Source organism: Streptomyces sp. AN091965, assembly GCF_022698285.1.
GTDB lineage: Bacteria > Actinomycetota > Actinomycetes > Streptomycetales > Streptomycetaceae > Streptomyces.
This window is the reverse complement of the sequence record NZ_JALDMY010000001.1, coordinates 2,494,389-2,608,736: the sequence shown is the minus strand read 5'-3', so window position 1 is coordinate 2,608,736 and position 114,348 is coordinate 2,494,389. Positions and strand designations below refer to the sequence as shown.

Annotated in this window: 96 protein-coding genes and 3 rRNA genes (2 of these 99 running past the window's edge); 64 read left to right on the top strand and 35 right to left on the bottom strand. The window is 72.3% G+C overall.

The annotated features are described in order from the left end of the window. Window positions 1–665, bottom strand: partial view of a FadR/GntR family transcriptional regulator gene (locus tag MQV74_RS10645; protein ID WP_242716224.1) — the 5' portion only. 16 nt of this gene lie to the left of the window's left edge; the window shows 665 of its 681 coding nt (coding positions 1–665); its start codon is at window positions 663–665; the stop codon falls past the left edge of the window. Window positions 666–814: 149 nt separating this feature from the next. Here MQV74_RS10645 and MQV74_RS10640 point away from each other — a divergent pair, with 149 nt between their 5' ends. The 4 genes from MQV74_RS10640 to MQV74_RS10630 all read left to right on the top strand — a co-directional run bounded on the left by MQV74_RS10640 (window position 815) and on the right by MQV74_RS10630 (window position 3,556). Further along, window positions 815–2,212 carry a CynX/NimT family MFS transporter gene (locus tag MQV74_RS10640; protein WP_374120606.1) on the top strand — a complete coding sequence of 466 codons (1,398 nt, stop codon included), beginning with the start codon at window positions 815–817 and terminating at the stop codon, window positions 2,210–2,212. A 166-nt stretch (window positions 2,213–2,378) separates the two neighbouring features. Beyond that, window positions 2,379–2,495, top strand: coding sequence for an SGM_5486 family transporter-associated protein (locus tag MQV74_RS40745; protein WP_107065829.1), 117 nt, complete (start codon window positions 2,379–2,381; stop codon window positions 2,493–2,495). A 191-nt stretch (window positions 2,496–2,686) separates the two neighbouring features. Continuing rightward, entirely contained in the window at window positions 2,687–2,908 is a 222-nt protein-coding gene (locus MQV74_RS10635) for a hypothetical protein (protein WP_242716220.1), read from the top strand. 129 nt (window positions 2,909–3,037) lie between these two features. Then, window positions 3,038–3,556 (top strand): SixA phosphatase family protein, encoded by a 519-nt coding sequence (locus tag MQV74_RS10630; protein WP_242716218.1) that lies wholly within the window; start codon window positions 3,038–3,040, stop codon window positions 3,554–3,556. Between the two features lie 81 nt (window positions 3,557–3,637). Here the strand turns inward: MQV74_RS10630 and serB are convergent, their stop codons facing one another. Together serB and MQV74_RS10620 are read right to left on the bottom strand one after the other, a co-directional pair. Beyond that, a complete protein-coding gene (gene serB, locus MQV74_RS10625) occupies window positions 3,638–4,906 on the bottom strand; it encodes a phosphoserine phosphatase SerB (protein ID WP_242716216.1) in 1,269 nt (422 codons plus the stop codon). Window positions 4,907–5,318: 412 nt separating this feature from the next. Continuing rightward, on the bottom strand, window positions 5,319–7,061 hold the full coding sequence (locus MQV74_RS10620) for a streptophobe family protein (protein ID WP_242716214.1): 1,743 nt from the start codon (window positions 7,059–7,061) through the stop codon (window positions 5,319–5,321). A gap of 308 nt (window positions 7,062–7,369) precedes the next feature. On the opposite strand from MQV74_RS10620, the gene MQV74_RS10615 reads away from it, so the two are divergent. Further along, window positions 7,370–10,012 carry an ABC transporter ATP-binding protein/permease gene (locus MQV74_RS10615; RefSeq protein ID WP_242716212.1) on the top strand — a complete coding sequence of 881 codons (2,643 nt, stop codon included), beginning with the start codon at window positions 7,370–7,372 and terminating at the stop codon, window positions 10,010–10,012. Window positions 10,013–10,148: 136 nt separating this feature from the next. On the opposite strand, the gene MQV74_RS10610 is transcribed toward MQV74_RS10615, so the two are convergent. The 3 genes from MQV74_RS10610 to MQV74_RS10600 form a co-directional block, all read right to left on the bottom strand. After that, window positions 10,149–10,838: a transglycosylase SLT domain-containing protein gene (locus tag MQV74_RS10610; RefSeq protein WP_242716210.1), complete on the bottom strand. Its 690-nt coding sequence runs from the start codon at window positions 10,836–10,838 to the stop codon at window positions 10,149–10,151. 322 nt (window positions 10,839–11,160) lie between these two features. Next, window positions 11,161–12,216: an S-adenosylmethionine:tRNA ribosyltransferase-isomerase gene (locus tag MQV74_RS10605; RefSeq protein WP_242716201.1), complete on the bottom strand. Its 1,056-nt coding sequence runs from the start codon at window positions 12,214–12,216 to the stop codon at window positions 11,161–11,163. After that, complete coding sequence (locus MQV74_RS10600; RefSeq protein WP_242716199.1) at window positions 12,213–12,914, bottom strand: SDR family NAD(P)-dependent oxidoreductase; 702 nt, start codon at window positions 12,912–12,914, stop codon at window positions 12,213–12,215. The genes MQV74_RS10605 and MQV74_RS10600 overlap by 4 nt, the downstream gene beginning before the upstream one ends. 280 nt (window positions 12,915–13,194) lie before the next feature. Here MQV74_RS10600 and MQV74_RS10595 point away from each other — a divergent pair, with 280 nt between their 5' ends. From MQV74_RS10595 to MQV74_RS10575, 4 genes are all read left to right on the top strand, one after another. Continuing rightward, window positions 13,195–14,340 (top strand): GAF domain-containing sensor histidine kinase, encoded by a 1,146-nt coding sequence (locus MQV74_RS10595; RefSeq protein WP_242716197.1) that lies wholly within the window; start codon window positions 13,195–13,197, stop codon window positions 14,338–14,340. After that, the gene (locus tag MQV74_RS10590) at window positions 14,333–15,007 is read left to right on the top strand and encodes a response regulator (RefSeq protein ID WP_242716196.1); all 675 of its coding nucleotides are present in this window, start codon (window positions 14,333–14,335) and stop codon (window positions 15,005–15,007) included. Before MQV74_RS10595 ends, MQV74_RS10590 begins: the two co-directional genes overlap by 8 nt. Window positions 15,008–15,202: 195 nt before the next feature. Then, window positions 15,203–15,448 carry a chaplin gene (locus MQV74_RS10585; RefSeq protein WP_242716194.1) on the top strand — a complete coding sequence of 82 codons (246 nt, stop codon included), beginning with the start codon at window positions 15,203–15,205 and terminating at the stop codon, window positions 15,446–15,448. Window positions 15,449–15,558: 110 nt separating this feature from the next. Then, window positions 15,559–15,801 carry a chaplin gene (locus MQV74_RS10575; protein WP_278194122.1) on the top strand — a complete coding sequence of 81 codons (243 nt, stop codon included), beginning with the start codon at window positions 15,559–15,561 and terminating at the stop codon, window positions 15,799–15,801. 400 nt (window positions 15,802–16,201) lie between these two features. On the opposite strand, the gene MQV74_RS10570 is transcribed toward MQV74_RS10575, so the two are convergent. Then, complete coding sequence (locus MQV74_RS10570) at window positions 16,202–17,005, bottom strand: hypothetical protein (protein WP_242716192.1); 804 nt, start codon at window positions 17,003–17,005, stop codon at window positions 16,202–16,204. A gap of 132 nt (window positions 17,006–17,137) precedes the next feature. On the opposite strand from MQV74_RS10570, the gene MQV74_RS10565 reads away from it, so the two are divergent. From MQV74_RS10565 to MQV74_RS10555, 3 genes are all read left to right on the top strand, one after another. After that, entirely contained in the window at window positions 17,138–17,929 is a 792-nt protein-coding gene (locus MQV74_RS10565; protein ID WP_138958914.1) for an ABC transporter ATP-binding protein, read from the top strand. 48 nt (window positions 17,930–17,977) lie between these two features. Next, the gene (locus MQV74_RS10560; RefSeq protein WP_242716190.1) at window positions 17,978–18,406 is read left to right on the top strand and encodes an NfeD family protein; all 429 of its coding nucleotides are present in this window, start codon (window positions 17,978–17,980) and stop codon (window positions 18,404–18,406) included. Between the two features lie 147 nt (window positions 18,407–18,553). Next, the gene (locus tag MQV74_RS10555) at window positions 18,554–19,501 is read left to right on the top strand and encodes an SPFH domain-containing protein (RefSeq protein WP_242716188.1); all 948 of its coding nucleotides are present in this window, start codon (window positions 18,554–18,556) and stop codon (window positions 19,499–19,501) included. Window positions 19,502–19,567: 66 nt separating this feature from the next. On the opposite strand, the gene MQV74_RS10550 is transcribed toward MQV74_RS10555, so the two are convergent. The 3 genes from MQV74_RS10550 to MQV74_RS10540 all read right to left on the bottom strand — a co-directional run bounded on the left by MQV74_RS10550 (window position 19,568) and on the right by MQV74_RS10540 (window position 21,656). Further along, complete coding sequence (locus MQV74_RS10550; RefSeq protein ID WP_138958911.1) at window positions 19,568–20,074, bottom strand: HNH endonuclease; 507 nt, start codon at window positions 20,072–20,074, stop codon at window positions 19,568–19,570. 155 nt (window positions 20,075–20,229) lie between these two features. Beyond that, window positions 20,230–20,769, bottom strand: a complete 540-nt coding sequence (locus MQV74_RS10545) for a YbhB/YbcL family Raf kinase inhibitor-like protein (protein WP_242716185.1) — start codon at window positions 20,767–20,769, stop codon at window positions 20,230–20,232. 104 nt (window positions 20,770–20,873) lie between these two features. Further along, the gene (locus tag MQV74_RS10540) at window positions 20,874–21,656 is read right to left on the bottom strand and encodes a sporulation protein (RefSeq protein ID WP_242716183.1); all 783 of its coding nucleotides are present in this window, start codon (window positions 21,654–21,656) and stop codon (window positions 20,874–20,876) included. A 201-nt stretch (window positions 21,657–21,857) separates the two neighbouring features. Here MQV74_RS10540 and MQV74_RS10535 point away from each other — a divergent pair, with 201 nt between their 5' ends. The 4 genes from MQV74_RS10535 to rrf all read left to right on the top strand — a co-directional run bounded on the left by MQV74_RS10535 (window position 21,858) and on the right by rrf (window position 28,264). Further along, window positions 21,858–22,499: a DNA-3-methyladenine glycosylase gene (locus MQV74_RS10535; RefSeq protein WP_242716181.1), complete on the top strand. Its 642-nt coding sequence runs from the start codon at window positions 21,858–21,860 to the stop codon at window positions 22,497–22,499. A gap of 552 nt (window positions 22,500–23,051) precedes the next feature. Continuing rightward, window positions 23,052–24,576 (top strand): 16S ribosomal RNA (locus tag MQV74_RS10530). 314 nt (window positions 24,577–24,890) lie between these two features. Further along, window positions 24,891–28,014 (top strand): 23S ribosomal RNA (locus tag MQV74_RS10525). A gap of 133 nt (window positions 28,015–28,147) precedes the next feature. After that, a 5S ribosomal RNA gene (rrf, locus tag MQV74_RS10520) occupies window positions 28,148–28,264 on the top strand. Together the 16S, 23S and 5S rRNA genes form the textbook arrangement of a ribosomal RNA operon. A 119-nt stretch (window positions 28,265–28,383) precedes the next feature. Here the strand turns inward: rrf and MQV74_RS10515 are convergent. After that, window positions 28,384–29,574 carry a hypothetical protein gene (locus MQV74_RS10515; RefSeq protein WP_242716173.1) on the bottom strand — a complete coding sequence of 397 codons (1,191 nt, stop codon included), beginning with the start codon at window positions 29,572–29,574 and terminating at the stop codon, window positions 28,384–28,386. Here MQV74_RS10515 and MQV74_RS10510 point away from each other — a divergent pair. Then, window positions 29,566–30,336, top strand: a complete 771-nt coding sequence (locus tag MQV74_RS10510; protein ID WP_242716171.1) for a tetratricopeptide repeat protein — start codon at window positions 29,566–29,568, stop codon at window positions 30,334–30,336. The genes MQV74_RS10515 and MQV74_RS10510 overlap by 9 nt on opposite strands. Before the next feature lie 153 nt (window positions 30,337–30,489). On the opposite strand, the gene MQV74_RS10505 is transcribed toward MQV74_RS10510, so the two are convergent. Beyond that, on the bottom strand, window positions 30,490–31,767 hold the full coding sequence (locus MQV74_RS10505; RefSeq protein WP_242716169.1) for a DUF1015 family protein: 1,278 nt from the start codon (window positions 31,765–31,767) through the stop codon (window positions 30,490–30,492). Window positions 31,768–31,838: 71 nt separating this feature from the next. Here MQV74_RS10505 and MQV74_RS10500 point away from each other — a divergent pair, with 71 nt between their 5' ends. Further along, a complete protein-coding gene (locus MQV74_RS10500) occupies window positions 31,839–32,879 on the top strand; it encodes an HAD-IIA family hydrolase (RefSeq protein WP_242716167.1) in 1,041 nt (346 codons plus the stop codon). A gap of 24 nt (window positions 32,880–32,903) precedes the next feature. Here the strand turns inward: MQV74_RS10500 and MQV74_RS10495 are convergent, their stop codons facing one another. Beyond that, entirely contained in the window at window positions 32,904–33,935 is a 1,032-nt protein-coding gene (locus tag MQV74_RS10495) for an ABC transporter substrate-binding protein (RefSeq protein WP_242716165.1), read from the bottom strand. A gap of 78 nt (window positions 33,936–34,013) precedes the next feature. Here MQV74_RS10495 and MQV74_RS10490 point away from each other — a divergent pair, with 78 nt between their 5' ends. Genes MQV74_RS10490 through MQV74_RS10480 form a run of 3 tightly spaced genes read left to right on the top strand, consistent with a single transcriptional unit; the run spans window position 34,014 to window position 37,035 of the window. Next, the gene (locus MQV74_RS10490; protein ID WP_242716163.1) at window positions 34,014–35,057 is read left to right on the top strand and encodes a FecCD family ABC transporter permease; all 1,044 of its coding nucleotides are present in this window, start codon (window positions 34,014–34,016) and stop codon (window positions 35,055–35,057) included. After that, entirely contained in the window at window positions 35,054–36,082 is a 1,029-nt protein-coding gene (locus tag MQV74_RS10485) for a FecCD family ABC transporter permease (protein ID WP_242716155.1), read from the top strand. The genes MQV74_RS10490 and MQV74_RS10485 overlap by 4 nt, the downstream gene beginning before the upstream one ends. Further along, the gene (locus MQV74_RS10480) at window positions 36,079–37,035 is read left to right on the top strand and encodes an ABC transporter ATP-binding protein (protein WP_242716153.1); all 957 of its coding nucleotides are present in this window, start codon (window positions 36,079–36,081) and stop codon (window positions 37,033–37,035) included. The genes MQV74_RS10485 and MQV74_RS10480 overlap by 4 nt, the downstream gene beginning before the upstream one ends. On the opposite strand, the gene MQV74_RS10475 is transcribed toward MQV74_RS10480, so the two are convergent. Continuing rightward, the gene (locus tag MQV74_RS10475; protein ID WP_242716146.1) at window positions 37,019–37,366 is read right to left on the bottom strand and encodes an SCP2 sterol-binding domain-containing protein; all 348 of its coding nucleotides are present in this window, start codon (window positions 37,364–37,366) and stop codon (window positions 37,019–37,021) included. The genes MQV74_RS10480 and MQV74_RS10475 overlap by 17 nt on opposite strands. Before the next feature lie 42 nt (window positions 37,367–37,408). Here MQV74_RS10475 and MQV74_RS10470 point away from each other — a divergent pair, with 42 nt between their 5' ends. The 3 genes from MQV74_RS10470 to MQV74_RS10460 are packed head-to-tail and all read left to right on the top strand — an operon-like array spanning window position 37,409 to window position 39,469. Further along, window positions 37,409–37,744: a hypothetical protein gene (locus MQV74_RS10470; RefSeq protein WP_242716144.1), complete on the top strand. Its 336-nt coding sequence runs from the start codon at window positions 37,409–37,411 to the stop codon at window positions 37,742–37,744. Window positions 37,745–37,751: 7 nt separating this feature from the next. Next, complete coding sequence (locus MQV74_RS10465; protein WP_242716143.1) at window positions 37,752–38,567, top strand: TlyA family RNA methyltransferase; 816 nt, start codon at window positions 37,752–37,754, stop codon at window positions 38,565–38,567. Then, window positions 38,564–39,469, top strand: coding sequence for an NAD kinase (locus tag MQV74_RS10460; RefSeq protein ID WP_138958898.1), 906 nt, complete (start codon window positions 38,564–38,566; stop codon window positions 39,467–39,469). The genes MQV74_RS10465 and MQV74_RS10460 overlap by 4 nt, the downstream gene beginning before the upstream one ends. A 136-nt stretch (window positions 39,470–39,605) precedes the next feature. Here MQV74_RS10460 and MQV74_RS10455 read toward each other — a convergent pair whose 3' ends face one another. Beyond that, window positions 39,606–40,958 (bottom strand): FtsX-like permease family protein, encoded by a 1,353-nt coding sequence (locus MQV74_RS10455; protein WP_242716141.1) that lies wholly within the window; start codon window positions 40,956–40,958, stop codon window positions 39,606–39,608. Between the two features lie 193 nt (window positions 40,959–41,151). Between MQV74_RS10455 and recN the strand changes: the two genes are divergently transcribed. Together recN and MQV74_RS10445 are read left to right on the top strand one after the other, a co-directional pair. After that, complete coding sequence (recN, locus tag MQV74_RS10450) at window positions 41,152–42,894, top strand: DNA repair protein RecN (protein WP_242716139.1); 1,743 nt, start codon at window positions 41,152–41,154, stop codon at window positions 42,892–42,894. A gap of 350 nt (window positions 42,895–43,244) precedes the next feature. Continuing rightward, on the top strand, window positions 43,245–44,384 hold the full coding sequence (locus MQV74_RS10445) for a glycosyltransferase family 4 protein (RefSeq protein ID WP_242716137.1): 1,140 nt from the start codon (window positions 43,245–43,247) through the stop codon (window positions 44,382–44,384). 21 nt (window positions 44,385–44,405) lie between these two features. Here MQV74_RS10445 and MQV74_RS10440 read toward each other — a convergent pair whose 3' ends face one another. Next, complete coding sequence (locus MQV74_RS10440; RefSeq protein ID WP_242716135.1) at window positions 44,406–46,064, bottom strand: PucR family transcriptional regulator; 1,659 nt, start codon at window positions 46,062–46,064, stop codon at window positions 44,406–44,408. A 119-nt stretch (window positions 46,065–46,183) separates the two neighbouring features. Continuing rightward, complete coding sequence (locus MQV74_RS10435; protein WP_242728583.1) at window positions 46,184–47,995, bottom strand: glycoside hydrolase family 15 protein; 1,812 nt, start codon at window positions 47,993–47,995, stop codon at window positions 46,184–46,186. Between the two features lie 463 nt (window positions 47,996–48,458). Between MQV74_RS10435 and MQV74_RS10430 the strand changes: the two genes are divergently transcribed. From MQV74_RS10430 to MQV74_RS10390, 9 genes are all read left to right on the top strand, one after another. Beyond that, window positions 48,459–50,108, top strand: a complete 1,650-nt coding sequence (locus MQV74_RS10430) for a CTP synthase (protein ID WP_138958892.1) — start codon at window positions 48,459–48,461, stop codon at window positions 50,106–50,108. 85 nt (window positions 50,109–50,193) lie between these two features. Continuing rightward, the gene (locus MQV74_RS10425; protein WP_242716133.1) at window positions 50,194–50,820 is read left to right on the top strand and encodes an NUDIX domain-containing protein; all 627 of its coding nucleotides are present in this window, start codon (window positions 50,194–50,196) and stop codon (window positions 50,818–50,820) included. Between the two features lie 200 nt (window positions 50,821–51,020). Beyond that, complete coding sequence (locus MQV74_RS10420) at window positions 51,021–53,207, top strand: tetratricopeptide repeat protein (protein WP_374120605.1); 2,187 nt, start codon at window positions 51,021–51,023, stop codon at window positions 53,205–53,207. A 134-nt stretch (window positions 53,208–53,341) separates the two neighbouring features. Continuing rightward, a complete protein-coding gene (ald, locus tag MQV74_RS10415; RefSeq protein ID WP_242716131.1) occupies window positions 53,342–54,466 on the top strand; it encodes an alanine dehydrogenase in 1,125 nt (374 codons plus the stop codon). 363 nt (window positions 54,467–54,829) lie between these two features. Further along, entirely contained in the window at window positions 54,830–55,957 is a 1,128-nt protein-coding gene (locus MQV74_RS10410) for a ParA family protein (protein ID WP_242716129.1), read from the top strand. After that, a complete protein-coding gene (locus tag MQV74_RS10405; RefSeq protein WP_242716127.1) occupies window positions 55,942–56,517 on the top strand; it encodes a hypothetical protein in 576 nt (191 codons plus the stop codon). Before MQV74_RS10410 ends, MQV74_RS10405 begins: the two co-directional genes overlap by 16 nt. A 17-nt stretch (window positions 56,518–56,534) precedes the next feature. Beyond that, entirely contained in the window at window positions 56,535–57,542 is a 1,008-nt protein-coding gene (locus MQV74_RS10400) for a segregation and condensation protein A (protein ID WP_242716125.1), read from the top strand. 2 nt (window positions 57,543–57,544) lie between these two features. Further along, entirely contained in the window at window positions 57,545–58,186 is a 642-nt protein-coding gene (scpB, locus tag MQV74_RS10395; protein WP_374120774.1) for an SMC-Scp complex subunit ScpB, read from the top strand. A 12-nt stretch (window positions 58,187–58,198) separates the two neighbouring features. Further along, the gene (locus tag MQV74_RS10390; RefSeq protein WP_242716121.1) at window positions 58,199–59,407 is read left to right on the top strand and encodes a pseudouridine synthase; all 1,209 of its coding nucleotides are present in this window, start codon (window positions 58,199–58,201) and stop codon (window positions 59,405–59,407) included. A 92-nt stretch (window positions 59,408–59,499) separates the two neighbouring features. On the opposite strand, the gene MQV74_RS10385 is transcribed toward MQV74_RS10390, so the two are convergent. From MQV74_RS10385 to MQV74_RS10370, 4 genes are read right to left on the bottom strand one after another with little or no spacing between them, the layout of a single operon-like run. Continuing rightward, on the bottom strand, window positions 59,500–60,246 hold the full coding sequence (locus MQV74_RS10385; RefSeq protein ID WP_242716119.1) for a nucleotidyltransferase domain-containing protein: 747 nt from the start codon (window positions 60,244–60,246) through the stop codon (window positions 59,500–59,502). A gap of 21 nt (window positions 60,247–60,267) precedes the next feature. Further along, complete coding sequence (locus tag MQV74_RS10380) at window positions 60,268–60,723, bottom strand: Rieske (2Fe-2S) protein (protein ID WP_242716117.1); 456 nt, start codon at window positions 60,721–60,723, stop codon at window positions 60,268–60,270. Next, the gene (locus tag MQV74_RS10375) at window positions 60,720–61,301 is read right to left on the bottom strand and encodes a DUF6529 family protein (RefSeq protein WP_242716114.1); all 582 of its coding nucleotides are present in this window, start codon (window positions 61,299–61,301) and stop codon (window positions 60,720–60,722) included. The genes MQV74_RS10380 and MQV74_RS10375 overlap by 4 nt, the downstream gene beginning before the upstream one ends. A 41-nt stretch (window positions 61,302–61,342) precedes the next feature. After that, window positions 61,343–62,011, bottom strand: coding sequence for a hypothetical protein (locus MQV74_RS10370; protein ID WP_242716112.1), 669 nt, complete (start codon window positions 62,009–62,011; stop codon window positions 61,343–61,345). A gap of 212 nt (window positions 62,012–62,223) precedes the next feature. Here MQV74_RS10370 and MQV74_RS10365 point away from each other — a divergent pair, with 212 nt between their 5' ends. The 5 genes from MQV74_RS10365 to der all read left to right on the top strand — a co-directional run bounded on the left by MQV74_RS10365 (window position 62,224) and on the right by der (window position 66,931). Further along, a complete protein-coding gene (locus MQV74_RS10365; RefSeq protein ID WP_242716110.1) occupies window positions 62,224–62,646 on the top strand; it encodes a YidB family protein in 423 nt (140 codons plus the stop codon). A 163-nt stretch (window positions 62,647–62,809) separates the two neighbouring features. Next, window positions 62,810–63,895, top strand: coding sequence for a prephenate dehydrogenase (locus tag MQV74_RS10360; protein WP_242716108.1), 1,086 nt, complete (start codon window positions 62,810–62,812; stop codon window positions 63,893–63,895). Window positions 63,896–64,026: 131 nt separating this feature from the next. Continuing rightward, the gene (gene cmk, locus MQV74_RS10355; RefSeq protein WP_172386473.1) at window positions 64,027–64,716 is read left to right on the top strand and encodes a (d)CMP kinase; all 690 of its coding nucleotides are present in this window, start codon (window positions 64,027–64,029) and stop codon (window positions 64,714–64,716) included. Window positions 64,717–64,772: 56 nt separating this feature from the next. After that, window positions 64,773–65,360, top strand: coding sequence for a lysophospholipid acyltransferase family protein (locus MQV74_RS10350; RefSeq protein ID WP_242728580.1), 588 nt, complete (start codon window positions 64,773–64,775; stop codon window positions 65,358–65,360). A 74-nt stretch (window positions 65,361–65,434) separates the two neighbouring features. Continuing rightward, a complete protein-coding gene (gene der / locus MQV74_RS10345; protein ID WP_242716106.1) occupies window positions 65,435–66,931 on the top strand; it encodes a ribosome biogenesis GTPase Der in 1,497 nt (498 codons plus the stop codon). 90 nt (window positions 66,932–67,021) lie between these two features. On the opposite strand, the gene MQV74_RS10340 is transcribed toward der, so the two are convergent. After that, window positions 67,022–67,360: a hypothetical protein gene (locus MQV74_RS10340; RefSeq protein WP_242716104.1), complete on the bottom strand. Its 339-nt coding sequence runs from the start codon at window positions 67,358–67,360 to the stop codon at window positions 67,022–67,024. A 112-nt stretch (window positions 67,361–67,472) separates the two neighbouring features. After that, window positions 67,473–68,264 carry a hypothetical protein gene (locus MQV74_RS10335; protein WP_242716102.1) on the bottom strand — a complete coding sequence of 264 codons (792 nt, stop codon included), beginning with the start codon at window positions 68,262–68,264 and terminating at the stop codon, window positions 67,473–67,475. Window positions 68,265–68,801: 537 nt separating this feature from the next. Between MQV74_RS10335 and MQV74_RS10330 the strand changes: the two genes are divergently transcribed. Both MQV74_RS10330 and MQV74_RS10325 read left to right on the top strand, forming a co-directional pair. After that, window positions 68,802–69,452, top strand: a complete 651-nt coding sequence (locus MQV74_RS10330) for a LysM peptidoglycan-binding domain-containing protein (protein ID WP_242716100.1) — start codon at window positions 68,802–68,804, stop codon at window positions 69,450–69,452. 131 nt (window positions 69,453–69,583) lie between these two features. Beyond that, window positions 69,584–70,204, top strand: a complete 621-nt coding sequence (locus MQV74_RS10325; RefSeq protein WP_242716098.1) for a LysM peptidoglycan-binding domain-containing protein — start codon at window positions 69,584–69,586, stop codon at window positions 70,202–70,204. Here MQV74_RS10325 and MQV74_RS10320 read toward each other — a convergent pair. The 3 genes from MQV74_RS10320 to MQV74_RS10310 are packed head-to-tail and all read right to left on the bottom strand — an operon-like array spanning window position 70,179 to window position 74,120. Further along, window positions 70,179–70,886, bottom strand: a complete 708-nt coding sequence (locus MQV74_RS10320) for an ATP-binding cassette domain-containing protein (RefSeq protein WP_242716096.1) — start codon at window positions 70,884–70,886, stop codon at window positions 70,179–70,181. The two genes, MQV74_RS10325 and MQV74_RS10320, sit on opposite strands and share 26 nt — an antisense overlap. After that, window positions 70,883–73,567, bottom strand: coding sequence for an ABC transporter permease subunit (locus MQV74_RS10315; protein WP_242716094.1), 2,685 nt, complete (start codon window positions 73,565–73,567; stop codon window positions 70,883–70,885). Before MQV74_RS10315 ends, MQV74_RS10320 begins: the two co-directional genes overlap by 4 nt. Before the next feature lie 4 nt (window positions 73,568–73,571). Further along, window positions 73,572–74,120 (bottom strand): hypothetical protein, encoded by a 549-nt coding sequence (locus MQV74_RS10310; RefSeq protein WP_374120604.1) that lies wholly within the window; start codon window positions 74,118–74,120, stop codon window positions 73,572–73,574. Between the two features lie 125 nt (window positions 74,121–74,245). Here MQV74_RS10310 and MQV74_RS10305 point away from each other — a divergent pair, with 125 nt between their 5' ends. From MQV74_RS10305 to MQV74_RS10285, 5 genes are all read left to right on the top strand, one after another. After that, window positions 74,246–74,806: a hypothetical protein gene (locus MQV74_RS10305; RefSeq protein WP_278194119.1), complete on the top strand. Its 561-nt coding sequence runs from the start codon at window positions 74,246–74,248 to the stop codon at window positions 74,804–74,806. A 3-nt stretch (window positions 74,807–74,809) separates the two neighbouring features. Next, the gene (locus MQV74_RS10300; RefSeq protein WP_242716090.1) at window positions 74,810–76,114 is read left to right on the top strand and encodes an ABC transporter substrate-binding protein; all 1,305 of its coding nucleotides are present in this window, start codon (window positions 74,810–74,812) and stop codon (window positions 76,112–76,114) included. A 163-nt stretch (window positions 76,115–76,277) separates the two neighbouring features. Continuing rightward, on the top strand, window positions 76,278–77,543 hold the full coding sequence (locus MQV74_RS10295) for a glycosyltransferase family 4 protein (RefSeq protein WP_242716089.1): 1,266 nt from the start codon (window positions 76,278–76,280) through the stop codon (window positions 77,541–77,543). Further along, entirely contained in the window at window positions 77,540–78,403 is an 864-nt protein-coding gene (locus tag MQV74_RS10290) for a hypothetical protein (RefSeq protein WP_242716087.1), read from the top strand. The genes MQV74_RS10295 and MQV74_RS10290 overlap by 4 nt, the downstream gene beginning before the upstream one ends. A 69-nt stretch (window positions 78,404–78,472) precedes the next feature. Further along, entirely contained in the window at window positions 78,473–79,528 is a 1,056-nt protein-coding gene (locus tag MQV74_RS10285; protein ID WP_242716084.1) for a helix-turn-helix transcriptional regulator, read from the top strand. Here MQV74_RS10285 and ctaD read toward each other — a convergent pair. Continuing rightward, complete coding sequence (gene ctaD / locus MQV74_RS10280; protein ID WP_242716082.1) at window positions 79,413–81,104, bottom strand: aa3-type cytochrome oxidase subunit I; 1,692 nt, start codon at window positions 81,102–81,104, stop codon at window positions 79,413–79,415. The genes MQV74_RS10285 and ctaD overlap by 116 nt on opposite strands. A gap of 535 nt (window positions 81,105–81,639) precedes the next feature. On the opposite strand from ctaD, the gene MQV74_RS10275 reads away from it, so the two are divergent. Then, entirely contained in the window at window positions 81,640–81,855 is a 216-nt protein-coding gene (locus tag MQV74_RS10275; RefSeq protein ID WP_138958862.1) for an I78 family peptidase inhibitor, read from the top strand. A gap of 119 nt (window positions 81,856–81,974) precedes the next feature. Here MQV74_RS10275 and MQV74_RS10270 read toward each other — a convergent pair whose 3' ends face one another. Then, complete coding sequence (locus tag MQV74_RS10270; protein WP_242716080.1) at window positions 81,975–83,003, bottom strand: phosphatase PAP2 family protein; 1,029 nt, start codon at window positions 83,001–83,003, stop codon at window positions 81,975–81,977. A gap of 264 nt (window positions 83,004–83,267) precedes the next feature. Then, window positions 83,268–84,413 (bottom strand): glycosyltransferase family 39 protein, encoded by a 1,146-nt coding sequence (locus MQV74_RS10265; RefSeq protein ID WP_242716078.1) that lies wholly within the window; start codon window positions 84,411–84,413, stop codon window positions 83,268–83,270. Between the two features lie 319 nt (window positions 84,414–84,732). On the opposite strand from MQV74_RS10265, the gene MQV74_RS10260 reads away from it, so the two are divergent. Together MQV74_RS10260 and MQV74_RS10255 are read left to right on the top strand one after the other, a co-directional pair. Then, window positions 84,733–86,352, top strand: coding sequence for an MFS transporter (locus MQV74_RS10260; protein WP_242716076.1), 1,620 nt, complete (start codon window positions 84,733–84,735; stop codon window positions 86,350–86,352). 174 nt (window positions 86,353–86,526) lie between these two features. Next, window positions 86,527–87,723 carry an acyl-CoA dehydrogenase family protein gene (locus MQV74_RS10255; protein ID WP_242716074.1) on the top strand — a complete coding sequence of 399 codons (1,197 nt, stop codon included), beginning with the start codon at window positions 86,527–86,529 and terminating at the stop codon, window positions 87,721–87,723. Window positions 87,724–87,732: 9 nt separating this feature from the next. Here the strand turns inward: MQV74_RS10255 and MQV74_RS10250 are convergent, their stop codons facing one another. Next, entirely contained in the window at window positions 87,733–88,176 is a 444-nt protein-coding gene (locus tag MQV74_RS10250; protein WP_242716072.1) for a cell division protein SepF, read from the bottom strand. Between the two features lie 387 nt (window positions 88,177–88,563). Between MQV74_RS10250 and MQV74_RS10245 the strand changes: the two genes are divergently transcribed. After that, entirely contained in the window at window positions 88,564–89,805 is a 1,242-nt protein-coding gene (locus MQV74_RS10245; RefSeq protein ID WP_242716070.1) for a DUF5685 family protein, read from the top strand. Between the two features lie 183 nt (window positions 89,806–89,988). On the opposite strand, the gene MQV74_RS10240 is transcribed toward MQV74_RS10245, so the two are convergent. Continuing rightward, the gene (locus tag MQV74_RS10240; protein WP_242716068.1) at window positions 89,989–90,939 is read right to left on the bottom strand and encodes an ABC transporter substrate-binding protein; all 951 of its coding nucleotides are present in this window, start codon (window positions 90,937–90,939) and stop codon (window positions 89,989–89,991) included. A 626-nt stretch (window positions 90,940–91,565) separates the two neighbouring features. On the opposite strand from MQV74_RS10240, the gene MQV74_RS10235 reads away from it, so the two are divergent. From MQV74_RS10235 to MQV74_RS10180, 12 genes are all read left to right on the top strand, one after another. Then, complete coding sequence (locus MQV74_RS10235) at window positions 91,566–92,429, top strand: amino acid ABC transporter permease (RefSeq protein WP_242716066.1); 864 nt, start codon at window positions 91,566–91,568, stop codon at window positions 92,427–92,429. After that, on the top strand, window positions 92,426–94,225 hold the full coding sequence (locus MQV74_RS10230; protein WP_242716064.1) for an FAD/NAD(P)-binding protein: 1,800 nt from the start codon (window positions 92,426–92,428) through the stop codon (window positions 94,223–94,225). Before MQV74_RS10235 ends, MQV74_RS10230 begins: the two co-directional genes overlap by 4 nt. A 26-nt stretch (window positions 94,226–94,251) precedes the next feature. Then, window positions 94,252–95,337, top strand: a complete 1,086-nt coding sequence (locus MQV74_RS10225) for an LLM class flavin-dependent oxidoreductase (RefSeq protein ID WP_242716062.1) — start codon at window positions 94,252–94,254, stop codon at window positions 95,335–95,337. Then, window positions 95,334–96,728, top strand: a complete 1,395-nt coding sequence (locus tag MQV74_RS10220; RefSeq protein WP_242716059.1) for an NtaA/DmoA family FMN-dependent monooxygenase — start codon at window positions 95,334–95,336, stop codon at window positions 96,726–96,728. Before MQV74_RS10225 ends, MQV74_RS10220 begins: the two co-directional genes overlap by 4 nt. Window positions 96,729–96,734: 6 nt before the next feature. Continuing rightward, window positions 96,735–97,538, top strand: a complete 804-nt coding sequence (locus MQV74_RS10215) for a DUF1684 domain-containing protein (RefSeq protein WP_242716057.1) — start codon at window positions 96,735–96,737, stop codon at window positions 97,536–97,538. Between the two features lie 369 nt (window positions 97,539–97,907). Beyond that, on the top strand, window positions 97,908–98,807 hold the full coding sequence (locus MQV74_RS10210; protein ID WP_242716055.1) for a S1 family peptidase: 900 nt from the start codon (window positions 97,908–97,910) through the stop codon (window positions 98,805–98,807). A 130-nt stretch (window positions 98,808–98,937) separates the two neighbouring features. Next, the gene (locus MQV74_RS10205; protein WP_278194116.1) at window positions 98,938–99,867 is read left to right on the top strand and encodes a slipin family protein; all 930 of its coding nucleotides are present in this window, start codon (window positions 98,938–98,940) and stop codon (window positions 99,865–99,867) included. Window positions 99,868–100,155: 288 nt separating this feature from the next. Beyond that, window positions 100,156–101,241 carry a S1 family peptidase gene (locus MQV74_RS10200; protein WP_242716053.1) on the top strand — a complete coding sequence of 362 codons (1,086 nt, stop codon included), beginning with the start codon at window positions 100,156–100,158 and terminating at the stop codon, window positions 101,239–101,241. Between the two features lie 428 nt (window positions 101,242–101,669). Then, complete coding sequence (locus tag MQV74_RS10195; protein WP_242716051.1) at window positions 101,670–102,626, top strand: ABC transporter permease; 957 nt, start codon at window positions 101,670–101,672, stop codon at window positions 102,624–102,626. 56 nt (window positions 102,627–102,682) lie between these two features. Further along, window positions 102,683–104,458 (top strand): ABC transporter substrate-binding protein, encoded by a 1,776-nt coding sequence (locus tag MQV74_RS10190; protein ID WP_242716049.1) that lies wholly within the window; start codon window positions 102,683–102,685, stop codon window positions 104,456–104,458. 3 nt (window positions 104,459–104,461) lie between these two features. Next, complete coding sequence (locus MQV74_RS10185; protein WP_242716047.1) at window positions 104,462–105,454, top strand: ABC transporter permease; 993 nt, start codon at window positions 104,462–104,464, stop codon at window positions 105,452–105,454. Continuing rightward, the gene (locus MQV74_RS10180; RefSeq protein ID WP_242716045.1) at window positions 105,451–107,124 is read left to right on the top strand and encodes a dipeptide ABC transporter ATP-binding protein; all 1,674 of its coding nucleotides are present in this window, start codon (window positions 105,451–105,453) and stop codon (window positions 107,122–107,124) included. The genes MQV74_RS10185 and MQV74_RS10180 overlap by 4 nt, the downstream gene beginning before the upstream one ends. A 72-nt stretch (window positions 107,125–107,196) precedes the next feature. Here MQV74_RS10180 and MQV74_RS10175 read toward each other — a convergent pair whose 3' ends face one another. After that, complete coding sequence (locus MQV74_RS10175) at window positions 107,197–110,004, bottom strand: M4 family metallopeptidase (RefSeq protein ID WP_242716043.1); 2,808 nt, start codon at window positions 110,002–110,004, stop codon at window positions 107,197–107,199. 162 nt (window positions 110,005–110,166) lie between these two features. On the opposite strand from MQV74_RS10175, the gene MQV74_RS10170 reads away from it, so the two are divergent. Continuing rightward, window positions 110,167–111,270 carry a hypothetical protein gene (locus tag MQV74_RS10170; RefSeq protein ID WP_242716041.1) on the top strand — a complete coding sequence of 368 codons (1,104 nt, stop codon included), beginning with the start codon at window positions 110,167–110,169 and terminating at the stop codon, window positions 111,268–111,270. A gap of 114 nt (window positions 111,271–111,384) precedes the next feature. Here MQV74_RS10170 and MQV74_RS10165 read toward each other — a convergent pair whose 3' ends face one another. The 3 genes from MQV74_RS10165 to MQV74_RS10155 form a co-directional block, all read right to left on the bottom strand. Further along, window positions 111,385–111,819 (bottom strand): subtilase-type protease inhibitor, encoded by a 435-nt coding sequence (locus MQV74_RS10165; protein WP_242716039.1) that lies wholly within the window; start codon window positions 111,817–111,819, stop codon window positions 111,385–111,387. A gap of 337 nt (window positions 111,820–112,156) precedes the next feature. Next, window positions 112,157–113,305, bottom strand: coding sequence for an AAA family ATPase (locus tag MQV74_RS10160; RefSeq protein ID WP_242716037.1), 1,149 nt, complete (start codon window positions 113,303–113,305; stop codon window positions 112,157–112,159). A 75-nt stretch (window positions 113,306–113,380) separates the two neighbouring features. Continuing rightward, a protein-coding gene (locus MQV74_RS10155) for a DUF3533 domain-containing protein (RefSeq protein ID WP_242716035.1) crosses the window boundary here: on the bottom strand, window positions 113,381–114,348 show its 3' portion. It continues 46 nt past the right edge of the window; only the last 968 of its 1,014 coding nucleotides appear in the window; the start codon falls outside the window, past its right edge — the gene reads right to left on this strand; the stop codon is at window positions 113,381–113,383.

Genomic DNA, 114,348 nt, shown 5'->3' with positions numbered 1-114,348 from the left:
TCCGGGTGGCACAGGTAGGGGTAGCTCGCCGCCTCGGCGGCCGCCGCGTCCGCGTCCCGCGCGCGGATCGCCTCGACGAGACGGCCGTGGTCCATGTACGCCGCCGGCGTCAGCTCCTTGCCGATGTCCTCGCGCAGCCAGTCCCGCAGCACCTCGCCCAGGTCCGCGTAGAGCGCGATCAGGACGTCGTTGTGGGACGCGGCCACCACCGCCATGTGCAGGGTCGCGTCGGCCGCCACGAACGCCTCGGCGTCGCCCGACGCCCACGCCTCCTCGCGGCGCGCGAGCAGCGTGTCCAGCTGCTTCAGGTCCCGCTCCGTGCGCCGCTCGGCGGCGAGCTTCGCGGCGCTCGACTCCAGCGTGGCGCGCAGCTCCGCGATGTGCCGCGGATCGGCGTCGGCGAACCTGCGCTGCATCACGCCCGCCAGCTCGCTGGTCGCGACCACGTACGTGCCCGAGCCCTGCCGGATGTCGAGCAGGCCGTTGTGGGCGAGGGCGCGCACGGCCTCACGGACCGTGTTCCTGGCCACGCCCAGCTGCTCGACCAGCTCGGGCTCGGTGGGGATGCGGGAGCCGACCGGCCACTCGCCCGACGAGATCTGATTGCGCAGGGCGGCGATGACCTGCTCGGACAGCGCGGAGCGGCGCGGGGTGGTCAGCGGCATGTGCATCCTTCGGCGAGGTCGGCGGCGATGTCGTCGGGCACGGCGGGCTCAGTGCGCTGGGCGGGACCTGGTGGACCCGATCAGCCCGTCGGCCCCGTTGAGCCCGCTGAGCCCATTCAGGATTGGACAGGCAATCATCCCATGATTCTATGATGGCTCTCATGGTCAGTGAGGAAGCGGATACGACACGCGGGACGATGACACCACCGGGCCCGGCCGGAGCGGCCGTTCGGCAGGCTGCCGCCGCGGCGGACCCGGCGGGTGCGAACGGCGGCGGACCGGCGCGCGGTGCCGCGGACGCGCCGGTCGAGCCGGGTGGAACGACCGCCCCGCGCGCGTGGGCGACGCGACTGATCGTCGTCGGCATCGTCCTCGCCGCCCTCAACCTCCGGCCCGCCATCACCAGCCTCGGCGCGCTCCTCGAAGAGGTGCGGGACGGCCTCGGCATGAGCGGCACCCTCGCGGGACTGCTCACCTCCGTGCCGCCGCTCTGCTTCGCCCTCTTCGGCAGCCAGGCCCCGCGCCTGGCCCGGCGCTTCGGCTCCGGTGCCGTGGTGTGCGCGGGCATGGCCGCGATAGCCACCGGCCTGCTGGTCCGCCCCTTCATCGGCGGCACCGCGGGCTTCCTGGCGGCCACCGCGTTCGCCCTCATGGGCATCGCCGTGAGCAACGTCCTGATGCCGGTCATCGTCAAGCGCTGGTTCCCCGACCGCGTCGGCTCGATGACCGGCCTGTACTCGATGGCCCTCGCCCTCGGCACCTCCCTGGCCGCCGCCGTCACCGTGCCCCTGACCGACGCGCTCGGCGGCAGCTGGCGCACCGGGCTCGGCGTCTGGGCGGTGCTCGCCGTCGTCGCCGTCGTGCCGTGGCTGCCGCTGGTGCGCGAGCGCGGCACCGGGGCGGCCCCCGCCGAGCGGGTCCCGGCCGCCGTCCGGCGCGAGGACGACGCGCTGCGCATCACCCACAGCCGCACGGCCTGGGCCCTCGCCTGCTTCTTCGGGCTCCAGGCCACCGCCGCCTACATCACCATGGGCTGGCTGCCGCAGATCTTCCGGGACGCCGGCGTGCCCGCGAGCGAGGCAGGGGTGCTGCTCGCCGTCACGATGGCCATGGGCGTACCCCTCGCCTTCGTGATCCCGCGCGTGGCGACCCGGCTGCCCCACCAGGGCCCCGTCGTGGTCGTCCTCGGCGCCTGCGGCCTCGCCGGATACGCGGGCCTGTACCTCGCCCCGGCGGGCGGCGCCTGGGCGTGGGCGCTGTTGTGCGGCATCTCCAACTGCGCCTTCCCGCTCGCGCTCACCATGGTGGGCATGCGCGCCAGGAGCAGCGCGGGCGTGGCCAAGCTCTCCGCCTTCGCGCAGAGCACCGGCTATCTGATCTCGATTCCGGGACCGCTCCTGGTGGGCGTGCTCTACCAGCACAGCGGGGGCTGGGGTCTGCCGCTCGCGCTCATGGCGGGCCTGATGGTGCCGCAGATCGCGGTCGGCTTCCTGGCGGGCCGCGACCGCACGATCGAGGACGAGGTGGCGGCGAAGGCCGCGGCCTGACCCGGCGGCCCGCCCGCCACCGGGGGCGGGCCGCCGCGGGCCGAGGACGGGTCTCCGCGGGCCGGGGCGGGTCCCCGCGGGCCGAGGGCGGGCGTCGGCGACCCCGGCCGGGGTCCGCGCGCACCCCGACGGCGGGTCCACGGGCCCGGGATGGGAGACTTGCGGCATGCCAGTGCTCGACCCGAACCCCCAGAACGGCCAGAAGAAGCTCCTCATCGTGCTCGGCGCGATGCTGGCCATCACCGTGATCATCGGGATCATCGCGTCCGTCGCCTCGCCCTGAGGCCCCGCCGGATCACCGGCGAACCAGCCCTCCACCGCGGGATGGTGGTGCTAGCCCCACCATCCCCTAGGGGGCCAGTGTCAGGGTTATCTGGGTGGATCACCGGATGGGCCGAGGGGCCGGGACTCCGTACCTTCGAGATGTGGCCGCGACAACGCGGCACGGAGCACTCGAAGGTTCTTGGAGGCGGCATGTCGGCCCGTGCGCACACCCGACGCGACCCGGCAGAGCGGGCGGAGCCGGCCGCGGTCGAGATCCAGCTCCCGTGGTGGGCCATCGCCCTGCCCGCGATCGCCTTCGCCGCCCTGCTCCTGCTGATACTGAACCCGGTGGACGCCCACGCGGCCAGCGGCGAGCCCGTGGTCACCCACCTCTTCGAGCGCGTCAGGGTACTCCTCGCCTCCCTCCAGTGACACGTCCGTGCCTGGTCGCGGGCGGGCCCACCACCTCAGGAGACACCTGGTGAACGCCCCGTCACCCCTGGCGGGGGAGCCCGCCAACTCCCTGCGCCCGTTGGCGTGTTTCATGCGAAGCTGGGACGCATGAGCGTCGCAGAACCCCGCAGGATTGTCCTTTTCCGGCATGCGAAGGCCGACTGGCCCCAGGTGTCCGACCACGAGCGTCCGCTCGCCGAGCGCGGCCGCAAGGACGCCCCCGTGGCCGGCCGCAAACTCGCCGACACCGGAATCGTCTTCGACCTGGCCCTGTGCTCGACCGCCGCCAGGACCCGCGAGACCTGGAAGCTCGCCGTCCAGGAGTTCCCGCAGCGTCCCCGGACGGTGTACGAGGACCGGGTCTATGAAGCCTCCCCGGGCGAGCTGATCGCCGTGCTCAACGAGACCCCGGACGACGTGCGCGACCTGATCCTCATCGGCCACAACCCCGGCGTCCACGGCCTCGCCGACGTCCTGGCCGGAGAGGCCGAGGGCGACGCCCAGGTGCGGATGAACCGCCGGGGCTTCCCCACCTCGGCGTTCGCCGTCCTCACGTACACCGGCTCGTGGAAGGGCCTGGAGCCCGGCACGGCGACGCTGGTGGACTACTGGGCGCCGTCCGCCTAGCGGCACGCAGGAACCGCCGACCCGTGCGAAGGGCCCGGCACCCCTGGGGTGCCGGGCCCGACCCGTACGCGGAGCGGCGGTCTACTCGTGGTCCAGGTGCATGTCCGCGGCCTCGACCTCTTCGCGGGTGACGCCGAGCAGATACAGGACGGTGTCGAGGAACGGCACGTTGACGGCCGTGTGGGCGGCCTCGCGGACCATCGGCTTGGCGTTGAACGCGACGCCGAGACCGGCGGCGTTCAGCATGTCGAGGTCGTTCGCGCCGTCGCCGATCGCGACGGTCTGCTCCAGCGGGACGCCCGCCTCGTCGGCGAAGCGGCGCAGCAGCCGGGCCTTGCCCGCGCGGTCCACGACCTCGCCCGTCACCTTGCCGGTGAGCCTGCCGTCGACGATCTCCAGGGTGTTGGCGTGGGCGAAGTCCAGGCCGAGACGTTCCTTCAGATCATCCGTGACCTGGGTGAAGCCGCCGGAGACCACGCCGACCTGGTAGCCCAGGCGCTTGAGGGTGCGGATGAGCGTCCGCGCACCCGGGGTGAGCCGCACTTCCGAGCGGACCTTGTCCACCACCGAGGCGTCGAGCCCTTCGAGGAGGGCGACGCGCGCGTGCAGCGACTGCTCGAAGTCCAGCTCGCCGCGCATCGCGGCCGCCGTCACCTCCGCGACCTCCGGCTCGCAGCCCGCGTGCGCGGCGAAGAGCTCGATCACCTCGTCCTGGATCAGCGTCGAGTCGACGTCCATCACGACCAGGCGCTGCGCGCGGCGGTGCAGCCCCGCGGCGACGACCGCGACGTCGACGCCGAGCGCCGCGGCCTCCAGCGCGAGCGCCGTGCGCAGGGGCTCGGTCTCCGTGCCGGACACCGCGAACTCCACCGCCGTGACCGGGTACTTGGCGAGCCGGAAGATGCGGTCGATGTTCCCGCCGGTCCCCGTGATGCTCGCCGCGATCGCGGCGGTCGACTCCGCGGTGAGCGGGTGGCCGAGCACGGTCACGTGCGAGCGGCCCAGGCCGCGCGGGCGGTTGTCGCCCCGGCCCGAGATGATCTCGGCCTGCAGGCTCACGGAGTCCGCCCAGGAGTGGACGGTGGCCCGCAGATCCCCTTCGAGGCCGTGCGGCGGCGCGGTGACCAGCGCGCACAGCACTATCCGGCCCCGGGTGACGACCTGCTCGATGTCCACGACGTCCACGGAGTACGCCGCGAGCGTGTCGAAGAGGCCGGCGGTGATGCCGGGGCGGTCCTTGCCGAAGATCTTGACGAGCAGCGTGGGGAGATCAGCGTTGGCGCCCACCGGCGAGGGGGTGCCGGGCGGCGCGGTGGCGCCGGAGGGCGCGGGGGGCGTGGAGGCACTCATGGTGATCCCCACGGTAGCTGGCGGCGCGGGCCGGGTGACGGGGGTGTCCGGCTGCCGGACACCCCCTCGCCCCCTTGTTCATCCCCCGGCCCCGCCGTGCTCGCCCGGTGCCCGTCTTGCTGTCACTCCTCGGCTCGGCGGGGGTGCCGTCGCTGCCGCGCGGGCTGCTCGGCTCCCCCTCCCGGGTGCTGTGGCTCGGTGGGTGCCGCCGTTGGTGCGGCGGGTGCTTCCCGCCCACCCGCATCGCTACGGCCGTGCGAGGTCCGGCCCCGACGTGGAGCGCTGTGGCTCGGTGGGTGGCGCCGTCGTTGGTGCGGCGGGTGCTTCCCGCCCACCCGGATCCGCGCGGGCGTCCTGCTGAAGTTTTGCGGGTGGGTGGGACCGCCCCGGACGCGCGGAGCGCGGCGTGGGGTCAGGGCCTCCGCTTCGGTGGCGGCGGTGGCGGCGGTGGGGGAGGCGGCGGCACAGGCCACTCCCGCGCCCCCCGCCGCCCCCGCTTCGCCTCGTCCGGCGGCGGCGGTGGTACAGGGCTCGCGACGGTCGGCGCCCCGCTGCCGGGCGGCGACCCACCCGCCCCAGGGACAGGCCCCCCGTCCGGCACCCGCAAGTACGGGTTCGTCTCGGCCCGCGGCGGCCGGTAGGGCGTGCTCTGCCGGTAGGGCCCCACGTCGTCCGGGGCCGACGGGGCCTGCGAGCCCGAGGCCAGCGGCGCCACCCGGCCCCCCGCCGCCCCGGTGGCCCGCGCGAGCAGCGCCCCGGCGGCCCCGGCCCCCGCGCCCCACGCCGCGCCGAGGAGCGCGGCGAGCGTCAGGTTCCCGTGCAGTTCGAGCCCGGCCCCGAACGCGTCGAAGCCGAGGACGGAGAGGGAGGCGTCCGCGGACACCCCGGTCAGCCAAGCCATCAGCGGCAGGGCCACCGCCGTGACCGCCCCGAGCGTCAGCGCGCAGCGCGCGACGAACCCGGCGGTACCCCGAGAAGAGGCCCCGGCCGAAGCCCCTGAGGCCCCCGAGGCCTCCCGCACCAGCGGACTGCGTACCGCCGTGAGCACCCCCGCGAACAGCATCATCACCGCGGTCGCGACCCCGAGCAGCCACACCCGGCCGTCGAGTTCGGCGAGCCGCCCCAGCGTCAGGGGCTTGTCGGAGCCGCTCAGCAGATCGTCCACCGGGTCCGGCAGGAACCGCGTCAGGGCGCCCGAGGCCTCGCCGTCGTAGGGGACGAAGAGACCGACGGGCAGGCCGAGGAAGACGCCGTTGGGGGTGCCGAGGAGCGCGCCGCCCATGACTCGCTTGGGGTGGTCGTCGCCGATCGCCGCGTACGCGGCCGCGGCGAGCCCCGCGACGACGGCCATCAGGACGACCGCGACGAGGGCGGACGCCGCGGGCCGCAGCAGCCGGTGGACGACGTCGAGGCCGGGCGGCAGCGGCGTCCGGCGGGACGCGAGCAGCGCGATGAGCAGCACCACGACCGACCAGATCGCGCCACCGAGCAGGGTGGCTCCGGTGTCGACGGTGAAGCCGACCGCGGCCTTCGCCTCGACGAGGTCGCGGAGCCGGTCGGGCAGGAGCCCGCCGATGTCACCGATGCCGCCGATGTCCTTGAGGCCGTCGGGAATCCGGTCGCCGATGCCGCCGGGAAGGTCACCGAGGCCTTTGTCGATTCCCTTGTCAATTCCTTTGTCGATGCCCAGCTGTTCGCCGTTGATCGTGATGATGTCGTGACCGGCCCAGGCGAGTCCGCCGAGCATCCCGACGAAGAGGGCGATCACCGCACCGGCGCGCGCCGCGAGTTCGGCGGGCGAGATCACAACTCCCGCGCCGCGCAGGGAACGTAAAAAGAAGTAGGAGAGGAGGACCGCCCCGGCGAGACCCACGCCCAAGGGCGCGACGTCAATGGCCGTGGTCGCCTCGGCACCCTTGAGGCCGAAGGCCGACACATCACCGGATGGGGTGATGGAGCCGCCGACGCCCAGGGCGATCGCCGCCGCCGTCATCGGCCCGAGCGACGCCGCCGCGTCCGCGCCGAGCAGGTGCAGACCAAGGGCCGCCGTCCCCGCCATGCCGATCAACGCCCAGCTGACCGCCGCGATCGCGGAGAGCAGCACGTCCCCCCAGGGCACGCTCCGCCGCCCGCCCTCGTACCCGCCGCTCACCATCAGACCCCCCGAGCTCGCCGCGCGTCGCCCTCGGCCCGCGGACGCACGGCAGGGGCGACATCGACGACATGGGTGACATGGTCGATATGTGCGGCATGCTCGTGATCCGTACTCGCTGAGAGCCCTTACCACTTTCCGAGGCGATATCTGCCCCGTCAACGGGGCAGTCATAGTGGCCCGTACGCAGTCTTCACAAGGCCCGACTTTCGGTCAGAGGCCTCCGCCTGAAATAGTTCCTCCCGATGTTCGACATCCCTAGACTCCCCATAGATGGGGGCAACTCGGGGGACAACTCAGTGGGGCATGGAGTGCCGGAACTCGTACTGGAATTGAATGGCAGGTCCTGGACGCTCGACGCGTCCCGGACCTACACCCTCGGACGCGATCCGCAGGGTGACATCGCGCTCGACGACGCCAGGGTCTCCTGGCGGCACGCGACGATCAGCTGGAGCGGCCGGAGCTGGGTCATCGAGGACCACGGCTCCACCAACGGCACCTTCGTGCAGGGGCAGCGGATCCACCAGATGGAAATCGGCCCCGGGTCGGCCGTCCATCTGGGCAACGCGACGGACGGGCCGCAGCTCGTCCTCTCCGGCGGCGCGCCCGGCGCCGCCGCCGCTGCCATGTCCGCGCCGGGCGCGCAGCAGCAGACGCAGCACGCCCCGCCGCAGGCCGCGCACGCGCCGCCGCAGCAGGCCCCTGGCCAGGCAGGACCCGGCCATCAGGAGGCTCCGGGCTGGGCGGCACAGCCGCAGCACCAGGCGCCGCAGTATCAGCAGCACCAGCAGCAGATGCCGCAGCAGCAGGCCTGGCAGCAGGCGCCGCAGCACCACGCGCCGCAGCCGCAGCACGCGCAGGTGCCACCGCAGCAGGGCCCGGGCGCGGGCGTGGGACCCGGTGGCGCGGCGGGGGCCCCGCCGGTCTACGGCGACCGCAGCCCGACCACGTACCACCAGTTCGCGCTTGGCCGAAAGATGCGCATCGGCCGCGCCCTGGAGAACGAGCTGGTGGTCTCCGACCTCCAGGTCTCACGACACCACGCCGAGTTCACCTCGACGCCCGACGGCCGCTTCGAACTGCGCGACCTCGGCTCGCACAACGGCACGTACGTCAACGGCATGCCGATCGCCAAGGCGTCGACGGTCCTGATCGGCCCGAACGACATCGTCGGCGTCGGTCACTCCACGTTCCGCCTGGTCGGGGACCGTCTTGAGGAGTTCGTCGACACCGGTGACGTCTCCTTCTCCGCACGCCATCTGACCGTCACGGTCGACGGCGGCAAGCAGATCCTCAAGGACGTCTCCTTCGGCGTCCCGGAGAAGTCCCTGATCGCGGTCATCGGCCCGTCGGGTTCCGGCAAGTCCACCCTGCTCAAGGCGCTGACCGGCTACCGGCCCGCCAACCAGGGCGACGTCCTCTACGACAACCGGAACCTGTACAAGCAGTTCGCCGAGCTGCGGCAGCGCATCGGTCTGGTCCCGCAGGACGACATCCTGCACAAGGAGCTGACCGTCAACAAGGCGCTCAAGTACGCGGCCAAGCTCCGCTTCCCCGCCGACACCAGCGACCAGGAGCGCCAGCAGCGCATAGGCGAGGTCCTGCGCGAGCTGAAGCTCGACATCCACAAGGACAAGAAGGTCACCTCCCTCTCCGGCGGCCAGCGCAAGCGCGTCTCGGTCGCCCTGGAGCTGCTCACCAAGCCGTCGCTGATCTTCCTGGACGAGCCCACGTCGGGCCTCGACCCGGGCATGGACCGCGACGTCATGCAGCTCCTGCGCGGGCTCGCCGACGACGGCCGCACGGTCCTCGTCGTCACGCACTCCGTGGCCGAGCTGGCCCTGTGCGACAAGCTCCTGGTGATGGCGCCGGGCGGCTCGGTGGCGTACTTCGGTCCGCCCGAGGAGGCCCTGAACTTCTTCGGCTACGACACCTGGGCCGACGTCTTCTCCGCCTTCGAGAACTACCGCGACTACGACTGGGCGGGCCGCTGGAAGGGCTCGCAGCACTACCAGATGTACGCCGCGGACATCGACGCCGTCGCCGCGCAGTCCGTACACATGCCGCCGCCGCAGGCGATCAAGCCGCCCAAGCCGCAGGGCTGGGGCTCACAGCTGATCACCCTGATCCGCCGCTATGTGTCGGTCATCGCGTCCGACAAGGGCTTCATGGCGCTGATGCTGATCCTGCCCGCGGTGCTCGGCGCGGTCAGCCTGCTCATCGACCCGGACAAGGGCCTGCTGCCGGTCGTGAACCCGAAGACCGGCAAGATCATCCCGAACGGCACGGCCACGACGGTGCTCCTGATCCTCGCGGTCGGCGCCTGTTTCGCGGGCGCCGCGAACTCCGTGCGTGAGCTGATCAAGGAGCGGGTGATCTACGAACGCGAGCGCGCGACCGGCCTGTCGCGCTCCGCGTACCTGATGTCCAAGGTCATCGTCCTCGGCATGATCACGGTGCTCCAGGGCGCCCTGGTCGGCGCCATCGGCTTCTCCACCCGGGAGATCCCGGAGAAGGGCCTGGTCCTCGGCAGCCAGGTGCTGCTCGAACTCTCCCTGCCGATCATGGGTCTCGGCTTCACCTCGATGATGTTCGGCCTGATCATCTCGGCCCTGGTGAAGACCGCCGAGAAGACCATGCCGCTGCTGGTCATGTTCGCGATCATCCAGGTCGTGTTCACCGGCTGTCTGTTCATCCTGCACGGCACGGTCGGCGTCAACGAGTTCTCGTATCTGATGCCCTCGCGCTGGGCGGTGGCCGCCGCCGGCAGCACGCTGGACTTCAACAGGATCAGCCCCAACCCGGACGACCCGGGCAGCACCGACCCGCTGTGGGACCACGAGGGCGGTGCCTACGTCATGGACATGGCCGCGCTGCTCGCCCTCGGCGCGTTCTGCGGCTTCCTCGTGGCCCGGTTCCTGCGCCGCCACGAGCCGGAGGTCATGCGCAAGTAGCACCGCTCGCGCGGACGCGCCTCGCGCGCAGCCGCGCGGAGCGGACACACGAAGAAGGGCGGCACCCCGCACGGGGTGCCGCCCTTCGGCGTCTGTGAGCTCGGCCTCGGGGGAGGTCCGGTCCTGGAGGTGCGGCTCAGTAGGCGCCGTTGACGTTGTCGATCGAGCCGTACCGGTGGGCCGCGTAGTTGGCGGCGGCGGTGATGTTGGCGACCGGGTCGTAGATGTTCGTCGAGGTGCCCTCGACGTGGTACGCGCTGAACGTCGGCTGGATGACCTGGAGCAGGCCGATCGACGGGGTGCCCTTCTGGGCGTTGATGTCCCAGCCGTTGATGGCGTTCGGGTTGCCCGTGGACTCGCGCATGATGTTGCGGTGCAGGCCCTCGTACGAGCCGGGGATGCCCCTGCTCTTCATGATGTCGAGGGACTGGCGGATCCAGCCGTCGAGGTTGTTGGCGTAGACCGGCTTGCGCGCGGCCGCGCGGCTCGCGGCCTCCTTCGCCTTGCGGTCCTCCTCGACCTTCTTCTTCGCCGCGGCCTCGTCCTCGGCCTTCTTCTTCGCGGCGGCGTCCTTGGCCTGCTTGTCGGCGTTGGCCTGCTGCTTGCTGACGTTCTCGTGCACGGCCTGCTGCGTCTTGGCGGGCACGGACCAGGCGGCGGCGTGGGCGCCGAGGGCCTCGGTCCGCGTGGCCTCGGCCTGGGAGCTGCCCGGCGCGATGGAGAAGGCGAGGGCGGCGGCGCCGAGCGTGGCGACACCGGCGATCGAGAACTTCTGGGCCTTGGTCAGGGTCGAGCGACTATGACCAGAGGGGGTGCGCTTGGACATGCGGAGTGGACCTCTTCGTATCGGGAGGCCGCTCTGGCACCGGCGGGGGACGTGTTGCTACCGGCAAAACGCCGCGGTGCGAGGACCGCGGCGCCGAGCGACGGGAGCAATTCTTAGCGGGCGCAAAATTCGGTGGCAAAGCTGCGACGTACGATCCGCGATAGTGGACCGGGGGGTCGGCGGCCCGCGCCGAGACCCGCGCTTAGCCTTCCTTTACTGCGTCCTGTCCTCCACTAAGGTGCTTCGTACGTGATGTGCGTCCTATGCGCGGGCTCACATCGGACGCGTAACAGTTTCACCATCAGTTGCTGAAGCAATGCTCTCAGTGAGCAAACTCCTCCCGGAGGAGGAGGTGGACGTCGCCGAACTCGTGCCACAGGTAGAGACGGCGTACCGCCTCGGCATAACCCCGCTCCACGGCGGCCCGGCCCGCCACCGCCTCCAGCATCAGCAGATGCGAGGCCTCCGGCTCGTGCAGGCCGGTGAGGAGCCCGTCCACCACCCGCACGCCCCGCTCCGGCGTCACCACCAGGCCGGTGCGCCCCGCCGCCGCCCGCACCGCCCCGTCGGAACCGGCCGCCGACTCCACGGCCCGCACGGCCGTCGTACCGACCGCGATCACCCGGCCCCCGCCCGCCCGCGCCGCGTTGATCAGCCGCGCCGACGACTCCGGAACCTCGTACCGCTCCGGGTACGGCGGCTCGTGCGCCTCCGGTGACGCCACCCCCGTATGCAGCCGGACCGGCGCGAACTGCACGCCCCGGCTCACGAGCCGCGTCACCAGGCGCGCGGTGAACGGCCGCGCCGCACTCGGCATCTCCGCGCTCCCCGTGCCGTCGGCGGACGGCACGGCGAACACCGTCTGGTACGCGGACAGCGGCTGGTCCCGCTCCGTATAGGAGTAACGAATGGGCCGCCCGTGGCGGCGCAGCAGCCGCGGCACGTCCACGGCCGCCCGCGTCCACCACAGCCGCCCGCTGTCCGCGCTCAGCGGCTCCTCACAGACCAGGCCCACCTTCCCGGGGAGCTCGACCACCGCTCCCCGGGGCCCGCCCGCCCGCGCGCGGGTGGTGCCCCTCCCATCGGGCTCCCGCAGCTCCACGGCCCACCGCCCGTCCGGCCCGAGCGTCGAGAAGTGCACCACTACGCGCGCGTGGCCCATCCGTCCGTCGACCGCCGCGGGCAGCGTCGGCGAGGTGTTCACGACCAGCACGTCACCGGCCCGCAGCAGCTCCGGAAGCTCCGTGAACGCGTGGTGCGACACCGCGCTGCCCCGCGACACCAGCAGCCGTACGGAATCCCGGCGCAGACCGCGGCCCCGCCGCTCCACCGGCAGCGCCGCGTGCAGGCCCTCGGGCACCCGCACCGAGACCGTCATGACACCGACAGGAGCGCCGGGGCCGCGTACCGCCCGCTCGCCGGACGCTCGTCCAGCAGCCGAAGGAACGCGGGCACGACCGTCTCCGGCAGCGGCCGCCCCGAGGCGTCGTCGACCGGCACCGCCGCCTGATAGAGGTCCGTACGCATGTCGCCCGGATCGACGGCCCACACCCGAAGCCCCGGCTCCTCCGCCGCGAGCACCGCCGTCAGCTGGTCGAGGGCCGCCTTGGACGCCCCGTACCCGCCCCACGTCTCGTACGCCTCCGCCGCCGCGTCGGAGCTGACGTCGACCACCGCCCCGCCCGCGCGCGAGGCACGCAACAGCGGCAGCGCCTCCTGGACGAGGCCCAGCGCGGCCACCACGTTCGTCTCCAGGGCCCGCCGCAGGCCGTCGAGGGAATGCGCCTCCAGGCGGACCAGCGGTTCGGCGCCGAGCGCGCTCGCGTTGTTCACCAGCAGGTCGAGCCCGCCGAACGCGCGGGCCGCCGCCACCAGGGCGGTGCGGTGCCCGGCGTCCGTGACGTCCCCCGCGACGGCGCGCACGCGCCCGCCACGGCCGCCGAGCTCCCGCGCGGCCTCCTGGAGCACCGCGTCCGTCCGCGCGTCCAGGACCAGGTCCCAGCCGCGCCCCGCGAGCGCCGCCGCCAGCGCCCGCCCCAGTCCCTTCGAAGCCCCCGTGATGATCGCCACCGGCATGGCCTGCCCCCTTCGTCCCGTTGGTCTGTCCCGCTGCTGCGTCCGTCGGTGCGCACGGCCCGTCCGGCACCCGTGCCGCGGCCGGTGGCCTCACCGTAGGAACGGACCCCGCCCCGGCGCCTCGTACGCCAGGAGGGACGTTCCGGGGCCCTTCGGCCTAAGGCGCCGGGCCCGTCCTACGACGGGGGATCGAGGGCCCCACGACCTAGTCCCAGCGCCCTACCCCCCTGCCGCCACAGGTCGGATACGGCCTGTCACACCCCGCCGGTACGGTGGGCGCATGAGTCAAGGTCCCCGGTCCGGGCTGTACGCGGTCAGCTCGGCCCTGCTCGCCATGAGCAGCCAGCTGGAGGTGCGCGACGTCCTCAAGACGATCGTCGTCTCGGCCCGCGAGCTGCTCTCCGCGGAGTACGCGGCACTCGGCGTCCCCGACGACCACGGCGGCTTCGCCCAGTTCGTGGTCGACGGCGTCACCGAAGAGCAGTGGAAGGCCATCGGCCCGCTCCCGCGCCAGCACGGCATCCTCGCCGCGATGCTCCAGAAGGCCGAGCCGGAGCGGCTCGCCGACGTCCGCGAGGACCCCCGCTTCGAGGGCTGGCCGTCCGCCCACCCGGACATGTCCGACTTCCTCGGCCTGCCCATCCGGCACGGCGACGAGACGCTCGGCGCCCTCTTCCTCGCCAACAAGAACTGCTCGAAGCCCACCGGCGGCTGCGGCTTCGACGAGGGCGACGAGGAACTGCTCTCGATCCTCGCCCAGCACGCGGCGATCGCCCTCACCAACGCCCGGCTGTACGAGCGCAGCCGCGAGCTGACCATCGCCGAGGAGCGCTCCCGGCTCGCCCACGAGCTGCACGACGCCGTCAGCCAGAAGCTGTTCTCGCTGCGCCTGACGGCCCAGGCGGCCACCGCCCTGGTCGACCGGGACCCGGCCCGCGCCAAGGGCGAGCTCCAGCAGGTGGCCGCGCTCGCGGCCGAGGCGGCCGACGAGCTGCGCGCGGCCGTGGTGGAGCTGCGCCCCGCCGCCCTCGACGAGGACGGCCTCGTCGCCACGCTGCGCACCCACGTCCAGGTCCTGGACCGCGCCCACTCGGCCACGGTCACCTTCGCCAGCACCGGCGTGCGCGCCCTGCCCGCGGCCCAGGAGGAAGCCATGCTGCGCGTCGCCCAGGAGGCCCTGCACAACGCGCTGCGGCACGCCGAGGCCGAGTGCGTGGGCGTCGCCCTGGAGCGGCACGGCACGGGCGCGGTGCTGCGCGTCACGGACGACGGCAAGGGATTCGACCCGCGCGCGACGCGCCGCGCCGGGCGGCACTTGGGCCTGGTCTCCATGCGGGACCGGGCCGGCGGGGTCGGCGGACGGCTGACCGTGGCATCGGAGCCCGGCAAGGGCACCACGATCGAGATGGAGGTTCCCGGTGGCTGAGAACGAAGGGGCGGTGCCCGCCCCGGTCACACGGCGGATCCGGGTGCTCCTGGTCGACGACCACCAGGTGGTGCGCCGCGGCCTGCGCACGTTCCTGGAGATCCAGGACGACATCGAGGTCGTCGGCGAGGCCTCGGACGGCGCCGAAGGCGTCGCGCACGCCGAGGAGCTGAAGCCGGACGTCGTCCTGATGGACGTCAAGATGCCCGGCATGGACGGCGTGGAAGCCCTGCGCAAGCTGCGCGAGCTGGCCAACCCCGCGCGCGTGCTCATCGTCACCAGCTTCACCGAGCAGCGCACGGTCGTGCCCGCCCTGCGCGCGGGCGCCGCCGGCTATGTGTACAAGGACGTGGACCCCGACGCCCTCGCCGGAGCCATCCGCTCCGTGCACGCCGGACACGTCCTGCTCCAGCCCGAGGTGGCGGGCGCCCTGCTGTCCCAGGAAGAGGCCAACAACTCGCAGGGCAGGGGCGGCTCCCTGACCGAGCGGGAGCGCGAGGTGCTCGGCCTGATCGCGGACGGCCGTTCGAACCGCGAGATCGCCCGCGCCCTGGTCCTCTCCGAGAAGACCGTCAAGACGCACGTGTCGAACATCCTCATGAAGCTCGACCTCGCCGACCGCACCCAGGCCGCCCTCTGGGCCGTGCGCCACGGCGTGGCGGGCTGAATTCCCTGGTGCGCCGGGGCGGCGAGCGCCCCGGGCGCACACCGGGCGCGGTCAGTACGGACCGTCGCGTTCCGGGCTGAGATTCATACCGTCGTGTGGATGTCCCCCGGATGGCGCATCCCCCGGGGTGCGCGGCCGTTCTCCAGTGCGTGCTGCGGCGCCTCAGCCGCAGCTTCCGCTAGGAGGGTCTCAGCAGTGAAGAACGTGAAGAAGGCCGCGGCCATCACGATGATGGCGGGTGGCCTGCTGGTCGCCGGTGCCGGTATGGCTTCCGCCCACGGTGGCGCCGACGCCAACGGCCAGGCCAAGAACTCCCCGGGTGTCGTCTCCGGCAACCTGATCCAGGCCCCGGTGCACATCCCGGTGAACGCCTGTGGCAACAGCGTCAGCGTCGTCGGCATCCTGAACCCCACCTTCGGGAACGTCTGCGAGAACGTCTGACCCGCTCGCGCGCGGCCTCCCCCCGGCCGCGCGCGTCGGTGTCACCCCGCACAGCCCCCGGCCGCACGGCCGGGGCCCCCGCCACCAGCGCCACCAGAAGGAACACACCCATGAGCATCGCCAAGAAGGCCGCCCTGGCCGTAGCCGTCGCCGGCATCGCTGCGGGCGCCTCCGCCGGAGCCGCCTCCGCCACCGACGCCCTCGCCGACGGCAACGCCAAGAACTCCCCGGGCGTCGGCTCCGGCAACCTCGTGCAGGCCCCGATCCACATCCCGGTGAACGCCACCGGCAACAGCGCGAACGTGGTCGGCATCCTGAACCCCGCGTTCGGCAACCAGTCGGCGAACCACTGACGCGCGACACCCACGGGCCCAGGACCCCGCGGACCCCGGTCCGCGGGGTCCCGCACGTCCACCCCGCATCCGCCGCCGAGCGTCCGCCCGCGCTGGTTCTTCGGCACGCGCCCCGCGTAGGCGCCCTGCGCATCCGCCCCCGCGCTGACGCTCCGCACGATCGCCGCCACGTGTCCGCCCGCGCGCATCTGCTCGTGTTGCTTCCCCCGGCGTCCGCCCCCGCGCGTCCGCCCCCGCGCGTCTGCCCGCGCTAGATCCCCCCCCGCATCCGCACCCACGGCGACGCCCCGCGTTGCTTCCGCCGGGCATCCGCCCCGCAGATCCGCCCCCTGGGGCATCCGCCCCGCGCGTACGCCCCCCACGTGCGCCCCGCGCCAACGCTCCGGCAGCAAAGGCTCCCCTACCCCCGCCCGCCCTCCAACACCTCGACGTACGCGTTGTACGCGGCGACCTGGGCCCGTCGAGCCGTCCGTTCCACGGGCTGTAGGGCACCCGCTCGTGCCGCCATCTCCGAGGCGCTCACGGCCCCGCCGTGCCCGTGGTCGTAAGCCATCGACACCAGCAGGCCCACGCGCTGCGCCAGCTCCAACACCCGTACCGCGCGCGGCGGATACCCCGGTGCGAGGAGCTCGCGGCCCCGCTCCGCCCGCGCCCGGTAGGCGTCGAGCGCCGCCTCGGCGAGCGGCCCCGAAGCCGCCACGTCGAGCCGCGAGAGCACCCGCGTGGCCTCCCGCATCGCCTCCGCGAGCTCCCGCTCCGCCTCACCGAGCGACGGCACGTCGGCGGGCGGCGCCTCCCGCACCGGCAGGCAGTGCCACACGACCTCCACGTGGACGTCCTCGGCGTCCGCGGCCTCCTCGGGCCCGGCCTCGTACACCTCGGGCACGAGACCGAACGCCGCGCCGGACGCGACGACGGCCTCCTCGGCCTCCAGCGCCCGCGCGTTGAAGTCGGGCGGCCCGCTCAGCCCCAGCGGATGGCCCGGTACGGGCAGCGCCACCCGGAACCCGGTCACGCCGAGCCCCCGCAGCCGCCCGAGCGCGAGCGTCAGACCGACGGGCGCCGCCTCCCCGGGCAGCCCCTCGACGCGGTGCACCGCGTCGTCACCCACGATCGCGTGCACCGCGTCGTCCGGTGAAACAAGTCCGGCCAAAAGGGCGTTTCCCCATGCGGCCAAGCGTCCTGAGCGTGGTTCCGAGAGCATGCACACAGCCTAAGGACCGGCCTCAGCACGGGAACGGTCGGCCAGTGGCGTAGGTTTTATCCGGGGGCTGCGTCCACAGCGAAATCCACGGACGCCGCGACAGCCGAGACTGCAATGGGAGAGACCGCGCTCATGAGCGAAGTACTGGAGCTTAAGGACGTATCCGTGGTCCGCGAGGGCCGGGCTCTGGTGGACCAGGTCTCCTGGTCGGTCAAGGAGGGGGAGCGCTGGGTCATCCTCGGCCCGAACGGGGCGGGCAAGACCACCCTCCTCAACGTCGCGTCCAGCTACCTCTTCCCGAGCAAGGGCACCGCCACCGTCCTCGGCGAACAGCTCGGCAAGGTCGACGTGTTCGAGCTGCGCCCGCGCATCGGCGTGGCCGGCATGGCCATGGCCGACAAGCTGCCGAAGCGCCAGACCGTCCTGCAGACCGTCCTCACCGCCGCGTACGGCATGACCGCGGGCTGGCGCGAGGACTACGAGGACGTCGACGAGCAGCGCGCCCGCGCCTTCCTCGACCGCCTCGGCATGAGCGACTACCTGGACCGGCGGTTCGGCACCCTCTCCGAGGGCGAGCGCAAGCGCACCCTGATCGCCCGCGCCCTGATGACCGACCCCGAGCTGCTGCTCCTCGACGAGCCCGCCGCGGGCCTCGACCTCGGCGGCCGCGAAGACCTCGTGCGCCGCCTCGGCCGCCTCGCCCGCGACCCCATCGCCCCCTCGATGATCATGGTCACGCACCACGTCGAGGAGATCGCCCCGGGCTTCACGCACGTCCTGATGATCCGCCAGGGCGAGGTCCTCGCCGCGGGCCCCCTGGAGCTCGAACTGACCTCGCGCAACCTCTCGCTCTGCTTCGGCCTGCCGCTGGTCGTCGAGCAGCGGGGCGACCGCTGGAGCGCGCAGGGCCTGCCGCTCGGCTGACCCGGTACGCCCTGTCCGTAACGGGAGCCGCGGCCCTACCATGATTATGTGGACATCGACGCATGGGTGTGGTGGCTGATCGGCGCGGTCGGTCTGGGAATCCCGCTGGTAATGACCGCGATGCCGGAGTTCGGCATGCTGGCCGTCGGCGCCGTGGCGGCCGCGGCGACCGCGGCCGTCGGCGGCGGAGTCGCGGCGCAGACGATCGTCTTCGCCGCCGTCTCCGTCGCCCTGATCGCCGTCGTACGGCCCATCGCCAACCGGCACCGCTCCCAACGGCCCGAACTGGCCAGCGGAATCGACGCCTTGAGAGGCAGGTCCGCAGTCGTCCTGGAGCGGGTCGACGGCTCCGGGGGCCGCATCAAGCTCGCCGGTGACGTGTGGTCGGCCCGCGCGCTCGACACCGAGCAGACCTTCGAGGTCGGCCAGCAGGTGGACGTCGTCGAGATCGACGGAGCGACCGCCGTCGTCATGTGACGGCGCGAAGCCGTCCGCCGGGCCGCCGCACGACGCCGCCGGGTGATCGGAACCCCTCACGGGGCAGGCGGCGTTCTGACAGACTCGCAGCGAGATCGCCAAGATCCTCCGGAAAAGCCGAAGCACGAAGGGTAGTGGGGAACCACGATGGAACCAATCATCATCGTCCTGATCATTCTGGTGGTGCTGGTCTTCATCGCCCTGATCAAGACGATCCAGGTCATCCCGCAGGCCAGCGCCGCCATCGTGGAGCGCTTCGGCCGCTACACCCGCACCCTGAACGCGGGCCTGAACATCGTCGTCCCCTTCATCGACTCCATCCGCAACCGCATCGACCTGCGCGAGCAGGTCGTGCCCTTCCCGCCGCAGCCGGTGATCACCCAGGACAACCTGGTCGTGAACATCGACACGGTCATCTACTACCAGGTCACCGACGCCCGCGCCGCGACGTACGAGGTCGCCAGCTACATCCAGGCGATCGAGCAGCTCACCGTCACCACCCTGCGCAACATCATCGGTGGCATGGACCTGGAGCGGACCCTGACCTCCCGCGAGGAGATCAACGCGGCCCTGCGCGGCGTCCTCGACGAGGCCACCGGCAAGTGGGGCATCCGCGTCAACCGCGTCGAGCTCAAGGCCATCGAGCCGCCCACCTCCATCCAGGACTCGATGGAGAAGCAGATGCGCGCCGACCGTGACAAGCGCGCCGCGATCCTCCAGGCCGAGGGTGTCCGGCAGTCGGAGATCCTGCGCGCCGAGGGTGAGAAGCAGTCCGCGATCCTGCGCGCCGAAGGCGAGGCCAGGGCCGCGGCACTGCGCGCCGAGGGCGAGGCCCAGGCCATCCGCACGGTCTTCGAGTCCATCCACGCGGGCGACCCCGACCAGAAGCTGCTGTCCTACCAGTACCTCCAGATGCTCCCGAAGATCGCCGAGGGCGACGCCAACAAGCTCTGGATCGTGCCCAGCGAGATCGGCGACGCCCTCAAGGGCCTCGGCGGCGCGCTCGGCAACTTCGGCCCCATCGGTGGCGGCGGCCCCGCCGCCCCCAAGACCCCGAGCAGCGTGGAGCGCCGCGAACAGCCGCCCATCGACTGACGCGCGTACGGTACGGGGCTGGGGCCGCACTCTTCGAAGAGTGCGGCCCCAGCCCCGTACCGGCACTCAGGCGGCCGGTTGTCCCAGCCAGTCGGGCAGGGCCTCCAGGTCCTCGCGCCCGAGCGCGAGCAGCATCGCGTCGGCGGGCGTCGGCTCGAACGGCTGCCGGAGGAGGGGCATCCCCGCCTGCTCCGGCGTCCGGTCCGCCTTGCGGTGGTTGTCGAGCGCGCACGACGCCACCGTGTTCAGCCAGCTGTCCGCGCCACCCCGGGACCGCGGCACCACGTGGTCCACGGTCGTCGCGCGCCTGCCGCAGTACGCGCAGCGGTGCCGGTCGCGCACCAGCACACCGCGCCGTGACCACGGAGCGCGTCTTCGGAACGGCACGCGTACGTACCGGCAGAGCCTGATCACCCGGGGCACCGGAAGATCCAGGTCGGCGGCGCGCATCCGCAGCCCGGGGTGGGCGTGCTCCACGACGGCCTTGTCCTGGAGGACCAGCACGACGGCGCGGTTCAGCGTCACCGTCGACAGCGGCTCGAAGCTTGCGTTCAGGACCAGCGTGTCTCGCATCTCGCCCACCTCCCGTGTGCACCGGCCCACCCCCTGGCGGGCTTGGATCAACTCTGGCCGGGCGCGCCGGGATGGACAACGCAATAAAAGATGCCCGCCCCTGATCACTTCCAAGACCAGGGGCGGGCAAACGTTCCATGAACGGTCGGCGGGTGCTAGTCCTCCGCGAGCGCCGCGTACTCGGCGACCACGTGCGCCCGCGCGAGCGTGTGGAACCGCAGGTTGAAGCCGACCACGGCGGGCGTGGCGTCCGCGTCAGGGCCCAGCTCCTCCTGGTCGACCGCGTACACGGTGAACACATAGCGGTGCGCCGGGTCACCGGGCGGCGGGGCGGCGCCCCCGAAGTCCTTCGTCCCGTAGTCGTTGCGCACCTGGACCGCGCCCTCGGGCAGGCCGTCGAACTTGCCGGTGCCCGCGCCGGTCGGCAGCTCGGTCACCGAGGCCGGGATGTCGAACACGACCCAGTGCCAGAATCCGCTCCCCGTGGGGGCGTCCGGGTCGAAGCATGTCACGGCGAAGCTCTTCGTCTCCGCCGGGAACCCCTCCCACCGCAGCTGCGGCGATGTGTTCCCGGCCGCGTACACCTGAGCGTCCGGCAGCGTCGCGCCCGCCACGAAGTCCGTGCTCGCGACCGTGAACGACGGCACGGGCGGGTGGAAGTCGTGCGGCAGCGGCGGCCTGTTGACCTCGGCCACGTAGGCACCTCCTGATCGGTAGGGACTGATCGGTACAGACAACGGTTCTGCACCGCGGCGACCGTCCGCGATGACGACGGTCGCCGCGCTGCCGAGCCTAGGCCTCAGAACCAGTTGCGCCGGCTGCCGACCTCGGACAGCCACGTGTTCAGATACGCGGCCCAGTCCGTGCCCTGGAAGTCGTGGAGACCGACCGTGAACGACTTGTAGGAGTCGCTGCCCTCGCTGAACAGGCCGGGCTTCTTGTCCATCTCCAGGACGACGTCCATCTCGCGGTCGTCGGCGACGAAGCTCAGCTCGACCTGGTTCAGACCGCGGTACTGCTCCGGCGGGAAGAACTCGATCTCCTGGTAGAAGGGCAGCTTCTGGCGCGTGCCGCGGATGTGCCCCTTCTCCATGTCGGCGCTCTTGAAGCGGAAGCCCAGCTGCCCGAAGGCGTCGAGGACGGCCTGCTGCGCGGGCAGCGGGTGGACGTGGATCGGGTCCAGGTCACCGGAGTCCACGGCACGGGCGATCGCCAGCTCCGTCGTCACGCCGATGTTCATGCCGTGCAGCTCGCGCCCGGCGAAGTGGGTGATCGGCGTCTCCCAGGGGATGTCGAGCCCGAACGGCACCGCGTGCACCGCGTTCGCCTTCAACTCGAAGGCCCCGCCGAGGCGCTGCTTGGTGAACTCGATGTCCTGCTTGAACTCCTGGTCGTTGCCCTCGACCTCGACCCGGGCCTGCAGACCCACGGAGAGTCCCTCGATCCGCTGGTCGACGGAGCCGCCCTGGATGCGCACCTCGCCCTGGACCACACCACCCGGCACGACGTTGGCCTCGGTCAGCACCGTCTCGACGGACGCGCCGCCGGCACCCAGACTCGCAAGGAGCTTCTTGAACCCCATGACTCTCCTCCCCAGGACCCTGCCTGTGGCTTGATTCGATCGGATCGTCGACTTCGATCCGTACAAACGCGACCAGCGCGCGTGTGGTTCCGCGCTCTCACCCTCGCGTCCCCACCCTCGCGGCGAGAAGACCCTCGGGCCAGGCTCCGCCCGCCCTGCGCGCCGAACCCGCACACATCCGGTGCACTACGCTCGTTCGGCATGATCGCGGGACCTGACCGTACGCCCCTGCCCCGAGAGTTCTTCGACCGGCCCGTCCTGGAGGTGGCGCCCGACCTGCTCGGCCGCATCCTCGTGCGCGCCTCCCCGGACGGCCCGATCGAGCTGCGCCTGACGGAGGTCGAGGCGTACGCGGGGGAGGTGGACCCCGGCTCGCACGCCTATCGGGGCCGTACCGCTCGCAACGACGTGATGTTCGGCCCGCCCGGACACGCGTACGTGTACTTCACCTACGGCATGTGGCACTGCCTCAACGTCGTGTGCGGCCCGGAGGGCACCGCGAGCGGGGTGCTGCTGCGCGCGGGCGAGGTGGTCGAAGGCGCCGAGCTGGCCCGCAAACGTCGACTCTCGGCCCGGAACGACAAGGAACTGGCCAAAGGGCCCGCACGCCTGGCCACGGCCCTCGACGTGGACCGCGCTCTCAACGGTGCCGACTTCTGCGCGGGCCCCGAGGCGCCGCTCAGTCTCCTCACCGGGACGCCCACCCACCCCGACCAGGTCAAGAACGGACCCCGAACCGGAGTCGGCGGTGAGGGCGGCGTCCACCCCTGGCGCTTCTGGGCGGCCAACGACCCCACGGTCAGCCCTTATCGGGCCCATACGCCCCGGCGCCGACGAACTTGACGTGGCGTTGGCAGGTCCGTAATGTGGCCCGAGCCGCTTGACCCGGGTACGGCATTCAGCCTGCAGCCGGAAGCGGCCAACCACTACCTACGACTTCCCCTTCGCGGGGTCTTATTTCGCATGTCCGCATGCCGAAATTCGAATCCGCAGACTCGATTATGAGTCGCCGGGAGAATCCGCTAAAGTAGTGACCACGCCGAAAGGCAAAGGCCCTCCAACGGCCACCGGAAATGAAATCCGAACCGGGAACGGAACGGAAAACGGATCTGGTAGGGTTGGAAACACGAAATACCGAAGGGAAGCGCCCGGAGGAAAGCCCGAGAGGGTGAGTACAAAGGAAGCGTCCGTTCCTTGAGAACTCAACAGCGTGCCAAAAGTCAACGCCAGATATGTTGATACCCCGTCTACTGGACATCATGTCTAGTGGCGAGGTTCCTTTGAAAAAGTCCTCCCACGTTGTGGGAGGCGCACAGCGAGGACGCTGTGAACGACCGGGATTATTCCTCCTGGTTGTTCCGCTCTCGTGGTGTTGCACCCGATTACGGGTACACATTCACGGAGAGTTTGATCCTGGCTCAGGACGAACGCTGGCGGCGTGCTTAACACATGCAAGTCGAACGATGAAGCCCTTCGGGGTGGATTAGTGGCGAACGGGTGAGTAACACGTGGGCAATCTGCCCTGCACTCTGGGACAAGCCCTGGAAACGGGGTCTAATACCGGATACGACACGGGATCGCATGATCCTGTGTGGAAAGCTCCGGCGGTGCAGGATGAGCCCGCGGCCTATCAGCTAGTTGGTGAGGTAATGGCTCACCAAGGCGACGACGGGTAGCCGGCCTGAGAGGGCGACCGGCCACACTGGGACTGAGACACGGCCCAGACTCCTACGGGAGGCAGCAGTGGGGAATATTGCACAATGGGCGAAAGCCTGATGCAGCGACGCCGCGTGAGGGATGACGGCCTTCGGGTTGTAAACCTCTTTCAGCAGGGAAGAAGCGAAAGTGACGGTACCTGCAGAAGAAGCGCCGGCTAACTACGTGCCAGCAGCCGCGGTAATACGTAGGGCGCGAGCGTTGTCCGGAATTATTGGGCGTAAAGAGCTCGTAGGCGGCTTGTCACGTCGGTTGTGAAAGCCCGGGGCTTAACCCCGGGTCTGCAGTCGATACGGGCAGGCTAGAGTTCGGTAGGGGAGATCGGAATTCCTGGTGTAGCGGTGAAATGCGCAGATATCAGGAGGAACACCGGTGGCGAAGGCGGATCTCTGGGCCGATACTGACGCTGAGGAGCGAAAGCGTGGGGAGCGAACAGGATTAGATACCCTGGTAGTCCACGCCGTAAACGGTGGGCACTAGGTGTGGGCGACATTCCACGTCGTCCGTGCCGCAGCTAACGCATTAAGTGCCCCGCCTGGGGAGTACGGCCGCAAGGCTAAAACTCAAAGGAATTGACGGGGGCCCGCACAAGCGGCGGAGCATGTGGCTTAATTCGACGCAACGCGAAGAACCTTACCAAGGCTTGACATACACCGGAAACGGCCAGAGATGGTCGCCCCCTTGTGGTCGGTGTACAGGTGGTGCATGGCTGTCGTCAGCTCGTGTCGTGAGATGTTGGGTTAAGTCCCGCAACGAGCGCAACCCTTGTCCCGTGTTGCCAGCAGGCCCTTGTGGTGCTGGGGACTCACGGGAGACCGCCGGGGTCAACTCGGAGGAAGGTGGGGACGACGTCAAGTCATCATGCCCCTTATGTCTTGGGCTGCACACGTGCTACAATGGCCGGTACAATGAGCTGCGATACCGCGAGGTGGAGCGAATCTCAAAAAGCCGGTCTCAGTTCGGATTGGGGTCTGCAACTCGACCCCATGAAGTCGGAGTCGCTAGTAATCGCAGATCAGCATTGCTGCGGTGAATACGTTCCCGGGCCTTGTACACACCGCCCGTCACGTCACGAAAGTCGGTAACACCCGAAGCCGGTGGCCCAACCCCTTGTGGGAGGGAGCTGTCGAAGGTGGGACTGGCGATTGGGACGAAGTCGTAACAAGGTAGCCGTACCGGAAGGTGCGGCTGGATCACCTCCTTTCTAAGGAGCACTTCTAAGCCGGGCTTGCCCGGTTCAGAGGCCAGTACATCAGCGAATGTCTGATGCTGGTTGCTCATGGGTGGAACGTTGACTACTCGGCCTGGTTCACGGGTCGGAGGCTGCTAGTACTGTCCGTAAGGGCGTGGAACGCATGATCTCCGGGCGGGACCGGGTCGGGCACGCTGTTGGGTGTCTGAGGGTATGGCCGTATGGCTGCCTTCAGTGCCGACCCCAGTGCACTCACTGGTTTTACCGGTGGGGTGATGGGTGGTTGGTCGTTGTTTGAGAACTGCACAGTGAACGCGAGCATCTGTGGCCAAGTTTTTAAGGGCGCACGGTGGATGCCTTGGCACCAGGAACCGATGAAGGACGTGGGAGGCCACGATAGTCCCCGGGGAGTCGTCAACCAGGCTTTGATCCGGGGGTTTCCGAATGGGGAAACCCGGCAGTCGTCATGGGCTGTCACCCACCGCTGAATATATAGGCGGTGTGGAGGGAACGCGGGGAAGTGAAACATCTCAGTACCCGCAGGAAGAGAAAACAACCGTGATTCCGGGAGTAGTGGCGAGCGAAACTGGATGAGGCCAAACCTCAAGCGTGTGAGACCCGGCAGGGGTTGCGCTTGGGGGGTTGTGGGATCTCTCTTTTACAGTCTGCCGGCTGTGAGACGAGTCAGAAACCGTTGATGTAGGCGAAGGACATGCGAAAGGTCCGGCGTAGAGGGTAAGACCCCCGTAGTCGAAACGTCAGCGGCTCGTTTGAGAGACACCCAAGTAGCACGGGGCCCGAGAAATCCCGTGTGAATCTGGCGGGACCACCCGTTAAGCCTAAATATTCCCTGGTGACCGATAGCGGATAGTACCGTGAGGGAATGGTGAAAAGTACCGCGGGAGCGGAGTGAAATAGTACCTGAAACCGTGTGCCTACAAGCCGTGGGAGCGTCGGACATCAAGCTTGCTTGGTGTCTCGTGACTGCGTGCCTTTTGAAGAATGAGCCTGCGAGTTTGCGGTGTGTTGCGAGGTTAACCCGTGTGGGGAAGCCGTAGCGAAAGCGAGTCCGAATAGGGCGATTGAGTAGCGCGCCCAAGACCCGAAGCGGAGTGATCTAGCCATGGGCAGGCTGAAGCGGAGGTAAGACTTCGTGGAGGGCCGAACCCACCAGGGTTGAAAACCTGGGGGATGACCTGTGGTTAGGGGTGAAAGGCCAATCAAACTCCGTGATAGCTGGTTCTCCCCGAAATGCATTTAGGTGCAGCGTCGTGTGTTTCTTGCCGGAGGTAGAGCACTGGATAGGCGATGGGCCCTACCGGGTTACTGACCTTAGCCAAACTCCGAATGCCGGTAAGTGAGAGCGCGGCAGTGAGACTGTGGGGGATAAGCTCCATGGTCGAGAGGGAAACAGCCCAGAGCATCGACTAAGGCCCCTAAGCGTACGCTAAGTGGGAAAGGATGTGGAGTCGCAGAGACAACCAGGAGGTTGGCTTAGAAGCAGCCACCCTTGAAAGAGTGCGTAATAGCTCACTGGTCTAGTGATTCCGCGCCGACAATGTAGCGGGGCTCAAGCGTACCGCCGAAGTCGTGTCATTGCAGTACATACCCCCAACGGGGACTGTGATGGGTAGGGGAGCGTCGTGTGCCGGGTGAAGCTGCGCCGGAAGGCAGTGGTGGACGGTTCACGAGTGAGAATGCAGGCATGAGTAGCGATACATACGTGAGAAACGTGTGCGCCGATTGACTAAGGGTTCCTGGGTCAAGCTGATCTGCCCAGGGTAAGTCGGGACCTAAGGCGAGGCCGACAGGCGTAGTCGATGGATAACCGGTTGATATTCCGGTACCCGCTTTGAAACGCCCAATATCGAGCCCATTAATGCTAAGGCCGTGAAGCCGCCCTGGAGCCTTCGGGCAAAGGGGAGTGGTGGAGCCGCTGACCCAAGGTGGTAGTAGGTAAGCGATGGGGTGACGCAGGAAGGTAGTCCAGCCCGGGCGGTGGTTGTCCCGGGGTAAGGGTGTAGGACGTCAGGTAGGCAAATCCGCCTGGCACATAGTCTGAGACCTGATGCCGAGCCGATTGTGGTGAAGTGGATGATCCTATGCTGTCGAGAAAAGCCTCTAGCGAGTTTCATGGCGGCCCGTACCCTAAACCGACTCAGGTGGTCAGGTAGAGAATACCGAGGCGTTCGGGTGAACTATGGTTAAGGAACTCGGCAAAATGCCCCCGTAACTTCGGGAGAAGGGGGGCCACACCTGGTGACGGATTTTACATCCTGAGCTGGGGGTGGCCGCAGAGACCAGCGAGAAGCGACTGTTTACTAAAAACACAGGTCCGTGCGAAGCCGTAAGGCGATGTATACGGACTGACGCCTGCCCGGTGCTGGAACGTTAAGGGGACCGGTTAGTCACTCTTCGGGGTGGCGAAGCTGAGAACTTAAGCGCCAGTAAACGGCGGTGGTAACTATAACCATCCTAAGGTAGCGAAATTCCTTGTCGGGTAAGTTCCGACCTGCACGAATGGCGTAACGACTTCTCGACTGTCTCAACCATAGGCCCGGTGAAATTGCACTACGAGTAAAGATGCTCGTTTCGCGCAGCAGGACGGAAAGACCCCGGGACCTTTACTACAGTTTGATATTGGTGTTCGGTTCGGCTTGTGTAGGATAGGTGGGAGACTGTGAACCCGGTACGCCAGTATCGGGGGAGTCGCCGTTGAAATACCACTCTGGTCGTGCTGGATGTCTAACCTGGGTCCGTGATCCGGATCAGGGACAGTGTCTGATGGGTAGTTTAACTGGGGCGGTTGCCTCCCAAAGGGTAACGGAGGCGCCCAAAGGTTCCCTCAGCCTGGTTGGTAATCAGGTGTTGAGTGTAAGTGCACAAGGGAGCTTGACTGTGAGACTGACGGGTCGAGCAGGGACGAAAGTCGGGACTAGTGATCCGGCGGTGGCTTGTGGAAGCGCCGTCGCTCAACGGATAAAAGGTACCCCGGGGATAACAGGCTGATCTTCCCCAAGAGTCCATATCGACGGGATGGTTTGGCACCTCGATGTCGGCTCGTCGCATCCTGGGGCTGGAGTCGGTCCCAAGGGTTGGGCTGTTCGCCCATTAAAGCGGTACGCGAGCTGGGTTTAGAACGTCGTGAGACAGTTCGGTCCCTATCCGCTGTGCGCGTAGGAATATTGAGAAGGGCTGTCCCTAGTACGAGAGGACCGGGACGGACGAACCTCTGGTGTGCCAGTTGTTCTGCCAAGGGCATGGCTGGTTGGCTACGTTCGGGAGGGATAACCGCTGAAAGCATCTAAGCGGGAAGCCTGCTTCGAGATGAGTATTCCCACCCACTTGATGGGGTAAGGCTCCCAGTAGACGACTGGGTTGATAGGCCAGATATGGAAGCCTGGTAACGGGTGGAGTTGACTGGTACTAATAGGCCGAGGGCTTGTCCTCAGTTGCTCGCGTTCACTGTGTTGGTTCTGAAACCACGAACAGCCGTGTCGGCTGAACAACATCACTTAATTGAAGAGTGTGCTTGTTCGCTGCCCTGTTTGAGGTCCCGCTCCGCGGCGGGAATTCATAGGGTTTCGGTGGTCATAGCGTGAGGGAAACGCCCGGTTACATTCCGAACCCGGAAGCTAAGCCTTACAGCGCCGATGGTACTGCAGGGGGGACCCTGTGGGAGAGTAGGACGCCGCCGAACAATTTTTGGAGGACCCTTGGTCCCAGCGTTCACGCTGGGACCAAGGGTCCTTTTTGTTTTGCCGAAGGGCGCAGACTACGCGGCTGCGTCAGAATGACTGCGGTACCGAAGACTAGGAGTCACCGATGTCCACCAACTCTCCCGACGAGCGACCGGAGCGCGAGCAGCGCCGCCGGGACGGTGGCGACCGGGGCGGCTACCGAAGCGGACCGCGTCGCGACAACGACCGTGGCGGCTTCCGCCGCGATGACCGTGACCGTGGCGACCGTGGTGGCTTCCGTCGCGACGGAGACCGCCCGGCCTTCCGCCGTGATGACCGGCGTGACGATCGTCGTGATGACCGGCGTGACGACCGTGACCGTGGTGACCGTGGTGGTTTCCGTCGTGACGACAGCCGTGGTGGCGACCGTGACCGTGGGTTCCGTCGTGACGGGGACCGTCCGGCCTTCCGCCGTGACGAGCGCCGCGATGACCGTGGCGACCGTGGTGGTTTCCGTCGCGACGACAACCGTGGCGGCTTCCGCCGCGATGACCGTGACCGTGGCGACCGTGGTGGCTTCCGTCGCGACGGAGACCGCCCGGCCTTCCGCCGAGATGACCGGCGTGACGATCGTCGTGACGACCGTGACCGTGGTGATCGCGGTGGTTTCCGTCGTGACGACAGCCGTGGTGGCGACCGTGACCGTGGGTTCCGTCGTGACGGGGACCGTCCGGCCTTCCGCCGTGACGAGCGCCGCGATGACCGTGGCGACCGTGGCGGGTTCCGCCGCGACGACAACCGTGGCGGCTTCCGCGGCCGCGACGACCGGCGCGACGATCGCCGTGATGACCGTCGTGACGACCGCGACCGCGGTGACCGTGGCGGCTTCCGCCGCGACGACCGCCGGGACGACCGCGACCGCGGTGAGCGCGGAGGCTTCCGGCGCGACGACGACCGCGGTGGCTTCCGGCGCGACGACCGTGACCGTGGCGACCGTGGCGGCTTCCGTCGCGACGACCGGCGTGACGACCGCCGGGACGATCGTCGCGATGACCGTCGTGACGACCGTGACCGTGGTGACCGTGGTGGTTTCCGTCGCGACGACAACCGTGGCGGCTTCCGCGGGAACGGGCCCCGGCGTGACGACGGCCGGGGACGTCCGGGCGGCGGCGGTTTCCGCGGCCGCGACGACCGGGGCGACCGCGGCGGCTTCCGCCGTGACGACCGGCGCGATGACCGCCGTGACGACCGCGGCGACCGCGAGCCGGTCAAGCGGCTGCCGATCCCCGAGGACGTCACCGGCGAGGAGATCGACAAGGACGTGCGCCAAGAGCTCCAGAGCATGCCGAAGGGGCTCGCCGACGACGTCGCCAAGAACCTGGTGATGGTCGCCAGGCTCATCGACGAGGACCCCGAGCAGGCCTACGGCTACGCGAAGGTCGCCCTGCGGCTCGCCTCGCGCGTCGCGGCCGTACGCGAGGCCGCGGGCTTCGCCGCGTACGCGAACCAGAAGTTCAGCGAGGCGCTGGCGGAGTTCCGCACCGCCCGGCGGATGACCGGCAACGTGGAGCTGTGGCCGGTCATGGCCGACTGCGAGCGCGGGCTCGGTCGGCCGGAGAAGGCCCTGGAGATGGCCGGTGCGCCCGAGGTGCACAAGCTGGACAAGGCCGGGCAGGTCGAGATGCGCCTCGTGGCCGCCGGAGCCCGGCGTGACATGGGACAGCTCGACGCGGCGATCGTGACGCTGCAGAGCCCCGAGCTGGCCTCCAACTCGGTGCAGCCCTGGACCGCGCGGCTGCGGTACGCGTATGCCGACGCGCTGCTGGCCGCCGGGCGCGAGGACGAGGCGCGCGAATGGTTCGCGAAGGCCGTCGAGTCCGACAAGGACGGCAGCACCGACGCCTCCGACCGGCTCGCCGAGCTGGACGGCGTCGAGTTCGTCGACGCCCTCGTGACGGACGGCGAAGCCCCCGAGCAGTCGGCGGACGGCGACGAGGCGCAGGCCCCCGTCGAGGCCGACGCCGAGCCCGAGGTCGACACCAAGACCGACACCAAGACCGACGTCGAGAACCCGGAGCGGGACGAGGACTGACGTCCAAAGGCGGCAAGAGCGGCAAGAGCAGCAAGAGCAGTGAGCAACAGGGGCGGCCCTCCACACGGAGAGCCGCCCCTGCGGCGTAACGGGCCACGACGTACAGGCGTACAGACGCGTCGGCGGACGGTCGCGGCGCCCGCCGACGCCGGGCTAGAACGCCAGGTCGCGCAGGACCACGCCCGTCGCGGGCTTCGGGCCGAACGACGTCGACTTGCGGGGCATCGTGACGCCCTGCCGGGCCAGGTCGCGGACGACCTCCTCACGCACCGGGTGCATGAGGACGGCCGTGCCGCCCTCGCGCTCGGCCTTCTCGACCGTGGCCTCCGTGTGGTGGATGTACGCGATGTGCTCCGGCGCGTCGGGGATGCGCCAGATGTGGTCCAGGAGCGTGGCGTGCAGGACCGTCGCGTCGAGGGTGCGCCACGCCTCAGGACGGCCGAGGGGGACCGTACGGGCGATCAGGTCCGGGGACGGGCGGTCGACCAGGTGGTACGAGCCGTCGCCTGCCAGGAGGAAGGCGTTGCCCTCCGAGGCGGCGTCCGCGAGAGCGTCCAGGGCCTGGCCGAGCGGGCACTCCAGGGCGCGTACCCGGAAGGAGCCGTCCAGGGCCGCCAGGGCGTCGGCGACCGGGAGGCGGTGGAGGTAGCGGTGGATGGCGCGGACCCGCAGCGGATAGCGGACGGTGTCCACGAGCAGGACCAGGCCGAAGTCCCACGGGCTCGGCGAGCCGTGCTCGCCGCGCAGCCGCAGATAGGTGGCCCAGCGGTGGTGGCCGTCGGCGATCAGGGCCTGGTGACGGGCCAGATCTGACTGGATTCCGGCGACCTCGGCCGGGTCGGTCACCGCCCACAGACGGTGGCTGAAACCGTCCTCCGTGGTCGTCGAGAGCAACGGCTTGTGGAGTATGGCGCGGTCTATGGCGGTGGCGGCGCCGTCCGGGGTGGCGCCGCCGCGGTAGGTCAGGAGCAGCGGTTCGAGGTTCGCCGCCGTCGCGCGCATCAGGGCGGCGCGGTCGTCGATCACGTGCGGCATGACGTCCTCGTGCGGCAGGACGACACCTTGCGACGGCTCGGACAGGCGCAGGGCGCCGATGATGCCGCGCTGCAGGATGTCGCCGTCGTGCTGCTCGTACACGTACAGACTGGGCAGCGCGTCCGGGGCGAGGACGCCCTCGCTCAGCCAGTCGTGCAGGGTGTCCGCGGCCTGCTGGTCGCGTGCGGCCTGGGTGGTGGCCTGCGGCAGGATGAGGCGGACGATGTTGTGCGGGTCGGAGGACTCCAACTCCAGGAGCCCGTCGGGCCGTACCACCACGTCGTACGGAGGTGAGGTCACGGCGGCGAGACTGCCGACCTGCTGCGGGTCGTAGCGCACGCCCCGGAACGGGATCAGGTCGAGGCCTTGGACGTCCGTGTGACCCACTGTGTTCATTAGTGCATCGTAAGTGTGTCAGTGGCATGCGCGATGATCGGTGTAGTGGATCTCACGAGGAGCGATACGTAATGAGCCAGACCGGCGGTCAGAGCGTCCGGACCCGGCCCGCGGGCAGCGCGCGTGCCCTGAGCGAGGCGTACGACACGGCACTGCTCGACCTGGACGGGGTGGTGTACGCGGGCGGGCACGCGATCGCGCACGCCGTGGAGTCGCTCGAAACGGCCCGCTCAGGCGGCATGCATCTCGCGTACGTGACGAACAACGCGCTGCGTACCCCGCAAGCGGTGGCGGAGCACCTGACCGAGCTCGGTGTGCCCGCCGAGCCGTCGGACGTGATCACCTCGGCGCAGGCCGTGGCGCGGCTGATGAGCGACCAACTGCCCGCAGGGGCAAGGGTGTTGGTAGTCGGCGGGGAGGGCCTGAGGGTCGCTCTGCGTGAGCGCGGCCTGGAGCCCGTGGAGTCGGCGGACGACTCGCCGGTGGCGGTGGTGCAGGGGTTCGGCGGGCCCGAGCTGCCGTGGGGGCGGTTCGCGGAGGCCTGCTACGCGATCGCGCGCGGGGTGCCGTGGTTCGCCTCCAACACGGACCTGACGATCCCCGGCGCCCGGGGCATCGCGCCGGGGAACGGCGCGGCCGTGGAGGTCGTCCGCATCGCCACGGGAGCGGAGCCGCAGGTGGCGGGGAAGCCGCTGCCTCCCATGCACCGGGAGACGATCCTGCGGACCGGGGCGGAGCGGCCGCTGGTGGTGGGCGACCGGCTCGACACGGACATCGAGGGCGCGTTCAACGGCGGTGTGGACTCGCTGCTCGTCCTCACGGGCGTGACGGACGGGGCGGCGCTGCTTGCCGCGCGGCCCGAGCACCGGCCCACGTATGTGGACGCCGATCTGCGGGGGCTGCTGGGCGGGCAACCCGAAGTGGAGCCCGTCGAGGGCGGGTTCGCGTGCGGGGGCTGGAGCGCTTCCGTGCGGGGCGGCGCGCTGGCGGTGGAGGGCGAGGGGGCGGCGCTCGACGGGCTGCGGGCGCTGTGCGCGGTGGCCTGGAGCGAGGCGGGGGAGGGGGCCTGCGGGCTCGACGGCGAGAAGGCGCTGGCCCGGCTGGGGTGGTGACGGGCCGCTCGCACGCCCCCGGTGTCAGCGCTTGAGCTTCTCGGACTTGGTGACGGCCTCGGCCAGGCGTTCCAGGACCGGGGCGTAGCCCGCGTAGCTGTAGCGCTCCTCCATGGACCAGGGGACGGTCTGGCCGGCCTGCACCGCGGGGAGCTTCGTCCAGGTGGGCTTCTTGGCGAGTTCCCCGGGTGACAGGGCGGTGGAGCGGTTGTCGACCATGATGAGGTCGGCGTGGTGCTTGTTCGCGTTCTCCCAGCTGAGGAACTCCCAGAAGCCCCACTCGTCGCTCTTCTTGCCCTCGACGAACTCCACGCCGAGGTCCTTGAAGTAGTTCAGGTCGCAGTAGGAGTCGGGGACGGCGACGTACATCTGGTCGGCGTCCCCGGTCATGGCGAGGACCTTCAGGCCGCGGTTGGCCTCCGCGGCCCTGCGCAGGGTCCGTTCGGCCTTCTGGAAGCGGGACTTGGCGGCGCGCGCCTTCGCCGACTCCAGGTCGCCGCCGAGTGCCGTGGCCAGCTCGGCGTAGCGCCCGAGCGGTTCGAGCAGGGAGGCGCGGGCGCCGTTGATGCCGATGGTGGGCGCGAGGGAGGCGATCTTCCTGCTGCTCTCCTGGGGGACGAACCACAAGGCGGGCGGCGGGAACATGTTGCTGATCAGCACGTCCGGCCGCAGGGCCGCGTACTTCTCCACGTTGAACTGGCCCCAGGACTCGCCGAGGCTGGTCAGCTTGCTGACGTCGAGGTCGCCCGCCTGCGGGTTGGGCTTGCCGTCGACGGGCCCGGACGGGCCGAAGACGCCGGTGCACTCGACGCCGTAGTCGTGCAGGGCGGCGGCGGTGCTGACGAACGCCACGATGTTCTCGGGTACGGCGTCGGTCTTGGCGACCTTGCCGCGGTCGTCCTTGAAGCTCCAGCCTTCGCCGGTGCTCTTCGACGGCTCGCCGTCGTCGCTGCCGCAGGCGGTGAGCAGGCCGCCGAGGCCGAGGGCGGCGCCCGCGGACAGCAGTGCGCGCCGGGAGGGGGCGGCGGGCCGGAGGGCGTGAGGGGACCGGGGCATGCGTGGTTCTTCTCTCATCGAGCCAGCAGGAGGCCGGGGCCAGAAGGGGCTAATGGGAGGGTAGGCTAACCTAACCTCGTGTTGGTCGACAGTCCCCCTGAACCCCGCGCGGAATCCCCGGCCGCGCCGCCCAACCGCCGCGCGCTACGCGGCATCGGGCTGCTCCTCTCCGCCGCCCTGCTGCTGGCCGTCGTGTTCGCCAGCATCGCCGTCGGCGCCAAACCGCTGTCCATGGACCAGGTCTGGCACGGCCTCTTCCAGGACTCGGGGACGTACGCCGACGTGGTCGTCGGCGAGCGGGTCTCGCGGACGCTGCTCGGAGTGCTCGCAGGGCTCGCGCTCGGCCTCTCCGGGGCCGTCCTGCAGGCCCTCACCCGCAATCCGCTGGCCGACCCGGGACTGCTCGGCATCAACATGGGTGCCTCGGCCGCCGTGGTCACCGCCATCAGCTTCTTCGGCGTCACCTCGCTGAGCGGCTATGTGTGGTTCGCCTTCGCGGGGGCCGCGATCGTCGGTGTACTCGTGTACGTGCTCGGCGGCACCCGCAACGCCACGCCCGTGCGGCTCGCGCTCGCCGGCACCGCCCTGACCGCGGCGCTCACCGGCTATCTGCAGGCCGTGATGATCACCGACAACGCCGCGCTCGACAAGATGCGCTTCTGGACCGTGGGCTCGCTGGCCTCGGCCAAGACGGAGACCATCCAGCAGGTCCTGCCGTTCCTCGTCATCGGCACCCTCATCGCGCTGGGCCTCGCCCGGCCGCTGAACGCGCTCGGCATGGGCGACGACACCGCCCGTGCCCTCGGCGCCCGGCTGAACCGGACCCGCGCGCTCTCCATGGCCGCCGCGACGCTGCTGTGCGGGGCCGCCACCGCCGTCTGCGGGCCCATCATGTTCGTCGGTCTGATGGTGCCGCACGTCGTGCGCTCCTTCACCGGGCCCGACATGCGCTGGATCATGCCGTACGCGGCGCTCCTCTCGCCGGTGCTGCTGCTCGGCGCGGACGTGCTCGGCCGCGTGGTGTCGCGCCCCGCGGAGCTCCAGGTCGGCATCGTCACCGCGGCCATCGGCGCCCCGGTCTTCATCTTCCTGGTACGACGGCAGAGGATGGCCCAGCTGTGAAGGCGATACGCACCAAGGGCGGGCTCTCCGTCCGCCTCGACGTCCGCACGGCCGCGGTCGTGGCGGCGCTCGTGGTCGCCGGGCTCGCCGCGAGCGTCGTGCTGATCGGCACCGGCGACTTCCCCATCCCCGCCGCCGACGTCGTCCGCACGCTGCTCGGCAACGGCGACGCCGGGCAGGAGTTCATCATCAACGACCTGCGGCTGCCGCGGGTCCTCGTCGGCCTGCTCGTGGGCGCGTCCCTCGGGCTCGGCGGCGCCCTGTTCCAGTCCATCTCCCGCAACCCGCTGGGCAGCCCGGACGTGCTCGGCCTCGGGCAGGGCGCGACCGCGGGCGCGCTCCTGATGATCGTCGTCTTCTCCGGCGGCGCGGCCCAGGTCGCGGCCGGAGCGCTCGTCGGCGGCATCGTCACCGGCGCCGCGATGTACCTCCTCGCCTGGAAGCGGGGCGTGCACGGCTACCGGTTCGTCCTCGTGGGCATCGGCATGAACGCCCTCGCCGTCGCCGTGAACGGCTATCTGCTCACCAAGGCCGACTTCGTCGACGCCGCGCGCGCCGTCGTGTGGATGACCGGCTCGCTCAACGGCCGCGACTGGGAGCAGGTGTGGCCCCTGTTCTGGCTGTGCGTCGTGCTGCTGCCGATCGTCGTCGCGCACGCACGCCCGCTGCGGATGCTGGAGATGGGCGACGACGTCGCGTACGCGCTCGGCGTGCCCGTCGAGCGCACCCGCATCGCCCTGATGGGCTCCGCCGTGCTGCTCACCGCCGCCGCGACCGCCGCCGCCGGGCCCGTCAGCTTCGTCGCCCTGACCGCGCCGCAGCTCGCCCGCCGCCTCACCCGCTCGCCGGGGCCGAACCTGCTGCCGTCGATGTGCATGGGCGCCACCCTGCTGATCGTCGCCGACTGGGCCTCGCAGCGGGCGTTCGGCGCCGACCAGCTGCCCGTCGGCGTCGTCACGGGCGTCCTCGGCGGCGTCTATCTGCTGTGGCTCCTCGCCACCGAGCGCAAGGCGGGGCGCATATGAGCCGCACGGCGCGCGGCGGGGCCGCGCAGAGCCGTTCCGCGCGCGGCGGAACCGGGAAGAGCGGCACCGCGCGGACCGGCCCGCGCACCACCCCCTCGTACTCGTACGAAGAAGCACACGACCAGGAGCGTGCCCCTGTGAACCGGCTCATCGCCGACGACGTGACCCTCGGCTACGACCAGCGCGTCATCGCGGAGGGGCTCTCCGTCGAGATCCCCGACAACTCCTTCACGGTCATCGTCGGCCCGAACGCCTGCGGCAAGTCCACGCTCCTGCGCGCCCTGTCCCGGATGCTGAAGCCGTCGGCCGGGCGGGTGCTCCTGGACGGCGACGTCATCCACTCGATGCCCGCCAAGAAGGTCGCGCGCACCCTGGGGCTGCTCCCGCAGTCCTCGATCGCGCCCGACGGGATCACCGTGGGCGACCTGGTGGCACGCGGCCGCTACCCGCACCAGGGGCTGCTGCGCCAGTGGTCGGCCGACGACGAGCGGATCGTGCGCGAGTCGATGGAGTCCACCGGCGTCGCCGAACTCGCCGAGCGGTACGTCGACGAGCTCTCCGGCGGCCAGCGCCAGCGCGTGTGGATCGCGATGGCGCTCGCCCAGCAGACACCGCTCCTGCTGCTCGACGAGCCGACCACCTTCCTCGACATCCAGCACCAGATCGACGTACTCGACCTGTGCGCCGAGCTCCACGAGGAGCAGGGCCGCACGCTCGTGGCCGTGCTGCACGACCTCAACCACGCCGCCCGGTACGCCACGCACCTCATCGCGCTGCGCGACGGCAAGGTCATCGCGCAGGGCGCGCCCCGCGACATCGTCACGGCGGATCTCGTGGAGGCGGCCTTCGGTCTGTCCTGCCAGGTCATCGACGACCCCGAGACCGGGACGCCGCTCGTGGTGCCCGCGGCCCGGCGGGCGCGCAGGACCGCGGTGGCTACAGCAGCTTCCTGAGGCGCAGCAGATCGCGGAAGCCCGCCTCGACGCGGACGCGGCCCGCGGCCCAGGCCTTGGCGAAGTCCAGGCGACCGGACACCAGGGCCACCAGGTCGTCGCCCGTCAGGGCGAGCCGGACCTGGGCCCGCTCGCGCGGCGGGCCCGGGTGGTGGTCCGACACCTCGATCCGGCCGTTCTCGAGGCGGCCGGTGAAGGTGACGTCCAGATCCTTGATGTGGCAGCTCAGCGAGCGGTCGAGCGCCGCCGCACCGCGAACGTCGCCGTCGGCGGACGCCAGGCTCGCCGACAGCTCGTCCAGTGCGCTGCGGCACTCCGCCATGGTCGCCATCGTGATCGACAGTACCGCAGGGCTTCGATGTAGCGTCGGGGCATGAGCGACTCGACGCCGGGCCCCGAGCCCGAGGTCACAGAGGCGGACGTGCCCGTTCCGCAGCTGTCGGACGCGGTGGGGGAGGCCCTCGCCGAGCCCGTCGACCCGGCCGCGCCCGCCCCCCTCGGCGTGCCCCGCACCCCCACCGGCAACGCCGACGTGGACGCCGGACTCGACCGGCTCGGCGACGCCGACCACCTCGCCACGGACGGCCACATCGAGGTGTACGAGGATGTGCACAGGGGCCTGCGTGACGCGCTGACCGCGCTGGACGCACGCCCCGGGCCCCCGGCCCCCTCGGGGGCACCGACACCCGCGTACGACAACAGGAGCTGAACCGAACGTGGCAGGAGTGGCACGCCGCCGCCTCGACGCCGAGCTGGTGCGCCGGAAGCTCGCGCGCTCGCGCGAGCACGCGAGCCAGCTGATCGCCGCCGGTCGCGTGACCGTCGGCAAGACCCTCGCGACCAAGCCCGCGACCCAGGTGGAGACGGCCGCCGCGATCGTCGTCGCCCAGGACGACGGCGACCCCGACTACGTCTCGCGCGGCGGCCACAAGCTCGCCGGCGCCCTGACGGCCTTCGTCCCCGAGGGCCTCGTGGTGGAGGGCCGGCGCGCCCTCGACGCGGGCGCCTCCACCGGCGGCTTCACCGACGTGCTGCTGCGCTCCGGCGCCGGGCACGTCGTCGCCGTCGACGTCGGCTACGGCCAGCTCGCCTGGTCCCTGCAGAGTGACGACCGGGTCACCGTCAAGGACCGTACGAACGTACGCGAGTTGACGCTCGACCTCATCGACGGCGTCCCCGCCGACCTGGTGGTCGGCGATCTCTCCTTCATTCCGCTGGGGCTCGTGCTGCCCGCCCTGGTGCGCTGCGCGGCCCCGGACGCGGACCTCGTCCTGATGGTCAAGCCGCAGTTCGAGGTCGGCAAGGAGCGGCTGGGGACCGGCGGCGTGGTCCGCTCGCCCGAGCTGCGGGCCGAGGCCGTGCGCACCGTGGCGCGGCAGGCCCACGAGCTCGGCCTCGGGGTGCGGGGCGTCACCGCGAGCCCGCTGCCCGGACCGTCCGGGAACGTCGAGTACTTTCTGTGGCTGCGCGCCGGGGCGCCGGAACTCGACCCGGCGGACGTCGACCGTGCCGTGGCGGAGGGGCCCCGTTGAGTCAGAGCCGAGCTCGTACTGTTTTTCTCCTTGCACACACCGGCCGTCCCGCGGCCATCCGCAGCGCCGAACTCGTCGTGCAGGGGCTGCTGCGCAGCGGCCTCGGCGTACGGGTCCTGGAGGCGGAGGCCGCCGACCTGCCGCTGCCCGACTCGGTGCAGACCGTCAAGGAGGCGACACCCGCCTGCCTCGACGGGTGCGAGCTGCTCATCGTCCTCGGCGGTGACGGGACGCTGCTGCGGGGCGCGGAGTTCGCCCGCGCCTCCGGCGTGCCGATGCTCGGGGTGAACCTCGGCCGTGTCGGCTTCCTCGCCGAGGCCGAGCGGGACGACCTGGACAAGGTCGTCGACCGCGTCGTCACCAAGGCGTACGAGGTCGAGGAGCGCATGACCGTCGACGTCGTCGTGCACAGCAACGGCGATGTCGTCCACCGCGACTGGGCCCTCAACGAAGCCGCCGTGCAGAAGATGTCGGCCGAGCGGATGCTTGAGGTCGTCCTGGAGATCGACGGCCGCCCCGTCACCGGCTTCGGCTGCGACGGCATCGTGTGCGCGACCCCGACCGGCTCGACGGCCTACGCCTTCTCGGCGGGCGGGCCCGTGGTGTGGCCCGAGGTGGAGGCGCTGCTCATGGTGCCGATCAGCGCCCACGCCCTGTTCGCCAAGCCGCTGGTGACCTCGCCGGACTCGGTCCTCGCGGTCGAGGTGCAGCCGCACACGCCGCACGGGGTGCTGTGGTGCGACGGGCGCCGGACCGTCGAACTGCCTGCCGGGGCGCGGGTGGAGGTGCGCCGGGGCGCGGTGCCCGTACGGCTTGCGCGGCTGCACCACGCCTCGTTCACGGACAGGCTCGTGGCCAAATTCGCCCTGCCCGTGTCCGGGTGGCGGGGGGCGCCGCACTGACGCTGCCGCTGGAGTCGCGGGGGCGGCGCGGCGGTCGCCTGTCGGATCGCTGTGGCTGGTCGCGCCCGCGCGGCGGAGCCGCATCTCGGCACGGCCCCGCCTCCCTGAAGGGGCGCTCCGCCGGTGCGTCCGCGGGTCAGGTGCCGCTCACCACCGCTATCGCGCGGCGACGCAGCACCGACGCGACCGGCAGGCCCGTGGCGGCCAGCGTCAGCAGGAGCGTGCCCGCCGCGATGCCCGCCACGACCGCGCCCGGCAGATAGGGCACCGCCGAGCCGAACGCCGTACTCAGGATCGGCGCGAGCGTCGCGAAGGCTATCGCGCCGCCGACGAGCAGGGCCGTCCCGGCCACGACCACGGCCTCCCACGCCGCCATGGCCCGCACCTGGCGGCGCTGGGAGCCGACCACGCGCAGCAGCGCCAGGTCGCGGTGGCGCTCGAAGGAGATCATGGCCAGCGTGTTCGCCGAGGCTATGGCGGCGAAGCCCGCGTACAGCCCCGTGCCCATGTAGTCCAGCCAGACTTCGCCGGTGGTGCCCGCGGAGCCCGTGTGGTGCTCGGCGGTCGTATGCATCGCGATCTTGGTGACGCCGAAGCCGACGACGAGCAGCAGGGGCACCACCGCGGCCGAGAAGCGCCGGGGCTGGGAACGGACGTTGACCATCGCGAGCCGGGCCGAAGCGCCGCCGAGGCGGCCGACCGCCGCCGACACCAGCCAGGCCGCGGGCCCGATGAGCCGCGGGCCGAGCAGCCCCGCGCCCACGCAGAACAGGATCAGGACCAGGAAGGCGCCCTCGCTCGCCTCGGCCGCGTCCTGCCGGGAGAGCAGCACCGACAGGGCCACGGCGCCGGCCACCGCGAGCAGCCCGAGCGGGGCCCGCAGCCAGCCGAGGCCGCGTCTCCCGGCCGTCGCCTCGGCCAGCGCGCGAGCGGGGCGCAGCAGCGAGAACCGCAGCGCCGACAGCACGGCGGCGAGCGCGGAGGTGACCACCGCGACGCCCACGCACACCGGCAGCGCCAGCCAGCTGAACCGGAAGGGCACCTCGGCCGGGACCAGGCCGTGCTCCAGCATCCCCGTGAACCACACACGGGCCAGCACACCGCCGAGGGCGAAGCCGGCCAGGGCCGCCGGTATCGAGGCCGCCAGGGCCTGTCCGGCCACCGCACGGCGGACCTGCCGGGGCCTGGCGCCGATGGAGCGCACCAGGGCCAGCTCGCGGTGCTGCTGGACCACGGCCGTGCCCATGGTCGAGGCCACCACGAAAATCGACATATAGATGGAGCCGATCAGGAGCACCGTGGCGATCTCGCCCACGCCGCTCTCCGTGAGGCGGTGGCGGGTCGCGGCCGGGAGCCCGCTCGTGCTCGTGCTGCGCAGCACCATCGTCGAAGCGCTCACCACCGTCGCGGCGAACAGCGCCGCCACGGCCGTGCCGATGAACGCGGGGCGGTGCGCCCGCAGCGCCGCCCGTGCCAGTCCCGTACTCATACGGACCATCGTCGGGTGCCGGGGCCACCGGCCGCCATGAAGATCGCCCCAGGATTTCCTGGGGGATAACCCCACTCCCGTGGGTGACAGACGGTTCTGGGACGGCGCGCCTTGCCCGCGTCTTACCTGCGCCTTCACAGAACGGCTACGCGATGACACCAGGGCACGTCGCACACCGCCGCCCCGACCTCGTATGGTCTTGTTCGTGTTGGAGGAGATGCGCATACGGTCGCTCGGAGTCATCGACGACGCCGTGGTCGAGCTGTCGCCCGGCTTCACCGCCGTGACCGGCGAGACCGGAGCGGGCAAGACGATGGTCGTCACGAGCCTCGGGCTGCTGCTCGGCGGGCGCGCCGACCCCGCGCTGGTGCGGATCGGCGCCAAGTCGGCGGTGGTGGAGGGGCGCCTCACCGTGCCCGCGGGCGCCGCCGCGGCCCTGCGCGCCGAGGAGGCCGGGGCCGAACTGGACGACGGCGCCCTCCTGGTCAGCCGCACCGTCTCCGCCGAGGGCCGCTCGCGGGCCCACCTCGGCGGCCGGTCCGTGCCCGTCGGGCTGCTGGCCGAGCTCGCCGACGACCTCGTCGCCGTCCACGGCCAGAGCGACCAGCAGGGCCTGCTCAAGCCCGCCCGGCAGCGCGGCGCGCTCGACCGGTACGCGGGGGACGCCGTCTCCGGACCGCTGGACAAGTACACGGCGGCGTACCGGCGGCTGCGGGCCGTCAGCGCGGAGCTGGACGAGATCACCACGCGCGCGCGGGAGCGCGCCCAGGAAGCCGACATGCTCCGCTTCGGCCTCGACGAGATCGCCGCCGTGGAGCCGCGCACCGGCGAGGACGTCGAACTCGCCGCCGAGGCCGAGCGGCTGGGTCACGCCGAGGCGCTCGCCTCCGCCGCCACCGCCGCGCACGCGGCGCTCGCGGGCAACCCCGAGGACCCGGAGGGCGTCGACGCCTCCACGCTCGTCGCGGGCGCGCACCGGGTCCTGGAGACCGTGCGGTCCCACGACTCCGCCCTCGCCTCCCTCGCCGAGCGCATCGGCGAGGTCGGCATCCTGCTCGCCGACGTGGCGGGCGAGCTCGCCGGGTACGCCGACGACCTGGACGCCGATCCGCTGCGGCTCGCCGCCGTCGAGGAGCGGCGGGCGGCGCTCACGCAGCTGACGCGCAAGTACGGCGAGGACGTCGGCGCCGTGCTCGCCTGGGCCGAGGCCGGGGCGGCGCGGCTCGCGGAGCTGGAGGGCGACGACGACCGGCTCGGCGACCTCACCGCCGAGCGGGACGCGCTGCGCACCGAACTCGCCGGGCTCGCGCGGGAGCTGACCGAGGCACGCGCCGAGACCGCCGCGCGGTTCGCGGCCGCCGTCACCGAGGAGCTGGCCTCGCTGGCGATGCCGCACGCACGCGTGACGATCGACGTACGGCAGACCGACGACCCCGACGGCGTGGAGATCGACGGGCGGACCGTCGCCTACGGCCCCTCCGGCGTCGACGAGGTCGAGCTGCTGCTCGCGCCCCACCCCGGGGCGCCGCCCCGGCCCATCGCCAAGGGCGCGTCCGGCGGTGAGCTCTCGCGCGTCATGCTCGCCGTGGAGGTCGTCTTCGCCGGGACGGACCCCGTGCCGACGTACCTCTTCGACGAGGTCGACGCGGGCGTCGGCGGCAAGGCGGCCGTCGAGATCGGCCGGCGGCTCGCGAAGCTCGCGAAGTCCGCGCAGGTGGTGGTGGTCACCCACCTCCCGCAGGTGGCGGCGTTCGCGGACCGGCAGCTGCTGGTGGAGAAGACGCACGACGGGTCCGTGACGCGGTCCGGCGTACAGGTCCTGGAGGGCGAGGACCGGGTGCGCGAGCTGTCGCGGATGCTGGCGGGCCAGGAGGACTCCGAGACGGCGCGGGCCCACGCGGAGGAGCTCCTCGCGGCGGCCCGCACGGACGGCTAGCCCCCGCGCGCCCCGGAGCCGCCCTCCAACACGCCCGGTGAGCACGTCGGATTCGTCAGAGGCTTCCTGTCGAGGGGGCGGTCTTGCGAAGATGCGGGGGCCGACGGGGGAGGGGGCGTGTGGTGGGTGGACGCCGGGGCCGGGGCGAGCGCGTGCTCATCCGTGAGAGTGATCCCTTACGCGGAGTTGTCCGGCCCGATCCGGAAGGGGGCCTTTCGGCTGTGCCGGAACGTCCGTACGGACTGGCATCCTTGGCGCGGTGACGGGCGGGGACCGACCGCCCGGACCGCCGACGCCCACCCGTTCCGTCGGCGCGCCGCCCGCCGACCCGACCCAGGAGTCCCGGCCACGTGAGCCACGTGAGCACCCCTGTACCGCAGGGCCAGACGCCGCTGCACACCGTGCAAGTCCTGGGCGGCGGCAGCGCGGGAAGTAGCGCGCACGTCCGGTCGCTCGCCACCGGCCTCGCCGCGCGGGGCGTGCGCGTCACGGTGTGCGCCCCCGCCGAGGCCGACGAGGTCTACGACTTCGCGGGCACCGGCGCCCAGCACCTGGCGGTGCCGCGCCGCAGCGACCCAGCGTCCGTGGCCGCGCTCAGGGCGGCCTGCGCGGACGCCGACCTCGTGCACGCGCACGGGCTGCACGCCGGGCTGCGCGCCGCCATCGCCCTGACGGGGCGCCGGGTGCCGCTCGTGGTCACCTGGCACACCCGCGCCCACGCGTCCGGTCCCCGTGCCCAGGTCCTGCGCCTGCTCGAGCGGCGCGTCGCCCGGGCCGCGGCCGTGGTCCTCGGCACCTCGTCCGACCTGGTCGACCGCGCCCGCAGCAGGGGCGCGCGCGATGCCAGGCTCGCGCCGGTCGCGCTTCCCGCGCCCCGTGGCGCACGGGACCCGGAACACGAGCCCGAGCTGCCCCGGCACAAGGTCCGCGCCGAACTGGGTGCCGTGGACCGGCCGTTGCTGCTCGCCGTCGGGGCCCTCGAAGCGCACCGCGGCCACGACGTGCTCCTGGACGCCGCGCGGACCTGGAACGGGCTCGACCCGGTGCCGCTGCTCGTGGTCGCGGGAGAGGGCGCGCGGCGGTCCGCGCTCCAGGCCCGCATCGACGCCGAGGAGCTGCCCGCGCGCCTGCTCGGGCGGCGAGACGACGTACCCGAACTGCTCGCGGCGGCCGACCTCGCGCTGCTGCCCAGCAGCTGGGAGTCGCGCTCGCTGCTCGCCCAGGAGGCCCTCCACGCGCGCGTGCCGCTCGTGGCGACCGCGGTGGGCGGCATCCCCGAGCTCGTGGGCGACGCCGCCGAGCTCGTCCCCTACGGCGACGCCCAGGCCCTCGCCGACGCCGTCGTACGGCTGCTCACCGACGACGCGCGCCGCCGGGAGCTGAGGGACCTGGGCGCGGCCCAGGCGGCCTCCTGGCCCACCGAGGACGAGACGGTCACCCAGGTCCTCAGCGTCTACGACGAGCTGACGCAGCCCCTCACGTCGTACTGAGCGGCGAAGCCCTGGACCTGGTCAGGCCGTGCCGGCCGGCGTCCCCGGTACGTGTCTGCGGGCCCGCAGGGCCAGGCTCAGGGCCAGGACCGTCTGCGGGTCGTCGAGGTCGGTGCCCAGGAGCTCGCTGATGCGGGCGAGGCGGTTGTAGAGGGTCTGGCGGTTCAGATGGAGTTCGCGGGCGGTCTCCGCCTTGCGGCCCGCGTGGGCCAGGTACGTCTCGAGGGTGGGCAGCAGCGGCGGCTTGGAGCGCTGGTCGTGGGCGCGCAGCGGCCCGATCGCGCGGTCGACGAACGCCGCCAGGTCGGGGTGGGCCCGCAGCCGCCACAGGAGCAGGTCGATGTCCAGGCGCCGCGCGTCGTACCAGGGGCGTTCCGGCAGGCCCTGGGCCGCCGTCGCGGTCTCGGCCGCGTGCCGCAGCCCCGCCGAAGCCGCGGCCCAGCCGCCCGCGACGCCCACCACCACGACCGGAGGCGGCGCGTCCGCTCGCTGCATGCCCGCCCGCTCCACCCCGGCCCGCAGGGCGGCGGCGACCCGGTCCGCGACCGTGGCGCGCTCCGCCTCGGACCGCAGCCCGAGCAGGAGCGGAACCCTGCCCTCTACGGGGCGCACGCCGAGCAGCACCGGCACGCCGACGGCCGTCAGCTCCTCCGCGACCGCGCGCGCGAGCACCGCCCAGCCGCTGCCGGACGGCGCCCCGGCGGCTGCTCCTGCCAGGCGCATCACGACCGGCAGGAGCGGGCTGCGGCCCGGTTTGAAGCCGAGCACGCGGGCCTGCGCGGGCGCGTCGTCGGCGGTGATGCGGCCCTCGGCGAGGTCGGTGAGGAAGTCGCCTCGGCCGCGCGCGGCGAGCTCCTCGTCCTGGCGCGCCTGCATCAGGACCACCGCGAGGCTGCCCGCGGCGCGCTCGGCCGCGATCCGGTGCACGGGAAGCAGCGCGGACTCGACGGCGAGCAGCACGAGCCGGGCGCGCACCGAGCCCGCCCCGGGGCCGCCGCCCGGCACGTCGACGAGCACGGCGCCCGCGGGCGGCTCGCCCCGGTCGGCCTGCCGCCCGCGCAGGCCCTCCCACACCTGGAGCGGGTCCGCGCACGCGCCGCCCGCCCCGGCGGCGTACAGGAGTTGTCCCTCGGCCGTCTCCAGGAAGACCGGGTTGCCGCTGAACTCCGCGAGGACGGACAGGACCTGGGGCACGCCACCGCCGCCGAGGAGCGCGTCGGTGCAGCGCCGGTGCACCTCCTCGGCGCGGCGCAGGAGCGCGTAGTGGCCGTTGACGATCTCCGTGTGCACCTCTTCGGTGACCGTCACGAACGGCACCTCGCGGTGCAGCTGCACGAGGGGCAGCCCGGCCGCGCGCGCCGTGTCCACGAGCGCGGCGGGCAGCCGGGAGAAGCGCGGCCCGAGCTCGACGACCAGGGCGGCGATGCCGCGCTCGGCCAGGTCGCGGACGAAGGCGCGCTGGTCGGCGGGGCGGGTGCCGAGGCCGAGGCCCGTGGTCAGGAGCAGCTCGCCGCCCTTGAGGAGCGAGGCGATGTTCGGCACCTCGCCCGCGTGCACCCAGCGCACCGTGCGGTGCAGCCGGTCGGCGCCCGCGAGGACCTCCGGAAGGCCGCCGCGCAGGCCCGGAAGCTCCAGTGCCCGCTGTACGGTGATGCCGCCCTGAGTGTCCTGGCTTTCCATGGGGCGGACGCTACCTGACCTGGGCCGGGGCATCGGCCGCCGTCCGGGGCCGCGCGGGCGCCGCCCCGCCCTGTCCTGGCGGCCAGGACTTCACCCGGCCGCCGTCCGCGCGTGCGGTCTCAGCCGCCGTACGCGCCCGACGCCGTGAGCCGCAGGGCCGTGTCGATGAGCGGCACGTGACTGAAGGCCTGCGGGAAGTTGCCCACTTGGCGCTTCAGGCGCGGGTCCCACTCCTCGGCGAGCAGCCCCAGGTCGTTGCGCAGGGCGAGCAGGCGCTCGAAGAGCTTGCGGGCCTCGTCCACGCGGCCGATCATCGCCAGGTCGTCGGCCATCCAGAACGAGCAGGCGAGGAACGCGCCCTCGTCGCCCTCCAGGCCGTCCACGCCCGCGTCGTCACCGGACGTCGGGTAGCGCAGGATGAACCCGTCCGGCGTGGACAGCTCGCGCTGGATGGCCTCGATGGTGCCGATGACGCGCTTGTCGTCCGGCGGCAGGAAGCCGACCTGGGGGATGAGCAGCAGGGACGCGTCCAGCTCCTTGGAGCCGTACGACTGCGTGAAGGTGTTGCGCTCCTTGTCGTAGCCCTTGTCGCAGACGTCCCTGTGGATGTCGTCGCGCAGCTCGCGCCAGCGCTCCAGGGGGCCGTCGGCGTCGCCGGACTCGATGAGCTTGATGGTGCGGTCGACGGCGACCCAGGCCATCACCTTGGAGTGCACGAAGTGGCGGCGGGGGCCGCGGACCTCCCAGATGCCCTCGTCCGGCTCGTTCCAGTGCGTCTCCAGGTAGCGGATCAGCTTGAGCTGGAGCAGCGAGGCGTAGTCGTTGCGGGCGAGGCCGGTCATGTGGGCCAGGTGCAGGGCCTCGGTGACCTCGCCGTAGACGTCGAGCTGGAGCTGGTGCGCCGCGCCGTTGCCCACGCGGACCGGGCCGGAGTTCTCGTAGCCCGGGAGCCAGTCGAGCTCGGCCTCGCCCAGCTCGCGCTCGCCCGCGATGCCGTACATGATCTGGAGGTTCTCCGGGTCGCCCGCGACGGCGCGCAGGAGCCACTCGCGCCAGGCACGGGCCTCCTCGCGGTAGCCGGTGCGCAGGAGCGAGGAGAGGGTGATGGCCGCGTCGCGCAGCCAGGTGAAGCGGTAGTCCCAGTTGCGGGAGCCGCCGATGTCCTCCGGCAGGGAGGTGGTGGGGGCGGCGACGATGCCGCCGGTGGGCGCGTACGTCAGGGCCTTGAGCGTGATCAGGGAGCGCACCACCGCCTCGCGGTAGGGCCCGTGGTACGTGCAGTGCTCGACCCATTCGCGCCAGAAGTCCTCGGTCGCCGTGAGGGCGGCCTCCGGCTCGGGGTGGGCGGGCGGCTGCTTGTGGGAGGGCTGCCAGGAGAGGGTGAAGGCGATGCGGTCGCCGGGCCCGACGGTGAAGTCCGAGTACGTCGTCAGGTCCTTGCCGAAGGTCTCGGCGGAGGTGTCGAGCCACACCGAGTCCGGCCCGGCCACGGCGACCGTGCGGCCGTCGACCTTGTGCACCCAGGGCACGACGCGGCCGTAGCTGAAACGCATCCGCAGGGCCGAGCGCATCGGCACGCGGCCGCTGACGCCCTCCACGATCCGCACCAGCTGGGGGGCGTCGCTGTCACGCGGAGGCATGAAGTCGATCACCCGGACCGTGCCGCGCGGGGTGTCCCACTCGGACTCCAGGACCAGTGAGTCCCCGCGGTACGTCCGTCGGCTCGCGGCGTCGGGCCGCGCGCCCGGACCGTGCGCGGGGCCGAGGCGCCAGAAGCCGTGTTCCTCCGTGCCGAGGAGGCCCGCGAAGACGGCGTGGGAGTCGAAGCGGGGCAGACACAGCCAGTCGACCGTGCCGTCCCGGCAGACCAGCGCCGCGGTCTGCATGTCTCCGATCAGTGCGTAATCCTCGATGCGCCCGGCCACGTGCATCCCCATTCAAACGGCCACGTTCGCCCGCTCTCGGGGCGCTCGTTCTACGGTCAAGGGTTCGCTGCAAAGAACGAACTGCCGGGCCCGAGTGTTTCCGGTGGTCTCCAGAAATGGCGACGGGGGATGGTTCCGCCCGCGCGCGTGGGTCGGCAGCAAGTGTCCGAGCAACATACATCGGCGCCGCCGCAATCTGCCCCCTCGTCCAGCCAACGTGGCTAGGCCGAACGAGTTGCGGCACGCACATGTGTGCGCGGTGAAGATCGTGTACGTGAGGTGAATGCGCGTGTCAAGGGGTGGCCGGAAGCAGGCCCCTCTTGACGCTGATACCCTGGTAGCCCGTGAGCCGGTGGTCATCGAACCCCCGAACCGCAGCGACGGCGCCTCCCTCCGAGCGGAGAAGCAAGCACGGAGCGGACGCCGGTACGCACCCCAGACCGCGACGCACGGGAGCCCCCTCTTGGCCATGCCACCCACATCCACGACGACCAAGCACATCTTCGTCACCGGGGGCGTCGCCTCCTCGCTCGGCAAGGGCCTGACGGCCTCGAGCCTGGGTGCGCTCCTCAAGGCCCGGGGCCTTCGGGTCACGATGCAGAAGCTCGACCCGTATCTGAACGTCGATCCGGGCACGATGAACCCCTTCCAGCACGGTGAGGTGTTCGTCACCAACGACGGCGCCGAGACCGACCTGGACATCGGGCACTACGAGCGCTTCCTGGACGTCGACCTCGACGGCTCGGCCAACGTGACCACCGGCCAGGTCTACTCGCAGGTCATCGCCAAGGAGCGGCGCGGCGAGTACCTCGGTGACACCGTGCAGGTCATCCCGCACATCACCAACGAGATCAAGCACCGCATCCGCCGCATGGCCACCGACGACGTCGACGTCGTCATCACGGAGGTCGGCGGCACGGTCGGCGACATCGAGTCGCTGCCCTTCCTGGAGACCGTGCGCCAGGTCCGCCACGAGGTCGGCCGCGACAACGTCTTCGTCGTGCACATCTCGCTGCTGCCCTACATCGGCCCCTCCGGCGAGCTGAAGACCAAGCCGACCCAGCACTCGGTCGCCGCCCTGCGCAACATCGGCATCCAGCCGGACGCCATCGTGCTGCGCGCCGACCGCGACGTGCCGACCGCCATCAAGCGCAAGATCTCGCTGATGTGCGACGTCGACGAGGCCGCCGTCGTGGCCGCGATCGACGCCAAGTCGATCTACGACATCCCGAAGGTCCTGCACACCGAGGGCCTGGACGCCTACGTCGTGCGCAAGCTCGACCTGCCGTTCCGCGACGTGGACTGGTCGACCTGGGACGACCTGCTCGACCGCGTCCACAACCCCGACCACGAGGTCACGGTCGCGCTCGTCGGCAAGTACATCGACCTGCCCGACGCCTACCTCTCCATCACCGAGGCGATGCGCGCCGGCGGCTTCGCCAACCGGGCGCGCGTCAAGGTCAAGTGGGTCACCTCGGACGACTGCAAGACCCCGGCGGGCGCCAAGAAGCAGCTCGGCGACGTCGACGCGGTCCTGATCCCCGGCGGCTTCGGCGACCGCGGCGTCTCCGGCAAGGTCGGCGCGATCCAGTACGCCCGCGAGAACAAGATCCCGCTGCTCGGCATCTGCCTGGGCCTGCAGTGCATCGTGATCGAGGCCGCCCGCAACCTCGCGGACATCCCGGACGCCAACTCCACCGAGTTCGACGCCGCCACCGCTCACCCGGTCATCTCCACGATGGCCGAGCAGCTCGACATCGTCGCCGGTGAGGGCGACATGGGCGGCACGATGCGCCTGGGCATGTACCCGGCCAAGCTCGCCGAGGGCTCCATCGTGCGCGAGGTGTACGACGGCAAGGAGTACGTCGAGGAGCGCCACCGCCACCGCTACGAGGTGAACAACGCCTACCGCGCGGACCTGGAGAAGAACGCGGGCATCCAGTTCTCCGGCACCTCGCCGGACGGCAAGCTCGTCGAGTACGTCGAGTACCCGCGCGAGGTCCACCCGTACCTGGTCGCCACGCAGGCGCACCCGGAGCTGCGCTCGCGCCCGACGCGTCCGCACCCGCTCTTCGCTGGCCTGGTCAAGGCCGCGGTGGAGCGCAAGACGGGCAAGTAACACAAGAGCGATACGGTTGCCGGGGTACGGCCCTTCGGGGCGCGTGCCCCGGCTTTCGTATGGACGTGTGGAAGGGCAGGACGACATGACGATCAAGGACACCGCGGAGGAGTGGCGGATCACGGCGACGGCCACGCCGTTCGTCGGGAACAAGACCTCCGTGCGCACCGACGACGTCGTCATGCCCGACGGATCGGTCTCCCGCCGCGACTACCAGGTCCACCCCGGCTCCGTCGCCGTCCTGGCCCTCGACGAGTCCGGCCGCGTCGTCCTGGTGCGCCAGTACCGCCACCCGGTGCGCCACAAGCTCTGGGAGATCCCCGCGGGCCTCCTCGACGTGCCCGGCGAGAACCCGCTGCACGCCGCCCAGCGCGAGCTCTACGAGGAAGCGCACATCAAGGCCGAGGACTGGCGGGTCCTCACCGACGTCTACACCACGCCCGGCGGCTGCGACGAGGCCGTGCGCGTCTTCCTCGCCCGTGATCTGTCCGAGGCCGAGGGCGAGCGCTTCGAGGTCGAGGAGGAGGAGGCCGACATGGAGATCGCGCGTGTCCCCCTCGACGACCTCGTCCGCGGCGTCCTGGCCGGTGAGCTGCACAACAACTGCCTGGTCGTGGGCGTCATGTCGCTCACGGCCGTGCTGCGCGGCGAGGGCCTGGACGCGCTGCGCCCGGCCGACGCGCCCTGGCCCGCGCGGCCCTTCGAGGTGTGACGGCCGCACCGCCCGGCTCCGGCGGCGCGCCCCCCCCGGCGCCCGCGGGACACCCCGTGCGGTGTGACCATCCCCTGATCCGATCGGGCGACTTCCGCGCGCCGTGGCACCGGGGTGGCACCAGGGCCTGAACTAGGCTCTGCAAGCGTCCCGCCCGGAGTTCCGGCGGGCTCGTGCGCAGGCGGACGGGAGCGTTACCCGTGACGGATCAGGCGGTCGACACGGACGGTGCGGCGCGGGGTGCCGTGCCGCCGCCCACGAGCGCGGCGGCCGGTGCCGACGGGGCCCGGTTCGTGGGCCGCCACCGGGAGTTGAAGGAACTCCGCGCCGACATCGACCGCGCCGGGCTCGACACCCTCTCGGGCCGCAAGGCCCCCCGCGCCCGCGTCCTGCTCATCGCGGGCCGCCCCGGCTCGGGCCGCACCGCCCTCGCCGAGGAACTGGCCCGCCAGCTCGCCGACGCCTACCCCGACGGCATCCTGCGCGCCCGCCTCTGCGACCCCGACGGCACCCCCGTACCCACCGAGCGCACCGCCCGCGAACTCCTCGACGCGCTCGCCGTGCCCGCCCCCGCCGGCGCGGGCGAGGACGACCTGACCGCGACGCTGCGCGCGGCCCTCGCCGACCGCCGGGCGCTGCTGCTCCTGGACGACGTCGCGGAGACCGCCGCCCCGCCCCCCGCCAAGGGCGCCGACGGGAGCGGCGCCGACGACGCCGAGGCCGTGGACGCCGGCGGAGCCGCACAGGTCGACCCGCTGCTCCCGGACACCCCCGACTGCCTGGTCGTCGCCGTGTCCGGCGGCCCCCTGACCGGCATCCCCGACGTGCGGCCCTGCACCCTCGGCGGCCTGGACACCAAGGCCGCGCTCGACCTGCTCACCCGCAGCGCGGGCTCGGTGCGCATCACCGTCGACCCGCGCTCCGCCGAGAGCCTCGTCGAGGCCTGCGGCGGCCACCCGGCGGCCCTCGTGATCGCCGGGGGCTGGCTCGCCGCCCGGCCCAAGGCGGCCGTCGCCGACCTCGCCAAGCAGCTGCGCGAGCTCCCCGAGGACGGCACGGCCGACTCCGGCCTCGCCCGCGTCTTCCGGCAGGCCTACGCCGGACTCCCCGGCCCCGCCGCGCGGATACTGCGCCTGCTGTGCCTCGCCCCCGCCGGGTACGTCGACCCGCACACCGCGTCCGCGCTCGCGGGCTGTTCGGTGAACGCGGCGCGTGCGACGCTCGACGACTTCGTCGCACTCGGCCTGCTGCGCACCGTGGACTCGCCCCTGCCGCAGTACGACGTGCCGGGCTGTCTGGTGCCGCTGCTCCGGGAACTGATGGAGGCGCAGGACCGGCCCGGGGAGGTGCAGTTGGCGCGCGCCCGGATGCTGGAGCGGACCGTGCGGCTGCTCCAGTCCTGCCGTGCGATCACCGAGCCCGGCGACTCGGCCGCGCGCAAGAAGCTCGCCGGACTGCCCCGCGCCCTGCGCTTCCCGAACCCGCGCGCGGCCGCCGACTGGCTGCGCATCCGCAGGCCCGCGCTGCTCGCCGCGGCCCGGCTCGCGGTCGCGGACGGCGAGCTCGACACGCTCGCGCGGCGGCTGATGTCGGCCCTGACCCGGGCGCTCGCCGCGCACTGGGGCACCGAGGCCGCGGCCGCCGACCTGTACGGCATCCACCAGCTCGTCCTCGACGTGGCCGAGCGCCGCGACCTGCCGCGCGAGCAGGCGGCCGCGCTGCTCAACCTCGCGGACCTGGACGCGCACACCGGCCGTACGCACGAGGCCCTGGCCCGCTACCGCGCCGCCCTCGACTGCGCCCGGGCGGCGGGCGACCCGTACGCGACCGGGCGCGCGATGGAATCCGTGGGCGGCGCCTACCAGGAGCTGGGGGACTACCCCCGGGCCGCCGACTGGTACGGCAGGGCCCTCGCCGAGCGCCAGGCCCGGGACGAGCGGGCCGACGCCGCCCGGCTGCACGGCCGCATCGCCACCGCCCACACCTACGCGGGCCGCTACGGCGAGGCCCTGCGCAACTGGCGCTCGGCCGTCGCGGGCCACCGCAGGACCGGGGACCTCCCGGCCCGGGCGCGGGCCCTCGGCGAGCTGGCGCGGGTCCAGGAGTACGCGGGGCGGCCCGAGGACTGCCTGCGCACCTGCCAGGAGGCGATCGACCTGGCCCGGCAGGCGGAGGACACCCGGCTGCTCGCGGCGCTGCAGCTGCGGCTCGCGGACACCCTGGACCGGCTCGGCGACCCGGCCGCGGCCCGGCTGCACCGCGCGGCCGCCGAGCGCATGCTGGGAAGTGAGCTGCGCGGTGAGTCCGCCGAGGTCGGGAGCCCTGCCCCGGTGGATGGAGCCCCGGCCTCCGCCTACGAAATCCGTAGTGCATCCGGTCGAGATTGATGCTTTGAAAGGCTAGACAGCGAGAACTCCTTCATTAGAATGGCTCCGCCGCGTGTCTACGTGGTGTCTTCCGATGCGCTCATGTGCGTACCGGTATGTAACGCTTTGCCCTGAATCCCCCTGAGCCAAGGACCGTGATCGACGTGAAGGTCGGCATCCCCCGCGAGGTCAAGAACAACGAGTTCCGGGTGGCCATCACCCCCGCCGGCGTGCACGAGCTGGTGCGCCATGGCCACCAGGTCGTCATCGAGCGCAACGCCGGTGTCGGCTCGTCGATCACGGACGACGAGTACGTCTCCGCGGGCGCCGAGATCCTCGAGACCGCCGACGAGGTCTGGGCCTCGGCCGACCTGCTCCTGAAGGTCAAGGAGCCGATCGCGGAGGAGTACCACCGCCTCCGCAAGGACCAGACGCTCTTCACCTACCTGCACCTGGCCGCCTCCAAGGAGTGCACGGACGCGCTCCTGGAGTCGGGCACCACGGCCATCGCGTACGAGACGGTGGAGCTGCCCAGCCGCGCCCTGCCGCTGCTCGCCCCGATGTCCGAGGTGGCGGGCCGGCTCGCCCCGCAGGTCGGCGCCTACCACCTGATGCGCGCGGTCGGCGGCCGTGGCGTGCTGCCCGGCGGCGTCCCGGGCGTGGCGGCGGGCAAGGCCGTCGTCATCGGCGGTGGCGTCTCCGGCTGGAACGCCGCGCAGATCGCCATCGGCATGGGCTTCCACGTCACCCTGCTCGACCGTGACATCAACAAGCTCAAGGAAGCCGACAAGGTCTTCGGCACGAAGATCCAGACCGTCGTCTCCAACGCCTTCGAGCTGGAGAAGGCCTGCCTGGAGGCCGACCTCGTCATCGGCGCCGTCCTCATCCCGGGCGCCAAGGCCCCCAAGCTCGTCACCAACGAGCTGGTCTCGCGCATGAAGCCCGGAAGTGTTCTTGTCGACATCGCGATCGACCAGGGCGGCTGCTTCGAGGACTCGCGCCCGACCACGCACGCCGAGCCGACCTTCCCGGTGCACAACTCGGTCTTCTACTGCGTGGCCAACATGCCCGGCGCGGTGCCCAACACCTCCACGTACGCGCTGACCAACGCGACGATGCCGTACATCGTCTCGCTGGCCAACAACGGCTGGGTCGAGGCCCTGCGCCGCGACCCGGCGCTGGCCCTCGGTCTCAACACGCATGACGGCAAGGTCGTTTACAAGGAGGTCGCCGAGGCCCACGGCTACGAGCACCTGGAGCTCGCCTCCCTGCTCGGCTGATCTCGGCGAACGTCAACAAAAGTCGTCAATCTCACGCCAGCGGCCGGACCTTGTGAGGGGTCCGGCCGCCGCCGGTTCGGCGCGAACACGGTCAACTCGCCGTGAAACTTACCCTTTAACCGTTTCGCGCACCCCGGAATCGTGCCGACGAAGCGGCATACGCCCTTGACACCGGGGTGTTCCGTTGCCGACACATCGGGCCGGGTCCGGCGGATTGTGTTGCTGCGGAGCGGTGACACGCCATAGAGTCGCCAACCGTCGGCATGGTGCCACGCTGACCTATCTAGAAATTTCCTGGTCACCAAGGAGGTAAGACGACTTGTGAATGAGTCGACATTTGCTCCCGGGGGTGGTCAACCAGGAATGGCTGGACGGGGCCAGGGTCCCGTCGGGCTCGAGGCTGTCGGCTCCGTCGCTGTCCACACCTTCGAAGCCCGCCAGAGTCCGACACCGTCAGCACCCCAGAGCATGGATGGCCAACACGTGAACGCCATGGCCGGCGACCGGAGTGGCGACAACACCACCCCTACCCCCCTCGCCGACTACGAGGAACTGCCCCAGGGTCATTTCTACGACCCCGACGCGGAGTACGAGCCCGACCCCGAGTACGCGGCCACGCTCGCCCCCGACGCCGCGCGTCAGCGCCGCGAGCGCATCGGCCCGACCGGGCGTCCGCTGCCGTACTTCCCGATCCCGGGACCCCTGACCGACCACGGCCCCGCGAAGATCATCGCGATGTGCAACCAGAAGGGCGGCGTCGGCAAGACCACGTCGACCATCAACCTGGGTGCCGCGCTCGCGGAGTACGGACGCCGGGTCCTGCTCGTCGACTTCGACCCGCAGGGCGCGCTCTCGGTCGGCCTCGGCGTGAACCCGATGGAGCTCGACCTCACGGTCTACAACCTGCTCATGGAGCGGGGCATGTCCGCCGACGAGGTGCTCCTGAAGACCGCGGTCCCCAACATGGACCTGCTGCCGAGCAACATCGACCTGTCCGCCGCCGAGGTGCAGCTCGTCAGCGAGGTCGCGCGCGAGTCCACGCTGCAGCGCGCCCTGAAGCCGCTCATGGCCGACTACGACTACATCGTGATCGACTGTCAGCCCTCGCTCGGTCTGCTCACGGTCAACGCGCTGACCGCGGCGCACAAGGTCATCGTCCCGCTGGAGTGCGAGTTCTTCGCGCTGCGCGGTGTGGCGCTGCTCACCGAGACCATCGAGAAGGTCCAGGAGCGGCTCAACCCCGACCTGGAGCTCGACGGCATCCTCGCGACGATGTACGACTCGCGCACGGTGCACAGCCGCGAGGTCCTCGCGCGCGTGGTCGAGGCGTTCGACGACCACGTCTACCACACGGTGATCGGCCGGACGGTGCGCTTCCCGGAGACCACGGTCGCCGGTGAGCCGATCACGACGTACGCCTCGAACTCGGTCGGTGCGGCCGCCTACCGCCAGCTCGCCAGGGAGGTGCTCGCCCGGTGTCACGCCGAGTGAGTCTGCCCGGGGCCGACGAACTGTTCCGTACGACCGGGGGCATGGCGCTGCAGGCCTCGACGCCGCGGCGGCAGACGAATGGCGAGGCGAGGGTGCCCGCGCCCGCGGGCGAGAGCGACGAGGCCGCCGCGGAGGAGTCGCACGCCTCCGCCGCCGCCCAGGGTGACGGCGAGTCCGCCGAGCACCCCGCGGGCGAGGCGGAGCCGGGCAGCGGCGCACGCGGCGACGACGCCGCGCAGGGGCGCCACCCGGCGCAGGAAGGTTCTGGCAGCTCCGGCACGGGCAAGAACGCGGCCTCCACGGCCACCCAGACGCGCAAGCGCGGCCGGGCCGCCAACCGGCGCCCCAGCGGGCGCGAGCGGCACGACGAGAAGATCACCGTGTACGTCTCCGCCGAGGAACTGATGGACCTGGAGCACGCGCGGCTCGTCCTGCGCGGGGAGCACGGGCTCGCGGTGGACCGCGGGCGCATCGTGCGCGAGGCCGTCGCCGTCGTCCTCGCCGACCTGGAATCGCGGGGGGACGCGAGCATCCTCGTACGACGGCTGCGCGGGCGGTAGCGGTACCTTTCCGCGTAATGTCCACCACCTCGACGAGCAGCACGTCCGCACCGCCGCCCGCCCGCCGACGCGCCCTGGGCCGAGGGCCGGGGACGGAGGCCGTCCCGAGCCCGCCCCCTGCCGAGACCGGGAGCGAGCCCCCGCGCCCGCAGGACGGGCCCGCCGAGGCCCCGCAGGTCGGGCCCGCCGAGGTCCCGGCGGACCCCGCGCCCGACGACGGGCGGTTCACGGTCCGGCTCGCCAACTTCGAGGGCCCCTTCGACCTGCTGCTCCAGCTCATCGCCAAGCACAAGCTGGACGTCACCGAGGTCGCGCTCTCCAAGGTGACCGACGAGTTCATGGCGCACATCCGGGCCATGGGGCCGGACTGGGACCTGGACCAGACGACCGAGTTCCTGGTGGTCGCCGCCACCCTGCTCGATCTGAAGGCCGCGCGGCTGCTGCCCGCCGCCGAGGTCGAGGACGAGGCCGACCTGGCCCTGCTCGAAGCGCGCGACCTGCTGTTCGCGCGGCTGCTCCAGTACCGCGCGTACAAGCAGATCGCCGACATCTTCAGCGGCCGCCTCGACGACGAGGCGCGCCGCTACCCGCGGACCGTCGGGCTCGAACCGCACCACGCCGAGCTGCTGCCCGACGTCGTCATCAGCATCGGCGCCGAGGGGTTCGCCAAGCTCGCCGTCAAGGCGATGCAGCCCAGGGCCGAGCCGCAGGTGTACGTCGACCACATCCACGCGCCGCTGGTCTCCGTGCGGGAACAGGCCGCCGTGGTCGTGGCCCGGCTGCGGGAGCGCGGCGAGGCCAGCTTCCGGGGCCTGATCGAGGAGCTGGGGCCCGACGACACCCTGACCGTCGTCGCGCGCTTCCTGGCGCTCCTGGAGCTGTACCGGGAGAAGGCCGTCGCCCTGGAGCAGGAGGACGCCCTCGGCGAGCTGGTGGTGCGCTGGACGGGCGGGGACGGCGACGGCGAGCCGACCGTGACCGATGAGTTCGACCGGGCCCCCGAGCCGGATCAGGAGAAGCCGTGAGCATCGAGAGCCCCGCGGGGGAGCTGCGGGCCGAGGTCGTGGACCTGGAGCTGAGGCCCGCCCTGGAGGCCGTCCTCATGGTCGTCGACGAGCCCGCCACCGAGGAGCACCTGGCGAAGGTCCTCCAGCGGCCCCGGCGGGCCGTCGCGGACGCGCTGCGCGAGCTCGCCGACGAGTACACCGCCCAGGGCCGAGGGTTCGAGCTGCGCCTGGTGGCGGGGGGCTGGCGGTACTACACGCGCCCCGCGTACGCGCCCGCGGTCGAGGGCTTCGTCCTGGACGGGCAGCACGCCCGGCTCACCCAGGCGGCCCTGGAGACGCTCGCCGTGGTCGCCTACCGCCAGCCGGTCAGCCGCTCCCGGGTCTCCGCGGTGCGCGGAGTGAACTGCGACGGGGTCATGCGCACCCTGCTCCAGCGGGGTCTGGTGGCGGAGGCGGGCGCGGAACCCGAAACAGGTGCGATCCTGTACAGGACGACGAACTACTTCCTGGAGCGGATGGGCCTGCGCGGCCTGGACGAGCTCCCGGAGCTCGCGCCCTTCCTCCCGGAGGCGGAGGCGATCGAGGCCGAGACGCAGGAGGGACTTCCGTCGTTCGATCCGGACGCGCCCGACGCCCCGGACGAGAAGACGCAGACGACCTAAGACGGAACTTTGATGCGAAGCAGCAGCGGCAGGAACAGCAGCGGAAACAACGGCGGGAGCCGTGGTGGCAACAGCGGCGGCCGCGGCAACAGTGGCGGCCGCCCCGGCGGTGGCGGCCGGGGCAACAGCGGCGGTCGCCCCACCGGCGGCGGCCGCGGCAGCAGCGGTGGCGGTGGCCGCGGCGACCACCGGGGTGCCGGTGGCGGTCGCGACGACCGGCAGGGCAGCGGCCGCCCCAGCAAGCCCCGCCCCGAGGAGCGCCGCTACGACGTGGGCCCGGGCGCCTCGCAGGACGGCCCGAAGTCGGGCCGCGGCGCCTCGGCGCGCGGCGGCGCCAAGGGCGGCCCCAAGCGCGGCCAGGACCAGCGCGGCGGCGGCCGCGGCCGCCCGGCCCCCGCGTACTCGCGCGAGTACGAGACGCGCGCCGAGGAGCGCAACCGCGAGCGGTACGCGGGCAAGAAGGACGTGAAGCTCCCCAAGACCTTCCCGGGCGCCGAGCAGGAGGGCGAGCGCCTGCAGAAGATCCTGGCCCGCGCGGGCTACGGCTCCCGGCGCGCCTGCGAGGAGCTGATCGAGCAGGCCCGGGTCGAGGTCAACGGCGAGATCGTCCTGGAGCAGGGCCTCCGGGTCGAGCCGGACAAGGACGAGATCAAGGTCGACGGCCTGACCGTGGCCACGCAGTCGTACCAGTTCTTCGCGCTGAACAAGCCCGCCGGTGTCGTCTCCACCATGGAGGACAACGAGGGGCGCCAGTGCCTGGGCGACTACACGAACAACCGCGAGACGCGGCTGTTCCACGTGGGGCGGCTCGACACCGAGACCGAGGGCGTCATCCTGCTCACCAACCACGGTGAGCTGGCCCACCGCCTGACCCACCCCAAGTACGGCGTGAAGAAGGTCTACCTCGCGCACATCGTCGGCCCGATCCCGCGCGACCTGGGCAAGCAGCTCAAGGACGGCATCCAGCTGGAGGACGGGTACGCGCGCGCGGACCACTTCCGCGTCGTCGAGCAGACCGGCAAGAACTACCTGGTCGAGGTCACCCTGCACGAGGGCCGCAAGCACATCGTGCGCCGCATGCTCGCCGAGGCCGGGTTCCCCGTCGACAAGCTGGTGCGGGTCGCCTTCGGCCCGATCACGCTCGGCGACCAGAAGTCGGGCTGGCTGCGCCGCCTGTCCAACACCGAGGTCGGCATGCTGATGAAGGAAGTCGACCTCTAGACCGCCCACCGGACGCCACGACGGCCGCCCACGCCTCCCCGCGCGGGCGGCCGTCGCCGTATGCCGCCGTCGCGGGGGAGGCGCGGGCGGAGTCAGCCCTGCCGGGTGCGCACACCGCGTACGACGCCCTGCACGACCTGGTCGTCCGCGTACGCCTGGAGGGCTGACGCCCGGCGGGCGCGGTACAGGAAGTCCTCGACGCGGCGGTGGTCCGGCTCCGGGGGAAGCGGGGTGCGGGCCGTCGCCGCGTCGCACTCCGCCGCGAGGCGGGCCATCCGGGACTCCACCTCGGGCCAGGACACTTCGCCGCGCTTGACCGCGAGCAGGGGCTCGCGCAGGTCGCCCACGTCGACCGTCAGCTCGCCGGTGCGCAGCAGGTCGCGGCAGCTCGCCAGGAGCCGCAGCAGATGCATGGCGTGCTTCCAGCGCGGGGCACCGCTGGTGCGGACGTCCGCGTCGAGCTTCTTGCGCTGGCTGAGGGCGTAGGCGGCGAAGGTCTCGTGCGCCCGGTGCGACAGGAACGCCCCGCGCAGCGCCAGCAGCTCGCGGCCGGTGTCCGTGACGTGCTCGACGAGGGGGGAGTGCAGGCACTCCAGGATGTTCGGGTTGGCGCGCAGCGCGAGGGCGCAGAAGCGTTCGAGCTCCCAGCTGAACTGCTCGTCCGCCGGTCCTTCCACGTGCGTGGGCGGCTTCTCGAAGCGCCAGTACAGCGGGGTCGGCGCGAGGAACACGCCCCTGCGGTCGGTGTCGCTGTCGTCCGTGGCCAGGCCGAAGGCGCGCGACCCCATGACGCAGGCGTAGACGGTGTGGTCGCGGACCAGGTCCTGGGGGTTGTCCATCTCCGGAGCGTACGCGGTTGGTCAGGTGAGCCTGATCGCGTTTCCCGTGACGTCGATGGAGCGTGGGGCCAGTGGGCGCGGGGCCGGGCCGTCCGCCACCGAGGCGTCCGCCACCCGGTACTTGCTGCCGTGGCACGGGCAGTTGATCGTGCCGCCGGACACGTCGCGGACCGTGCAGCCCTGGTGCGTGCAGACCGCGGAGAAGGCCTTGAAGTCCCCCTCCTCGGGCTGGGTGACCACCACCTTCTCCTTCTCGAAGACCTTGCCGCCGCCGACCGGGATCTCCGACTTCTCGGCCAGGGGCGGCGCCTTGGACGGCCGCGCGCCGGAGGTCCCGGAGGACGGGGGCGTGGACTCCGGGGGGTCCGGCTCCGCGCCCTCGTCGCCGTACTTGTCGCACGCGGTCAGGGCCGCGGCCGCGCCCGCCAGCAGGGCCGTGCGCCGCGTGGTGCCCGGCGCGGGCCCGCCGCCGCTCACGTCGTCACCCCGACCGTACGGAAGAACCACAGCGCCGACGTCACCCACACCAGGGTGAGCACCGCGAAGACCAGGCCGCCCACCAGCGGCAGGAGCCAGCCGGGCAGCCGGGCCGAGCGGAGCAGCAGCATCTTGGCGCTGAACGCGCCGAAGAAGAAGCAGCCGAGGAAGGAGTGCCACAGCACGCGCGTGGAGTACGTCTGGTAGCCGAGCGCGTAGAGGCAGTGCACCGCGACGGGCACGGCCACCAGGAACGCGATCCGGCCCGACCAGCGGTGCAGCGCCGCCGACCAGGAGGGCCCGGGCAGCTTCCCGTAGACCATGAGGGCCGAGCCGACCTGGACCAGCGCGAAGCCGAACGCGGTGGTGGCGAGCCAGGACTTCACGGCGCTGGTGGAGCTGAAGCCCGCGAGGTTGAACGCGGTGCCCTCGGGGTCGTGGGCCTTGCCGTACGCCCCCAGGCCCACGGCGACGGCCGCCGCGACCACGGCGGGCACCAGATAGCGGGCGGGATGCTCACGGCGCGGGCCCGCGGGGAACCCGGCTCCTTGGGTGGGGGCGTTGGGGTCGACGCTCACGGAACCTCCCGGGGCGGGCGCGGATGGGTGCGGCGGGGTGCTCAGGGCACGACGGGCCGGGCGGTGAGGCGGCCGCCGCCGGGCAGCCGGACGGCACCGGTGGCGGGGTCGAGGCGGGGGGCCTCGGCGGGCTTCCCGTCGCGGCTGAGGATGCCGACCTGGCTGCCGTCGGGCTGCACGATCCAGCCGCCGTCCAGGCGCTCGCCGCGCACCTCGGCCCGCGCGCGGTACAGCCCCGCGGGCTGCTTCTCGGCCCGGGGGGCAGTGAAGGGCCGGGGCCCGCCGCGGACGTCGGCCGTGCCGCGGACCGTGTCGCCCTTGACGCGGCCTTCGAGCTTCGCGCCGCCCTTGCCGGTCAGGCGCAGCGAGCCGTCGTCCTCGACGTCGCCCTTCAGCCAGGACTCCGTGGTCCTGCCGTCGCAGAAGTACGCCGTGGCCCTGCCGTCGCGCAGGGTGATCGCCACGGAGGCGGTGTCGTCGTCCGTGCGGCCCGTGTACTTGCCGTCGGCCGGCGGCCGCGGCTTCTTCGAGGGGGACGGCTTCGCCGAAGGGCTCGCGCTCGCGGTGGGCGGCGGCGCGGGTTTCGCCGCGCCGGACGAGGAGTCGCCGTACGACGAACTTCCCGACCCCGTGGTCGCGTTGAGCGTCAGCATGAACAGGGCGAGCAGCAGCCCCCCGAGCAGCGTGAACAAAGGTCCTGAGCGCTTCATGCGTCCCCCCGAGGCGCGCGGCCTGCCCTTCCATGCAAGCCGACCCGCGCCCCGGCGTCCAGGGGCGCACGGAGGCTGTGCGCCCGTGCTGCGGAGGGGTTCCGCGCCGGTCGCTCCGAGTGGCGGGGCGCGGCGGTCCGGGTGACATTGGCAGGGTCCGGGGCCCCTGGCCCGCGGGGCGGGGCCCGGCCATCGAAGCGAAAGGCACGACCATGGCGGGTAACGATCTGGGCGGCCTCCTGGGCGGTCTCCTCGGAGGCGGCCAGCAGGGCACAGGCCAGTCCGGCGGCGGCGCCAACGTCCTCGGCGCCCTGCTCGGCGCGCTGATGAGCAAGGGCGGCGGCGGGAACAACCCGCTGGGCGGCCTCCTCGACGGGCTGACCAAGGCCGGGCTCGCCGACCAGGCGCAGTCGTGGGTCGGCTCCGGCGAGAACCAGCCGGTGTCCGGCGCGCAGGTCAAGGAGGCCCTGCCCGACGACACGCTCCAGCAGGTGGCCCAGGACGCCGGGGTCTCGCCCGAGCAGGCCGCCGACGAGATCGCGCAGCAGCTGCCGCAGGTCGTCGACAAGCTGACCCCGAGCGGACAGGTGCCGAGCGGCTCCCTGGAGGACATCATCAGGCAGCAGCAGCTCTGAGGCCCCCGCGGCCGGTGTGCGGCGTCCGTCTCGGCAGCCGGGCGCCGCACACCCGTGTCACGGGCGGTGACTAGGCTGTACGTGCATCACGACCCGATCGGCCCGGCCCGGTCACCCATGACCCGATGTACAGCAGCACGGAAAACTACGGGGACATCGCCCAGTGAGAACAGCCCTCGTCATCGGCACCGGCCTGATCGGCACCTCCGCCGCCCTGGCCCTGGCCCGCCGCGGCGTCGCCGTCCACCTCGCCGACCACGACACCGAGCAGGCCCGTACGGCCGCCGCGCTCGGCGCCGGGACCGCGGCGGAGCCCGAGGGCCCCGTCGACCTGTGCGTGGTCGCGGTGCCGCCCGCGCACGTCGCCGCCACCCTCGCCGACGCCATGCGCCGGGGCCGCGCCCGCGGCTATCTGGACGTGGCGAGCGTCAAGGGCGGCCCGCGCCGCGAGCTGGAGTCGCTCGGCCTCGACCTGACGCCGTACATCGGCACGCACCCCATGTCGGGGCGCGAGCGCAGCGGCCCCCTGGCCGCGTCCGCCGACCTCTTCGAGGGCCGCCCCTGGGTGCTCACGCCCACCCGGGACACCGACACCGAGGTGCTGAACCTCGCCCTGGAGCTGGTCGCCCAGTGCCGGGCCGTGCCCGTCGTCATGGACGCCGACGCCCACGACCGGGCCGTCGCCCTCGTCTCGCACATGCCGCACCTGGTCTCCAGCATGGTCGCGGCCCGCCTGGAGAACGCCGAGGAGTCGGCGGTCCGGCTGTGCGGCCAGGGCATCCGCGACGTCACGCGCATCGCCGCGTCCGACCCGCGGATGTGGATCGACATCCTCTCCGCCAATCCGGGCCCGGTCGCCGACCTGCTCGCGGACGTCGCCGCCGACCTCCAGGAGACCGTCGCCGCGCTGCGGGGCCTGGCCTCGGCCGACGAGGACAAGCGGCACGAAGGCGCCGCGGGCGTCGCGGGCGTGCTGCGGCGCGGCAACGCGGGCCAGGCCCGGGTGCCCGGCAAGCACGGCTCCGCCCCGTCCGCGTACGAGGTCGTGGCGGTGCTCATCAACGACCAGCCCGGACAGCTGGCCCGCATCTTCGCCGACGCCGAGCGCGCCGGGGTCAACGTCGAGGACGTCCGCATCGAGCACGCCACCGGCCAGCAGGCCGGTCTGGTCCAGCTCATGGTGGAGCCCGCGGCGGCGGCCCCGCTGGCCGCGGCGCTGCGGGAGCGCGGCTGGTCGCTGCGGCCGTAGCGCACGGGAGCGGCGGCGGGCGGGTGGCCAGGCGAGGGCCGGGGCGGGAGCCAGTAACCTTGTGCGGGGCGTCGTAGGCGTCCCCCACCCGACCCGCGCCCCGAGAAAGGCACCCGCAGCCCGTGGAAACCCTGGAAAACAGCGCTGCCGCAGGCACCGTGATCGTCGCCATCGACGGGCCGTCCGGCACGGGCAAGTCCAGCACGTCCAAGGCCGTCGCCGCGCAGCTCGGCCTGAGCTACCTGGACACCGGCGCCCAGTACCGGGCGATCACGTGGTGGATGGTCAGCAACGGCATCGACCTCACCGACCCCGGCGCGATCGCCGCCGCGGCCGGCAAGCCCGAGATCGTCTCCGGCACGGACCCGGCCGCCCCGACGATCACGGTCGACGGCACGGACGTGGCGGGCCCGATCCGCACGCAGGAGGTCACCTCCAAGGTCAGCGCCGTCAGCGCCGTCCCCGACGTGCGCACCCGGATCACCGAGCTGCAGCGCTCCATCGCCCTCGGCGCGGAGAAGGGCATCGTCGTCGAGGGCCGGGACATCGGCACCACCGTCCTTCCCGACGCCGACCTGAAGATCTTCCTCACGGCGTCCCCGGAGGCCCGTGCCGCCCGCCGCTCCGGCGAGCTCAAGGGCGCCGACGTGAACGCCACGCGCGAGGCGCTGATCAAGCGCGACGCCGCCGACTCCAGCCGCAAGACGTCGCCGCTCGCCAAGGCCGACGACGCCGTCGAGGTCGACACCACCGAGCTCTCGCTCCAGCAGGTCATCGAGTGCGTCGTCACCCTCGTTGAGGAGAAGCGGGCCGGGAAGTGACCTCCGGGGCATCCGAGCGCGGGGCCGAGGTCGGGCGGCGCATCGGCGTCGGTCTGATGTACGGCCTGTGGAAGCCCCGCGTGCTCGGCGCCTGGCGGGTGCCGGCGAGCGGCCCGGTCATCCTGGCCGTCAACCACTCGCACAACGTCGACGGCCCGATGGTCATGGGCGTGGCGCCCCGGCCGACGCACTTCCTGATCAAGAAGGAGGCGTTCATCGGCCCGCTCGGCACGTTCCTGGGCGCCATCGGCCAGGTCAAGGTCGACCGCTCGACGGCCGACCGCACGGCGATCACCGACGCGCTCGGCGTCCTGGCGCAGGGCGGCGTCCTCGGGATCTTCCCGGAGGGCACCCGGGGCGACGGCGACTTCGCCTCGCTGCGCGCGGGCCTCGCGTACTTCGCCGTGCGCTCCGGGGCGCCGATCGTCCCGGTCGCCGTCCTGGGCAGCACGGAGCGGCGCGGCCGTCTGATACGGCAGCTGCCGCCGCTGCGCAGCCGCGTCGACGTGGTCTTCGGAGACCCCTTCGAGGCGGGCGACGGCAGTGGGCGGCGCACGCGCAAGGCGCTGGACGAGGCGACCGTGCGCATCCAGGGGAAGCTGACCGACCACCTGGAAAACGCCAGGCGCTTGACCGGGCGCTGAGTAAGACTTTCAGTAGTGACCCGCCGTACGGAGGGGTCACCGATCACCACGATGAACGACGAGGTACGGACTTCATGAACGACCAGATCCAGCCCGAGGGCGAGCCGACGGAGCACGTCGAGCACGACCATGGGGCACTTGGCGACGCCGAGTACGCGGAGTTCATGGAGCTCGCCGCCGTAGAGGGCTTCGACGTCGAGGACGTCGAGGGCGCCATCGAGGCGGCCGGGCACGGCCCGCTCCCGGTCCTCGCCGTCGTCGGCCGTCCGAACGTCGGCAAGTCGACGCTCGTGAACCGCATCATCGGCCGCCGCGAGGCCGTCGTCGAGGACAAGCCGGGCGTGACCCGCGACCGCGTCACCTACGAGGCCGAGTGGGCGGGCCGCCGCTTCAAGGTCGTCGACACCGGCGGCTGGGAGCAGGACGTCCTCGGCATCGACGCGTCGGTGGCCGCGCAGGCCGAGTACGCGATCGAGACCGCCGACGCCGTCGTGTTCGTCGTCGACTCCACCGTCGGCGTCACCGACACCGACGAGGCCGTCGTCCGGCTCCTTCGCAAGGCCAACAAGCCCGTGGTGCTCTGCGCCAACAAGGTCGACGGCCAGAGCGGCGAGGCCGACGCCACCGCCCTGTGGTCCCTCGGCATCGGCGAGCCGCACCCGGTCTCCTCGCTGCACGGCCGCGGCACCGGCGACATGCTCGACGCGGTCCTGGACGTCCTGCCGGAGGCGCCCGCGCAGACCTTCGGCACGGCCGTCGGCGGCCCGCGCCGCATCGCGCTCATCGGCCGTCCGAACGTGGGCAAGTCCTCCCTCCTGAACAAGGTGGCCAACGAGGAGCGCGTCGTCGTCAACGAGCTCGCGGGCACCACCCGCGACCCGGTCGACGAGCTCATCGAACTGGGCGGCGTCACCTGGAAGTTCGTCGACACGGCGGGCATCCGCAAGCGCGTCCACCTCCAGCAGGGCGCCGACTACTACGCCTCGCTGCGCACGGCGGCCGCCGTGGAGAAGGCGGAGGTCGCGGTCATCCTGATCGACGCCAGCGAGTCGATCAGCATCCAGGACCAGCGCATCGTCACGATGGCGGTGGAGGCGGGCCGCGCCGTCGTCCTCGCGTACAACAAGTGGGACACCCTCGACGAGGAGCGCCGCTACTACCTGGAGCGGGAGATCGAGACGGAGCTCGCGCAGGTCGCGTGGGCGCCGCGGGTGAACGTGTCGGCGCGCACGGGGCGGCACATGGAGAAGCTCGTCCCCGCGATCGAGACGGCCATCGCGGGCTGGGAGACGCGCGTGCCGACGGGTCGGCTGAACGCGTTCCTCGGTGAGCTGGTCGCCGCCCACCCGCACCCGGTCCGGGGCGGCAAGCAGCCGCGCATCCTCTTCGGCACCCAGGCGGGCACCAAGCCGCCGCGGTTCGTCCTGTTCGCCTCGGGCTTCATCGAGCACGGCTACCGCCGCTTCGTGGAGCGCAGGCTGCGCGAGGAGTTCGGCTTCGAGGGCACGCCGATCCACATCTCGGTGCGGGTGCGCGAGAAGCGCGGGCAGAAGGCCCAGAAGAAGAAGTAGCCGCGGCGTTCGCGGTCCGTACGTGCCGATGCCCGGCCCTCCACGCGGAGGGCCGGGCATCGGCATATCGGCATGAGGAGGGGCGGGTGGTCAGCCCCGGCGCGGGCCCGGGGGGAGGGCGGCCGGGAAGAGGTGGCCGTAGCTGTGGTGGTCGACCTGGGTGGGCTGGCCGTAGCGGGCGACGTTGAAGGCGTTGTGCCGGGGGTCGTGGCGCGGGTCGTGCCGGGGGGTGTGGCGCGGGTCGTGCCGCATGGCGCCGTGCTGTCCGGCGTTGCCGTACGGCCCGGGGCCGAAGCCGGTGAACCTCAGCTCCTCCTCGCCGGTCCGGTCGCCGGGCAGGGCCCGGAACGCCCTGAGGTACTCGGAGTACAGGGCGTCGTAGATCGGCGTGGCCGAGAAGGCGGCCGCGGTGTCCTGCGCGCCGCGCATGGACGGGATCGGCCCGGCGTACGGCCGGTGGTGTGTGGCGTCGTATACGTGCACGTCTGGGCCAACGACCTGGGGGGTTCCCGGGATGCGGGGCCCGGGCCCCCAATGTGGCTCAGGTGCCCGCGAGCGGCATCGCGCACGCGACCAGCTGCCCCCGGGAGGCCGCGCGGTCGAGCGCGCCGCGCAGCAGGTCCTCGCGGGGCTGGCGGCCGACGGTGCCCGAGGGGGTCGCGTACAGCAGGACGGACTGGAGCTTGTTGGCCGCCGCGCGCCAGCCGTCGGTGACCTGGAGCGGCTGGTGGGCCTGCCACCAGGCGACGGGGGAACTGCCGCCGGTGCCGGGCTGGAGGATGGCGTGCAGCTGGCCCACGGCGAGCAGCACCGACCAGCCGTGCAGCGTCGGGGGCACGCCCGCCAGCGAGGTCACGGGCATGAAGCCGTGCTCGATCAGGAGCGGCAGGAAGTCGTCGCCGCCGCCGGGCGCCGCGCCGGGGCGGGCGATGGGGCCGGTCGGTTCGACGACGAGGGCGGGGTGCAGCTCGCCATCGATGAGGACGAGGCCGCTGGTCACGCCCAGTACGGCCTGTTCGGGGGCGCCGTCCGCGGGGCGCTGGGACGGCACGGTGTCCTCGCCGGTGATGGACCGTACGGCGCCCTGGAGCTGCTCCTCGGAGACCTCGACGATCTGGGACGGCAGGCAGGAGGCGTGGGCGAAGGCGAGCACGGCGGTTTCGTCGCCGACGAACAGGACCGTGCTGGTGCGCTCGCGCTCGGAGTCGCCCGGGGTGCGGCAGGACGTGCAGTCGTAGGCGCCCGGGGCGTTCTCCCCGGCGAGCAGGCGGTCGGCTTCTTCGTCGCCGATCTCGGCGCGTACCTCGTCGCTGAGGTCGAGCATGCGCGGCACGGTGACTCCTCGGAATCGATGCGTGGGGTGTCCGGGTGGTGCCCGGCTCATGAAGGAGACAACGGGCGATCAGTGGCCCAAGTCACGCACGGGAGGCGCGGAATTGAACTAACCGGAGCAGAGGGTGAGTTGACGGTCGGAATTTGTCACTCCGCGCCAACACCTGGTGCGTACACGGAAGTTGCCCCGGTGAGGTGAGTCACAGATCGCCGAGAGGGGAGGGTGATAAGTGATGGCATCAAGGGATAAAAGGGGTGTCCGAAAGTCGACGATACTCCAGGTAACCGGCAACTGGCCTGGAATGACGAGGAGTCGGTTGATAGCGGAGCGAGGGGGCTTCTAGATTCCACCGCCGTGTGCAGCGAGCACCGCTCGGGCAAGTCCGCCGGCCGCGCCGGCCCGTTCGATCAGCAAGGCGCGGCGGAGCACCGCAGAACAGCACCACCCCGGCGGACGGGGCTCGGCGGGACCCCGGCGCCGGACGCGTACGGGGCCCGCGGAGCCTGGGGAAGCCCGGGTCCTCCGAGAGGGAAATCCATGTCCGAACGTCCCAGGAACATTCGCAAGACGGCAGTGATCGGCGGAGCCGCGCTCCTCGCGCCGCTGGCACTGCTCGCCGCGACCGGGCAGGCCGCGGCGGACGGCGGAGTGTGGGACCGGATCGCCCGCTGCGAGAGCGGCGGCAACTGGCAGATCAACACCGGCAACGGCTACTACGGCGGACTCCAGTTCTCCGCCGGGACCTGGCGGGCCTACGGCGGCACGGCCTACGCGCCGACCGCCGACAGGGCCTCCCGGGCCCAGCAGATCGCCGTCGCGGCGAAGGTCCAGCGCGCTCAGGGGTGGGGCGCCTGGCCGTCGTGCTCGGCACGGGCGGGTGCCTCCGGGCCCGCTCCCGGAGCGGCCGCGCCACAGGCCGCGCCCAGGTCCGCTCCCAAAGCGGCGCCACAGGCCGCACCGCAGGCCGCGCCGAAGGCCGTCAAGCAGCGGCCCGCGTACCGCGCGCCCGGTCACGCCGACCGGGGCACCACGCGCGGCTCCGGCGGCTACGTCGTCCGCCAGGGCGACACGCTCAGCCGCATCGCCGCCGCGCACGGCGTCGGCTGGCAGCGGCTCTACGCCGTCAACCAGGGCGTCATCGGCGGTGATCCGAACCTGATCGTGCCCGGGCAGCGCCTGGCGATCTGACGGTCCCGGCCGTCCCCTCCGGCGAGCCGGAACCCACGAGCGGCCCCGCCCTGTCCGCTGACAGGGTGGGGCCGCGCACGCGGCGGCGCGGCACGGCGGGCCCCCGGGCGGGGCCTGCGTAACGTGGCCCGATGCACTCGACGCACCCGATGTCGAACAGACGTCCAAGGTTCGTGACGTCGCTCGCCGCCGCGGCCCTGGCGCTCGCGGCACCCCTGGCCGCCGGAGCCGCCGCGGTGGCCGCGCCCCCGCCGCCGCGGCCGGGCCCGGCCGTCACCACGTACCTCTACGACTGCTCCCGCACCGAAGGGCCGTGGAACTGTCTCGCCGAGTGCGAGAGCAGCGGCCGGTGGCACATCAACACCGGCAACAACTACTACGGAGGCCTGCAGTTCAAGCAGTCCACCTGGGAGGAGCACGGCGGGCTCGCCCACGCCCCGCGCGCGGACCTCGCCACCCGGGAGGAGCAGATCGAGGTCGCCCGCAAGGTGCTCCTCAACCAGGGCTGGCAGGCCTGGCCCGTCTGCTCGAAGAAGGTCAAGGAGGCCAACCTCGACCACCTCGCGCTGCTGCCCGGCGACCGCACGCACGTCGTGAAGCGCGGCGAGACCCTCAGCTCCCTGGCCCGGCGGTACCAGGTCAAGGGCGGCTGGAAGGCCCTCTACCAGGCCAACCGGCACATCGTGGGGCCGCGCCCCGACCGCCTCGCGATCGGCACGGTCCTCCTCATCCCGGAGCGGGCGAAGGCCTGACACCGCCGTCCGACAGCCGCCCGAGCTCCGTGAGCTCGCCGCTGAACACCACCTCGCCGCGGCGCAGCTCGTACGCCACCGCCGCCCGGCCCGCGCGCCCGCGCAGACCGGGCGGCGGCCGCTGCTCGGCGAGGACCACGCACGCCTCCAGGTCCCCGAGCAGTGCGTACGTACGGGACGCGACGGCCGGGGACATGCCCTGGGTCGGCTCGTCGGCGAGGACCACGCGTGCCCGCGCGAGGAGGGCCCGTGACAGCGCGAGCATGCGCTGCTCGCCACCGGACAGCAGGCCCGCGCGGCGGGCCAGGAGCGGGCGCAGCTCCGGGTAGGCCGTCAGGGCGGGCGTCACGTCGCCCCCGGCGAGGTCCAGGTTCTCGCGGACGGTGAGGCCGCCGAAGACGGCCTGCCGGTCCGGTACGAAGCACAGGCCCCGGCGGGCGCGTTCGTGCGCCGTGAGCCGGGTGACGTCCGCGCCGTCCCAGACGACGGCGCCCCCGGACAGCGGAACGGCCCCGGCGAGCGCCCGCAGCGCGGTGGTGCGGCCCGAGCCGTTGCGGCCGAGCAGGACGGTCAGGCCGGGGGCGGGGGCGGCGAGGCTCACGCCGTGCAGGGCTTCCAGGGGGCCGTAGCGCACGCGGGCGCCCCGCAGTTCGAGGGTGCCGGGGCGCGCGGCCGGGCTCACGGGGCCCCGCCGGCGAGCACCTCGTCCGCCGGGCCCGACGCGACGATCCGGCCCGCCGTCATCACGTGCACCGTGTCGGCCAGGCCCGCGACCAGGTCCAGGTCGTGCTCGACCACGAGGAGCGCGGTGCCGTCGGCCGCGAGGGCGCGCAGGACCCGGGCGAGCGCGGCCACCTCGCCGGTGTCCAGGCCCGCGGCGGGCTCGTCCAGGAGCAGCACGTACGGGTCGCCCGCGAGCGCGCGGGCCAGCTCGACGCGGCGCAGCGTGCCCGTCGGCAGGCCCGCGGCCGGGCGGTCGCGCACGGACGTGAGGTCGAACAGGCGCAGCGCCCGGTCGAGCGCCGCCGGGTTCCGGACCCGGCCCTGTTCGGCGCCTACGCGCACGTTCTCGGCGACGGTCAGCGTCGGGAAGACCGCCAGCTGCTGGAACGTACGCGCCACGCCCGTGCGGGTGCGGGCGTGCGCGGGCAGCCGGGTCAGGTCCCGCCCCCCGAAGGCCACCCGCCCCCGATCGGGCCGCACCGTCCCGGCCAGACAGTGGAACAGACTGCTCTTGCCCGCGCCGTTGGGCCCCACGACAGCGGTCACCTGGCCGGGGACGACGCTGAGGGACACTCCACGCAACACGGCGAAGCCACCGTAGGAGAGGAACAGCCCGTCGGCGACAAGGACAGGGGATGTGTTCCCACTGTGGGCAATCGTCTCGCAGGGCGAGTGGGGTCTCCCCTGCTCGAGCGAAGCCGAGAGCTTGGGGAGGGGTGGGCACAGCGCCCGGTGCCCAGCACTGCTTACGGGGGCCGGGGCCGGGGCCGGGGCAGGGGCAGGGCCCGTGGCGGCCGGGACGAGGGCGCCCCGCACCCGGGCTCCGAGGGGCGTGAGCCGAGGCCGCCGCCGAAGCCGCCGCGTAGCCGCACGCAGTGCCTCGTACGGCCCCCCGGGAAAGCGGCCGATCAGTATCGCCAGCACCCCGATCACCGCCGCGGCCACCCCGCCCCGGGCCCCCGCGTCGAGCCCCACCAGCAGCGCCGCCGCCACGAGCGCGCCCAGCAGACTGTCCGCGCCGAGCACGACCACCGCCGCGAACCACAGCAGCCCCCGCACCGGGTCGTACGCCCCGGGGTCGAACGCCCGCAGCCCCATTCCGAGCATCCCGCCCCCCAGGGCGGCGAGCGCCGCGCCGGTCACGAACGCCGCGAGCTTCAGGCTGCGCACGGGGACCCCGGCCGCCGCCGCTCCCGCCTCGTGGTCGCGCATCGCCGCTAGCGCCCGCCCCGCGCGGCCCCGGCGCAGCGCCGCGACGCACCCGAGCGCGCCGCCGAGCAGGGCCAGTTCGAACAGGTAGTACGCGCGGTCGCCGGTGAGGCCCGCGGGCCGCTCCAGGGTGAGGCCCGAGGTCGCGTACGGCTGCGCGAACACGAAGCGGCTGACGCCGACGCCGACCGCGAGGGTCGCAAGCGCGAGGGCCAGGCCGTGCCGGCTGATGGCGGGCCAGCCCGTGAGCAGGCCGAGCGGCGCGACGAGCAGCACGGCGACCGCGAGGGCGGGCAGCGCCGGCAGCTCGGGCAGGCCGGGGAAGCGGCCGCCGGTGAGCAGCGCGGTGAACAGCGCGCCCAGGCCCGCGTACGCCGCCTGGCCCAAGGAGATCTGGCCGCCCCTGCCGGTGACGACGACGAGGGAGAGCAGGATGACGCCGAGGGCGGGGACCTGCACGGACGTGGTGAGGTCCGAGCCCGCGAAGCCGAGCGGGAGCAGGAAGAGGACCACGGCCACTATCCAGGCGCCGGGCGGGGTGGGGACGCGGGCGGTGGCCGTGCGGGGCAGCGCGTCGCCGGTGCCCACCCCCGGCAGGACGAGCGCGGCGATCAGCAGGGCCACGACGAAGAGGTTCGCGCCGACCGCCTGGAGCAGGGGCTCGCCCCACCCGGAGGGGTGCAGACGCGTGAGCTGGCTCTGCGCGACGCCGATGCCGAGCGCCACCACGACCGCCACCGGCAGGTTCCGCATCCGGGCCGCCACGGCGACGGCCATCACCTCCATGACGAGCAGGGGCAGGCCGTACGGGTCGAGACGGACGTAGGGGGCGAGGAGCACGCCGGTCAGACCCGCCGTGAAGGAGCCGAAGGCCCAGCCCGCCGCGGCCACCCGGTCCGCGTCGATCCCGGCGAGCACCGCGAGGCGGCGGTCGTCGACCACCGCGCGCAGCTCCCCGCCGAAGCGGGTGAAGCGGGTGAGGGCCCACACGGCGAGCGCCAGTGCCACGGCGACCGCGAGCTGGCCCCAGGGGTCGGCCGAGACGAGCGTGGGGGCGTCCGCCCGCGCGCCCTGCCCCCAGATCAGCGCCGCCGCGCCGACGAGCAGGACGAAGACGCCGATCGAGGCCACCAGGGTCTGCGCCGGGTCGCCGCCCTGGACGGCGAGCGGGCGGAAGACGGCGCGTTCGAGGACCAGGCCGATGGCGGGGGCCACCACGAGGAGCGTCACTGCCGCGGCGAGCGGCAGCGGCCAGCCCCAGTCGACGGTGAGCTGGCGCAGTAGATAGGCGCAGACCATCGCGATCGCGCCGTGCGCGAAGTTGAGCACGCCGGTCGCGCGGTGGGTGACGACGAGGCCGATGCCGGTGAGGGCCGCCGCGCTGCCGACGGAGAGCCCGGCCAGGGTCAGGTCGTAGCTCAGCGAGGCCACCGGGTCAGTCCTCCGGGGACTCTTGCGGCCGGGGCCCTGGCGGTGCGCAGATCGGGCACGGGGTCAGGCCGCCCGTCGCCGGGGCCGCGGCGTCGACGGCGACGGCCTCGGGCCTGCCCGCGACCAGGGGGCAGTCCGCGCGGTGCCACAGCGTGCCGTCGGGCACGGCGCGCAGGGCGTCGCTCGTCGCCACCGGGGCCTTCGCCCGTTCGGCCCCCGCGGCCGCCGGGTCCCGGTCCTCGACGGCCACGAGCAGGCCGTACAGCTCCTCGACGCGCGCCGCGGCGAGCGCGCCCCGGCCGTGCGCGAGGAGCACCGCGCCCGCGACGATCAGGGCGGCGCCCGGCACCGTGCAGGACGCGAGGTAGGGCAACTGCCGCTCGGCGAACCGCTCTCCGGAGATCCCGTACCAGCCGATCACGCACAGGACCGCGCCGGTCGCGAGCGCGGCGAAGGCCGCCCACAGCATCGGGTGGACCGCCCGCAGCCGGGCCGCGCGCGAGGCGGCCCGCGCCGCCGCGGGAGTGCTCCCGTCCGTTCTTGCCGCCCGCATCGAGGCCCCCCGGGTGCCTGGTGGGTCTGTTCATGGAAGCCAATGGATTGCACTATGCCTTCTGGAAGCCGACCCTGAAAGCACCGGGCGCTCTTCGTCCGGTCCGATACCCGGTGGTGAGCCAGATGGTGCTCTGGACAGGACCCAGGCGGGGGAGCGAGCTACGACGGGGGCGGGTGCGGAGCTCGGCCCTCGCGGCCGCCGCCGTCCTGCTGTTCGTCCCGGCCGTCGCGGCCTGCGGCGACGACAGCGGTGACGAGGGCGGGAGCCCGCCGCCGCAGCCGTCCGTGGAGGCGACCAGCAAGGCCGGTGACGCCGCCGAGCCCGCGGACCGGGAGGCCGCCGAGAAGGAGGTCCGGGCGAACTGGCAGAAGTTCTTCGACCCGGCGGTGTCCCTGAAGGACAAGGAGGCCGTCCTGGAGAACGGCGCCGAGATGCGCCAGGTCCTGCAGGGCTTCAGCGGGGACGAGCGCGGCAAGCAGGTCCGGGCCCGGGTCGCGAAGGTCGAGTTCACGTCGGCGAAGGACGCGGACGTGACGTACGCGCTGACCCTGAAGGGCGCGACCGCGCTGCCGAGCGCGAGCGGCACCGCCGTCGACCAGGACGGCACCTGGAAGGTGTCCGTCAAGACGCTGTGCGCGCTGGTGCAGCTGAGCGGCAACAAGTCGCCCGGTCCGGGCTGCTGAGACTTGGGCCGCCGACGGGCCCTCGTGGCCGCGCTCGCCGTGGCGGCGCTCCTGGGGAGCGCGGCCTGCGGCAGCCGGCTGCCGGAGAGCGACTTCGAACGGCGCGCGCCGTCGGGAGGGGTGCCGCCGTCCGGCGGCCCGCCCGTGCGGGTCGGTGTCATCACCAGCGCCACCAGCCCCGTCGGCGGCTCCGCCTTCACCGGGCCGCGCGACGGCGCCAAGGCCTACTTCGAGCGGCTCAACGACCGCGGCGGGATCGCCGGACGCGAGGTCGAGGTGCGCACCTGCGACGACGGCGGCAGCGGGGTCGGCAACAACGAGTGCGTGCACAAGCTGCTCGACGAGCAGAAGGTCGTCGCCCTGGTGGCCACCACCGTCCTGGACTACGCGGGCGCGCCCCGGGTCTCCGAGGCGGGCGTGCCCGACATCGGCGGGCAGCCGATCGGCTCCGCGTACGACACCTATCCGCACCTGTACGGGATCTACGGCAGCCTCGCGCCGCGCGCGGGCAAGCCGGGCTGGGGCGGCGAGCTGTACGGCGGCACCGAGGTCTACCGCTACTTCAAGCGCGAGCAGGGTGCCCGCACGGCCGCGGTGGTCTCCTACAACCAGGCCGCGTCGGCGGCGTACGCGCGCCTGGTGAAGCGCGGTCTGGAGGCCGAGGGCTACAAGGTCGTCACCGAGCAGGTCGACTTCGCGCTGCCGAACTTCCGTGCCGCCGCGGCCGACCTCAAGGACCAGGGCGCCGATCTGGTCTTCGACGCGATGGACACGCACGGCAACGCACGCCTGTGCGAGGCCATGGACGACGTGGGCGCGAAGGTCACCGCGAAGGTCACGAACGTACAGAACTGGTCAGCCACCGTCGCCGACGACTACAAGGACGCGCCGCGCTGCCGCAACGCCCTGTGGGCGACCGGTTCCAGCCGCAACTACGAGGACACCGGCCACCCGGCCGTGCGGGAGTTCCGCGACGGCATGAAGGAGGCGGGCAAAGGGGCGGACTCGCTCTCGCAGTGGCAGCTGGAGGGCTGGGCCGCCGCCCTGTGGTTCACGGCCGCCGCCCGCTCCTGCGCGGCCTTCGGGGACGTCACCCGCGCCTGCGTGGACCGCTTCATGAGCCGGGGCAAGCCCTACGACGCCGACGGCCTGCTGCTGCCGGTGACGTACGAGCGGCGGGCCGAGCCGCCGAGGACGCGCCGGACGTGTGTATCCGTGGCCCGCTGGAAGGACGATGAGGGCTGGGTCACACAAGGGGACATGAACGCCACCTGCTTCGAGGTACCGCAGCTCTCCTACCAGCCATGACCGGTGTACCACTCATGGAGTTCCCTGTTCCGCATTGCGATCGCGCATCCGTTGAAGAACAAGGCGGGATCTCGACCCAACCCTTGGCCTGAGATTCCCGTCTAACCCCTCGGTAGGCGGACGAGACGGACTGTCCACGGGTAAACGCGGAATACGGGTACGTATGCATATCTCTTTCCTGATTCACAACGCGTACGGGATCGGAGGGACGATCCGGACCACGTACAACCTGGCGAACACCCTCGCCGAGCAGCACGACGTGGAGATCGTCTCGGTGCTGCGCCACCGCGACGAGCCGGTCTTCGCGCCGGACCCGCGGATCCGGCTCAGCCACCTCGTGGACATCAGGAAGGACAGCCCCGGATACGAGGGCGACAGCGCGGCCCACACCACCCCGGCCCGCGTCTTCCCCAGCGCCGAGGGCCGCTACGCGCAGTACAGCGCCCTCACCGACCAGCGCATCGAGGCCCACCTCAGGTCCCTGCGGTCCGACGTCGTCATCGGCACCAGGCCCGGCCTGAACGTGCACGTCGCCCGGCAGACCCGGCGCGGCGTGCTGCGCGTCGGCCAGGAGCACCTCACGCTCGACAGCCACTCCGACGAACTGCGCCTCCAGCTGCGCAGCGTCTACCCCCGCCTCGACGTCCTCACCACCACCACCGAGGCCGACGCGCGGGACTACCGCAGGCGGATGCGGCTGCCCGGCGTGCACGTCCAGGCCGTGCCGAACCCGGTGCCCGCGCCCGGCATCGAGCCCGCCGACGGCTCCCACAAGTGGGTCGTCGCCGCCGGGCGGCTCGCCCCCGTCAAGCGGTACGACCTGCTGATCCGCGCCTTCGACAAGGTGCGCAGGGAGCGCCCCGACTGGCGCCTGCGGATCTACGGCGGCGGCCGCCAGAAGGAGAAGCTGCGCCGTCTGATCGACGACCTCGGCCTGTACAACCACGTCTTCCTCATGGGCCCCGCCCACCCCATCGAGCCCGAGTGGGCCAAGGGCTCCATCGCGGCCGTCAGCTCCAGCCTGGAGTCCTTCGGCATGACCATCGTCGAGGCCATGCGCTGCGGCCTCCCGGTCGTCTCCACCGACTGCCCGCACGGCCCCGGCGAGATCATCGAGAACGGCGTCGACGGCCGTCTCGTCGAGGTCGGCAACGCCGACGCCATGGCCGGCGGCCTGCTCGAACTCATCAACGACGACGCGCTGCGGCACCGGATGGCGGACGCCGCGCTCGAGGACTCCGAACGCTTCGACCCGGCCCGCATCGCCGAGCGCTACGAGGTGATGTTCCACGGCATGCTCCAGCGCGGCGGCTCGCTGGGCGGCCGGATGCGCGGCACGATGCACCGCGCCAGGGGAGCGCTGCTCGGCGGCGCGTACGCCGTTCGGGACGCCGGAAGAACCGCACCGACGAAGGGGCGCTTGGCATGACGGCCGTGTCCACCCAGGACACCATCGGATCCCGTGACGACGCGAGAGGGCCCGGGCAGGCGCCCCCGCCCCGGGCGGACTGCATCGCCGACTCCGCGGGCGGTCTGACCTTCGACGTCACCGACCCCGGCGAGGCGGGCACCGCGCATCTGCTGCTGCGCCGCAGGGACTCCGACCCCGTCGCCGAGGTGCGGCTGCCCCTGACTCCCGCGGGCGACGGGCGGCTGCGCGCCGCGCTGCCCAGCAGCGTCGAGCTCGCCGAGGGCCGCTGGAACGCGTACGCCCTCGTGGACGGCGGGGAGCCGCGCCGGCTCATGCCCGGCGTCAACGACCTGCGCTCGCTCGTCGACCGCGCGCCCAGCGGCAGCCGCGGCCACGTCTCCGTGCGCATCCCGTACGCCACCAAGCAGGGCAACCTCTCGGTGCGCGCCTGGGTCCGGGCGCCGCACGCGGAGGCCGGTGAGCTGCGCATCACCGACACCGGGCTCACGGCGCGCGGCCGCGTGTACGGCACGGAGCTCGCCGCGCGGGCGCGGGTCGAGGCCGTGTTCCGCAAGGAGCCCGAGCGGGTCGTGCGCGCCGGTGTCACGGCGGACGGGCCGGAGTTCGACGTCACGCTGCGGTACGAGGACCTCGCCGCCGGGCACGGACCCTGGGACCTGTGGCTGCTGCCCGGGGGTGACGAGGGGCCGCGGGTGCGCCTGGCCCGGCTGCTCGACGACGTGGCGGACAAGAAGCCGATCTTCACCTATCCCGTGACGGCCCTCGAAGGCCCGGACGGACCGGTCGAGGCCGGCCCGTACTACACCAACGACAACGACCTGGCGGTGCGCGTAAGGGCGATGGCCGTCGGCGACTGAGGGCACGCGCCGGGAGGAGGCCTCCATCGCGGACCGTAGCTGTCCGCGAGAGGCGGCAGAATCGGCCGCATGTTGGAGACCTCCGCACGACTGCTCCGCCTGCTCTCGCTGTTGCAGGCCCACCGGGAATGGTCGGGCGCTGACCTCGCCGAGCGCCTCGGCGTGACCGCGCGCACCATCCGCAGGGACGTGGACCGGCTGCGCGAGCTCGGCTACCCCGTCAACGCGAGCCCCGGCACCGGCGGCGGCTACCAGCTGGGCGCGGGCGCCCAGCTGCCCCCGCTGCTGCTCGACGACGACGAGGCGGTCGCCGTCGCGGTGGGCCTGCGCACCGCCGCGGGACAGGGCATCGAGGGCATCGGCGAGAGCTCGGTACGGGCCCTCGGCAAGCTCGAACAGGTCCTGCCCAGCAGGCTGCGGCGGCGGGTCGGCGCCCTGAACGCCTTCACGGTGCCGATGCTGCACGCGCCCCGGCAGCAGGCCGTCGACGCCTCCGTCCTCACCGACCTGGCCGCCGTCTGCCGGGACTCCGAACGCCTGCGCTTCGACTACCTGGACCACGGCGGCGGTTCGAGCCGCCGCACCGTCGAGCCGCACCGCCTGGTGTGCACCGAGCGCCGCTGGTACCTCGTCGCCTGGGACCTGGACCGGCAGGACTGGCGCACGTTCCGCGCGGACCGGATCACGCCCCGGCCGCCGCACGGCCCGCGCTGCGCGCCCCGCACCCCGCCCGCCGACGACCTCGCCGCCTACGTCTCCCGGGGCGTGTCCACCCGCGCCTACGCCGAGCAGTCCACGGTCCGCCTCTTCGTGTCCCTGGAGGAGGCCACGCAGCGGGTGAAGCCGCTGGACGGCACTCTGGAGGCGGAGACAGAGCACACCTGTCTGCTGCGCACGGGGGCGGCCAGCCTGGAGTTCCTGGTCTTCCACGTGATGTTCCTGGGCTTCGAGTTCGAGGTGGTCGAGCCCGTGGAGGTGCTCGACCGGATCCGCTCCCTCAGGGACGTGCTCAGCCGGGCCCTGGACCGGGGTGCCGCACCTGGTCGTCCGGCGCCCGGAACGCCGCGTACTCCGGATGGTGCAGATCGAACGCGGGGGACTCGGAGCGGATCCGGGGGAGCGTGACGAAGTTGTGCCGGGGCGGCGGACAGGACGTCGCCCACTCCAGGGAGCGGCCGAAGCCCCAGGGGTCGTCGACGTCCACCTTCTCGCCGTACTTGGCCGTCTTCCAGAGGTTGTAGAGGAACGGCAGCGTGGAGATGCCGAGCAGGAAGGCGCCGATGCTGGAGAGGGTGTTGAGCACCGTGAAGCCGTCCGCGTCCAGGTAGTCGGCGTACCGCCGGGGCATGCCCTCCGCGCCCAGCCAGTGCTGGACCAGGAACGTGGTGTGGAAGCCCACGAACAGCGTCCAGAAGTGGATCTTGCCGAGCCGCTCGTCGAGCATCTTGCCGGTGAACTTCGGCCACCAGAAGTAGAAGCCGCCGAAGGTCGCGAAGACGACCGTGCCGAACACCACGTAGTGGAAGTGCGCCACGACGAAGTACGAGTCGGTGACGTGGAAGTCGATCGGCGGGGAGGCGAGCAGGACGCCCGTGAGCCCGCCGAACAGGAACGACACCAGGAAGCCGACCGCCCACAGCATCGGCGTCTCGAAGGACAGCGAGCCCTTGAGCATCGTGCCGGTCCAGTTGAAGAACTTCACCCCGGTGGGCACCGCGATCAGGAACGACACGAACGAGAAGAACGGCAGCAGCACCGCGCCCGTCGCGAACATGTGGTGCGCCCACACGACCACCGACAGACCGGTGATCGCCATCGTCGCGCCGACCAGCGGCAGATAGCCGAAGATCGGCTTCCGGCTGAACACCGGGATGATCTCGGTGATGATGCCGAAGAACGGCAGCGCGATGATGTAGACCTCCGGATGCCCGAAGAACCAGAAGAGGTGCTGCCACAGCAGCGCACCGCCGAACTGGGCGTCGAAGACCACGGAGTGGAAGCGCCGGTCCGCCTCCAGGACGAGCAGGGCGGCCGCGAGCACCGGGAACGCGATCAGCACCAGGACCGAGGTGAAGAGGACGTTCCAGGTGAAGACGGGCAGCCGGAACATCGTCATGCCCGGCGCGCGCATCCCGATGATGGTGGTCAGGAAGTTCACCGAGCCGAGGATCGTGCCGAACCCGGAGAGCGCGAGCCCCATGATCCACAGGTCGGCCCCGATGCCGGGAGAGCGCTCCAAGCTGTTGAGCGGCGCGTACGCGAACCAGCCGAAGGCCGCCGGACCGCTCGGCACGAGCAGCGAGCCGAGCACCATCAGACCGCCGAAGAGGAACAGCCAGTACGAGAGCATGTTGAGCCGCGGGAACGCCACGTCGGGCGAGCCGATCTGGAGCGGCATGATCTCGTTGGCGAAGCCCGCGAACGTCGGCGTCGCGAACAGCAGCAGCATGATCGTGCCGTGCATCGTGAAGAGCTGGTTGAACTCCTCGTTGGTCAGCATCTGGAGCCCGGGGCGGGCGAGCTCGGCGCGCATCAGGAGCGCCATCACCCCGGCGATCAGGAAGAAGACGAACGACGTGATCAGATAGAGGTGGCCGATCTTCTTGTGGTCGGTGGTGGTCAGCCAGTCGACGAGGATCGCGCCCCGCGTCCGCCGCCGCGCCGGGCGCTCCGCCGCCGCCCCCACCGTCTGCGTCCCCATGCTTGCCCCTTCGCTGTCGCGTCCTGGGCTGCCCGAAGCACAGGCCATGATGCTCGTGTGCCCCCGACTCCGACAGAGGGCGTACGGCACTCCGGCGCCGGGGCGCGCTCCGGCTCGCGGGAGCGCGGGGGCGGGAAGTGTGCGGGGAAGGGGCGGTGAGCGGGCGCGGGACGCGCGGCGAGCGGGAGAGGAATCATGAATTCCCCGTACTCCGCCGGCTTCCGCGCGGCGCCCGGGAATCCGGAATGCGGAGGATCGGCAGAAGGTTTCGGAAAGTATTCGCGCGAGGTTTCATACGCTCCTCGGACGGGGCCGGGCGGGATTTTCCGACGGTGCCTCAAGAGGGGCGCAAGAGCTTCGGAGTTCGGCCGGAATTCCGCCGTAGCGAGGGCGGAACCGCTCGTACGTGTGACGGAGTTAGGGCGAAACGCGCGTCGTGATCCTGTGACAAAAGCGTGACCGGAGGGGGATCCGTGACGCATGGTGCCGCGCTCCGGCCTTCCCCCGCGGGAATCGGCCGCCTAACGTGGCCGGTATGGCACCCATCCCGACCCCGCCCGCCGAGCCCCAGGACACCCCGGACTCCTATGTCGGCCTCGACGCCGCCGAAGCGGAGAGCAGGGCGCGCGCCCGCGGGTGGTCCACCGTCAGGTCCCTGCCGCCGGGCACGTTCATCACCATGGAGTACCTCGCGGGGCGGCTGAACTTCGAGGTCGAGGGCGGCCGGGTGAAGCGCTGCTGGAAGGGCTGAGCCCGGCGTCCCGTACGCGGGCCGTCCCGTACGAAGGCCCCGGCTCCGTGGCGGAGCCGGGGCCTTCGCGGTGCGGGAGTCAGCTGTGCGTACCGGTCCCGCGGTCCTTGGGGGGTGGGTCAGGCGCCGGTGACGGGCCGGGCCGAGGCGCCGCGCACCCGGTCCGCGTGCGGCGGGCGGCGGGGGCCCGCAGGGGTCACCGGGGTGCGCTCGTGGCGGGCCGTGTGCGGGCCGGGGGCGAGATAGGCCGGGGTGCGGGTCCGGCCCGCGGCGACGGGCTCGCGCACCGGCGGCTGCTCGCCGGAGCCCTTGTCGGCGGCCGGGGCCGCGCCCGCGCCCGTCGCCGACCGCTGCGGCACGAGCGCCGGGGCGGGGCCGACGGTGACCGGGGGCCGGGCCCGGAGGCGGTGCCAGAGGCCGAGCGCGAACGGCTCGACCCGGGCGACGAGCGGCTCGAACCAGGGCAGCGCGAGCAGGATGAGCAGGCCCGCGGCCCAGCCGAGGAAGACGTCGCTCAGCCAGTGCGTACCCAGGTAGACGGTGGTGAGGCCGACGCTCAGGGAGACCACGGCGGACAGTGCCGAAAGATAGCGGCGGGTCACCGGAGTCGAGGCCAGATAGGCGAGGATTCCCCAGGTCACGACGGCGTTGGCGGTGTGGCCCGAAGGGAATATATCGCCGCCCTGCCCCATCTCGTTCGAGCCGATCACGGTGGCGTAGTGCGGGCCGAGGCGGCCCATGCCGATCTTGGCGGCGCCCACCGTGGCGTTGAGGAGCAGCAGGGCCGTGCCGAACATCAGGAGCGGGCGGAGCGTGTGCTGCCGCCAGGAGCGCCAGCCCAGCCAGGCCGCGACCATCACGGCGGTGGGGCCGCGCTGGCCGAGCACGACCCAGTAGTCGAGGAAGCCGTGGATCTCGGGCCACTGCTGGTAGGGCCGGAAGAACATGACCTGCCAGTCGAACCGCACGAGCCAGGACGTGGCCAGGACGGCGACCACGATGGCGAGGTAGAACGCCAGGGTCGCGCTGAAGAGCACGACTCTGTGCCGGCTCATCCTCGGCACATCGAGGTGAACCGGCCGTTCCGGCTCACGGTCAAGACGGGCGAAGAGCCGGTCCAGACGGGTCAGGTTTCGTTCGGTACGCACCCAATCGACGTTACAGCGAGTGAGCGCCGTTCCCGGTCGAATCGGTGGGGTTGTGATGACGATGTGATGTGGCATTGCTCTCAGGTCCCGGCGTATTCCCGCCGGAATGCCTTTTCAATCAGGGCCGTTATACCCAATTCGTTGATCGTCGCCCCCCGGGTTTTAGGGCGCTTATGAATTCGTTCACCGGGATCTGGTGCGGAATTCTCCGGGTGCTCACCGGGCGGCCCGGAGGGTGCGCCCGGATAAATGATCTTGGCGTGATCAGGGTGGCCCCGAGCCGTTCAGCCAGAACGCCCCGTACACCGCGCCGGCCACGGCCACCCCACTGATGACCAGCACCGATCGCGAAGTCCGCAGCCGTGCGAGCGCCACCGCGAGGGGCAGCAGCAGGGGGAAGGCGGGCATCAGCAGGCGTGGTTTGGAGCCGAAGTAGCCCGCGGCGCACAGGGCGAGCACCAGGACGACCCCGGTGTAGACGAGCAGCGGCAGCGGCTGGCGCTGCCGCACCCCGGCGACGTACAGCCGGATCAGCAGCGCGACGCCGACGATCAGGCCGAGCCCGGCGAGCGCGCCCGGCACGGAGGTGAACTTGTCGCCGATGAACCGCGCGAAGGCGTAGCCGCCGTCGAAGCCGTTGCCCCAGCCCTCCTGTACGTCGAGGTAGCCGAGGAGGCCGCCGCCCGTGCGGTGCCCGACCCACAGGACGTAGGCGGCCGCCCCGAGCGGGGCGAGCAGCGCGCCGAGCGCGACGCGCAGGTCGATCCGTCCCCGGCGGCGCACTTCGAGGACCGCCGCCGCCCACAGCGCCAGGACCACGGCCCCGCCCACCGGCCGGGTCAGGCCCGCGAGGGAGGCGAGGAGTCCCGCCGTCACCCAGCGTCCCGTGAGCACCGCGTACAGCGACCAGGCGGCGAGCGCCGTGAACAGCGACTCGCTGTACGCCATCGACTGCACGATGCCGACGGGCAGCACCGCCCACAGCGCCACGGCGCACACGCCCGCCCGGCGTCCGTACACATGGTCCGCGACGGCGAAGATGCCGCCCGCCGCGCACAGCGAGGCGACCGCGCTCACCAGCAGGCCCGCGTCCGCGTGACCCAGCGGACCGACCGCCGCCACCAGCCGCTCCAGCCAGGGGAGCAGCGGGAAGAACGCGAGGTTGGAGTGCACGCTGCCGTCCGGCAGGGTCACCTCCCAGCCGTAGCCGTGCTCGGCCACGCGCACGTACCAGAGGGAGTCCCAGCGGGCGGAGAGCAGCGTGTGCGGGCTCTTGCCGGTCCCCGCGGACCACCCGGCCAGGACCGCGAGTCCCAGGGCGCGCACCCCCGCGTACACGAGCAGCGCGGTCGCTGCCGCGTGGCGCCTTTCGGTGGCCTTCCCCGCGGGGGGCTTTTCAAGATCGGTCACCCGGGCGATTATCCCCGTCCCCCTCATGCCCTTCCCCGTCGCCTCCCGGGTGTCCCGTGCGCATGGGGCTGCGCCCCTTTCCCCCCGTGTTGGCGCTTCGCGCCTCGTCCTCAAGCGCCGGACAGGCTTTTCGCTGTGGCGTATGCCACAGGCTCTCGGGGCAACCGTGAGAGGTCCGCCACGCGCGGCGCGCGTGGACTCGCGTACGCTGACGGCCACTCGCTGTTCACAGCCGCCACAGCCGGACGACCTGATCCCGTTGGGTCCCACGGGATCCCGCTGGGCCGCATTTCGCGAGGTATCACTGGGAGGTACGCACATGTCCGGGACGACCACGGCCGCCGCTCCATCCGGCCGTCGGCCCCCCGGCGCGGGCGCCAACCGCTGGGTCGTGCTCGTCGTCCTCTGCGTCAGCCTGCTGCTCGTCGCCGTCGACGCCACCGTCCTGCACGTCGCCGTGCCCGCCGTCACCGAGGACCTCAAGCCCGGCGCGATCGAGCTGCTGTGGATCGTGGACATCTATCCGCTGGTCTGCGCCTCGCTGCTCATCCTGTTCGGCACGCTCGGCGACCGCGTCGGGCGCAGACGGGTGCTGCTGCTCGGCTACGGCCTGTTCGGCGTGGCCTCGGCGGTCGCGGCGCTCGCGGACACCCCGCAGGTGCTCATCGCCGCCCGCGCGCTGCTCGGCGTCGGCGGCGCCATGATCATGCCCGCGACCCTCTCGATCCTGCGCCAGGTCTTCCCCGACCGGCGCGAGCGGGCGCTGGCCATCGGCATCTGGAGCGCGGTGGCCGCCGTGGGCGCGGCCGTCGGGCCCCTGCTCGGCGGCTTCCTGCTCGAACACTTCTGGTGGGGCTCGGTCTTCCTCATCAACATCCCGCTGATGCTCATCAGCCTGCCCGTCGGCCGCTGGCTGCTGCCCGAGTCCACCGGCGAGCGCAACGGACCGTGGGACGTCGTCGGCGCCCTGATGGCGGCGGGCGGGCTCTTCTGCCTCGTCCTCGGCGTCAAGCGGCTCGGCGGCGGCGAGTCGCCGCTCGGCTCGACGACGCTGCTTGCCCTCGCCGTCGGCGGCGGGCTGCTCGTCGCCTTCGTCCGCAGACAGCGGCGGCGCACGCATCCGCTCGTCGACCTGGCGATGTTCACGCGGCCCGCGTTCAGCACGTCCGTCGGGTGCATCGTGCTCGCGATGCTCGCCCTCGTCGGCCTGGAGCTGATCGCCGCCCAGTACCTGCAACTGGTGCTCGGCCTGTCCCCGCTGGAGACCGGCCTCCGACTCCTTCCGCTCACCATCGCCGCCATGGCCGCGGGCCTCGCGGGCTCCCGGCTGCTCCAGCGCTTCGGACCGCGCCGCATGGTCGCCTGCGGCTTCGGCCTCACCGCGCTCGCCGTGGTCGCGCTGACCGGCATGGGCGGCGACGACAACGCCCCGCTGCTGCTCACCGGCTTCGTGCTGCTCGGCTTCGGCCTGGAGACCACTCTCTTCGGGGCGTACGAGTCCATGCTCAGCGAGGCCCCGCAGACCCAGGCCGGCGGCGCCGCGGCCATCGGTGAGACCTCCTACCAGCTGGGCGCGGGCATCGGCATCGCCCTGCTCGGCAGCGTCATGAACGCGGCGTACGCGCCCGGGCTCTCCTCCGTGCGGGGCGTCCCCGCGGCCGACAGCGCGGCGGCCGGGCACTCCCTCGGCGAGGCCTACGAGGTCGCCGACCGGCTCGGCGGGGGACAGGGCGAGGCCCTGCGGTCCGCCGCGCGGGACTCCTTCGTCCACGGCCTGCACGTGACCCTCCTGGTCAGTGCGGGACTGCTGCTGCTCGGCGCGCTCGCGGCCCTGCGGCTGCCGCGCCGCATGGACTGCGGCGGCCCGGCCGGGCAGGGCGAACCGGGGATACCCGTGCCCCGGGACGGCGCGGGCCTTCCCGCGAAGTCCCTCCGCTGAGGCGCACCCCGGCGGGGCCCTGATCGGCCTTCGGCCTCGTCCCCGGACGCCGGACGGGCTGAAAGATCCAGCGTGGCCGGTCGCTCTGGACGCGGGGGACCGCGCGTCGTAGCGTCAGGCCGAGCCGTGACTGACTACCAGTGCTAGTTAAGAACGCCCCGCCGGAGGCCCCGCATGTCGTCCGCAAGCAGCCGCACCCGCCCGCCCTTCGACCCCGCCGACCCGCTCGGCGTCGACGACCTCCTCGCCCCTGAGGACCTCGCCGTCCGCGACACCGTCCGGTCCTGGGCGGCCGACCGCGTGCTCCCGCACATCGCCGAGTGGTACGAGACCGGCGAGCTGCCCCAGGTGCGGGAGCTCGCCCGCGAGCTCGGCTCGATCGGGGCGCTCGGCATGTCGCTCACCGGCTACGGCTGCGCGGGCGCCAGCGCCGTGCAGTACGGGCTCGCCTGCCTGGAGCTGGAGGCGGCCGACTCCGGCATCCGCTCGCTCGTCTCGGTCCAGGGCTCGCTCGCCATGTACGCGATCTGGAGGTTCGGCTCCGAGGAGCAGAAGCAGCGGTGGCTGCCGGGGATGGCCGCGGGCGAGACCATCGGCTGCTTCGGCCTCACCGAGCCCGACCACGGCTCCGACCCGGGCTCCATGCGCACGTACGCGAAGAAGGACGGCACCGACTGGGTCCTCACCGGCCGCAAGATGTGGATCACCAACGGCTCGGTCGCGGGCGTGGCCGTGGTGTGGGCGCAGACGGACGACGGGATCCGCGGCTTCGCGGTGCCCACCGACGCCCCGGGCTTCTCCGCCCCCGAGATCAAGCACAAGTGGTCGCTGCGCGCCAGCGTCACCAGTGAGCTGGTCCTGGAAGAGGTGCGGCTGCCCGCCGACGCGGTGCTGCCCGGCGCCAGTGGGCTCAAGGGCCCGCTGAGCTGTCTCACGCACGCGCGCTACGGCATCACCTGGGGCGCGATGGGCGCGGCCCGCGCCAGCTTCGAGGCCGCCGTGGAGTACGCCAGGACCCGGGAGCAGTTCGGCAGGCCCATCGGCGGCTTCCAGCTCACCCAGGCCAAGCTCGCCGACATGGCGGTCGAACTGCACAAGGGGATCCTGCTCGCGCACCACCTCGGGCGGCGCATGGACGCCGGGACCCTGCGGCCCGAGCAGGTCAGCTTCGGCAAGCTCAACAACGTACGGGAGGCGATCGAGATCTGCCGCACCGCGCGCACGATCCTCGGTGCCAACGGGATCTCCCTCGAATACCCCGTGATGCGGCACGCGACGAACCTCGAATCGGTGCTCACCTACGAGGGCACCGTCGAGATGCACCAGCTGGTGCTCGGCAAGGCGCTCACCGGAATCGACGCCTTCCGGTGAGGCCCCGCCTCAGCTCTGGTTGAAGAAGCCGTCGGCGCGGCGGCCGGGGCCCTCGCCGTTGACGATCTCCGTGTGGGCCGGGGTCAGCAGGAAGACGCGGTGCGCCACCCGGTCGATGGACCCGCGCAGACCGAAGATGAGCCCGGCCGCGAAGTCCACCACGCGCTTGGCGTCGGCGGGCTCCATCGCCGTGAGGTTCACGATGACCGGAACCCCGTCACGGAAGAGTTCGCCGATGCCCCGGGCGTCGCGGAAGCTGTCCGGCGTGACGGTGCCGATCCTGGCGCCCTTCTCCTCGGCCGCGTCCGACGCCACCTTCACGCGCGGGTCCGTGACCCAGGCGTCGGACTCGGGGCCCTCGGCCCCGTCGTCTTCGTAGCCGTCGTAGTAACGCTCGTCGTTGTTGTCGTCGACGAGGCCAAGCCAGGCACTCGCCTTGCGCACCGATCCCATGGACGCCTCCTCTCGCTGCGGTCTGCTCGTGTTCCGCACCCCTATCGTCGTCCATGATGCGGATGGTGCGCCAAGGGGATAGACGCCGGGCAGGGGTTTCGTGACGGTACTGGTGCACAGTCAACGGGCCGACACGCGTGGTTCTTCAAGGGGATTGCCGTGCCGGGCTGCTGACTGTGAGTGAAATATGATTTCTCTCGGCGTCCGGGTGACGAGCGGTGCGTACGGGTGAACGGGCCGCTCGCTACGATGCCCGCGGGGGGTCCGTGGCGCGGTGCCGAGCTGCCGTTGACGGACCGTCAGTAGTCGTTCGACCACGCACGGGACCGCCGCTGGGCCACGCATGTGACGCGTCGGTGCACGGGGGAGCACACGGGGGTAATCGTCTTGTTCGGAATAGTCAGGCCCTGTGCCCATCGCCTCGGTGAGGGGCTCAAGGACCAGTGGATGGCGCATCTGTGCGGGCTCTGCCTCGCGCTGCGCGGTGACCACGGACAGTTCGCACGCGTCGTGACCAACTACGACGGGCTCATCATCTCGGTCCTGACGGAGGCTCAGGTCGAGCGCACCACCGGCCGGCGGCGCACGGCGGGCCCCTGTCCGCTGCGCGGCATGCGCACCGCGTCGGTCGCCCGCGGCGAGGGCGCCCGGCTCGCCGCCGCCGTGTCGCTGGTGCTCGCCTCGGCGAAGGTGCGCGACCACGTCGTCGACGGCGACGGCCTGTTGGCCCGCAGGCCGGTGGCCGCCGCGGCCCGCCGGGTCGCCGGGCGCTGGGACCGGGCGGGCGCGCGCACCGGCGCCGACGTGGGCTTCGACACGGCCGTCCTCGTCGACGCCGTGGAGCGGCAGGAGGGCATCGAGGCCCTGGCGGGCCCCGGCACGTCCCTGCTCACCGTCACCGAGCCCACCGAGACGGCCACCGCGGCCGCCTTCGCGCACACCGCCGTCCTCGGGGGCCGCCCCGGCAACGCGGAGCCCCTCGCCGAGGCGGGGCGGCTCTTCGGCAGGATCGCGCATCTGCTCGACGCCGTGGAGGACCGGCAGGCCGACGCCGCCGCGGGCGCCTGGAACCCGATCACGGCCACCGGCGCCACCGCCGCCGAGGCGCGCCGCCTCGCCGACGACGCGCTGCACGGCATCCGGCTCGCCCTCGCCGAGGTGGAGTTCACCGACGCCAAGCTCGCGCACTTCCTGCTCGTGCACGAGCTGGGCCGGTCGGTGGACCGGGCGTTCGGGACGGCGTCCTGCGGGCACGCCGTGACGGCGTACGACGGTTCCGGTTCCGGCCCGTACGGCGGTGGCGGCGGTCAGGGGCCCTACGGCGGCTCCGGCGCGTACGGCGGCGGGTCGCCGTACGGGGACGGCGGGGCCCACTACGGCGGCGCGGCCGGGGGCGGACAGGGCGGCGACGGCTTGGGCGGCGGGGGCTTCGGCCCCTGGTCGGGGGAGCCGAAGAAGCCGCGCGGGTTCTGGGCGGGCTGCCTCGTCGCGATCGGCCTGTGCTGCACGTGCCGGCTGTGCTGCGCCCGCGAGTACGAGGGGCCGTGGTCCCGCAAGAAGCGCAAGGGCGCCTGCCGGGACTGCGACTGCCCGTGCGAGTGCTGCGAGTGCTGCGCGTGCGACTGCTGAGCGGTCTTGTGGAAGTGTGGTGCGGTTCGGCAGCGCCCCGCAGGGGCGCGGGGCTGTGCCGATATGCGGCTCCGCCGCGCGGGCGCGACCGGCCACGACGGTCCCGCAGGCGATCGACGGCCCGTCGCGGGAATTCCAGCGAAGCGCTCAGCCGCGGCCCCGCCCGGCCGGGGTGACGCCGGGTCAGTCCTTGATCTCCCGCGGTGAGATCCGGGACGCGTCGATCGCCGACGCCCGCGTGCCCCACTTCTTCAGGATGCGGTCGTACGTCCCGTCCTCGATGAGCTGATTGACCGCCGCCTGGAACGCGGGCGCCAGCTTCGTGCCCTTCTTGAACGCGAAGCCCACGTCCAGGCGGTGGAACTCGCCGAGGAACTTCAGGCCGGGCTGCTGCTTCACCGCGTACCGCAGGCCGTTGATGGTCGACATCACCACGTCGCTGCGGCCCTGTTGCAGGGAGCCCCAGATCGCGCCCTGCTCGGTGTACGTCTTGACGCTGTACGGCTTCTCGCCCGCGTCGGCGCACACGTGCTTGTTGTCCTCCAGGGTCACCTCGAACGTGGTGCCCGCGCCGGTGGCCACGTTCAGACCGCACAGCTGACGGAAGTCCGTGACCTTCTTGAGCTTGCTGTCGTCGCGGACGGCGAAGCCCTGGCCGTCGTTGATGTAGGTGACGAAGTCGATCGTCCTGCGCCGCTCCTCCGTCACGCCGAAGTTGCCGGTGCCCAGGTCGTACTTGCCGCTGCCGAGCGCGGGCAGGATCGCCTCGAAGCTCGCGGTCTCCCGCTTCAGGCGCAGACCGAGGGCCTTGGCGACGGCGTCGGCGAAGTCGATGTCCTGGCCGACGACGGTCTTGCCGTCCTCCAGATAGGCGGAGCCCGGTGGGGTGCCGCCGACGCTGCTGCCGATTCTCAGGGTGCCGCGTTCGCGCACGTCGGCGGGCAGGAGCGCCGCCGCCTTCGCGTTCTTCCGCACCGCCGACACGACGTCCGTCGTCGGGAGCTTGCCGCTCCCGCCCCCGGGCGCCGCGCCCGCCGAGGCGTCGGAGGAGCCGCCGGAGCCGCACGCGGTCAGCGCGAGCGTGGCGGTCGTGATCAGGGCGAAGGCGGACAGGGACGTGCGGGACGTGCGCATGGCGTGACGTTCTCCGGTGTCGGGGCGCGAAGGCGGGCGGAAAGGGGGCGAGCGAGGGGAGGGGGTGTGGCCGCGTCCACGGACGCGTGTGAAGACGGGGCAACCGCGCGCGGACGCACGGGTGTTACGGCAGGGCGGACGTACGGGACGGCGTCCGTACGGGGGTACGGGCGCGCCGCGTACGGAGGTGCGGGAACGCGGGAACGCGACGTGCGGGAGTACCGGAGAAGGGTGAGACGACCGGTCCGAAGAGTGGGACGCGGTGGGCGAAGGGCCCGGAGGCGCGGCGGGGCGGTCGGCTCAGAAGAGCATCAACAAGACGCCGACCACACGCGACCGAAGTCGATGTGGGAGCGCGTGACCAGCCACTGCTGCGGATGCATGAGCACAAGTGGAACAGGCATCCGGAAAGGCGTCAACTGCGTTGAGACGTACGGCTCATATTCTGGACAGACGTGTGAGACGGCGCGGCGGTCGGCCTTGACAGCGGGCGCGACGTGCCACGTAGTCTCGGGAGGCGGACGCGTGCTGAGGGGCTCGCTCCGTGCGGGCCGGTCGGCCCGGCGTGGCCCGCGTGTCGCACGCGGCGCAGGTGAAGGCACCACTCGCACCATCGGAGCCTTTGCATGTCATCCGACGCCCTCACCAAGGTGGCCGTCCACCGGCCCGACCCTGCCGGACAGCATCCGGCCGAACCCCGCATCGTGCCCCGGCGCCACCTCGGCCAGTGGGCGGCCGCGGCCGTCGTCGTCGCGGCGCTCGTCCTCGCCCTGAACTCCGTCGTGCGCAACGACGCCTTCCAGTGGGGGGTCGTCGGCGACTACTTCACCACTGCGGCCGTGCTGCGCGGACTGTGGCTCACGCTGTGGCTGACCGCCGCCGTGATGGTCCTCGGCTTCGCGCTCGGCACCCTGCTCGCCCTCGGCCGGCTTTCGAGCAACCCCGTTCTGCGGGCGGTCAGCTGGGGCTACGTCTGGTTCTTCCGGTCGATGCCGATCCTGGTGCAGCTCCTCTTCTGGTTCAACATCGGCGCGCTGTACCCGACGCTGCTCGGCATCAAGACCGTCGACCTGCTCGGGCCCGTCACCATCGCCGTCATCGGGCTCACCCTGCACGAGGCCGCGTACGCCGCCGAGGTCGTGCGCGGCGGCATCCTCTCCGTCGACCGGGGGCAGACCGAGGCCGCGCAGTCGCTCGGGCTCGGCCGCGCCCGCCGCTTCCGGAGAATCGTTCTTCCGCAGGCCATGCGCTCCATCGTGCCCCCGGCGGGCAACATGCTGATCGGCACGCTCAAGGGCACCTCGATCGTCAGCGTCATCGCCGTACAGGACCTGCTGTACTCCGTGCAGCTCGTGTACCACCGCACCTACCAGGTCATCCCGCTCCTGCTCGTCGCCACGCTCTGGTACGTCGTCGTCACCTCCGTGCTCAGCGTCGGGCAGTACTACGTGGAGCGGCACTACGCGCGCGGCTCGGAGCTCGCCCGATGAGCACCGCGACGGCCTCGTCGACGGTGGCGGGGACGCCCACGCTCGTGATCGTCGGCGCGGGCCCGCGCGCCACCGGCCTCATCGAGCGCATTGCCGCGAACGCGCCGTCCCTGTACGCCGGGGCGCGCCTGGACATCCACCTCGTCGACCCCTATCCGCCGGGGCCGGGGCGCATCTGGAGGGAGCGGCAGTCGCCGCTCCTGTGGATGAACTCGCACGCACAGGACGTCACCCTCTTCACCGACGACACCGTGGACCTCGCGGGACCCGTCCGGCCGGGCCCCGCGCTGCACGAGTGGGCGGGCGTCGACGGGCAGACCTTCGCCGGGCGCCGCACCCAGGGCGCCTATCTGCGCTGGGTGTACGAGACGTCCGTGGCCGCGCTGCCGCCGGGCATCACCGTGCACCACCACGCCCGGCGCGCCCTGCGTCTGACCGGGCCCCGCGCGGGCCGCCAGCGGGTGTGGCTCGAAGGCCGCCCGCGCCCCCTGCTCGGCGACCTCGTGATCCTCGCCCAGGGCCACCTCGACGCCGACCCCGACGCCGAGCAGCTCCACCTGGCGCGGCACGCCCGCGAGCACGGACTCGTGCACCTGCCGCCCGACTTCACCGCCGACAGCGACCTCGACGCCCTCGAAGCGGGCCAGAACGTGCTGGTCCGCGGCTTCGGCCTGGCCTTCGTCGACCTCATGGTGCTCCTCACCGAGGGTCGCGGCGGACGCTACGACGGCGACACCTACGTGCCCTCGGGCCGCGAGCCGGTCCTGTACGTCGGCTCGCGGCGCGGCGTGCCGTACCACTCCAAGCTCGGCTACGGCTGGGACGACGGCGAACGCCCGCCGCTGCCGCGCTACCTGGGGCCCGCGCAGATCGACGAGCTGCTCGCCAGGCCCGGCGGCTTCGACTTCGTGCGCGACGTGTGGCCGCTGATCGAGAAGGAGCTGGGCTTCGCCCACTACCACCGCCTGTTCGGCGCGCACCCCGAGCGCACGGCCGTCGCCTGGCACGACTTCGACGAGAAGTACGCCGCCTGCCCGCCCGGCAGCCCCGAGCTGCACGCCCTGGTCTCCGCCGCCGTGCCCGACCCCGCCGACCGGCTCGACCTCACCGCCCTCGACCACCCGCTGGACGGCGTCCGCCACTCCTCGTACGCGGGGCTCCAAGAGGGCCTGCGCGCCTACATCACCGCCGACCTGACCCGGCGCCACGACCCCGCGCACAGCCCCGACCTGGCCGTCTTCCTCGGCCTGCTCTCCGTCTACGGGCAGCTCACCCGGCTCGGCGACATCGGCCCCTGGTGGCACGGCTACTTCAGCTACCTCGCGTCGGGGCCGCCCGGGCCGCGGCTGCGCCAGCTGCTCGCCCTGTCCCGCGCGGGGATCGTGCGGTTCCTCGGTGCGGACCTGCGCATCGAGGCGCGCGACGGGGTGTTCCGGGCGACGAGCGCCACCGTGCCCGGGCAGCACGTGGAGGCCCGCGCCCTGGTCGAGGCGCGCCTTCCGCAGCCCACGCTCGCCCGCACCCGCGACCCGCTGCTGCGCGCCCTGCACGCCGAGGGGGTGGCCGAGACGCCCGACGGGCTCCTCGCCGTCGACCCCGCCGACGGCCGTGTCCGGGACCGCGCGGGCAGCCCGCACCCGCGCCGCTTCGCCCTCGGCCCGCACACCGACGCGCGCGGCGCGGGCGCCTTCACGCGGCCGCGCACCAACAGCCCTTCCTTCCGGCAGAACGACGCCACCGCGCGCGCCGTCCTCACCTTCCTGCACGAGACCTTCCCTCACGAGGCCGGGCGGTGACCGCCGCCCGAGAGAGGTGTACTCCGATGTCCGCAAGCCCACCCCCCTGCCGAGGCCCGCTGCATCTCGCCGCCGCCGTCGACCTGCCCGGCGTCCACGACGCCGCGCCCTTCGTCGACCTCGCCCGGCTCGCCGAGCACGGCGCCCTCGACTTCGTGACCCTCGGCGACGGCTTCGCCCGCCGCGGGCTCGACGCGCTCGCCGTGCTCTCCCGCGTCGCGCCCGCCACCGGACGCGTCGGCCTGGTGCCCACCGTGACCATCACGCACACCGAGCCCTTCCACGTGCAGGCGGCCGTGGCCACGCTCGACTGGGTCAGCCACGGCCGGGCCGGGTGGACCGTCGAGGTGTCCGCGACCGAGGCCGAGGCCAGGCTGTTCGGGCGGCGCCGGACGGCCCCGCGCGACGCGCTGTGGCGCGAGGCGGGCGAGGTCGCCGACGCCGCCCGGCGGCTGTGGGACAGCTGGGAGGACGACGCCGAGATCCGGGACGTGGCCACCGGCCGTTTCATCGACCGGGACAAGCTGCACTACGTCGACTTCGAGGGCGCCACCTTCTCCGTGCGCGGGCCCTCCATCGTGCCCCGGCCGCCGCAGGGCCACCCCGTGGTCGTCGTCGACGCCACCGCCGAGCACACCCGCGACGTGGCCGTCCGGCACGCGGACGTCGCCCTGGTCCGGGCCGCGAGCCCGGCCCAGGCCGGGGCCGCCCGCGCCGATCTGCGCGGTCGCGCGGCCGCGCTCGGCCGGGACCCGGAGGAGCTGCGGGTGCTCGCCGCGCTCGTCGTGGACCTCGGTGGCGGGGAGCACGCCGCGCAGCCGGGGCACGGCGGCGGCCCGCACCCCACCGCCGACGGACCGCTCTACCGGGGCGGGCCCGTCGACCTGGCCGACCTCATCGCCGCCTGGCACGCGGCGGGCGCCGCCGACGGCTTCCACCTCACGCCCGTGGAGCCGCGGCGCGACCTGGAGCGCCTGGTCAACGGCACGGTCTCGCTGCTCCAGCACCGCGGTCTGTTCCGCACCTTCTACCCGGGCGCCACGCTCCGGGACCACCTGGGCCTCGCCCGGCCCGCCAACCGCTACGCGGCGCACGCGAGGGAGGCGTCATGACGACCGGCACCCAGGGGCCGGGTCCGCGGGGGCCCCGTACACAGGGGTCCCGTACACAGGGGTCCCGTACGGCCGGGTCCTCCGCGCGCAAGCAGATCCACCTCGCCGCCCACTTCCCCGGCGTGAACAACACCACGGTGTGGGCCGACCCCCGGTCGCGCTCGCAGATCGAGTTCTCGTCGTTCGAGCACCTGGCCCGGACCGCCGAGCGCGGGCTCTTCGACTTCTTCTTCCTCGCCGAGGGCCTGCGGCTGCGCGAGCACAAGGGCCGCATCCACGACCTGGACGTCGTCGGCAGGCCGGAGTCCCTCACCGTCCTCAGTGCCCTCGCCGCCGTCACCGACCGCCTGGGCCTGGCCGCCACCGTCAACGCGACCTTCAACGAGCCCTATGAACTGGCCCGCAGGCTCGCCTCGCTCGACCACCTCAGCGGCGGCCGCGCCGCCTGGAACGTCGTCACCTCCTCCGACGCCTTCACCGGCGAGAACTTCCGGCGCGGCGGCTTCCTCGACCGCGCCGACCGGTACACCCGTGCCGCCGAGTTCGTCGCCACGGCCCGGGAGCTGTGGGACTCCTGGACGCCCGGGGCGGACGGCGCCCCGGGCGGGCCGCGCCCCTTCGCGCACAGCGGGCGGCACTTCGCCCTCTCCGGGGAGTTCGGCGTGGACCGGCCGCCGCAGGGACACCCCGTCGTGATCCAGGCCGGGGACTCGCCCGAGGGCCGGGAGTTCGCCGCGTCGGCCGCCGACGTGGTCTTCACCCGGCACGGCACCCTGGAGGCGGGCCGCGCGTTCTCCGCGGACGTCAAGGGCCGCCTCGCCCGGTACGGCCGCACGCCCGAGGACCTCAAGATCATGCCCGGCGTCACCTTCGTCCTCGGCGACACCGCGGCCGAGGCGCAGGAGCGGGCCACCGAGATCCGCCGTCTGCAGGTCTCGCCGCAGAACGCCCTCCTGGCCGTGGAGCAGGTGTGGGGCGTCGACCTGTCGGCGTACGACCCGGACGGGCCGCTGCCCGACATCGACCCGGACCCGGACCCGACGCTCGTCCAGGGCCGGGTGCCGATCGGTGACCGGTTCGCGGTCGCCGAGAAGTGGCGCGCGCTGTCCCGGGCCAAGGGCCTCTCCCTCCACCAGACGGTGATCGAGACGACCGGGCGGCAGTCCTTCATCGGCACCCCCGCCGCCGTCGCCGAACAGCTCGACGAGTTCGTACGGACCGACGCCGCCGACGGCTTCATCCTCGTCCCGCACCTGACGCCGGGCGGGCTCGACGAGTTCGTCGAACGGGTGGTGCCGCTGTTGCAGGAGCGCGGCGCGTTCCGCACGGAATACGAGGGCGCGACGCTGCGCTCACACCTCGGGCTGTCCGAGCCCGCACGGAAGGGTTGATTCACCATGAGTACGACACGCTCCACCGAGGACGCGCTCCGCGACTGGAAGCAGTGGCACGCCCAGCGCGTCGAGACGGTGTCCGCGCCCTACGGCCCGCTGTCCCTCACCGGTACCCACTGGCTCGCCGACCACCCGGACGGCGCCCTGCCCGGCCTCCCGGGCCGCTGGGCCGAGGACGGCGACGAGGTCGTCCTGACCGCGGGCCCCGAGGACGGCCTCACCCTCGACGGGAAGCCCTTCCCCGGCACCGCCCGGCTCACCGCGGACCCCGGCCCGGTCACGGCCGCGCGCCTCGGGCTCGGTGAGCGGCGCCTCGTCGTGCTGCGCCGCGAAGGCCTGTGGGCGGTGCGCGACTTCGACCCCGGCGCCCCGGCGCGGCGCGCCTTCACCGGCATCGAGGCCACCGCCCACGACCCCCGGTTCGCGGTGGCGGGCCGCTTCACCCCGTACGGCGAGGACCGCACCGTGCGGGTGTCCAACGCGGACGGCGTGGAGCGCGGGCTCGGGCTCGGCGGCGAACTCGCCTTCTGCCTCGCCGGGCAGGACCACACGCTCCAGGTGAGCGTCGAGGCCGACGGCTCGCTGTGGGCCGTCTTCGCGGACGCCACCAGCGGCGGCTCCAGCTACCGCTTCCGCTTCCTGCGGCCGGCCGCGCCCGGCGCCGACGGCCGCGTCACGGTCGACTTCAACCGCGCGCTGCTGCCGCCGTGCGCGTTCGCCGACCACTTCATCTGCCCGTTCCCGCCGCCCGGCAACACCCTGCCCGCCGAGATCGCCGCGGGGGAGCGGAACGTGTCCCTTCGCTGACCTGCGGCCCCGGTGACGTATGCCGGTGGCGCGTCACCGGGGCCGTTGGAAGCCTCGCTGGTTCTGCCGCTGTGGGCCGGGTCGTCTGCCGATTCGTCGTGGCTGGTCGCGCCCGCGCGGCGGAGGGGCTGAGAGACACAGCCCCGCGCCCCTTCGGGCGCTCCCGCAACGCGGGCCTGCGGAGGCGTTGCGCCGGCATCCGGCCGTAGCGGCTGGAAACAACACCTTGTGCGGTGCGTCACCCCGCCGAATACTCCCGTGCAGCGCTTGTCAGGGGCACGGCGTAGCCGGAATCCGTCGTGTCCGATGGCTGCGCCTCACGGGCCCGGCCCCCACGGGCCCCCTGACTTCCCTCGGGAGGAACCAGCAGTGAGGATCAAGCGCACCACCCCCCGCGGCACCACGACGAGACACCTCCGCACAGCCGCCCTCGCGACCGGTCTGGTGGCCGCGGCGGCGCTCGCCGTGCCCGCCGCCAGCGCCGACGAGGCGCGTACGTACAGCGCGTCCGACCTCACGGCCGCCAGTGACGCCGTCCTCGAAGCGGACGTGGCGGGCACCGCCTGGGGCATCGACGCGAAGACCGGACAGGTCGTCGTGACCGCCGACAGCACGGTGTCCGCGGCCGAGATCGCCCGGGTGAAGAGGGCGGCGGGCGACACGGCGGGCGCCCTCAGGATCGAGCGCACGCCGGGCACCTTCCAGAAGTACATCTCCGGCGGCGACGCGACCTACGCCGACAGCTGGCGCTGCTCGCTCGGCTTCAACGTGCGCAACGGCAGCACCTACTACTTCCTCACCGCCGGGCACTGCACCGACGGCGCGGGCACGTGGTGGGCCAACTCCGCCAAGACGACGGTGCTCGGCACCACATCGGGCTCCAGCTTCCCCGGCAACGACTACGGCATCGTCAAGTACACCAACAACTCGGTGACCAAGTCCGGCACGGTCGGCAGCCAGGACATCACCCGCGCCGCCGACCCGACGGTCGGCCAGAGCGTGACGCGGCGCGGCTCGACCACCGGCACGCACAGCGGCCGCGTCACCGCCCTCAACCAGACCGTGAACTACGGCGGCGGTGACGTCGTCAGCGGCCTGATCAAGACCACCGTGTGCGCCGAGCCGGGCGACAGCGGCGGCCCCCTGTACGCGGGCTCCACCGCGCTGGGCCTGACCTCCGGCGGCAGCGGCAACTGCTCCTCCGGCGGTACGACCTTCTTCCAGCCGGTCACCGAGGCGCTGCGCGCGTACAACGTCAGCGTGTTCTGACGCCGCGCTCCGAGCCGTTCCCGACGAGCCCCCGCCCAACTCCCGGGCGGGGGCTCGCCCTTGCCGTGCCGCGGGGCTCGCCCTGGGATGGGCGGCGCGTTACCTTCGTACTGCATGCCCTATTCGCCCCATGAGACCCCCGGGGGCCGTCGTGGTCGAGGAACTGGTGGCGGCCGGAGCGGCCGTCGCGTCCGCCGGACTGCTGTACCTGCTGTCCGCGGCGCGTGTCGTCAAGCAGTACGAGCGCGGTGTCGTGTTCCGGCTCGGGCGGCTGCAACAGGGAGTGCGCGGTCCCGGTTTCACGACGGTCGTGCCGATCGTGGACCGGATGCGCAAGGTCAACCTCCAGATCGTGACGATGCCGGTGCCCGCGCAGGAGGGCATCACGCGGGACAACGTCACCGTGCGCGTCGACGCGGTCGTGTACTTCAAGGTCGTCGACGCCGCCAACGCCATCGTCCAGGTCGAGGACTACCGCTTCGCCGTCTCCCAGACGGCTCAGACGTCGCTGCGGTCCATCATCGGCAAGAGCGACCTGGACGACCTGCTCTCCAACCGCGAGAAGCTCAACCAGGGCCTGGAGCTGATGATCGACAGCCCCGCCATCGGCTGGGGCGTGCAGATCGACCGCGTCGAGATCAAGGACGTCTCCCTGCCCGAGACCATGAAACGCTCCATGGCCCGCCAGGCCGAGGCCGACCGCGAACGCCGCGCCCGCGTCATCAACGCCGACGCCGAACTCCAGGCCTCCAAGAAGCTCGCCGAAGCCGCCAAGGAGATGTCCGAGCAGCCCGCCGCCCTCCAACTGCGCCTGCTCCAGACCGTCGTCGCCGTCGCCGCCGAGAAGAACTCCACCCTCGTCCTGCCCTTCCCCGTCGAACTCCTGCGCTTCCTGGAACGGGCGCAGACGGGGACCGGGCCGTCGGGCCCGCCGCCCGCCGCCGCCCCCGCGCCCGCCGCCTCCGCGCCCGCCCCGCCGGAAAGCGGAGTGGAATCTTCAACCACTGGTCCCGCCGTGCCGCCCGGCGCTACCCCGACGACGGAAACCGGACAGGACTAGTCCTCACCCGCTGCCCATCGCCCGCTCGCACCCGGTGTTTGCACCGGGGACCGGCGAGGGGACGACTAGGCGTGACCACGCTGGGTCAACGGGCCGCGGGAGCAGGCGCGTTGCCGGGCGGGCGTCCTGAAGTCGACCTTGTGTGCTGCCTGTGAGGCTGGGAATAGTGGGCCGCGTCCTATTGGCATGGACGCGGCTTCACCAGGGCCGTGCCGCCATGCGCTCACGCTTTCCGGCCGCCGAGGTCCCCACACCGGAGCGGGCGGACCCCCCACAGGAGGACATCAGTTGAAGCACCGACGCATACCCAGGCGGCGCGTCGCCGTGGCAGGCGCGGGCGCCGTCGCCCTGATCGGCGCGGCAGTCACCTTCCAGACTGCGAACGCGAGCGACGACACGCCCACCCCCACACCGGACACGCTGTCGGTGGCACAGGCCGGAAAGCTCGCCTCGTCGCTCGACAAGGAGCTGGGCGCCGACGCCGCGGGCACGTACTACGACGCCGGGGCCAAGCAGCTCGTCGTGAACGTCCTGGACGAGGACGCCGTGAAGACCGCCGAGTCGGCGGGCGCCAAGGCCAGAGTCGTCGAGAACTCCCTGGCCGCGCTGAAGAGCGCCCGCACCACGCTCAGCGACAAGGCGTCGATCCCCGGCACGTCCTGGGCCACCGACCCGGCTACCAACAAGGTCGTGGTGACCGCGGACCGCACCGTGCGCGGCGCCGCGCTCCAGAAGCTGGACGCGGTCGTGAAGCAGCTCGGCGGCAAGGCCGAACTCCAGCGCTCCAAGGGGGAGTTCAAGCCCCTCATCGCGGGCGGTGACGCGATCTTCGGCGGCAGCAGCCGCTGCTCCCTCGGCTTCAACGTGGTCAAGGACGGCGCCCCGCACTTCCTGACGGCGGGCCACTGCACGGAGGCCGTCTCCAGCTGGTCCGAGAAGCAGGGCGGCCCGGCCATCGGCGAGAACGTGGGCTCCAGCTTCCCCGACAACGACTACGGCATCGTCAAGTACAGCGGCGACACCGCCCACCCGAGCGAGGTCAACCTCTACGACGGCGGCACGCAGAAGATCACGAAGGCGGGCGCGGCGACCGTCGGCCAGCAGGTGCGGCGCAGCGGCTCCACCACGCAGGTCCACGACGGCAAGGTCACGGGCCTGGACGCCACCGTGAACTACGGCAACGGCGACGTCGTCAACGGCCTCATCCAGACCGACGTCTGCGCCGAGCCCGGCGACAGCGGCGGCGCCCTCTTCGCGGGCGACACCGCGCTCGGTCTGACCTCCGGCGGCAGCGGTGACTGCTCCGCCGGCGGCGAGACGTTCTTCCAGCCGGTGCCGGAGGCCCTCGAAGCCTTTGGCGCGAAAATCGGCTGACGCCTGGTTTGGTGCTTGAGGCCCCGGAAACCTTTCGGTTTCCGGGGCCTTTCCGCATTTCCGGGAGTGCGCCGGGCGGGTTTAAGCAGTGGGGTTGAATAATTCCCCTTCCCCTGAATTCCCAAGGGGTGACGCGCGTAGACTTCTGGCATAACTCAAGGTGTGGCGCACTGATGACCTTGTGAAGCAAGGTGCTATGGCGCGCAAGCCTTCCATGCTGCGGTTATGTGATGCGGATCTCAATGTGGGCAAGATGCCTGTTTTGACCCTGTTTGGGGGCCTGGAATGTTGCGCCCCTGTAAAACTCCGCAGCATTTCTGAAATGTCTTCTGTGGAGGATTTGCAAGGGCGCCGCATTGCTGGCTCTAATGATGCGCACCCCGACGCGGGGCACCTCCGCGTCCGCACGTCATCAGGAGTTGGACAGCATGGCCGACGCGCCACGAACCGAGCCCCGCGGCCCGCTCGCGGCAGCCGTCGGCGCCTTCCGCAGGGACCGCGTCGGCCTCGCCGCGCTCGGCGTGGTGGCCTTCTTCGTGCTGCTCGCGCTCGCCGCGCCGCTCGTCGCCGCGCTCTACGGCAAGAACCCCACCGAGCACTACGGCCAGAACGAGGCGGGCCTCCTCAGCCCGGAGGGCCTGCCGGTGCTGCCCAACGGCGGCATGTCCGGCGAGTTCTGGTTCGGCCTCGAACCGGGCCTCGGCCGGGACGTGTTCACCCAGCTCCTGTACGGCATCCGCACCTCGCTGCTCGTCGCCGGCGCCGCCATCGCCGTCATCGCGGTCCTCGGGGTCGTCCTCGGCGTGACCGTCGGCTATCTGAGCGGCCTCGCCGACCGGGTCTTCACCTTCGTCTGCAACGTGCTGCTCGCCTTCCCGACGCTGCTGCTCTTCCTCGCGCTGAGCCCCATCGTGCAGACCCGCTTCGTCGACCCGGGCGAGAACGAGCCCGCCTGGATGCAGTTCACCGTCCTGGTGCTCGTCTTCGCCGCCTTCGGCTGGGTGCCCCTGGCGATGGTCCTCAGGACGACCGTGCGCTCCCTGCGCGAGCGCGAGTTCATCGAGGCCGCACGAGCCGTGGGCGCCTCGCGCCGCCACATCGTGCTGCGCGAGCTCCTGCCGAACGTGTGGGCGCCCGTCCTCGTGCACATCACGGTCGCCCTGCCGGGCATCGTCACCGCGGAGGCCGCCCTGTCCTTCCTCGGCGTGGGCATCAGCGAGCCCATCCCCGACTGGGGCCGCATGATCGCCCGCGGCTCCGAGGTCTTCTACGACGACCCGACCTACATGATCTTTCCCGGCGTGACGATCCTGCTCTTCGTCCTAGCCTTCAATCTGCTCGGCGACTCCGTACGGGACGCACTCGACCCCCGTACCGCCCGCTGAGACCCGGCGCGCCGCGCGCGCCACCCCCACCCGCACCATCCGCAATGGAGTTCACCATGCCCAGGATCACGTCGCGCACCGTGGCCGTCCCCGTCGTCGCCGCCGCTTCCGCCATGCTCGTGCTGTGCTCCTGCTCGGCCGGGGCGGGGTCCAAGAGCGACGCGGCCGCGCCCCGCGAGGAGGCCGACCTGGTCGCCGGGGTGGGCAGCGCCAAGGACAGCACGGGCCCGGCGCCCGCGGTCGAGGGCGCGCGCGAGGGCGGCACCATCCGCGTCGCCAACCTGCGCGACTACTCCCACCTCGACCCGCAGAAGATCTACGCGGGCGAGGCGTACAACACCTCGCTCCTGTGGGGCCGCCAGCTCACCCAGTACCAGGTGATCGACGGCAAGCCCAAGCTCGTCGGCGACCTCGCCACCGACATCGGCAAGGCCTCCGACGGCGGCCGCACCTGGACGTACACGCTCAAGGACGGCGTCGCCTGGGAGGACGGCAAGCCGATCACCTCGAAGCACGTCAAGTACGGCATCGAGCGCACCTTCGCGCCCGGCTTCGAGGTCGGCCCGCCCTACTGGCCGCAGTGGCTCACCGGCAAGTCCGACCTCGCCCGGGCCCGCAAGGTCTACGGCGGTCCCAAGAAGGACGGCGACTTCGACCGCATCGAGACGCCCGACGCCAAGACGATCGTCTTCCGCTTCCATGAGCCGCAGTCCGACGTGCCGTTCATGGCCGCCCAGTCCTCCTCCTCGCCGGTGCGCCCCGACAAGGACACCGGCACGCGCTACGACCTCAAGCCGTTCGCGACCGGCCCCTACCGGATCGTCTCCCACCGGCAGAACCAGTCGCTGACCCTGGAGAAGAACCCGCACTGGAAGGCGGAGACCGACCCGATCCGCCACCAGTACGCCGACAAGTTCGAGTTCACCTTCGAGAAGAAGGAGCTCAACACCGCCCAGGAGATCCTCAACGGGCGCGGCGACGGCGCCGACACCGTCACCACCAAGAACGAGTTCCCGCCCGAGCTCATCGGCGAGGCCGAGCGCGACCCGAAGAAGAAGGACCTGATCGTCGACGGCCGGCGCGGCGCGTTCACCTACCACCTGGTCGTCCGCAACGACCGCGTCGCCGACCCCGAGGTCCGCAAGGCCGTCCACTACCTCTTCCCGCGCCAGCAGGCCCGCCAGGCGCTCGGCGGCCCGCGCGTCGGCGACATCGCCACCACCTACTCCTCGCCCGCCATCGTCGGCTGGGAGAGCTACGACACCTACCCCGTCAAGCCCACGGGCGACATCGAGAAGGCCAAGCAGCACCTGGCCAAGGCCAAGAAGAAGGTCAAGCGCCTCTCGTACGCCTACGAGTCGAACGCCGTCAACGACCGCATGGCGCAGGTCCTCGTCGACGCCTTCGCCAAGGCGGGCATCGAGCTGGTCACCAAGCCGCTGCCGCTGCCCGCGTACACCAACGAGGTGCTGCGCGGCGCCGACCCGAAGTACGACCTGTGGATGTCCGGCTCCTCCGTGGACTGGCCGACCCCGGCCACCGGCGTGCCCTACCGCTTCGACAGCCGTCGTGACTCCCTCGACAACGACCCGCGGTACAAGAACCCGGCCGTCGACAAGGAGCTCGACCGCATCGCGAAGATCACCGACGCGACGGAGAAGGCCAAGGCGCTCATCGCCCTGGAGAAGAACACGATCATGAAGGACGTGCCGGTCGTGCCGTTCCTGCACCAGCGCGTCCAGCAGGTCCGCGGCGCCAACGTCGGCGGCGCCTTCATCCACCCGATCTACGGCACCATCAGCCCCGCCTGGCTGTACCTGAAGAAGTCCTGACCCATGCTCGCCTACGTCCTCCGACGGGCGCTGACGGCGGTCGTGGTGCTCCTCGCGATCTCCGCGACCGCCTTCGCGCTGTTCTACGCGGCGCCGTCCGACCCCGCCGTCATCGCCTGCGGCCCCAAGTGCGACGCCTCCCAGGTCGCGGCGGTGCGCGAGTCCATGGGCCTGGACCAGCCGGTCCTCGCGCAGTACGCCGACTACGTGCGCGGCCTGTTCGCGGGCCGCACCATCGCGGACGTCGACGGCACCCCGATCGCCTGCGACGCCCCCTGCCTCGGCTACTCCTACGCCCTGCACGAGCCCGTCCGCGCGGCCATCACCAGCCGCTTCCCGGTCACGCTCTCGCTGGCGGCGGGCGCGCTCGCCGTCATCCTCGTGGCCGGCGTCGGCGCGGGCTTCGTGTCCGCGCTGCGCCGGGGCCGGCTCTCCGACCGGCTCCTGTCCGCCTTCACCCTGGTCGGCGCCAGCGTGCAGATCTATTTCCTCGGCTACGCGCTCCAGTACCTGCTCGTCTACCAGACCGGCTGGTTCGCGCTGCCCGGCTACACCTCGCCCGGCGAGGACCCCGGCGCCTGGCTCGCGGGCCTGCTGCTGCCCTGGCTCGTGCTCGGCTTCGTCAACGCGGCCGTCTTCGCCCGGCTCTCCCGCGCCCAGATGCTGGAGGTCATGCACGAGGGGTACGTGCGCACCGCGCGCGGCAAGGGCCTCAGCCCGCTGCGCGCCCATCTCAAGTACACCGCGCGCGGGGCCGCGGCACCCCTGGTGCAGCTCCTCGGCCTGGAGGTGGGCGCGCTGCTCGGCGGCGCGTTCATCACCGAGACCGTCTTCGGGCTCAGCGGCGTCGGCAAGCTCGCCGTGGACGCGGTCGTCCAGAACGACCTGCCGACCGTCGTGGGCACCGTGCTGCTCGCCGCGTTCTTCGTCGTGGTGTTCGTCGCCGTCGCCGACCTCGTGGTCGCGTGGCTCGATCCGAGGGTGAGGCTCGCATGACCGCTCCTGCTCCGACGACCGCTCCCGCGCTGCGCGTACGCGATCTGAGCGTGACGTTCACCGGGCCGCGCGGCGCCGTCACCGCCGCCGAGGGCGTCACCTTCGACCTGGCGCGCGGCGAGGTGCTCGGCCTGGTGGGGGAGTCCGGCTCGGGCAAGTCCACCGTGGGCCTGGCCGCGATGGGTCTGCACGACCCGGCGCGGACCCGGGTCACCGGCAGCATCGAGGCCGGCGGCACGGAGGTCGTCGGCGCGTCCGACGCCGAGCTGCGCGCGCTGCGCGGCTCGAAGGTGGCGATGGTGTTCCAGGACGCGCTCGCCGCCCTGTCCCCCTTCCACTCGGTGGGCGCCCAGCTCGCCGAGGCCTACCGGATCCACCACCGGGGCGCGGCGCGCGCGGAGGCCGGGGACCGTGCCGTCGACATGCTGGAGCGGGTGGGCATCGCCGCCGCCCGCTCCCGGGACTACCCGCACCAGTTCTCCGGCGGCATGCGCCAGCGCGTGATGATCGCGATGGCGCTGATCAACAGCCCCGACGTACTGATCGCGGACGAGCCCACGACGGCGCTCGACGCCCGGGTCCAGCGCCAGGTCCTCGACCTGCTCGACGAGCTGCGGCACGAGCACGGCACCGCCGTCGTCCTGGTCACCCACGACGTGGGCGTCGTCGCGCACGCCACCGACCGCGTCCTCGTCATGCGCCACAGCCAGCAACTGGAACTGGGGCCGACCGAGCGCGTGCTCACCGCCCCCGAACACCCCTACACCCGGGCCCTGACCGGCGCGGCCCCCACGCTCACCACCGTCCCCGGCACCCGCCTTCCGACGGTCGACGAGCCGGATCCCAAGCCGCGCACGGCGGCCCGGGCGCTGGTGGCGCCCCCCGAGCGGCCCCTCGCCGAAGTCGTGGACCTGCGTGTGGAGTTCGGCGGCGGCCGCACCCTGCTCGGGCGGCGCCGCGAGCCCGCCCGCGCGGTGCGCGGCATCAGCCTCCAGGTGCGCGAGGGCGAGACCCTCGGCCTGGTCGGCGAGTCCGGATCGGGCAAGTCCACCACGGCCCGGGTGCTCGCCGGACTCCAGCGGCCCACCTCGGGCGAGGTCCGCTTCCAGGGCCGCGACATCTCCGGTGCCGCCGGGTCCGCCGCGCTGCGCCGCGAGCTCAGCCGCGAGGTGCAGCTCGTCTTCCAGGATCCGTACGCCTCGCTGAACCCGCGGCGCACCGCGCAGGAGATCGTCACCACGCCCCTGCGGGTGCACACCCGGGCCGGCGCGGCCGAGCGCCGCGAGCGCGCCGCGGAACTCCTCGAACAGGTCGGCCTGTCCGCCGGCCACCTGGACCGCTACCCGCACGAGTTCTCCGGCGGCCAGCGCCAGCGCATCGGCATCGCCCGCGCGCTCGCGCTGCGCCCCCGGCTGATCATCGCGGACGAGCCCGTCTCCGCGCTCGACGTGTCCGTGCAGGCGCAGGTCCTGAACCTGCTGATGGACCTGCGCGACGAACTGGGCCTCTCGCTCCTGTTCGTCTCGCACGACCTGGCCGTCGTCCGGCACTTCTGCGACCGGGTCGCGGTCATGCGGCACGGGGAGGTCGTCGAGACCGGCACCCGTGACGAGGTCTTCGACGCGCCGGGCGCCGCGTACACCCGCGAGCTGCTCGCCGCCGTGGTCTGACCGGGCCGTCCAAAGGCGGTGCCCCGCTCCCCTCACGAGGGGAGCGGGGCACCGCCGTTTCGCGTACCGGGATCAGCAGGTGCCCGCCGGGCGGGCCCGGGTCACCAGGTCCGTGCGGCCCGTGGTGCCGTCGATCCACACCACGCGCTTGCCGGTGTCGGCCGCGTGGCCGGTCTGCTCACCGCGGTTGCAGGAGACCCGCTTCAGGCCCTTGCCGTCCAGGTCGGTCTGGACGAGCTTGGTGAGGTTGCCGTTGCTCCAGCCGCGCTGCGGGCGCCACTGGGTGAGGGTCACCGCGGAGTCCGAGGCGTCCACGTTCCAGAAGTACGCGGTGGCCGAACTCTCGGGGATGACGTCGGTCAGGCCGGTGCCGTCCAGGTTGGCGCGGCGCAGGCCCATGCGGTTGTCGTCGGCGATGTCGTCGACCAGCCAGTACAGGTACGTGCCGTTGATCGCGGGGGTCGCGATGCCGAGGTAGGCGCCCTTGGCCGGGACCAGGGTGTGCTTGCCGGTCCGCACGTCCGTGATCTCGGTGGAGACCTGCTGGTGGCCGTCCTTGTCGACGTACACCTTCGCGTAGCCGAGCTTGTCGCCGCTGAGGGTGGGCAGGGCGGTGGCCACGTCGTAGCGGCCGCCGTCCACGAACACCGGCTCGCGCTCGCCCTTGCGCAGGTACGCGACCCGCTGCTGGCCGTGCGGGCTGGACTCCTGCCAGGTCACGGTCTGGCCCGAGACGTGCACGTTGGCGACGGTGGTGCCCGCCGACCACAGCTTCTTGACCGGGCCGCCGGTCAGCGGCCGGGACAGGACCTCGACGCTGGTGGGGCCGTACGCCACCCACGCCACGGTCCTGCCGTCGGTGTCCGGGTAGACGTGGTAGCGGCCGTCGTTGGGGCTGATCAGCTTCTTCGTGCCCTTGCCGTCGGTGCGGCCCGCCCAGACGGAGAAGGCCTCCTGGCCCTCGTCGTCGGACTTCGACGTGGCCCACCAGCCGCCGCCCGCGCCCGCGCCGGTGTTCGGCAGGCCGCCGCCGAGGCGGGTGGCGTTCACGTCGCCGAGGAGCTTGTCGGAGTCGGCGCCGATGGCCTTCTCCCAGCCCTTGGTGATGCCGTGCGCGTCGAAGGCCCGGTTCACGGACCGCAGCTTCGCGCCCTTGACGCCGAGCGCCTTGGCCGCGGCGACCACCGCGTTGCGGGCGTCGGTGTAGCCGTCGAGCGGCGTCAGGTACTCGGCGAGGGCCTTGTAGACGATCCGGTCGGCCAGGGTGCCGCCGAGGTCCTCGCGGATGTCCCACAGGGCGCCCGAGAAGATCGTCGAGTTGAGGTGCACGCCGCCGCTGTCGGTGCCGATGGTGACGCCGAGGAAGTCCTTGGCGGTGGTCCGCCCGTCGTTCAGGTTGCGGAACGCGCAGTCCTCGGGCGCCTTGGTGCGGCACAGGTCCTCACCGATGAGGGCGGCCTTCGGGTCGCTCATCGGGGTCTTGGACGCGGTCACGTCGATGGCGTTGCCGAAGTAGTCGGCGACCGCCTCGTTCAGGGCGCCGGACTGGCCGACGTAGACGAGGCCCGCGGTGTGCTCGACGACGCCGTGCGTCATCTCGTGGCCCACCACGTCCAGGTCGGCGGAGAGGGTCTTGGTCTCCTCGTCGCCGCCGCCGTACACCATCTTCTGGCCGTCCCAGAAGGCGTTGACGAACGGGAACCCGCCGTCGGTCACGCCCACCAGGGAGTTGATGGCCATGCCCTTGCCGTCGAGGCTGTCGCGGCCGTGCTTCTTCTTGTAGTAGTCGTAGACCTGCCCGGCCGCCCAGTGCGCGTCCACGGCCCCCGACTCGGTGGCGTCCTTGCCGAACTCCTTGGTCTTGGAGGCGACTTCGCCGATGCCGCTCGGCCACCTGCCGGACGCGTCGTTGGCGTCGACGCCGCGCGCGTCCCAGGTGGTCAGCGCGTTCTTGCTGCCGTCCCACTGGCGGCGGTGGTCACGCAGCTGGTACGCGTCCGACGCCGCGTCGTGGGTGAGGTCGAGGTCGACCTTCTTGCCGTCCAGCTTGACGCCGCTGCCCGTCGTGCCGGGGAAGTCGGCGTCGTCGGCTATGGACTGGATGCCCGAGTACTGGAGCACCGGGAAGCCGGAGGCGGCGTCGACGTACACCTCCTGCTTGACCGGCGCGCCGCTCACGGGGTCGGTGCCGGTGACGGTGACGTGGTACGTCAGGACGCCCTTGCCCCGGGGCAGGACGACGAGCCCGTGGGAGGCGCCGGTGAGCTCCGGCTTCCTGCCGCCCTCGGTCCTGGCCTTCGCCTTGGCCCCGGCCCGCGTCCTGTCCGGCCGCGGGGAGAGCTTGGTCAGGCTCCCCGAGCGGCCGTCGCCCGCGCCCGTCGCCGCCACGGCCCGCTCGACGGCCGTCTTCTCGGCGACGTGGGCCCTGGTCCCCACGGTCAGGCCTGTGAAGTACTTGCCGGAGGTGCCGGTGACGACCCGGTCGCCGTCCTTCTTCTCCATGCGCACCAGGTACTGGCCGCCGAGGACCGGCAGACCGCGGTGCTTCTGCTGGAAGCGGACCGTTTCGTCGTCGCCCTGCTTCAGCGTCTGTTCGGCCGTCAGGTTCCGTGCCGGGTCGGCGATCTCGTACCGGTCCTTCTTGGCCGCGAGGTGGCCGCGGGCCGCGGCGGCCGGGCTGCCCGAGTCCTTGGCGGCCTCCTCGATCCCGTCCACCAGGGCCGGGGTCTTGGTGCCGGTGCCCGGGACGACCTCGGTGGCCGGTCCCTGGGGCGTCTCGTCGGCGGCCTGCGCCGCCGGAACGCCGGACGCGAGCAGCGCCGCCGCGCCGAGGAGCGCGGCGCCGCCGGATATGCGGGCCCGTCTGCGTGACTTGCTCATGTTCCCCTCCACACGCCGAAAGGCGCACGTCAACAGAGCGCACGTCATGTACGTGCGTGAGCCATGCAAGTCGTTGCCCGAGTGTTGATCAAGGAATAACTACGGGTCACAAGTGGGTCCGCACACTTGTGTGCACCCAGGGGCGGCGTGAGACTTCCGGTCATGACCATGGTGGGGAGCGGCAAGGGGAGCGCGCTGCGCGACCTGGGCCTGGGGGAGTCGGACGAGCGGGTGTACGGGGCGCTGCTGCGGCGCCGGGCCGCCGCGGCCCTGGACGCGGAGCAGCTGCGGCGGGAACTGGGGATCACCCGGGGCGAGTTGGATCGGTCCCTCGCGCGGCTGCGGGAGCACGGTTTCACCCTGCCGGAGCCGGACCCCGCGTCCGGCGCGGGGCGTCCGCGGGCCGCGCTGCCGCGCCCGGTGCCGCCCGCGCCCGCGGTGCGCGCCCTGATCCGCCGAAGACAGGCGGAACTGCACTACCGGGCGGCGGAGTTGGAGCGCCTCCGGCGGGAGGCCGACGAGATCGCCGAGCGCCTGGAGCCGGACCCGGCCGCCGCCCCCGGCGTCGGCGCGGCGGTTGAGACGGTCAGGGGGGCGGCCGCGGTCCGGCGCCGCGTCGACCACCTGCTGGCCCACGCCGAGAGACAGGTGCTGATCCTGGACCGGCCGCCGGGCCTGGACTTCTGGGCGGCGGGGGACACCGCCCCGGCCACCGGCTCCCGGGCGGCGGACGGCGTGCCGCCCGGCGCGGGCGTCGCGGCGCTTCTGGACCGCGGGGTGGCGGTGCGCGCGGTCCTTGCCCGCGAAGGCGTGGCCCCGCCCGGCCTGCTCAGGCCGCTCCCCCCGCTCCTGGAGCGGGGCCTTGAGGTGCGGACGGCGGCACACCTGCCCACCGGGCTCATCGCCGTGGACGGCCGCGCCGCGCTGCTGCTGCCCGCCGGGGACGCCACGGGGGGCGCGGGGGACGGTGCCGCCGTGGTGGTGCGCGGCACGCTGCCCCGGCAGGTCTTCGGGCCGCTCTTCGAGGAGCTCTGGGGGCGGTCCCTGCCGCTCGGCGGCGGTGCGCGGCGCCCGCCCGAGGAACACCGCGACCTGCTCCGGCTGCTCGCCGGTGGCCTCAAGGACGAGGCGATCGCCCGCCGCCTCGGCGTCCACGTGCACACCGCGCGCCGCCGCATCAGCCGGCTGCTCGACGAGCTGGACGCGGACACCCGTTTCCAGGCGGGCGCCCAGGCGGCGCTGCGGGGCTGGCTCGCGGGCCCGTGACGGCGTGAGCCCCGCCGCGCGGGGAACTCGTCCCGGCGTGACGGGGCTTCGGAAGGTGCTCGGGCCGCGGCGGGTCGCGCGGTCCCGGAGGTCTCAGGCCCGCAAGGCCGGGCCTCAGAAGGAGAAGACCTGCCCCTGGCCGATCTTCAGCGCACAGGGGTTGGCGAAGGTGTGCGCGTACGAGACCCGGCGGCCCTCCCACACGCCCTGGGCGGTGACGACGATCGGGTTCCACTCCTTGGTGCAGGGGCGCGACGACGACTTCTTGGTGATGACGTCGAACTTGCCGCCCACCGAGCGCAGCTGGTCGCACGCGGCGGCCGCGTCGGGGTGGCTGCCGACGCCGCCGGAGGAGCAGCCGAGCGTCACGGCGCGCTGGATGTCCGCGGTCTCGGCCTTGTCGCCGTAGCCGATGGTGAGCACCAGCTCGGAGGGCGCGTAACCCTGGGCCCGGGTGGGCTCGGGCGCGGGACCGGCCGTGGCCGCCGTGGTCAGACCGCCGAGCGCGAGGGCGGCGCCCAGCGCGATCCCCCCAGTGATGTACCGCATTTCGAACACTCCCTTGCTTGATTTCCCGGATAACGAACGGAACCGGAAGCGAGTCTTGCTCAGGGCGTCACTGAAAGCACATCGGGCGCTGACTTTCAGTCGTTGGTTGAGAACTGAGGGTAGTGGCGTGAAGTGATGTGCTCCGACGGACGCGCCGAGGCGTCCGATCTCCCTGTGACCGGCGGGGAGTGGGCATTCGGGTGGAATTTCCCGATCGCCGCAAAGCGGGGCGCATGGCTGCGAATGGGTGGTCTGTGCCACGCCGTGCGCCCCGCGGAGGGGACGGGATTGGCCGGAGGGCGCACCTCGAACGCGTCTGCGGTGGGCGCGCGCGGGGTCAGCGCTTGGGCCAGTACCAGAGGGGCTCGTCCAGCATGCCGACGCGGCCCGCCACCTGCGTCTGGCCCAACTCCTTCACCAGCTCTATGGAGTTGACGTCCGTGCGGTGGCGGCGCGCGCCCTCGGCGATCGCGTCCGCGAGGTCCTGGGCGTGGGTGACCAGGACGACCTGGGTGTCCTTGGCGGCCGTGAGGATCAGGTCCGCCAGGGGGCGCAGGAGGTCGGGGTGGAGGCTGGTCTCCGGCTCGTTCAGGACCAGCAGCGCGGGTGGCCGGGGCGTCAGGAGGGCGGCCGTCCACAGCAGATAGCGCAGGGTGCCGTCGGACAGCTCGGCCGGGCCGAGGGGGCGCCGCAGCCCGCGCTGGTGGAGCTGGATCTCGAACCGCCCGCCGTTGTCGGCGATCCGCACGCGGCTGCCCGGGAACGCGGCGTCCACGGCGGCGTCCAGGGCCTCGTCGTCACCGGTCTCGCGGATGGTCTGGAGCGCGGCCGCGAGGTCGGCGCCGTCGTGGGCGAGCACCGGGGTGCGGGTGCCGACGCGGGCCGCGCGGGCGGGCGCCCCGGCGTCCGTGCGGACATGGTCGTAGAACCGCCAGGAGCGGATCAGCTCGCGCAGCCTGAGCAGGTCCGGCGCGAGCTGGGGGTCCGCGAACTCGCTCAGCATGCTGTCGTACGGGCGGATGTCCTGGGAGCGGTGCCAGCCGCCGTCGGCGGTGCGGGTGCGCACGGCGGGGCCCGCGCGGTCGCAGAGCAGCGCGGCGGTGCGCAGCACCGGGCCCGCCCAGGTGCACTCCCGCTTGATCTCCGGGTCGAGGGCGAACATGGACGGGGCGCCACCGGGCTGCGCTCCGCTCGACTGGGGGACGCCGAAGTCCACGGCATAGCCGAACTCGTCCCCGGCGAAGCCGAGCTTCAGGCCCGCGGGCTCCTGCTTCTTGTCACCCGCCCAGACGGCGGAGGGGAGGCCGCCCTCGTGGGCCAGGGCGGCCACGGCGCCCCCCTGGCCGGAGTCCGCGAGCAGCCGCAGGGCCCGGTACAGGCTGGACTTGCCCGTGCCGTTCGCCCCCGTGATCACGTTCAGCCGGTCCAGGGGGACGATCAGTTTGCGGAGCGAGCGGTAGTTCTCTACGGCGAGTGTGCGGATCATGCCCTTGAGGGTCGCAGGCGGGTCTGACACACGGGTGCTTCAACCCCTTTTGCCCTCTTTGTCGGCTCCTTGCCCTCACGCACCGGAGGGGCTTTCGGGCCGGCGACGCGCGTTCGCCGTCAGGAGGGTGACCGCGGTTCCCGCCACCGCCCACGCCGAGAGCACAAGGAGCGGGCCCGTCACCGCGTTGCCCTTGAAGTACGCGATCGAGCGGGCGACCCAGGTGCCCGCGCCCGGGGGCAGCGCGGGACCGATCGCCTCCCAGAACGGGGGCAGCATCGGCAGCGGGAAGGCGCCGCCCGCGCTCGGGTTGCCCGCGACCACGATGAGCAGCACCGCGAGGCCGATGCCGACGATGCCGGTGAGCTCCTCCAGGGCGAGGGTGATCGCGCCGACCGCGAAGGTGAGCAGCGAGCCGAGGCCCCACAGGGCCAGGACCGAGCCGGGCAGGGCGCCCAGGATCGGGCCGACGATGACCGCGCCGCCGATGCCGCCCGCGATCGAGAGCAGGGCCATGGCGCCGAGCCTGATCGCCGCGCGCTGCGGGGTCGCGGGCCGGGAGCCCGCGCTGATCGACATGATCGACGCGCACAGATAGCCGCCGACGCACCAGCCGACGACCAGGTAGAAGGACGACAGGCCGTTGAAGTCCTGGGCCGACGCCGGGGCCACGTCCACGGTCTTCACGGTGCGCTTCTCGGCGCCCGCGACCTCGGTGCTGATCATCTCCAGGGCGTTGGCGAGCGCCTTGCCGCCGCCGGAGGCGACCAGGAGGGTGTCGTTCGTGCCCTGGGGATCGACGACCAGGGCCCCGTCGATCTTCCGGTCCATGATCTGCTTCCGGGCCGCGGCCTCGTCCTTGAGTACGCGCGGGTCGAGCGGATCCCCGGGGAGCCGGGCCAACTGGTCCTTGGTCTGCTCGGCCGCGGGGCCCGGCGCGACGACTCCGAAGGGCACGTCCGTCGGCTTCGGGTGGTGCAGCGCCCCCACGTAGGAGGTGATGAACAGCAGCTGCAGGGCCAGGACGCCGATGACCAGCAGGG

Excerpts from the sequence above, each read along its gene's own strand:
- MQV74_RS10640 (WP_374120606.1), top strand. The coding sequence starts at position 815 with ATGATGGCTCTCATGGTCAGTGAGGAAGCGGATACGACACGCGGGACG.
- MQV74_RS40745 (WP_107065829.1), top strand. The coding sequence starts at position 2,379 with ATGCCAGTGCTCGACCCGAACCCCCAGAACGGCCAGAAGAAGCTCCTC.
- MQV74_RS10635 (WP_242716220.1), top strand. The coding sequence starts at position 2,687 with ATGTCGGCCCGTGCGCACACCCGACGCGACCCGGCAGAGCGGGCGGAG.
- MQV74_RS10630 (WP_242716218.1), top strand. The coding sequence starts at position 3,038 with ATGAGCGTCGCAGAACCCCGCAGGATTGTCCTTTTCCGGCATGCGAAG.
- serB (WP_242716216.1), bottom strand. The coding sequence starts at position 4,906 with ATGAGTGCCTCCACGCCCCCCGCGCCCTCCGGCGCCACCGCGCCGCCC.
- MQV74_RS10620 (WP_242716214.1), bottom strand. The coding sequence starts at position 7,061 with ATGGTGAGCGGCGGGTACGAGGGCGGGCGGCGGAGCGTGCCCTGGGGG.
- MQV74_RS10610 (WP_242716210.1), bottom strand. The coding sequence starts at position 10,838 with ATGTCCAAGCGCACCCCCTCTGGTCATAGTCGCTCGACCCTGACCAAG.
- MQV74_RS10605 (WP_242716201.1), bottom strand. The coding sequence starts at position 12,216 with ATGACGGTCTCGGTGCGGGTGCCCGAGGGCCTGCACGCGGCGCTGCCG.
- MQV74_RS10600 (WP_242716199.1), bottom strand. The coding sequence starts at position 12,914 with ATGCCGGTGGCGATCATCACGGGGGCTTCGAAGGGACTGGGGCGGGCG.
- MQV74_RS10595 (WP_242716197.1), top strand. The coding sequence starts at position 13,195 with ATGAGTCAAGGTCCCCGGTCCGGGCTGTACGCGGTCAGCTCGGCCCTG.
- MQV74_RS10575 (WP_278194122.1), top strand. The coding sequence starts at position 15,559 with ATGAGCATCGCCAAGAAGGCCGCCCTGGCCGTAGCCGTCGCCGGCATC.
- MQV74_RS10570 (WP_242716192.1), bottom strand. The coding sequence starts at position 17,005 with ATGCTCTCGGAACCACGCTCAGGACGCTTGGCCGCATGGGGAAACGCC.
- MQV74_RS10565 (WP_138958914.1), top strand. The coding sequence starts at position 17,138 with ATGAGCGAAGTACTGGAGCTTAAGGACGTATCCGTGGTCCGCGAGGGC.
- MQV74_RS10555 (WP_242716188.1), top strand. The coding sequence starts at position 18,554 with ATGGAACCAATCATCATCGTCCTGATCATTCTGGTGGTGCTGGTCTTC.
- MQV74_RS10550 (WP_138958911.1), bottom strand. The coding sequence starts at position 20,074 with ATGCGAGACACGCTGGTCCTGAACGCAAGCTTCGAGCCGCTGTCGACG.
- MQV74_RS10540 (WP_242716183.1), bottom strand. The coding sequence starts at position 21,656 with ATGGGGTTCAAGAAGCTCCTTGCGAGTCTGGGTGCCGGCGGCGCGTCC.
- MQV74_RS10535 (WP_242716181.1), top strand. The coding sequence starts at position 21,858 with ATGATCGCGGGACCTGACCGTACGCCCCTGCCCCGAGAGTTCTTCGAC.
- MQV74_RS10505 (WP_242716169.1), bottom strand. The coding sequence starts at position 31,767 with ATGAACACAGTGGGTCACACGGACGTCCAAGGCCTCGACCTGATCCCG.
- MQV74_RS10500 (WP_242716167.1), top strand. The coding sequence starts at position 31,839 with ATGAGCCAGACCGGCGGTCAGAGCGTCCGGACCCGGCCCGCGGGCAGC.
- MQV74_RS10495 (WP_242716165.1), bottom strand. The coding sequence starts at position 33,935 with ATGCCCCGGTCCCCTCACGCCCTCCGGCCCGCCGCCCCCTCCCGGCGC.
- MQV74_RS10480 (WP_242716153.1), top strand. The coding sequence starts at position 36,079 with ATGAGCCGCACGGCGCGCGGCGGGGCCGCGCAGAGCCGTTCCGCGCGC.
- MQV74_RS10475 (WP_242716146.1), bottom strand. The coding sequence starts at position 37,366 with ATGGCGACCATGGCGGAGTGCCGCAGCGCACTGGACGAGCTGTCGGCG.
- MQV74_RS10470 (WP_242716144.1), top strand. The coding sequence starts at position 37,409 with ATGAGCGACTCGACGCCGGGCCCCGAGCCCGAGGTCACAGAGGCGGAC.
- MQV74_RS10455 (WP_242716141.1), bottom strand. The coding sequence starts at position 40,958 with ATGAGTACGGGACTGGCACGGGCGGCGCTGCGGGCGCACCGCCCCGCG.
- recN (WP_242716139.1), top strand. The coding sequence starts at position 41,152 with ATGGTCTTGTTCGTGTTGGAGGAGATGCGCATACGGTCGCTCGGAGTC.
- MQV74_RS10440 (WP_242716135.1), bottom strand. The coding sequence starts at position 46,064 with ATGGAAAGCCAGGACACTCAGGGCGGCATCACCGTACAGCGGGCACTG.
- MQV74_RS10435 (WP_242728583.1), bottom strand. The coding sequence starts at position 47,995 with ATGCACGTGGCCGGGCGCATCGAGGATTACGCACTGATCGGAGACATG.
- MQV74_RS10430 (WP_138958892.1), top strand. The coding sequence starts at position 48,459 with ATGCCACCCACATCCACGACGACCAAGCACATCTTCGTCACCGGGGGC.
- MQV74_RS10425 (WP_242716133.1), top strand. The coding sequence starts at position 50,194 with ATGACGATCAAGGACACCGCGGAGGAGTGGCGGATCACGGCGACGGCC.
- MQV74_RS10410 (WP_242716129.1), top strand. The coding sequence starts at position 54,830 with ATGGCTGGACGGGGCCAGGGTCCCGTCGGGCTCGAGGCTGTCGGCTCC.
- MQV74_RS10400 (WP_242716125.1), top strand. The coding sequence starts at position 56,535 with ATGTCCACCACCTCGACGAGCAGCACGTCCGCACCGCCGCCCGCCCGC.
- MQV74_RS10390 (WP_242716121.1), top strand. The coding sequence starts at position 58,199 with ATGCGAAGCAGCAGCGGCAGGAACAGCAGCGGAAACAACGGCGGGAGC.
- MQV74_RS10385 (WP_242716119.1), bottom strand. The coding sequence starts at position 60,246 with ATGGACAACCCCCAGGACCTGGTCCGCGACCACACCGTCTACGCCTGC.
- MQV74_RS10370 (WP_242716112.1), bottom strand. The coding sequence starts at position 62,011 with ATGAAGCGCTCAGGACCTTTGTTCACGCTGCTCGGGGGGCTGCTGCTC.
- MQV74_RS10365 (WP_242716110.1), top strand. The coding sequence starts at position 62,224 with ATGGCGGGTAACGATCTGGGCGGCCTCCTGGGCGGTCTCCTCGGAGGC.
- MQV74_RS10350 (WP_242728580.1), top strand. The coding sequence starts at position 64,773 with ATGTACGGCCTGTGGAAGCCCCGCGTGCTCGGCGCCTGGCGGGTGCCG.
- der (WP_242716106.1), top strand. The coding sequence starts at position 65,435 with ATGAACGACCAGATCCAGCCCGAGGGCGAGCCGACGGAGCACGTCGAG.
- MQV74_RS10340 (WP_242716104.1), bottom strand. The coding sequence starts at position 67,360 with ATGCGCGGCGCGCAGGACACCGCGGCCGCCTTCTCGGCCACGCCGATC.
- MQV74_RS10330 (WP_242716100.1), top strand. The coding sequence starts at position 68,802 with ATGTCCGAACGTCCCAGGAACATTCGCAAGACGGCAGTGATCGGCGGA.
- MQV74_RS10325 (WP_242716098.1), top strand. The coding sequence starts at position 69,584 with ATGCACTCGACGCACCCGATGTCGAACAGACGTCCAAGGTTCGTGACG.
- MQV74_RS10310 (WP_374120604.1), bottom strand. The coding sequence starts at position 74,120 with ATGCGGGCGGCAAGAACGGACGGGAGCACTCCCGCGGCGGCGCGGGCC.
- MQV74_RS10305 (WP_278194119.1), top strand. The coding sequence starts at position 74,246 with ATGGTGCTCTGGACAGGACCCAGGCGGGGGAGCGAGCTACGACGGGGG.
- MQV74_RS10295 (WP_242716089.1), top strand. The coding sequence starts at position 76,278 with ATGCATATCTCTTTCCTGATTCACAACGCGTACGGGATCGGAGGGACG.
- MQV74_RS10290 (WP_242716087.1), top strand. The coding sequence starts at position 77,540 with ATGACGGCCGTGTCCACCCAGGACACCATCGGATCCCGTGACGACGCG.
- MQV74_RS10285 (WP_242716084.1), top strand. The coding sequence starts at position 78,473 with ATGTTGGAGACCTCCGCACGACTGCTCCGCCTGCTCTCGCTGTTGCAG.
- ctaD (WP_242716082.1), bottom strand. The coding sequence starts at position 81,104 with ATGGGGACGCAGACGGTGGGGGCGGCGGCGGAGCGCCCGGCGCGGCGG.
- MQV74_RS10275 (WP_138958862.1), top strand. The coding sequence starts at position 81,640 with ATGGCACCCATCCCGACCCCGCCCGCCGAGCCCCAGGACACCCCGGAC.
- MQV74_RS10260 (WP_242716076.1), top strand. The coding sequence starts at position 84,733 with ATGTCCGGGACGACCACGGCCGCCGCTCCATCCGGCCGTCGGCCCCCC.
- MQV74_RS10255 (WP_242716074.1), top strand. The coding sequence starts at position 86,527 with ATGTCGTCCGCAAGCAGCCGCACCCGCCCGCCCTTCGACCCCGCCGAC.
- MQV74_RS10250 (WP_242716072.1), bottom strand. The coding sequence starts at position 88,176 with ATGGGATCGGTGCGCAAGGCGAGTGCCTGGCTTGGCCTCGTCGACGAC.
- MQV74_RS10240 (WP_242716068.1), bottom strand. The coding sequence starts at position 90,939 with ATGCGCACGTCCCGCACGTCCCTGTCCGCCTTCGCCCTGATCACGACC.
- MQV74_RS10235 (WP_242716066.1), top strand. The coding sequence starts at position 91,566 with ATGTCATCCGACGCCCTCACCAAGGTGGCCGTCCACCGGCCCGACCCT.
- MQV74_RS10230 (WP_242716064.1), top strand. The coding sequence starts at position 92,426 with ATGAGCACCGCGACGGCCTCGTCGACGGTGGCGGGGACGCCCACGCTC.
- MQV74_RS10225 (WP_242716062.1), top strand. The coding sequence starts at position 94,252 with ATGTCCGCAAGCCCACCCCCCTGCCGAGGCCCGCTGCATCTCGCCGCC.
- MQV74_RS10220 (WP_242716059.1), top strand. The coding sequence starts at position 95,334 with ATGACGACCGGCACCCAGGGGCCGGGTCCGCGGGGGCCCCGTACACAG.
- MQV74_RS10215 (WP_242716057.1), top strand. The coding sequence starts at position 96,735 with ATGAGTACGACACGCTCCACCGAGGACGCGCTCCGCGACTGGAAGCAG.
- MQV74_RS10205 (WP_278194116.1), top strand. The coding sequence starts at position 98,938 with ATGAGACCCCCGGGGGCCGTCGTGGTCGAGGAACTGGTGGCGGCCGGA.
- MQV74_RS10195 (WP_242716051.1), top strand. The coding sequence starts at position 101,670 with ATGGCCGACGCGCCACGAACCGAGCCCCGCGGCCCGCTCGCGGCAGCC.
- MQV74_RS10190 (WP_242716049.1), top strand. The coding sequence starts at position 102,683 with ATGCCCAGGATCACGTCGCGCACCGTGGCCGTCCCCGTCGTCGCCGCC.
- MQV74_RS10185 (WP_242716047.1), top strand. The coding sequence starts at position 104,462 with ATGCTCGCCTACGTCCTCCGACGGGCGCTGACGGCGGTCGTGGTGCTC.
- MQV74_RS10180 (WP_242716045.1), top strand. The coding sequence starts at position 105,451 with ATGACCGCTCCTGCTCCGACGACCGCTCCCGCGCTGCGCGTACGCGAT.
- MQV74_RS10175 (WP_242716043.1), bottom strand. The coding sequence starts at position 110,004 with ATGAGCAAGTCACGCAGACGGGCCCGCATATCCGGCGGCGCCGCGCTC.
- MQV74_RS10170 (WP_242716041.1), top strand. The coding sequence starts at position 110,167 with ATGACCATGGTGGGGAGCGGCAAGGGGAGCGCGCTGCGCGACCTGGGC.
- MQV74_RS10165 (WP_242716039.1), bottom strand. The coding sequence starts at position 111,819 with ATGCGGTACATCACTGGGGGGATCGCGCTGGGCGCCGCCCTCGCGCTC.
- MQV74_RS10160 (WP_242716037.1), bottom strand. The coding sequence starts at position 113,305 with ATGATCCGCACACTCGCCGTAGAGAACTACCGCTCGCTCCGCAAACTG.